We start from the raw sequence: 93935 nt of genomic DNA on the forward strand, positions 1-93935 counted from the left end.
CATGCCGCCATAGAAAAAAGCCAGGCCGGGCGTCATCAACAACACCAACGCGGCACTGGCCAGCATCCACGCAGTGTCACCGGTATTCGGGACACCCATTGACGGGAAACCATCCACTAGCGGCATTCCTCTCGGGGATCTTGGAACATGCACGGCGGAAGGGCCGCGGCCAGAACAATGCGCAGCAGATATGTCGAACGCGGCTCCTGCGTGTTGCATCTCTGTGAAGTGCTCAGCGCGAGTCGAACTCCATGCAGCAAGTTAGGGGGAGTTCCACAGCTACGCATTCTGCTGTTGATGTGTGCGAAACATCCCGGCTATCGGTTGTCCCTAACGTAGCCACGTTGGTCGCTCGCAAATCAGGTGCGGGCACGTCACGGCGATAGGAAGTCAATTGAGCGGAAATGCTGTTCGGCTGCAGGCGATCAACAACGTCGAGGCCTACGTGCCGCCGGCAATTAGCTTCGTGATCGGCGAAGAGCCGGGTGAAGTGTTCGGCGCGAACGTCTTTAGCAAGGCCGTTATGCAACAGCGGCTTCCCAAGTCGGTCTACAAGTCCGTGACCGCCACCATCGAGCAGGGCGCCAAGCTGGACCCGGCCGTGGCCGATGCCGTTGCCTCGGCGATGAAGGACTGGGCACTTGAGAAGGGTGCGACACACTACGCGCACGTCTTTTACCCATTGACTGGTCTGACGGCCGAAAAGCATGACAGTTTCCTTGAACCAATCAGTGACGGTGCGACTCTGGCCGAGTTCGCAGGCAAGACCCTGATCCAGGGCGAGCCGGACGCGTCCAGCTTCCCCAGCGGCGGCCTGCGAAATACCTTTGAGGCCCGGGGGTACACAGGCTGGGATGTCACCAGCCCCGCGTACATCCTCGAAAACCCCAACGGCAACACGCTGTGCATCCCGACTGTGTTCGTGTCGATGACCGGTGAGGCTCTGGATCACAAGACCCCGCTGTTGCGCAGCCAGCAGGCGATGGGGGAGCACGCCGAGCGTATTCTTAAACTGTTTGGCCACAGCAACTTTGATCACATTGTGTCGTTCTGCGGTCCCGAGCAGGAGTACTTTCTGGTGGACCGTCACTTCTTCTTGGCTCGCCCGGATCTGATCAACGCGGGTCGTACTCTGTTTGGCGCCAAGCCGCCGAAGGGTCAGGAGTTCGACGACCACTACTTCGGCGCGGTGCCCGAGCGTGTTCTCGGATTTATGATGGATACCGAGCGTGAGCTGTTCAAGCTCGGTATCCCGGCCAAGACACGGCATAACGAGGTTGCGCCTGGGCAGTTCGAGATCGCTCCGATGTTCGAGCGGGCCAACATTGCCTCGGACCATCAGCAGTTGCTCATGACGACGTTCAAGACGATCGCCAAGAAGCACGGCATGGAGTGCCTGTTCCACGAGAAGCCCTTCGCCGGTGTCAACGGTTCCGGCAAGCACGTCAACTTCTCGTTGGGGAACTCGCAGTTTGGCAGCCTGCTGGTGCCGGGCGACACACCGCATGAGAACGCGCAGTTCCTGGTCTTCTGTGCCGCGGTAATCCGGGCCGTGCACAAATTCGGTGGGCTGCTGCGGGTTTCAGTGGCATCGGCGACCAACGATCACCGTCTCGGCGCGAACGAGGCTCCGCCGGCCATTATCTCGATCTTCCTCGGCGATCAGCTGGCCGATGTGTTCGAGCAGATTGCCAAGGGTGCGGCGATGTCGTCAAAAGGTAAGGGCAGCATGATTATCGGCGTCGATACATTGCCGGTCCTGCCTACCGATCCGGGCGACCGCAACCGCACCAGCCCCTTCGCGTTCACCGGGAACCGTTTCGAATTCCGCGCTCCCGGCTCGATGCAGACAGTTGCCGCACCGATGGTCACGATCAACACGATCATGGCGGAATCGCTGGATTACATTGCCACCGTATTGGAAAAGGAAGTTGCCGACGGCACCGACTTCGACGAGGCCGTTCAGCAGCTTCTCACCGACATCATCACCGAACACGGCGACGTGGTGTTCAACGGGGATGGCTACTCGGAAGAATGGCAAACCGAGGCGGCCGTTCGGGGCCTGCCGAATCTCAAGACCACCTTGGACGCGCTCCCGGAGCTGATCAAGCCCGAAGCCCTGGAGTTGTTCGACAAGTACAAGGTCTTCAACGACCGGGAGATGCACAGCCGCTACGAGATCGGTCTTGAGCAGTACGCGCTGACGATTCACGTCGAGGCGAAGCTGTCCCTCGAGCTGGCCTCGACAGTCGTGCTACCCGCGGCACTGCGCTACCAGACTGAGATCGCGCAGAACGTCGCCGCGCTGAAGGCCGCCGGGATGTCGCCCAGCACCACCTTGCTGGAGGATGTATCGGGCCCCATCGCCGACCTCGTCGCGGCCCTCGCCGACCTGAAGAAGGGAATCGAGAGCGACTCCGCCGTCAGCGCGCTGGAGGAAGCCGAGCACGCCAAGAGCCTGCTGCCCGCGATGGATGCGGTGCGAGCCGCCGCCGACATGCTCGAGGGGATAGTGGCCGATGACCTGTGGCCGCTGCCGACCTACCAGGAGATGCTCTACATCCTGTAAGTCGAGGAGCCAGCTGGCGGTGAATGTACCGCGATGCCTTGCTCATTCATTGTGCCCAAAGGGTTTAGTCGCTATCGATGAAAGGCGCCCGCTGAGTTGTGGGCTGAATACGGGCACGCACCCTATGCGTTCTGACCAATCTTGATCAGAGCAGGCCCTCGCTCTGTCACACTGATCAGTCGTCTAGCTGGGCCGTCGAAGGGACGCCGAGGGTGCAAGTTACGCGTGAGGTCCAGGGGGCGACACCGGACGCCGGTGGAGTCAAGAGGTTCAGGCTGCTGCGTTTCCGGCCGTTGTCCAGGGTCAGCATTCAATCCAAACTGATCGCGATGATGGTGGTGTGCACCATTGTGGGGGCCGCGGTGGTCGGCATCATCGCTTTTCAGGTCGGCCGCAACGGACTGCGCACGGCGGTGTTCACCCGGCTGACGGAGGTGCGGGAGTCGCAATCGCGCGCGCTCGCGGGGCAGCTTTCGGATCTGAAGAATTCACTGGTCATCTATTCTCACGGGACGACCGTCTCGGGCGCACTCGATGCGTTCACCAGTGGCTTTGATCAGCTGTCCAATGCGACCGTCGATCCGGCGCAGTGGCAATCGGTCGTCAACTACTACAACAGCAACTTCCTCAAGCTGACCGAACAGAACAGCGGGGTCAAACTCGACGCCGCAGCGGTGCTGCCCACGTCCAACGCCCAGCGCTATCTGCAGGCCGTCTACACGGCTCAGCGGAAATCCGATGATGTGGCGATCGGTCTCAACGACGCCCATGACGGCAGCGCCTGGTCGGCGGCGAACGCCCGCTATCAGGAGTACTTCCGCGAAATCGCCAACCGTTTCCAGTTTCAGGATGCGCTGCTGCTCGATACTCGCGGAAACATCGTCTATACCGCGTTCAAAGATGTCGACTTGGGTACCAACATACTGACGGGCCCGTACAGCGGATCGAAACTACATGACGCGTATCAGAGAGCGCTGACGTCCAACGATTCAGACTTTGTGCTGTTCACCGACTTCGAGATCTATCAGCCGGCGGAGAATGAGCCCACCGCCTGGATCGTGGCACCGGTCATTCCCAACGACAGGGCAACCGGTGTGCTGGCCTTGCAGTTCCCGGTGTCGAAGATCAACAGCCTGATGACCTTCGACAAACGCTGGCAGGCAGCCGGTATCGGCAAAACCGGCGAGTCTTACCTGGCCGGCCCGGACGGTCTGATGCGTTCGGATTCACGTCTTTTCCTGGAAGATCCGCTGCGCTACAAGCGCGATGTCGTCGCGGCGGGAACTCCCGCCGATGTGGCAGACAGGGCCATCCGGCTCGGTGGAACCACACTGGTGCAGCCGGTGGACTCCGACGCCACCCAAGCGGCGCAACGTGGCCAATCGGGCACCCTGATCGCCACCAATTACCTTGGGCAGGAGACGTTACAGGCGTACGCACCGCTGGTGCTGCCGGACTCCGATGTGCACTGGTCGGTGATCGCGACGGTCGACACCGCGGAGGCATTCGAACACGAGGTGTCGTTCACCAAGACCATCGTGGTGTCGACCACCGGCATCATCTTCGCCGTCTGCCTGGCCGCCGCATTCTTCGCGCAGCTCTTCGTCCGCCCCATCAGGCGGCTGGAAGAAGGGGCCCGGAGAATCAGTGCCGGCGACTACACCGTTGCCATCCCGATCGAAACGCGTGATGAAATCGCGGATCTGACAAAAGCATTCAACGAAATGAGTAGAAGTCTGACCATCAAGGAGGACCTGCTCACCGAACAGCGCCAGGAAAACGACCGCTTGCTGCGATCGTTGATGCCCGAACCCTTCGCCGAACGGTACCGGCAAGGCGAAGAGCTCATTGCCACCGAACGTCATGACGTGTCGGTCATCTTCGCCGACATCGTCGGCCTGGATCGGCTCCAGGCCGAGCTGGCCTCCGAGGATTCACTGGCGCTCGTCAACGATCTGGTTCGCCAACTCGATGCGGCGTCCGATGATCTCGGAATCGAGCGGGTACGAACGGCACACAACGGTTACCTCGGAAGTTGCGGTCTCAACACTCCGCGGCTGGACAACGTGCGCAGGATCATCGACTTCGCCCTCGCATGCCAGGGAATCATCGGGCGATTCAATAGCGAAACCGGACATGAACTGAGCCTGAGGGCAGGCGTCGACACCGGCACAGTCAGCAGTGGGCTTGTCGGACGTCCCACGATGGTCTACGAAATGTGGGGAGCGGCAGTCAATCTCGCGCACCAGGTGAAGAGTGGTTCGCCGCAGCAGGGTATTTACGTCACCTCGCGCGTGCACGATGCCCTTCGCGAAACCTTCGAGTTCACATCGGCCGGAGCCGTTACGGTCGACGGGGAAGAACAACCGATCTGGCGGCTGTCGGAGAATCAGTGATGACCGACATCCTCACGTCTCCCTGGTTCTTCTGGTCTGTTGGCATCGCCTTCGGGCTACCCCTGGGGTTGATCACGCTGACCGAGTGGCAACAGGCGTTGCGCCGCAAGCACAGCGTCCTGGTGCGGCCGGTCAGCGTGCTGCGCAACTATCTGCTGCCGCTCGGTGCACTCCTACTGCTGCTGATCGAGGCGAAACAGATTCCGCCCGAGGCAACGTCGGTGCGACTCGTGGGCACCCTTTTCGCCTTCGTGGTGTTGGTGCTGGTGCTCTCGGGCGTGAGCGCCACGCTTTTCCACGGTGCTCCCGAGGGGACATGGCGCAAACGGGTGCCGGCCATCTTCGTCGACGTCGCACGGTTCGTCGTGATCGTGGTCGGCCTCGCGATGATCTTTTCCTACATCTGGGGCGCAAATGTGCGGGGGCTGTTCACCGCACTCGGCGTGACATCGATCGTGATGGGACTGGCGCTGCAGCAGTCCGTCGGCCAGATCGTCTCCGGACTGTTGATGCTCTTCGAGCAGCCGTTTCGGATAGGGGACTGGCTCGATACCCCGACCGCGCATGGCCACGTCGTCGAAGTCAATTGGCGTGCAGTGCATCTGCAGACTGACACCGGGCTGCAGATCACCCCGAACTCCGTGCTGGCCACCTCGTCGTTTACCAATGTGAGCCGCCCTGTCGGCAGGCACAAGATCGCGATCATCAGCGTGTTCTCTGTCGAAGACCCCCCAGATCGAGTGTGCGCCATGTTGCTGCGGGTGGCGGCCGAGCTGCCACAGCTCCGCCTGGATGCACCGCCATTATCAATCCCATTGGGCGGCATGGAATATCGCACCACTATCCCGCTGCTGTCCTTTGACGATGATGGCGAGGCGAAGGCGACCTTCCTGCGCTGGATCTGGTATGCCGCTCGCCGGGAAGGGCTTCACCTCGATCACGCCGCAGAGACGTTCTCCACACCGGAACGCGTCGCAGACGCGATACAAACTGTGGTCGCACCAACATTGCGGATAGGACTGGACGACCAGCAGGCGCTGATCTCGCATTCGACAGTCCAGCGTTACGGGGCCGACGAAAAAATTCAGGGCTCAGGCGAGGTGCCGAACCACATGCTGTTCATCGTCGCGGGCCGCGTACGTCTCACCGCGGTCGGTGCGGATGGCGCGGAGATATCGGTCGGCACTCTCGACGAAGGTTCCTTTCTTGGGCAGAGCACGCTCACTCGTCAGCCGGTGATCGGTTGCGCGTATGCCGTTGGCGAAGTCACTGTCGTGCAGATCGAACGCGAGCAGGTCGAGACGCTGGTGCACCGGAACCCCTTGCTCATGCAGGAGTTTGGCCGCACGATCGAAGAACGAAGGGCTAATGTCCGCCGGGCAATCACCAGCGATGCCCTCGCGGAGAGCCGGGGCGGTTGAGACCCATCGGCCCCGGTGTGACCAGCAGTTGCTTGCATCGACGGCCTGCTTACGGTCGGCGCATAGCCGCGAATATGGCATCTTGCCACCTACATGCTGCGTAATGATCATCACATGTTTGCTACTGATGCGACGGTCGCATCGATTGGTGCGGATTCGGGGTTTCTGACACACGGACACTCCGACAGTTCACACTTCCGGCCCCGTCCATGAGACCGTATCTCTCACTATGGATAGCGAGGCGAGTGGCCACCAATACCTCTCGTATGAGGAATTCGGCAGGGCGTTCTTCGAGATAGCCGTCAGCGAGGCCCGCGTACGGGCGGCGGTCGCGTCGATCGCCGGCGAACCGTTCGAGGTCGGCCCCATGGCTCAAGGGCCCGGAAAGATCGCCAAGGTCACTGCGAAGGTCCAGATCCTGGACCCGATCGTCACCCGGAACGCCGGCGAGACCATCACCTTCGACATTCAGGTGCCGTTGGCCATCGATCTGTTGATCGACCTGAAGCTCGACAAGAGCCGATTCAACGTCGCGGGCAATATCAACCTGAAGGCGACCGCCCGCGCCGCCGCGCCGCTGCAGCTGATCATCGACGTCGCACCGCCCGGCCCGTCAGACATCACCGTCGACGTGTCCTCAAACACCATTCGCGGCGAGCTGTTGCGCATCCTGGCGGGAGTCGATCAGCTGATCAGCCGGTTCATCGCCAAATACGTCGCCGACGAGGTCGATAACCCCAAGGCCATGGCGGCACGCACCATCGACGTCGCGCACCGGCTCGATTCGGCCTGGACGGGCGTTTGATCGACCTCTCGGCCTGGGAACCTGTCACAACAGGGGAGTCCGGCGCCTTGGTCTACCGGTCGGCCGACCGCACGCGCTACGCGAAAACGGGCGGTGCCGACCTGGAGGCAGAGCGAGATCGCATCGACTGGCTTAGCGCTCGGGATATCCCGGGCCCGAATGTCCTTGAATGGACACCGGGGCCCAACGGCCCCGTGTTGATCACCTCAGCCGTCCGCGGCACGCCCGCCGATCAGCTGGACGCGTACGGTCTGGACAGGGCGTGGCCCGCCATCGCCGAGGCAGTGCGCCGACTGCACGCACTGCCGACGGCACAGTGCCCTTTCACGCGGAATCTGGACGCGATGATGGCGCTGGCGCGTGACGTGGTGGCCCGCGATGCCGTCAATCCGGACTTCCTGCCCGATGAGGACCGTGATGTTCCTGCCGCGGAGCTCCTGGCGCGTGTCACGGCCGACGTACCGGCGCGCCTCGCCCAGGAAACCGGCGACCTGGCCGTATGCCACGGCGACTTGTGTCTGCCGAATATCCTCATCGCTCCGGACGGCTTTTCGGTCGCCGGATTCATCGACCTCGGCAGGCTCGGGCTGGCGGATCGGCATGCGGATCTCGCATTGCTCTTCGCCAATTCGCGGGAGACCTGGCCAGAGGACACACGGGCGGCAACCGCGCGTGGGCGGTTCCTGGACGCGTACGGGATACGTGCGGACCCCGACCGGTTGGCGTTCTATCTGCAGCTCGATCCGCTGACCTGGGGTTAGTATTTAATTATTGACTTATATAAGTAGAGGCTTTTAATATTGCGGCGTGCACGCCTTCGACATACTCGGAGACTCGGTGCGTCGGCGCATTTTGGAGTTGATCCAGACGGGGGAGATGTCCTCGGGTGCCGTTACCGAGGTGATCCGGTCGGAGTTCGCGATAAGCCAGCCTGCGGTGTCACAGCACCTGAAGGTGCTGCGCGACAACGGGTTCGCAACGGTACGCACCGATGGAACCCGACGTCTCTACAGCCTGGATGCCGCGCCGCTCCGGGAAGTGGACCGCTGGCTCGATACCTTTCGCCGCAACTGGACTCCGCATTTGGATGCGCTGGCTACCGAGATATCCCGCGGCAAGCGGCACCGCGCGTCCGCAAGCCCCCGAAACGACAAGGAGAACATCTCGTGATCGACGTTCAGCATCAGCTCAACGCCGTCCGCCGCACGGTTGGCACCAGGACATTCCAGGCCCGAGAGGCGCGCGTTGTGACGGTCAGTCAGACCTACGACACCAACGCCGAAGACCTATGGGATGCCTGTACCAACGCCGAACGCATCCCGCGGTGGTTCCTGCCGGTCACCGGAGACCTGCGCCTCGGAGGCCATTACTCATTGGAGGGCAACGCATCTGGAACCGTGCTCACCTGCGATGCGCCGCATTCGTTCAGCGCGTCCTGGGAAGCCATGGGCGCCACCAGCTGGATCGAGGTGACGATTACCCCCGAGTCCGGCGACCGGGCCACCTTCACCCTGGAACACATCTCCGATATCAGCGACGACGACGAACACTGGCTGCAGTTCGGTCCGGGCGCCGTCGGAGTCGGTTGGGAATCCGGGATTCTGGGCCTGGCCGGATACCTCGCGTCACCGGAGGATCGGATTACTCCCGAAGAAGGAGCGGCCTGGGCGGCCGGCGATGAGGGGCGCGCATTCATGGCCGGCTCCAGCGAACGGTGGTACGAGGCGGCCGTTGCCTCCGGTATGGACCCAGCGCAAGCCCGAGGCATGGCAGATCGCACCACGCAGGCCTATACCGCGGGCTGAAGTGGCCGGCGCCACAGCGGACGCTACTATCGGCCCATGACCACATCGGCAATGCCGCCGGATGTTTCTGGATTTGGACGCGTCACCCAAATTGCTTGGGTTACTGATGATCTCGACGCCACGGAAGGCATGCTCAGTGCCGTATTCGGGGTCAAGAAATGGACGCGAATTCCAGATGTGCACTTCGGCCCCGACTCGTGCACCTATCGCGGTGCGCCGGCCGACTTCACCGCGACCATCGCGCTGAGCTACCTCGACGACATGCAACTCGAACTGATCCGCCCGGTCAGCGGTGTAAGCATCTATGCGGAGTTTCTGGAACAACATCCCCCGGGGCTGCACCACGTATGCGTGGAACCGCCCGACATGGACGTTGCGGTCCAACAGGCCACGGCACGCGGCATGGCAGTGGTCCAAGACGGTGTGATGCCCGGCGGTATGCGCTTTGCGTACCTCTCGGCACCTGAGGCCGCGTTGCCGTACATGGAACTGGCCCATGTCCCGTCCGAAATCCGGGCGTTCTACGACTACATCAAGAGTGAGCAGGCATGAGCGCAGCGATACCGGAAACCGTAGCGGTCCAGGACGTCACGGAGTGGTCTGACGAGGTAGATGTACTGGTCATCGGATTCGGCATGGGCGGCGGATGTGCCGCTGTCTCGGCCGCCGAGGCGGGCGCACGCGTACTCGCCCTTGAGCGTGCCGCCTCCGCGGGCGGGACCACCGCCATGGCGGGCGGGCATTTCTACCTCGGCGGCGGCACCGCGGTTCAGGAGGCCACCGGACATGCCGACAGCGCCGACGAAATGTACAAATACCTCATGGCGGTATCTCCGGATCCCGATCCGGAGAAGATCCGCCGGTACTGCGACGGAAGCGTCGATCATTTCAATTGGCTTGAGGCGCTGGGTTTTCAGTTCGAACGCAGCTTCTATCCGGAGAAGGCGGTCATCCAGCCCAACACCGAAGGGTTGATGTTCACGGGCAACGAGCTGGTGTGGCCGTACCGCGATCAGGCCGTTCCGGCGCCACGCGGACACAAGGTGCCCAAGCCCGGCGACACCGGCGGTGCGGGCATGGTCGTGGACCTGCTCGCACGGCGTGCCGACGAGCTGGGTGTACCCATCCGCTATGAGACCGGCGCCACGGCGCTCATCCTCGACGAGGAGAGTGCGGTCGTGGGCGCCACGTGGAAACGTTTCGCGGAAACCGGTGCGATACGCGCGAAGTCAGTGATCATCGCGGCGGGCGGATTCGTCATGAACCCCGCCATGGTGGCCGAGTACACCCCCAAGCTCGCCGAGAAACCCTTCGTGCTCGGCAGTACCTACGACGACGGTCTCGGCATCAGACTCGGGGTGTCCGCGGGTGCGGGCACCCGCAACATGAACCAGATCTTCGTGACTGCTCCGGTGTACCCGCCGTCGGGATTGCTCACAGGAATCATCGTTAACAAGAACGGTGAACGATTCGTCGCCGAAGACTCCTACCATTCCCGGACCTCTGGGTTCGTGATGGATCAGCCCGACAGTGCCGCCTACCTGATTGTCGACTCCGAGCACATGGATCGGCCGACCCTGCCGTTGACGCCGTTCATCGATGGCTGGGAGACCGTCGCGGAAATGGAAGCGGCGCTGGGCATCCCGGCGGGAAACCTTGAGAAGACCTTGCAGCGGTACAACGAACATGCCGCCAGGGGAGAGGACCCCGACTTCCATAAGTACCCGAAATACCTTGCCGCGCAGGGAACCGGCCCATGGGGTGCGTTCGATCTGACCCTTGGTAAGGCGATCTATGCGGGATTCACGCTAGGTGGACTTCGTACGGATGCGGACGGACGTGTGCTCGCCGAATCCGGGGAGCCGATATCGGGTCTCTATGCGGCGGGCGCCAGCGCTTCGAACATTGCTCAGGACGGGAAGGGCTACAGCAGCGGAACCCGGCTTGGCGAAGCGTCGTTCTTCGGCCGGCGCGCAGGTTCGCACGCGTCAGCAGGGGTATCCACCGGCTAATCCGATCTGGCACGCTATGTGAGGCCGGTCACAAACGTGCATCAAATGGTCGTCCCACGGGATAGCCGGTGGGTGACCGCGAACATGTCGCCTAGGCTGGGCGCAACGGAAAGGTGACTCCAATGGCGGAGGTCTATACCAGCAACGGGAACCGGCCCGCCCCGGCCCGTAAGATCCGCAAGCTGGCCAACGTCGCACTGAACATCGATGGCACCGTCGGACATATCGAATCGATGGCTGTTGAGGTGCACGACCTCACCGATCGGGTGGGTTCGATGCTCGACCACCTGGACTCCAGCCTGGAGCGGCTCGACGACTCCCTCGACTCGCTGAACCTCACGTTGAACAATCTGGCCGAGACCACCACGACCCTGGCTAACACGATGACGAGCCTCGAGACCCTCATCGACGTGGTCAATCCGCTCATCCGCGTACTGAAGGTCGCGCTCTACCCCACGAAGATCGTGCTGGATTTCGCCGACGATCGGATCGCCCAAGTCGAACGCGCCCTGCACCGGTAGGGCTTCCTTCCCTGGTCATCCCCGGATACTCCTGACGTTCGATTAACATACATACCGGATTGTCGGTAATGTCTCATCGACGTAGGTGATGAGGACGAAGGGAGTCGCGATGAGCGATTCATCCGATCAGCCCCGGAGGCCCCGGAAGCTTGATCCGGTTTCCGCCGAGATTCAGTTCGATCGGCTGGCAGCCACGGCCGGTCAGCTCCTCAAGGCCGGATCGCGCATCCTGAGCCAACGTCCCACCGAACGCGACCTGCGCCAGGTGGTCGCCAAGGAAATGCGCCGTTCATTTGCCGAGCTCGGCCCCGCCTACGTCAAGTTCGGCCAGCTCATCGCGTCATCGCCGGGGATGTTCCCTGAGGACCTCTCCGCGGAGTTTCGGTCGCTGCTCGATCAGGTACCACCGGCGAACCCGCGGACCATCCGTTCCATGCTCACCGACGAGCTCGGCGCCCCACCCGAGGACGTGTTCGGCTCCTTCGATGAGGTTCCCTTCGCCTCGGCATCCATCGCCCAGGTGCACAAGGCGACCCTGAAGGACGGCACCGCGGTCGTCGTCAAGATCCAGCGCCCCGCGATCCGCACCAGGCTCGCGGCCGATCTGCAGATCCTCAAACAAATCGCCCGGGGCCTGGAACTCACCGAGATGGGCCGCATGTCGAACATCTACGAGGTGATGCAGGATTTCGAGGCCAATCTCGCCGAGGAGCTCGACTTCACCCTGGAAGCCCAGGCCATGCGGGACTGGACCGCTGGCCTTGCGGGCTCCAAGTACGCACCGAAGGTGCGAGTACCCCAGCTCTATTCGGAGCTGTGCACCGACAAGGTGCTCACCATGGAGTACGTCGAGGGCATCCGTATCGACAACGCGGATGAGATTCGCGCGGCCGGCTTCGACGGCCCCGAGGTGGTCAAGACCCTCATGCTCACCCTTTTCGATTCGGCGTTCGCCGCGGGCACCTTCCATGGCGATTTGCATGCTGGAAACCTGATGGTGGACCCGCAAGGGCGAATCGTGTTCCTGGACTTCGGAATCGTCGGCCGCCTCGACGAGCGCACCCGCAAGACGCTGCGCGAGTTGATCGGTGCACTCATCATCGAGCCCGATGATGAGGCGGCCGCGCGCACCCTGATCAAATTGGGGGCCATCGATCCCGGCGCCGACCCGGCCAAGGTTGCCGAGTCGCTTCGGAAGGTCACCCGTCCCATGGGTACCTCATTGGGCAAGATCTCCTACGGCACGATCGGCCGACAGCTCACCGCGTTGGGGCGCGAGCACGACGCTATCCTCCCCAAGGAATTCATCCTGGTGGGCAAGCAACTGCTCTATGTCGAGCGGTACACCAAACTGCTTGCGCCGGACTGGCAGCCGGTGGGGGACCCGGAAATACTCACCTACTTCGGAACCTTGATATCGGAGTATCAGCAGGCCCGCGAAGAAATCAAGGATGAGGTCGGAGAATGACACGCACCGCTGGCAGCCCAGCACGGCCTGCTACCCGCGATCATCGTGCCGGGCGACGCACTCAGGAAGAACGCAGCGCCGCCATGCGCAGCAGGCTCCTGGACGCCACAGTGGATTGCCTGGTCAAATATGGATACGCGGGCACCACCACAACGCGCGTGGCGCAACGCGCCGGCGTCACCCGTGGCGCACTTGTGCACCATTTTCAGTCGAAATCCGAACTTCTCGGAGAATCGGTGCGGCATTTGGCGTTCAAGCAAGGACAGGAGATTCTTTCCGAGCTGATAGCGCTGGACAGTGAGAGTGGAACCGACTTCGTCAGTCGTTGTCTGGATGCGCTCTGGCGAATGCATCAGGGGTCGATGTTCATCGCCACCATGGAGCTATGGATTGCCGCGCGAACCGATCCCGAACTATCGGCTCAGATGGACCAGTTCGAATTTATTGTGATGCAGCAGTTCTCGACGCTGGGTCAATCGGTAAGTCAGACCGACGAAGAGCTGCGGGTCATTCGCAACATCACACTCACCGCCATGGACGCCGTTCGTGGGATCTTGGTCAACAGCATGACCGCACCGCAGGAGGCTCGTGATCAACGCTGGGCGCGCGCCAAGTCGATGCTGCTGAATATCGTCGAGTCGCCGACGGTCGGTGCGCCACTGGATTCCGCGTTACGCACCATCGACACCGGAAAGCTCAGTCTTTCCGACTAGGGCCGGACTCGCGTGCCGCTGCTTCCTCCATGCGTGATTGCTCGGCTTGGATCACCATGTTCCCGAAGTATCCGATGAATGACGGATCCGAGAGAATGGCCCAGTCGGGCGCCAGCAGCTTCATGTAGCGCTCCACATACAGCAGCTGCTTGGAGATCAGTACCAGCTCGCGCGGGAGTCGCACGTCGTATTCCTTGGCCATCATCGCCAGCTGCTTACCCAGCTGTCCGTAGGAGATTGCCGAAAGCTTGGATTGCTGTAGGGGATTGGTGAAATCGGAGATGGTCTTGGCGGCAGTCGTGGAATCGGCCGGCTTGCCTCGATCGCCGATGGCGCCGAGTTTGTATATGCCGCGCGCCACGGCCGCATGATCGTTCTTGACGAACAGATCGACCATGATCTCGGTGAAGATCTTGCGGCTGCGTTCGTCGATACGGCCCACGATCCCAAAGTCCAGGAACACGATTCGGCCGTTGGAATCCACCAAGAGATTGCCCGCGTGTAGGTCGCCGTGAAAGAGTCCCTTGTGAAATCCCGTCTCGAACAGTGAGTAGACGATGGCCTTGACCAATCCGACCCCGTCAAAACCGGCCGCGGCGAGCTCGGTGACGTTGTCGATCCGGATTCCCTCGACATACTCCATCGTGAGTACCCGTTCGGTGCTGTACTGCCAGAACACCTTGGGGACCCGCACCTTGTCGCCGTACTCGGTGTCGGCCAAACTGGCGATCCACTGTTCCATGGCGTGGCCCTCGGCCGCGAAATCCAGCTCCTCATTGAGGTTCTGCTCGAAATCCTCGATGATCTCGGTCGCATTGGTGGCGCGGCCCAGATCGGTTTTGACGACGACCCGAGCCAGCCGGCCCCAGATTCGGATATCGGCGGCCAACCGGGTGCGGATCTTCGGCCGCTGAATCTTCACTACCACCCGTTCACCTGTCTTCAGGGTGGCGTGGTGCACCTGGGCTATGGACGCAGAAGCGAATGGGTGCTCATCAAATGTTGCGAATATCGTTGCTGGATCAGCTCCTAACTGCTCCCGCACGGTCTGGTGGATCAGTTCAGATGACGCCGGCGGAACTCTGTCGAGCAGGGTGCGGAACTCGTTGGACAGTGCCTCGGGGAAGACGCCGGGGGAGGAGGCGATGAGCTGCCCCAGCTTCACGTAGGTGGGACCCATCAGGGCGAAGGTCCGGCGCAGCTCGTGTGCCGCGCGCACCTCCAGAGACTTCCCGCGACGGGGCCGCACCAGCAGGCGGGCTCCCGAACTGGCCAGTCGGGACGCGGCGATGCCGACGCGTCCGACCTCCACTCTTAGCGGGGGTGGATGCAACGTGACCCGCGGGCGGGTGATCTCGATATCGATCGCCCCCCTGGCTGGTTGCGAATTCGCCGTTGCCGCGGCGAATTCCGAGGTAGATTCCGGGGGGCCGGGCGGTTGTGTCCCACTCTCGGACAGTCCAGTGGCGAGGGGCGCCGCGTCGTTGCCCGCGCCCTCGGGGGTGGTCATGTGCGCCACTGTAATACATACGAGCACAGTTGTATGTAACGTGCGCTGAGCTACTGCCGGGTAGCCGCCGAATCGGGCCCATCCACCCACAGGTCTGTCGGTATTTGACGGCAGTACACCTGCATTTAGTCGGCGCGCAGTGCGAGATCAGCGGTAATTGCATCTTACATACACGAGGGTATGTATGTTACGTTCGGAACCGCTGGTGCTAATCCGTGCCAGACCAATGACAAAGGAGTCTTCCGCCCATGTCCGAGCTGCACTCCAGCATCGACCTCCCGTACAGCATCGACAAGCTCTGGTCGGTGTTGCCGGATCTCAACAAATACGACGAGTGGATGACCATCCACACCGGATTCAAGGGCGATGTCCCGGCGATCGAGGACATCAAGGTCGGCACCAAGTTCTCCGAAATCGTCACCCTCATGGGCATGGCCAACACGGTCGAGTGGACCGTGCAGGAGTTCACCCCGGCAGACGAGGTGCTGTCCGCCAAGAAGGGCGCCTTCAAGCTGGGCGGGACCGGTATGGCCGGAGTCGAGGCCATCATCAAGTCGAGTGTCGAGGAAATCGATGCCGACAACACCCGGGTGAACGTGGACTCGTCCTTCACCGGGCAGATGCTCACCGGGGCAATCGGCACGGCCATCGACAAGGCCGTGCAGGAAGAGCTCGAAAACTCCGTCGCCCGCCTCAAAGAGTTGCTGGCCAAGGAACTCGGCTAACCGGGTCTGCCGACGTCGATCACTTTCACAGGAGAAAGCAGGAGACATGCTCGACTGGTCACCCATTGACCTCGCGGTGCGTGACGCCGTTCGCCAGTTCATCGACAAGGAGGTCAGGCCTCACGTCGATGCGCTGGAGTCCGGTGAGATGGAGCCGTACCCCATCATCCGAAAGATGTTCGCAACCTTCGGCATCGACGCTCTTGCCAAAGAGGCGCTGCAGAAGCAGATTGAGAAGAAGAAGACGCGGGAGGCCGCACTGGCGGCCGGTCAGCCGCTAGAGGACTCCAAGAAGTCCGACGGCGGGGGAGTCATGGGGCTCGCGGGCGGGTCGGCCGGTATGGGTTTCGTGCTCACCAGCGAAATCTCGCGTGTCTGTATGGGTTTGGTGACGGGCATGGGCGTGAGCATGGGCCTGACCGTCCCGACCATCGCCTCCCGCGGCACGGCCGCGCAAATGGAGCGATGGCTGCCCGAGCTGGTCACCTACGAGAAGGTGGGAGCGTGGGCCATCACCGAACCCGATTCGGGCTCGGACGCATTCGGCGGCATGAAGACGTATGTCACCCGCGATGGCGAGGACTACATCCTCAACGGCCAGAAGACCTTCATCACCAATGGACCCGATGCCGATGTGATCGTCGTCTACGCCAAGCTGGATGAGAAGGACCCTTCGGTCGACAAGCGGGACCGCACGGTGCTGACCTTTGTTCTCGACAAGGGCATGGAGGGCTTCACGCAGTCGAAACCCTTCCGCAAGATGGGTATTCACAGTTCCCGCACCGGCCAGTTGTTCTTCGAGAATGTCCGTCTGGGTAAAGACCGGCTCCTCGGCGAATCCGAAGCCAATGATCAGGGCGACGGCCGCGACAGCGCCCGTGCCAACTTCTCGATGGAACGTATCGGCGTGGCAGCGCTCGCACTCGGTGTCATCGAGGAGTGCCTGCGGCTCTCGCTGGACTATGCGAAGACACGCACCCTGTGGGGCAAGGAGATCGCCCAGTTCCAACTGATCCAGCTCAAACTGGCCAAGATGGAAGTGGCCCGGCTCAACGTGCGGAACATGCTGTTTCACGCCATCGAGAGCCTCTCGGAGAACAAGACGCCGTCCCTGGCGGAAGCCTCGGCCATCAAGCTCTATTGCTCTGAGGCTGCCACCGATGTCGCGATGGATGCCGTGCAGCTTTTCGGTGGCAACGGCTACATGACCGAGTACCGCGTCGAACAGCTGGCGCGCGATGCCAAGTCGCTCATGATCTACGCCGGCAGCAACGAGGTTCAGATCACGCACATCGCCAAGGGGCTGCTCGCGGGGTAGTCGTGTCCTATGACCTGCCGTGGCCTCGCCTACGCGAGGTCACGGCAGGTTGTCATCTGAGCCATACCTGACCACGCAGTAATATTGCTGAGGCTCCACGCTGATTCGCCGTGTACCGAGCACTCGAGGTCGCTGTGACATGGCACACATACGGCCATCTCCTGTGACCGGCAAGCCGTAGATCCGTTGGCCGCGCCATGTTACTTTTCGTTCAATTCGAGTGAAAGATATCACTCGTAGGCGCTTTTTCACCGGTGAGAGGCGGGTTTTGATGACGGCGGTCCATGAACCTCAGGACATCGAGATACGCGCGAGAGATGTCTCGTTCGACTTAAGTGACACGCCGTTGCATTGGATTCCGCAAGAGCCCGTTGCCTCCAATGTGCTCAGTGTTCTACATATTTTGGTGCCGGAGGCCGAGAGATGGTTCTGCGCTACATTTGCTGAGGCATTGCCCTATGTGAAGGACGAGAAGCTCGCTCGCGAGATGCGTGGTTTCGTCGGCCAGGAAGCTATGCATGCTGAAGTTCATGACCGGGCGGTCGGTGAATTCTTAGAGGCTCACGGCATCAATACCGGGCCTTACTTGCGTCAGTCCGAATACTTGTTCCGAAAAGCGCTGGGGCCCCTGCGATCACGGTCGGCGCGTGCGCGTTACAACCACCTCATTCAGCGACTGTGGCTTATTGCCGCTGCCGAGCACTACACGGCAGTGCTCGGCGACTTCGCGCTGAATGCCACCTGGGTCGAGCACAACGCCGACCCGGCGATGACGGACGTCTTGCGCTGGCACGGTGCGGAGGAGATGGAACATCGCAACGTGGCCCATGATGTCGCGAATTACTTCAGCACTAGCTACTTGCAGCGCAGCCGTGCGATGGCGCTGGTCGCAGTCGCCCTGATCCCGGTGCTTACCCGTGGGATCTTTCTTATCCTGCGGGAAGATTCAACGGTCAATTACTCATATCCACGATTCTGGTTCGAGTACTTCAGGGCCGCGCGCCGCGGGCTCTTGCCCGGACTTTGGTCTTTGTTCTCGGCGACATTCACGTACTTTCGGCCCAGCTTCCACCCCGAAGAGGTCGGATCGACGGCACAGGCCGTCGCGTACCTGGCTTCCTCGCCGGGCGCACGGAGTGCCGCCTTGTGAACACTGACCTCAAATCGCGGCGATCGCATAGCTCGCCGTTCCTGCCGCTGGACGCGGAGATCTCGAAGGTGCCACCCAGCGTCCGCGGCAGATTTGTGCGCGATCCATTGCTGTTGGCGGCTCGTGGAGTACGCGAAATACTTGGTGCGTCCTTCAGTCTGCTCGCACCGTTTTCTACGCAAGCCGAACCTCCCGAAGTCAATCGGATACAAACGTTGAAGGTCGCCCGCCGCGACGTCGTTGCCCATGACGAGAACGTGGTCGCACTGACTCTGACTGCGCCCGACGGTGGTGAGCTCGAACCGTGGACCGCCGGCGCGCATCTCGACCTTCTCCTGGAATCGGGGCGGATGCGCGAGTACTCCCTGTGCGGTGACCCTGCGGTCCGCGACAGCTACCGGATCGCGGTGCGCCGGGTGCCAGATGGCGGTGGGGGCTCGATCGAGGTGCATGACACCTTGCATGAGGGCAGCCTCCTGCGGGTCAAAGGACCACGAAATGGCTTGCCCATGGCCGTCCCTGGCTTCGGGTCAGCCGCTCGCCGCCTGCGTTTCGTGGCAGGCGGCATTGGCATCACGCCGATCCTGCCCATGCTCATGACCGCGCAGCGCCTCGGCCTGGACTGGTCGATGGTCTACACGGGGCGCAGCCGGGATTCGATTCCATTCCTCGATGAGCTCGGCGTTTTCGGAGACAAGATCACCGTGCGTACCGATGACGAACACGGCCTTCCCTCCGCGGTCGACCTGCTCGGCGATATTCCCGGCGCGACCGCCGTTTACTGCTGTGGTCCCATCCCCATGCTGGAGCTGCTGCGCACCGCGCTGCTAGATCGCCCAGACGTGGAGCTGCACTACGAGAGGTTCTCTGCACCGCCGGTTGTGGACGGGGCGCCATTCACCGTTGTCCTTGCCCGCACCGGTGAACGAATCAGCGTGTCGGCCGAGGAGAGCGCGTTGGCGGCGATTCTGCGGCACAACCCTCACACGGCGTACTCGTGCAAACAGGGCTTCTGCGGGACATGCGAAGTGACGGTCATCGGTGGTGCGGTGGAGCACCATGACACCTTGCTCACCGGGCCCGAACGTGAAGCGGGCTGCATGCTGCCGTGCGTATCGCGCTGCGCTGATCGGTCCGGCACGGGAGAACTCATCGTCGACCTGTGATCGCTCCCGCAGGGAAGCCGAATCGCACCGCGTACCGTGTGCATGTGCGCAAGTCGAACACCGCCTCACGGTTCACCGGGAAGTTCTGGAAGCTCCTCGGTGCCGCCACCGACAAGAACCAGAGCCAGTCGCTGGAGCTCGTGGATGCCTCGAAGAAGTACGACGAGAAGGCCAAGGACCTCACCGACGAACAACTCACCAAGGCGGCCAAGAAACTCGACCTGTCCGAGGGCATCGAATCCAAGGACATCGGCCAGTTTCTGGCGATAGTGCGTGAGGCCGCCGAGCGGACCATTGACGAGCGCCCGTTCGATGTTCAGCTGCTGGGCGCTCTGCGCATGCTCGACGGCGACGTCATCGAGATGGCCACTGGTGAGGGCAAGACTCTCACCGGTGCGATCACCGCCGCCGGCTATGCGCTGGGCGGACGCAGCGTGCACGTCATCTCGGTCAACGACTACCTGGCCCGCCGTGATGCCGAGTGGATGGGACCGTTCCTGGAACGCCTGGGGCTGACGGTCGGCTGGATCACCGAGGAATCCACGGCTGACGAACGCCGTGAGGCCTACGCCTGTGACGTCACCTACGGGTCGGTCAACGAGATCGGTTTCGACGTGCTGCGCGACCAGCTGGCGATCGATGTCGATGCCCTGGTGTCGCCGAGCCCCGATGTCGCCGTCGTCGATGAGGCCGACTCGGTGCTCGTCGACGAGGCTCTGGTGCCGCTGGTGCTGGCCGGAACCAGCCATCGTGAAGCGCCGAGCTCGGAGGTCATCGAGGCGGTCCGTGAGCTGGTCGCCGGCGAGGACTACGAGGCCGATAACGACCGCCGCAACATCTTCCTGACCGATACCGGAGCCCGAAAGCTGGAAAAGCAGCTGGGGAACATCGACCTGTACTCCGAACACCACGTCGGGACGACCCTCACCGAGGTCAATGTGGCCCTGCACGCACATGTGCTCCTGGAGCGCGATGTGCACTACATCGTGCGCGATGGCGCCGTGCACCTCATCAACTCCTCGCGTGGACGCATCGCGACGTTGCAGCGCTGGCCCGATGGCCTGCAGGCAGCCGTCGAAGCCAAGGAAGGAATCGAAACCACCGATACCGGTGAGGTTCTCGACACCATCACCGTGCAGGCACTCATCAACCGCTATCCGCGTGTCAGCGGAATGACCGGTACGGCCCTGGCGGCCGGTGAGCAGTTGCGGCAGTTCTACAAACTCGGTGTCTCGCCGATCCCGCCCAACACCCCGAACATCCGCGAAGATCAGCCCGACCGCGTCTACATCACCGAGGCGAGTAAGAATGACGCGATCGTCGCCCATATCGCCGAGATCCATGCCACCGGGCAGCCGGTGCTGGTGGGCACGCACGATGTCGCCGAATCCGAAGCACTGCATCACCGTTTGGTGCGTGCAGGGGTTCCGGCTGTTGTGCTGAACGCCAAGAACGATGCCGAGGAAGCCCGCGTCATCGCCGAGGCCGGCGCGCTCAAGGCGGTCACGGTCTCCACCCAGATGGCCGGACGCGGCACCGATATCCGCCTGGGCGGCTCCGAGGAGACCGACTACGACGCCGTCGTCGAAGCGGGCGGGCTGCACGTCGTGGGCACCGGGCGGCACCGCACTGAACGACTCGACAACCAGCTGCGCGGACGTGCGGGACGCCAGGGCGACCCCGGGTCGTCGGTCTTCTTCTCCAGCTGGGAGGACGAGGTCGTTGTCGCATATCTGGATTCGGCCAAGCTGCCCACCGAGACAGACGAGAATGGGCAGATTGTCAGCACCAAGGCCGGCGGGCTCATTGACCACGCCCAGCGCGTCGCCGAGGGTGCGATGCTCGACCTGCACGCCAACACGTGGCGGTACAACCAGCTGATCGCCCAGCAGCGCGCCATCATCTCCGAGCGCCGCGACACCCTGCTGCGCACCGACACCGCGCGTAAGGAACTCCAGGAGCGCTCCGCTGAGCGTTACGACGAGCTGGCCGAGGAGCTTTCCGAAGAACGCCTGGAGCGGATCTCACGGGAGATCATGCTGTACCACCTCGATCGGGGCTGGGCTGACCACCTGGCGTACCTCTCCGATGTGCGCGAGAGCATCCACCTGCGCGCGCTCGGGCGGCAGAACCCGATCGACGAGTTCCACCGGCTCGCCGTCGACGCCTTCGCGTCGCTGGCCGCCGACGCCGTGGAAGCGGCGCAGCAGACCTTCGACACCGCCAACCTGGTTGACGAGGAACAGGGATTGGACCTGTCGAAGCTTGCCCGGCCGACCTCTACGTGGACGTACATGATTCACGACGACCCGCGCAAGAACGACAGCCTGTCGATCTTGAACCTGCCTGGCGTCTTCAGCTGACGACAGACCGTCTATTTGCGCGGGGCATACCTTCGCGAATATGAGAGGGTGGCCGGATGGGAACCGCCGAACCGCCCTCCGGAGACGACCGGATACTGACGGTCCCCAACGTGCTGAGCGTCATTCGGTTGGCCTTCATTCCGCTGTTCCTGTACCTGCTGTTGGTCAAACACGCCGACGGCTGGGCCGTTGCCATTCTGATGCTCAGCGGCTTCACCGACTGGGCCGACGGCAAGATCGCGCGTCTGATGAACCAGTCTTCGCACCTGGGCACGCTCCTGGACCCGGCTGCCGACCGGCTGTACATGGTGACCACACCGATCGCCTTCGCGATCCGGGACATCGTCCCGTGGTGGATCGTCCTCACGCTGCTGGCCCGCGACCTTATCCTCACGCTCGGACTGCCCATCGTGCGTAGTCGCGGAATCGAGGCGCTGCCCGTCATGTACATCGGCAAGGCCGCGACGTTTGCGCTGATGTCGGCATTTCCGCTGATCCTCATCGGTGAATGGGACTCGTTGTGGGGCAGGATAATCGGCCCCTGCGGGTGGGCATTCCTGATTTGGGGTCTGGGGATGTATCTGTGGACTTTCGTGCTTTACGTCGCCCAGATCGTGATGGTGGTCCGGCAGCTGCCGAAGGTCAGCACCTGATATGAGTGCCGAGGACCCCATACACGGCAACGGGCCGCATCTCATGGGTGGTTTCGAACCCGAGGAGGGGCTGGGGCACCACAGTGCGAACCGGCCCAAGCGCAACCCGGTGCCGTCGCTGCTGCGCACGCTGCTCTCTGATCACCTGGACGCCGGATACGCCGAGGCGGCCGCAGCACGCCGAGACGGCGCCCCGCCGCGTTCACGCCTGGCTGAATGGGGTTGGCAGGCAGTCGCTGCCGTCGCCATTGCCACGGTCTTCGCGGCGGCGATCGCCCAGACCACCCGTATCGCGCCCGGCGTCATGCAGGAAAAGCAGGGACTGCTGGCGAGTATCCGCAGTGAACAGCGCGATTCCGGGGCCCTGGAGTCGACGCGAGACCAGCTGGCGGCAGAGGTGGCCGGTGCTCGGCGCAGTCAGCTGGAAGGCAACGAGCAGGGCAAGGAGCTGCTGAATCGATTGGACCACTTGGGTCTTGCCGCGGCGAGCACCGACGTACGCGGACCGGCGCTGATCGTCACGCTGGCCGACCCTGGCAGTGCAGGTGACCTCTCGGACGTCTCGAAGGAACGCATCCCACGCAGCCAGCAGGTCATCCTCGACCGCGACATGCAGCTCGTCGTGAACTCGCTGTGGAACAGTGGTGCAGAAGCGATTTCGGTATCAGATGTCCGCATAGGCCCGAATGTCACGATGCGTCAGGCCGGGGGAGCGATCCTGGTGGACAACCAGCCCATCAGCTCGCCGTACCGGATTGTCGCCGTCGGCCCCGCGAACACCATGAAATCCTCGTTCGAGCGCAGCCCGGGAATGGCCAGGATGCGGCTTCTGCAGAAGTCTTACGGCATCAGACTCACCCTGGGCACCCAGGAGAACGTTCAGCTGGCTCCCGCGGTTAATCGGGACGTCAAGTACGCCAAGGAAATTCCAGCAGGAGGCCGGTGAGGTGACCCGGACGGTGAACAGGAGAGGAAGTAAACGATGATCGGCATAGTCGCGCTGGCGATCGGCGTGGTTTTGGGGCTGGTGTTTCACCCGAACGTGCCCGACGCGGTCGCCCCGTACTTGCCGATCGCGGTGGTCGCGGCGCTCGACGCTCTTTTCGGCGGCGCTCGGGCCTACCTGGACCAGATCTTCGATTCGAAGGTGTTCGTGGTCTCCTTCGTGTTCAACGTGCTGGTAGCGGCGCTGATCGTGTTCGTGGGCGACCAGCTTGGGGTCGGTACGCAGCTGTCCACGGCCATCATCGTCGTTCTCGGCATTCGGATCTTCGGAAACGCAGCCGCCCTGCGGCGCAGGTTGTTTGGGGCATAAGCCGATGACCGATGCACAGCACGAACCGCACCCCGGCAAGCATGAGATGCCCAAAACGCGCCGTCCGCCGACGCGTACTCAGGTCATCTTTGGAGTGCTGGGCGTCGCGCTGTGCGCGCTGCTGGGCCTGGCGATCACCACCCAGGTCCGCCAAACCGAATCCGGCGATGGCCTGGACACCGCGCGACCCGCCGACCTGCTGGTGCTGCTGGACTCCCTGCAGCAGCGCGATGCCAACCTGAACAAGGAGATCGCGGATCTGCAGCAGAGCCTTATCACGATGCGCGCCAGCGGAACCGGCAACCAGGCCGTGATCAACGACGCGAAGGCCCGACTGTCCGCACTGTCCATCATGGCGGGGACCGTCGGGGCCACCGGTCCTGGTGTGATCCTCACCATTGACGATCCGGGGCAGGGCCTGGGCGCAGAAGCCCTACTGGACATCATCAACGAGCTACGGGCGGCCGGTGCCGAGGCCATCGAGATCAAGTCGGGCGACCAGTCGGTGCGCATTGGGGCCGATTCCTGGGTCACCGGGGCCCCAGGACAGCTCATCGTCGACGGCGTGCTCCTGACACCTCCGTATTCGGTTCTGGCGATAGGCGATCCACCGACACTCGCGGCGGCGATGAACATTCCGGGCGGTGCCGTCGACACCGTCTCGAGGGTTGGCGGCGGCGTTACTATCGACCAGCCGGCGCGCGTAGACATCACCACCTTGCGAGAACCGAAACCGCGCCAATACGCTCAGCCCGGCAAGTAGCCCCCAGGCCAGCGACCACGCAGACCACTGACCGAGAGCAAGGATGATTCACCGTGACCGAAATTCCTGCCGACCTGCACTACACCGAGGAACACGAATGGGTGCGGCGCACCGGTGAGCGCACCGTGCGTATCGGAATCACCGACTACGCACAGTCGCAGCTCGGCGACGTGGTGTTTGTTCAGCTGCCGGATGTGGGCTCGGACCTGAGTGCCGGCTCGACGTTCGGCGAGGTGGAATCCACCAAGTCCGTATCGGACCTTTTCGCGCCGATCACCGCGAAAGTTGTTGCCGCGAACGGCGATTTGGACTCCAACCCGCAGCTGGTGAATTCCGATCCATACGGCGAGGGCTGGTTGGTCGATCTTGAGGTCGCCAGCGAGGCCGATCTCGACGCGGCTCTTAATGACCTCTTAGACGCATCGGGATATGGTGACGCCACCGATTAGGAGGGCACCAGTTCTCCAACCAGTCCGATGACCACAATTTCGGGTGGACCACTGGCGGATACGGCAGAGGTGGCCCGTTACGGGCAGTCAGACGGTACGGTCGGAAATGAGCGGCGATGAGGGTCGCGAAGGGCGTCATGCTCAACGAGATCCGCACTGACAATCGAATCCTCCAGGGGCGAGGAAGAAGGAGCGATGGTGACCGATAACGACAAGGACGACACGTCAGGCGAGGTCACCGCGGAGACGACCTCGGTGTTCCGCGCCGATTTCGCCACCGAGCTGGAAGCGCCCGCGCAGGCCGGTAACGATGTGTCGGGTGTCGAGGGATTGCCCGCCGGTTCGGCACTGTTGGTGGTCAAGCGTGGACCCAACGCGGGATCGCGCTTTCTGCTCGATCAAGCAACCACATCGGCCGGACGGCACCCCGACAGCGACATTTTTCTCGATGACGTCACGGTGAGTCGCCGTCACGCCGAATTCCGGCTTGACAGTGATGAATTCCAGGTAGTCGACGTGGGCAGCCTCAACGGCACCTATGTCAACCGCGAGCCGGTGGATTCAGCGGTGCTCGCCAACGGCGACGAAGTGCAGATCGGAAAGTTCCGTCTGGTCTTCCTGACCGGGCCGAAGTCGGCAGGCGATGACACCGCCCCGGGTGGCCAGTGACAGCTCCCGACCGGCCGGCTCTCACCGGAATGTCGATCGGGTCGGTACTCGACCTGTTGCGTCCGGAGTTTCCGGACGTCACGATCTCGAAGATTCGATTCCTCGAATCAGAGGGACTGGTTACCCCGTCGCGTAGCGCGTCGGGGTATCGCCGGTTTTCGGCCTATGACGCCGAGCGGCTCCGGTTCATCCTCACCGCGCAGCGTGATCACTACCTGCCGCTGAAGGTGATCAAGGAGCAACTCGACGCGCAGCCCGACGGAGCACTGCCGGATGTGGCGGGTTTCACCGGCGGCCCTCGTCTCTTTGCCATCACCGATGGCGACAGCACCAACAGTATTGCCCGTCAAGGAATCTCATCTACGCGTCCTACGCGGCTCAGCCGTGAGGACCTGCTGTCGCGCTCCGGTGCGGACGAGGTGCTGCTGACCTCGCTCATCAAGGCGGGGATCATCACCGCCGGCCCGGGCGGTTTCTTCGACGAGTACACGGTCCTGATCGTTCAGTGCGCCGCTGAGCTGGCCGATTACGGCGTCGAGCCGCGGCATCTGCGCACGTTCCGCTCCGCGGTCGATCGAGAGACCGATCTCATCGCCCAGATTGTGGGCCCAACCGTCAAAGCCAACAAGGCAGGAGCCCGCGACCGCGCCGATGACCTGATCCGAGAGGTGGCGGCGCTGTCCATCGCGCTCCACGGCGCGATGATCAAGTCCGCGGTGCGCGGCGTCCTCGATCGCTGAGGACTAGACTCGCGGTACGACAGAAGCACTGGTGTTGGAGGCACGATGAGCGAAGTTCGAGTCGTGGGAATCCGCGTGGAACAGCCCCAGAACCAGCCGGTGTTGTTGCTGCGGGAGTCTGCCGGCGATCGTTACCTGCCGATATGGATCGGCCAGTCCGAAGCCGCGGCCATCGCCCTGGAGCAACAGGGGGTAGAACCGGCGCGGCCACTCACCCATGACCTGATCCGTGATCTCATTGCTGCCCTTGGGCATTCGCTCAAAGAGGTGCGGATCGTGGATCTTCAGGAGGGGACGTTCTACGCGGACCTGGTTTTCGACAGCGACATCCGGGTGTCGGCGCGCCCATCGGATTCGGTGGCAATCGCGCTACGCGTGGGAGTTCCGATTTACGTCGAGGAAGCCGTGCTGGCCGAGGCGGGCTTGATCATTCCCGACGAGGACGATGAGGATTCCGGCGGAGCGCTGCGAGAAGACGAGGTAGAGAAGTTCAAGGAGTTCCTCGACAGCGTGTCTCCCGACGACTTCAAGGCCACGGAAGGCCCGTGACAGGGCCTTAAGTAACGAGTAAGTCTCAACCTGACCTTTACAGTCACGGCCCGGGCGCGTCGCATTGACCGTGATTTCCCGGGGACCATAATTTGACTCAGCGGCCGGCACGGGGCAGCGCAAAGGGCGTATGCTCGGAGGATTCGTGCTTGGACGAACGCACTACCGGCGAACTGAGAACCACGGGACGGTAGCCGGAGAAGCGATCGCGAGAGGGAGCAGAAGTGGTTGAAGAGCCGCAGCAGGGGCAGCTGGAGATGACATTGGACAACGGCGCCACCGGTTCCGCCGACTCCGCGTCTGCCGGGCCTGTCCAGCCGGGTCTTTTCCCGGATGACTCCGTTCCTGACCAACTCGTCGGCTACCGCGGACCCAGTGCTTGCCAGGTTGCTGGCATCACCTACCGCCAGCTCGACTACTGGGCCCGCACCTCGCTCGTGGTTCCCTCGATCCGTGGCGCCGCCGGTTCCGGCAGCCAGCGCCTGTACTCGTTCAAGGACATCCTGGTTCTCAAGATCGTCAAGCGATTGCTGGACACCGGGATCTCACTGCAGAACATCCGGGTTGCCGTTGAACACCTGCGTCAGCGTGGCGTCGAGGATCTGGCCAACATCACGCTGTTCTCCGATGGCACCACTGTCTACGAATGCACATCGGCCGAAGAGGTTGTCGACCTGCTCCAGGGCGGACAAGGTGTGTTCGGCATCGCGGTCAGCGGCGCCATGCGCGAACTGACCGGTGCCATCGCCGAGTTCCCGGGGGAGCGCGCCGACGGTGGCGAAACCATCGAGGCGCCCGAGGACGAGCTGGCTTCCCGCCGCAAGGATCGTGCCCGCAAGATCGGCTGATTCGTCGGTACCTACTCGGCTGTCTGGACCCGCGGGTTAACTCGCGTAAGCTGGTCAGGCATCGCCCGTGGGCGGGAGAGTGTCATGACCGCCAGTCATGGCCGCCGAAGGAGCAACACCTCTCCGTCAATCTCTCAGGCCCCCGAACCGCTCTCGGCCCCGATGCCTCTGAAAAGTGGTGATCCGATCTTGTGAGCGGATCACCCGCCGACGGGGAAAGGCTCTCGTCCGGGTATTGGCCCGGTGAGACGACCGAATCTCTCAGGCGCCCGCACCGGGTTGATGACAGAGGGAGGGGAGATGCTGTCGTGTGCCCGCCGCGCGACTCGGCCCTTCGGGAGTGTCATGTCTTTCGCCGATCGCCATATCGGTCCCACCGCCGCCGATATCGACACCATGCTCGCCACCATCGGTGTGGCCAGCCTTGGTGAGCTCGCCGAGAAGGCGGTACCGGCCAGCATCCTGGATGAGTTGCACGGTGGCCTCGCCACCGGCCTCGACGCGCTCCCGGCAGCGGCATCCGAGCACGAGGCTCTCGACGCGCTGCGGAAACTCGCCAGCCACAACACGATTGCCGTATCGATGATCGGGCAGGGCTACTTCGACACGTTGACCCCGCCCGTGCTGCGTCGGCACATCCTGGAGAATCCGGCCTGGTACACGGCCTACACGCCGTACCAGCCGGAGATCAGTCAGGGGCGCCTGGAAGCGCTGCTGAACTTCCAGACCATGGTCTCCGAGCTCACCGGCCTGGACATCGCGAACGCCTCGATGCTCGATGAGGCCACCGCCGCCGCCGAGGCGATGACACTGATGCACCGCGCCGTGAAGTCCAAGTCCAACCGTCTGATCGTCGACGCCGACGTGTACGCGCAGACTGCCGCCGTGATCGACACCCGCGCTCAACCACTCGGCATCGAGGTGGTGACCGCCGATCTCGCACAGGGATTGCCTGACGGTGAGTTCTTCGGAGTCATCGTGCAGCTGCCCGGTGCCTCCGGAGTGGTACGCGACTGGTCGGCGCTCATCTCCGAGGCCCATCAGCGCGGCGCACTGGTGGCGGTGGGCGCCGACCTGCTGGCCCTGACCCTCATCGCCCCGCCCGGCGACATCGGCGCCGACGTCGCCTTCGGCACCACGCAACGCTTCGGCGTGCCGATGGGATTCGGTGGGCCGCACGCCGGGTACCTGGCCGTGCACACCGCCCATGCCCGGCAGCTGCCCGGACGACTCGTCGGAGTGTCGGTGGATGCCGATGGCGCACCCGCCTACCGGCTCTCCTTGCAGACCCGCGAACAGCACATCCGCCGCGACAAGGCCACCAGCAATATCTGTACCGCGCAGGTGCTGTTGGCCGTAATGGCCGCGATGTACGCGAGCTACCACGGCCCGGAAGGCTTGCGTGCCATCGCCACCCGCGTGCACCGCAACGCGCAGCTGTTGGCCTCCGGCCTGACTCGCGGTGGCCACACCGTGGTGCACGACCAGTTCTTCGACACCGTTTTGGTGCACGTTCCCGGCAAGGCTATCGAGATCCAGGCCGCCGCCAAGGCCGAGGGTGTCAACATCTGGAGTCCCGACGGCGACCACGTCTCGATCGCCTGTGATGAGGCGACAACGCTGCCGCACCTGGTCTCGGTGCTGCGAGCGTTCGGAACCGATTTCGGTGGCGGAACATCCGACACCTCGGACATCGCGTCCCGCGCCTCCGATTACCTGACGCACCCGGCGTTCAACCGCTACCACAGCGAAACCGAGATGATGCGCTACCTGCGTGCGCTATCCGACAAGGATATTGCGTTGGACCGCAGCATGATTCCGCTCGGTTCGTGCACCATGAAACTCAACGCCGCCGCCGAGATGGAACCCATCACCTGGCCGCAGTTCGCCGCACAACACCCATTCGCCCCGGCAAGCGACTCCCGCGGCCTGCGCACGCTGATCGCCGACCTCGAGGGCTGGCTGGCCGATATCACCGGCTACGACAGCGTGAGCTTGCAACCCAATGCGGGATCCCAGGGCGAATACGCGGGTCTGCTGGCCATTCGGCAGTACCACATCGACCGCGGCGAGAGCGCCCGCGACGTCTGCCTGATCCCGTCGAGTGCCCACGGCACCAACGCCGCCTCGGCGGCGCTGGCCGGTATGCGGGTTGTCGTGGTGGCCTGCCGTGAGAACGGCGACGTCGACCTGGACGACCTTCGCGCCAAGATCGCGGCGAATGCCAGCTCCCTCTCGGCGATCATGATCACCTACCCGTCCACCCACGGTGTCTACGAGCACGACGTCGCCGACATCTGCGCGGCCGTGCACGATGCCGGGGGGCAGGTCTACGTCGACGGTGCGAACCTGAATGCCCTTGTCGGACTTGCCCGCCCCGGGCACTTCGGTGGCGACGTGAGTCACCTGAACCTGCACAAGACGTTCTGTATCCCGCACGGCGGCGGCGGACCAGGTGTCGGCCCTGTCGCGGTGCGCAGTCACCTCGCGCAGTACCTGCCGGGGCATCCGTACGCCGCGGAACTGCCCTCGGGGCCGCCGGTGTCGGCGGCGCCCTATGGTTCGGCATCGATCCTGCCGATCACCTGGGCCTACATCAGGATGATGGGGCCCGACGGCCTGCGGGCCGCGTCGCTCACCGCGATCGCCTCGGCCAACTACCTGGCGCGCCGTCTCGATGAGTACTACCCCGTGCTCTACACCGGCGATAACGGCATGGTGGCCCACGAGTGCATCCTGGACCTGCGGGAGATCACCAAGAACACCGGCGTTACCGTCGACGACGTGGCTAAGCGCCTCGCCGACTACGGTTTCCACGCGCCAACGATGAGCTTTCCGGTGGCCGGCACGCTCATGGTGGAGCCCACCGAAAGTGAGAGCCTGGCCGAGGTGGACGCCTTCTGCGAGGCGATGATCGCGATCAAGGCCGAGATCGACAAGGTCGGCTCCGGGGTGTGGCCGGTGGAGGACAACCCGCTGCGCGGGGCGCCGCACACCGCCGAATCCCTCACCGCCGACGAGTGGCACCACCCCTACAGCCGGTCCGAAGCCGCATATCCGCTGGGGAAGGGCTTCCGTCCCAAGGTGTGGCCACCGGTACGCCGGATCGATGGTGCATACGGTGACCGCAACCTGGTGTGCTCCTGCCCGCCGATCGAGGCCTTCGCCCAGTAGCGATTTCTAGTGAGAAGGCCCCCGCCACGGCGGGGGCCTGCTCACCGGAGATGACGTTAAGACACGAAGCGGGTGATGGCTCCGGCCAGCTCGGGGCTGTTAGAGGCCGCCAGGTTCTGGTAGGCCCCGCCGGTCTGCTGAGCTAAGGCCTGCCAGGTCTGCTGATCGGAGTCGTTGCCGAAGTCGATCACGTTGATCCGAACCGGTCGCGCCGGATCTTTCTGACGGTTGATCGTGTCGATGAGGCCGGCACTGTCCAGGCTCTGATCGGTATGCGAGCGGCCTGCCACGATCAGCACCGAGTTGACCTGGTTCGGCCGGAAGCTATTGACCGCTTCCTGGTACACGTTGCGCAACGTGGTGAACGCCACCGCGCCGTTGGAGGTCGGCTGCAGCGCCGTCAACGCGTCGGCGACACTCTGCGACCTGGGCACGCCCTCGACGTCGTCGGAGGCGGTACCCAGCCGCACCACGGTGTTGCCTTCCCTGCCGTCATACGTCCAGAGCCCGACTCCCGAGCTCGGAGCGATGGTGCGTACGCGATTGGCAAGTGCCCCGGTCACATCAGACAGCTTCACCGCTTCGGAGGACAGCGAGGAATCCAGCATGATCGTGGTGGCCCCGGCGCCTGTCGAGGTGCCATCGGCGAGCGCGACCCGGACCTTGTCCTCGATGCTCAGCGGCTTGTCGATCTTCGTGAAACTCACCACATCGCTGCTGGGCAGATCCGCGCCTTCGGCACGGAAACCAGCGGCCGCCAAATCCTTGAGCTGGTCCTTGTCGCCGAGGAAACGCGCGAATTGGCTTGCCGCGGTGTGCTGTTCCTCGGAGAGCCACGGCCCGTCCAGTTGAACGGTGGGGTAGTCGGCGATCGGCGTCGCCCCGGCAGGCTGCCACGCGGCAATCACCTTCTTGGCGTCGCCGTTGCTGCGAGTACGGGCGTAGAGCTGCTGTTCGGTGGTCACCACCGCGTGCACGGCGGCACCGGGTTGTTCGCCGCCGTCCAGCAGTGCGCCGATGGCGTCGGTCAGGTTGTTCGCGGGAAGCTTGGGAGCCGCAGCGGTCAACGATGCGGCCGCGCCCGCGCCGAGCTCGGGCGAGTCGCCGGGGCGAACGCTGGCGGCGGCTACCGCCTCGGCGGCGAGCTGCGCCGCATCGCCATTGCCGCTCGACGGCAACACCAACCGCAGCGAACCCCAACCGGGCAGACCGACGCCGTCGAGCGAGTTCGGAACATTCTGCAGCGCAGGCACATCCGCCCAGCTCTTGTCATTGGGAATGGCCTGACGCAGCCGGGGCGTCGTCGCGATGACCACGGGTGTGCTGACCAGCGACCGGCTGTCATTGACGATGTTTGTCTTGGAGGCGGCCTTCAGACGTGCCGAGGAGATCGAGCTGCCCGGGATCCACAAGGCCGGCTGATCCCCGAGCTCGGCGGGCCACTGCCCCGTCAGCCCCTTGATCACGTTGGTCGTATCCGCCGGGCGCACCGACACGGTGAAGCAGTAGTCGCCGATTACCTCGTGCTTTTTGTTGAACCGTTCGGACAGCTCGCCGATACGGTCCGCGATTGATGGGTCGGCGACCACGGCGATGGCGTTGTCGCCGTGCACACAGGTAGCAGATGCCTCTGCCTGGTTGTCGGTGGTCCGCCGGTCGAAGTACCACCACAGTCCGATGGACACGGCCACCACGAGGACGGCCGCGAGGGCTCCGATCAGCCCCTTGCTGACACCCCAGTTGCTGCCACCGCTGCGATGCGACCGCTGCCAGCTACCCGTGTCGAACTCAGAGCCGGAGTTCTCAGGGCCGGAGTTCTCAAGGCCGGAGCCCGATTCGTAAGCCGGGGCCGCCTCAGCACCCCAACCGTCGTTGTCGTCGCGATCGTTTGGGCTACCTGACCCAGATGCGCTGTGCCTGCCCATGTGTTGTCGCGACCCTTCTGATCGTGTCTAGTACTTGTCCAGCGGCTGCGTGAGAGCCCTGCTGTGCGTCGGCCCGAGTCTACTGTCTCAGACCCCGTGAACTACGGCACGCGACACCAAACCGCAGCCAAACCGACACTCAACAGACCGGGACGGCAACAACCCTCGGCGAGGTCCAGGCACGTCAGCCAAGCAGGCCGCTACTTGGCCGCCGCGGCCTTGTACTCGCGGCGACGCCGGTGCAGGATCGGCTCGGTGTATCCGTTCGGCTGGTCCTTACCCTCGAGGATCAGCTCCTTGGCGGCCTCGAAGGCGATGTTGCTGTCGAAGTCTGGAGCCATCGGGCGGTAGTCCTCGTCGCCGGCGTTCTGCCGATCGACGACCGGTGCCATCCGCTTGAGTCCCTCGACCACGTCGGCGTCGGTGATGACGTCATGACGCAACCAGTTGGCCAGCAGCTGGCTGGAGATACGCAAGGTTGCCCGGTCTTCCATGAGCGCCACGTCGTGGATGTCCGGAACCTTGGAACAGCCGACTCCCTGATCGATCCAGCGGACCACGTAGCCCAGGATCGACTGGCAGTTGTTGTCGATTTCCTCGCGGATGTCCTCCGCGGTCCAGTCATGACGCGACTCGGCCAACGGAATGGTGAGCAGCGACTCCAGTTCGGCGCGGTGCTTACCGGCGAGCTCCTGGTCCACAGCCTTGACGTCGACCTGGTGATAGTGCAGCGCGTGCAGCGTCGCGGCAGTGGGGGACGGCACCCAGGCGGTGGTGGCTCCCGCGCGGGGCTGGGCGATCTTCTGCGCGACCATGTCCGCCATCAGGTCGGGCATGGCCCACATGCCCTTACCGATCTGCGCCTTGCCCGCCAAACCGGCACCCAGTCCGGTGTCGACGTTGTGGTCCTCGTATGCCAGGATCCACGGCTGCGACTTCATGACGGCCTTGCGGCACATCGGGCCGGCTTCCATCGAGGTGTGGATCTCATCGCCGGTGCGATCCAGGAAGCCGGTGTTGATGAAGACCACTCGATCCGAGGCGGCCTTGATGGCGGCCTTGAGGTTGACGGTGGTGCGACGCTCCTCGTCCATGATGCCGACTTTGAGAGTGGCGTGCGGGAGTCCGAGCACCTCTTCGACGCGGCCGAACAGCTCGGCGGTGAAGGCCACTTCCTCGGGCCCGTGCATCTTGGGCTTCACGATGTAGATGGATCCGGTGCGGCTGTTCTTCAGCGGGCCGTTCTTCTTGCCGGAACGCAGACCGTGGATCGCGATCAGGCTGGTGAACAACGCATCCTGGATGCCCTCGGGCATCTCGTTGCCCGCGGCATCCACGATGGCGTCATTGGTCATCAGATGACCGACGTTGCGGACGAACAGCAAGCTGCGGCCTGGCAGGGTCAGCTCGCCCTTGCTGTCGGGGGTGTTGAACACGCGGTCCTCGTTGAGCACCCGGGTGAACGTCTTGCCGCCCTTGGAAACATCCTCGGACAGATCACCCTTGTTGAGTCCCAGCCAGTTTCGGTACCCGAGCACCTTGTCTTCGGCGTCCACGGCAGCCACGGAGTCCTCGAAATCCATGATCGTGGTGATCGCCGACTCCAGCACGACATCCTTGATGCCGGCCTTGTCGGTGGATCCGATGGGGGAGTCGGGGTCGATGAGGACCTCGATGTGCAGGCCATGGTTGATGAGCAGCACCGACCATTGTGGCTTGCCCAGCTTGCCGGTGTAGCCGACGAACTGATCGGGGTTCTGCAGTCCCACCGAGAGCTCGTCGCCCAGCTCGATGAGCAGCTGACCGTCGTCGATCTTCAGGCCGACAGCGTCCTTCCAGGAGCCGCCCGCCAGCGGGGCCGCGCCGTCGAGCACCTCGCGGGCGTAGGCGATGACCTTGTCGCCGCGGATCTTGTTGTACGACGAGCCCTTCTCTGCGCCATCGGCTTCGGAGATGACATCGGTGCCATACAGCGCGTCATAGAGGGAGCCCCAGCGCGCGTTGGCAGCGTTGAGCGCGAAGCGCGCGTTCAGGATCGGAACCACCAGCTGCGGACCGGCAGTCGTGGTGATCTCGTCGTCCACATTGGCGGTGGTGATGGTGAAATCTTCGGGCTCGGGGACCAGGTACCCGATCTCGGTGAGGAACTCCCGGTACGCCGACTGGTCCAGCGGCTCGATGGCGCGCTGCCGGTGCCAGCGATCGATCTGAGTTTGCAGGTCGTCGCGCCGGTCGAGAAGCTCGCGGTTCCGCGGAGCCAAATCGGTGACTACTTTGTCGACCCCGGCCCAGAAAGCGTCGGCATCCACACCGGTGCCCGGGAGGGCCTCGTTGGTGATGAAGTCGTACAGCACCCGCGCGACGCGAAGGTTGCCCACATCGACGCGATCACTCATCGCAACTCCTCTGTGTTGTTTGGGGGTCTGGGACCGGACGCTCTTGCGATTCGGTGAACATTGATCCTACTCACTGGTAGCCATGTACCCCGAAACCGCTCTATATGCGGTGAGTTCCGTCACGCACGGTGCCGACGAGATCCTCCACCAGATCCTCGAGTGTGACGAGGCCCACCACGCTGCCGTCGGTGGTCGACATGAGCGCAAGATGACTGTTGCTGCGACGTAGCGTCGACAGCGCTTCTGGCAGTGGAACCGAGCCGTGCAGCCGTGGGAGCGGTCGAATGAACGCGGGGTCGACAATCGCCTCCGGATCGTCACCCATGGTCAGGACGTCCTTTATGTGCAGATAGCCGAGGTAATCCCCGTGGGGCCCGATAACTGGAAAACGTGAGTAACCAGTTTCCGCCACCGCGCGCTCCACGGCAGTCACCGAGGGCGCCTGCGCCGAACCCGATACCGCGATCGCCCGAATCTGGTTAGCGGGCACGACCACGTCCGCGACCACCCGGTGCTGGATCTGTAGCGCGCGGCGCAACCGGGTGTGTTCCTCTTCGTCGAGAAGCCCCTCGGACAGCGACTCCGCGATCATCTCGGAAAGCTCCACGGTGGACACGGTGACCTCGAGCTCGTCCTTCACCGGGACCTTGACCAGCCGCAATGCGGTGTTGGCGCACCAGTTGTAGAAGGCGATCAATGGCCGTGCCAGCCGGATGTAGACCAGGTACGGCGGAATCAGCAGCATGGCCGCGGATTCTGGCCCCGCGATGGCGATGTTCTTGGGCACCATTTCGCCGAGGAGCACGTGCAACAGCACCACGATGGACAGCGAGACGACGAACGCGATGGTGTGCGTGAGAGCGGGCGGCGCACCTAACAGCTCGAATGGTCGTTCCAGAAGATGCGCTACGGCCGGTTCTCCGATGCGGCCCAACAGGATTGAACAGATCGTGATGCCGAGCTGGGCGCCGGCGAGCATCAAGGACAAGTTCTGGCCGGCCATCATCACGGTCACGGCGCGTTTCTTGCCCGCCTCCGCGAGTGCCTCGAGTCGATCCCGGCGAGCGGAGATAAGGGCGAACTCGGCGCCGACGAAGAATGCGTTCGCCAAAAGCAGTGCGGCGGTGAGGAGTACGCCGAGTATGTCGCTGCCCATCGTGGTCATTCCCCCCGACCGTCGGCGTCGGTCAGCTCGACAAGCTCGATCTGGTCGATGCGGCGACCATCCATGCTCGCTACCCGAGCCCGCCAGCGGGGCAGCTCCGCGAACGGATGATCCGGCACGACCGCGGATAACTCGACGGTCTCGCCGACCGTCGGGATGTGACCGAGCTCCTGCAGCACCAGGCCGCCGATCGTCTCGTACTCGCCTTCGGGGGCACGGTAGCCGGTCGCGGCGGCGACCTCGTCGATCCGCAGCAGACCCGACACCACCCAGCCGCCGCCGGAGGACACCACGTCGGGGGTGGCGTCATCGTGCTCGTCCCGGACATCGCCCACGATCTCTTCGATCATGTCCTCGACCGTCACCAGCCCGGCGGTGCCGCCGTACTCGTCAACCACCAGCGCGGTCTGCATGCCGTTGGCCCGCACCTGCTCCATCACGGCATCGCCGTCGAGGGTGGAGGGCACTACCGCGACGGGCCGGGCCAGACTGGCCAGGGTGGTCGTGGCGCGCTGTTCCCGTGGCACTTCGAAGATCTGCTTCACGTGCACGATGCCGATCGTCGCGTCCAGGTCGCCTTCGGTGATGGGGAACCGTGAGAAGCCGGTGTCCACGGCGATGGCGACCAAGTCGGCAACGGTGTCCGTCGCTTCGAGCGATTCGATCTCGGTGCGCGGGGTCATGAGTTCTTCGGCGGTACGGCTCCCGAATCGCAACGAGCGGTCCACCAGCACCGCCGTGGTCTCATCCAGTGCACCGCTACGGGCGGAGGTGCGCACCAACGAACCCAGCTCCTGGGGTGAGCGCGCCGAGCGCAGCTCTTCGGCGGGTTCAATGCCCATGCGACGCAGCACCCAGTTGGCGATGCCGTTCAACGCCCGGATCGCGAAGGCGAATACTGCCGAGAACAGCACCATGGGGCCCGCGGTGGCGCGTGAGGTCCAGATGGGACGTGCCAGCGCAAAGTTCTTGGGCACGAGCTCGCCGAAGATCATCGATATCGAGGTGGCGAGGATCAGTGCCAGCGCCAGCGATATGGCGCTGCTGACAGCTACTCCGGTGTATCCGATCACCTGCGTGAGCAGCCGCGCGATCACCGGTTCGGCCAAATACCCGGTGACAAGTGTGGTGATGGTGATGCCGAGCTGCGCGCCGGATAGCTGGAAGGACAACGTGCTGTGCGCCCGTTTGACCAACCTGTCCCGGCCGTCACCGGTCTTGGCGCGCGCCTCGATGGAGCTTCGTTCCAGCGCGGTCAGGGAGAACTCGGCCGCCACGAACAGTGCCGTCCCCGCGGTCAGCGCCACGAACGCAAGCAAGCTCAGCCCGGTGAATAAGAGCGTCACCGCTGGCTGGCCCCTTAGGTTGAGTGATCACACGGTGTGACCATCGTGAGGCTCATGGTAACGGTGCAGCTGGCCCGCAGGTACTCAACCATCGGGGAGAACGGTCACCAACCTTCGGGAAGCGGGCGCCCTTCGGCAAATCCGGCGGCGGACTGGACACCCAGAACCACCCGTTCGTGCAGCTCGGCCAGCGTGCGTGCGCCGACATAGGTGCAGGTGCTGCGCACGCCCGAGATGATGTGGTCGATGAGGTCCTCGACACCGGGCCGTTGCGGGTCCAATTCGATCCGCGACGTGGAGATGCCCTCTTCGAAGAGACTTTTGCGGGCCTGGTCAAAGGCGCTGTCCCCGGCGGTGCGGGCGGCCACGGCGCGTTTGGACGCCATCCCGAAGCTGTCCTTGTAGCGCCGGCCACTGGCCGAGTACTGCAGATCCCCGGGTGATTCGTGCGTGCCCGCGAACCAGGAACCGATCATCACGTTGGCGGCACCCGCGGCGAGTGCCAGCGCGACATCCCGGGGATGCCGAACGCCACCATCGGCCCACACATGGGCGCCGAGTTCCCGTGCCGCCGCCGCACATTCGATGACCGCCGACAACTGTGGACGACCCACTCCGGTCATCATCCGGGTGGTGCACATGGCGCCCGGGCCCACGCCCACCTTCACGATTTCGGCCCCGGCCGCGATCAGATCCCGGGTGCCCTGGGCGGACACCACATTGCCCGCCGCGATCGGCACACCCAGCGACAGTTCCGCGACCGACGTCAGCACCTCGATCATCTTCTGCTGATGTCCATGCGCGGTATCGATGACCAGCAGATCCACCCCGGCCTGCGCCAGGGCGGTCGCCTTGGCGCGGACATCGCCGTTGATGCCGACGGCACCGGCGACCCGTAGGCGTCCGCTCGCGTCCACGGCCGGCGTGTACAAACCCGCCCGGATAGCCCCAGTACGGGTGAGGATCCCCGCCATGGTTCCGTCCGGACGCGTCAGCACCGCCACCGGCACATGCGCCTCGGCCAGGCGGTCGAAGATCGCCCGCGGATCGGTTCCCGTGGGGACCGCGACGAAGTCGGCGGTGGCGATGTCGCGCACGCGGGTGAACCTGTCGATGCCGGTACATGCGGCCTCGGTGACGAGCCCACGTGGCTTGCCGTCCTCGAGCACCACCGCAGCCCCGTGCGAGCGCTTGTGGATCAGGGCGACCGCCTCACCCGCGGAATCGTCTGGAGCCAGGGTCACCGGCGTGTCGTAGACCAGATCCCGGCTCTTGATGAACTCGACGGTCTGCGCGACCGCTTCCACCGGAAGATCCTGGGGTAGCACGGTGATTCCGCCACGGCGAGCGACGGTCTCGGCCATCCGCCGCCCCGCCACCGCCGTCATGTTGGCCACCACGATCGGGATCGTGGTGCCGGTGCCGTCGGCAGTGGTCAGGTCGACATCGAACCGCGAGGTGACATCCGAGTGGTTCGGCACCACGAAGACATCGTCGTAGGTGAGGTCATACGGTGGTCGCTGCCCGTCAAGAAACCGCACAGTATCGCTCTCCTTCTGCGTCCTGCTTAGGCTTCTACCTCGCTGCGGTCGCCGCTCCAGAGCGTGTGGAACTTGCCGGGGGAGTCGACGCGCTCATAGGTGTGCGCGCCGAAGAAGTCCCGCTGCGCCTGAGTGAGGGCGGCAGGCAGACGATCGGTGCGCAGACCGTCGTAGTACGACAGCGAGGAGGCGAAGCCGGGAACCGGAATTCCCAGCTGCGTCGCCGCCACCACAACGCGACGCCAACTATCGATGCCGTTTTCGACGGCTGCCCGGAAGTAGGGCGCGGCGATCAGCGTGGCCAGGTCGGGCTCGTCGGCGAAGGCGTCCTTGACGCGATTGAGGAACTGCGCGCGGATGATGCAGCCACCCCGCCAAATGGTGGCCAGGTCACCGGGGTTGACGTTCCAGCCGTACTCGGCGCTACCCGCGGCAATCTGATTGAAGCCCTGCGCGTACGCCACGATCTTGGACGCGTACAGCGCTTGGCGTACATCTTCGACGAACTGCTTTGCATCACTTGGCTTCTCGCCCAATGCCCCGGACGCGAACCCGGCCGCGGCGGCGCGCTGGGGGCGGGAACCGGACAGCGCGCGCGCGAAAACCGCCTCGGCGATACCGGTGACGGGCACGCCGAGGTCCAGGGCCGACTTCACGGTCCAGCGGCCGGTGCCCTTCTGTTCGGCGGCATCGACGATGACATCGACGAGGGGCTTGCCGGTCTTCGCGTCAGCCTGCTTGAGCACCTCTGCGGTGATCTCAATCAGGTAGCTCTCCAGCTCGCCCTTGTTCCATTCGGTAAAGACGTCAGCGATCTCCGGTGCACTCATGCCGAGGCCGTCGCGCAGCAGCTGGTAGGCCTCGCCGATCAGCTGCATGTCCGAGTATTCGATGCCGTTGTGCACCATCTTCACGAAATGGCCGGAGCCGTCGGGGCCGATGTGGGTACAGCAGGGCACACCGTCGACGTGCGCGGAGATCTCCTCCAGTAGCGGCCCGAGGGATTCGTACGACTTCTTCGGGCCGCCCGGCATGATCGAGGGACCGTTCAGCGCACCCTCTTCGCCACCGGAGATACCCGCACCGACGAAGTGCAAGCCGCGATCGGCCATCGCCTTCTCCCGGCGGATGGTGTCGGTGTACAGGGAATTGCCGCCGTCGATGATGATGTCGCCCTGCTCCATGGCATCGGCGAGCTCATTGATCACCGCATCGGTCGGATCGCCGGCCTTGACCATGATGAGCACGCGGCGCGGGCGCTCCAGCGCTGCGATGAACTCCTCGATGCTCTCGCTGCGGACGAAGCTGCCCTCGGATCCGTGCTCGGCGAGCAATGCGTCGGTCTTGGCGACCGATCGGTTGTGCAGAGCGACGGTGTATCCGTGCCGTGCGAAGTTCCGCGCGATATTCGAACCCATGACGGCCAGGCCCGTCACGCCGATCTGAGCTTTACCCTGCGCCGAGCCGTCTGCAGCCGTCACCAGCACATCCTTTCGTTGACGTGTTGTGCTCCACGGATTCTCGCGCAGTCACAATCGGCCCGCGAGCGCGGGTCACCTACTCGGAGGTTACTTGCTGAACAGGCGCTGAAGTTCGGTGAACCATGGGATCACCACGGCCAGCGTCGGCACCACGAGGATGGCGGCAGCGGCGGTATAGGCGCTGCACGACAACAGCAGGCTGTTTCCGTCCCCGCCGAGGCGGCGGACGCGGATGAGTGTCGTCGGGCCGCCGGCGGCCATTGCGCCGACCGGGGTCGGTCCACCGGCGCACGCGACGAGCGCGCGGGCCAGGGGAGTCGGCCCGGCTGTCCGCACCGCGGCATCGTCGGCGAGCAGCTCGACGAGCAGCTTGACCGCCTCCAGCGCATTCTTGCTGCGCACGATGACAGGGAAGGCGTCGTGGACTGCGGTGAAGGCTTCCAGCACCAGGTCATGGCGCGCGCGCAGGTGTGCACGCTCGTGCGCGACGATCGCGGTCACCTCGTTGTGCCCGAGCGTGCTCAGCGTTCCCTCGCTGACGACCACCCGGCTGCGTACGCCCGGCAAGCAGTAGGCCAAGGGCTCGTCGACTTCCAGCACCCGCAGGTCGTGGTCGCGCCGACGATGGATGTCGTAGCCGCCGCGCCAGTTCTCGCAGTACCGCTTGTGATCCAGTAGATCAACGATGGCGCGGTGGCGGGCACGCCGACGGCGGGTGCGCACCCCGACTCGGATCACCGACACCATGAGCCGGATACCGATAAGGATCGTGATCGCGAACACCGTGACGTAGAGCAGCCACAAACCCCAACCAAGGCGGTCGATTTCACCGGTGATCGTGGCGGTTGGATGACCATCGGGGCCAGGGACGAGGAGTCTGCTCGCGATCGCCAGCCCCGAACTGAACGCGGAGAGAACGGCGGCCGCGGCAATGGCCTGCCACAACACCATCGCGGCACGTGGCGCGCGGTACGGCCAGCGCGCACGCGCGAGCAACGCCGGTACGGGACCGGTCAGCAGCAGCGCGAGTATCGCGAACGCCAGGGCGGACACATAACTAGTGTCCCTTACGCGGTGGGGCGACCGCCAGCAGATGGATCTTTCGCTTCGAGCTCGGCCAGTGCGCGGCGCAGTGCATCGGCCTCATCGGGGCCGACGCGCTCCACGAAGTGCACCAACGCGGCCTCACGGGCACCAGAGTTGTTGGCCTGCGCCAACGCATCCACCATCAGGCCCGCGACAAGCTCGTCACGGCCATGTACGGGTGCGTAGCGGTGTGCACGATCATCGCGGTGCTGCACCACAAGATCTTTCTTCGCGAGACGCTGCAACACGGTCATCACGGTCGTGTAGGCGAGGTCACGCCGCGCCGACAATGCCTCGTGGACCTGGCGCACAGTCTGGGGCTCGGGGGACGACCAGAGATGGTCCATCACCGCGCGTTCAAGTTCGCCCAGGCGTGCCATTCCGAACATTCTACGTTCACCTCCGACGCAATGCCGTACTACATCCAGTCGTACTGCTTCTGACAGCCAACGATCTAGAACTCGGTCTTTGTTCCAGCGCTGGATCCGGTCTCACCATGTGGGCCGAAATCGTTAGCACTGCCCGATGATCAGGAGCTTTGGTGAGGGCAGTCACAACACCCGCACCTGGCGATGTCATCCTACATGTGGTTAGGCTTACCTATCTTGTCTACGTGAAGGGAGGCTGCCAACTGTGACACTGGCCATTGATCGATGCTCTTCGACGAGGAGCCTCATCGCCGACGATCCGCTGATCGCCGGGATGTCTATCCGCCAATCACTGCCGCTGCACGAATCGAGCGCCCGGCTTCGCGAGCTGTATCCCGAGTGCCCTCGGGCCTATGGTGTCGCCGTCATGTCCGATGTCGGCCGCCGCCGATGGTGGCCGCTGGCACGAGCCCTGAACACTGACCGCCTCGAGCGGATGTACACCCGCGCCATTGAAGAGACCGGTAGCGACGCGGTCGCCGTCCATCAACTCGCGGACGCGCTTGTGCACACCGTGGTCGGCCGATTGGTCGCCCTGGTCGTCCTGGAGGGACGCGCCTGGGATCCGGGCCTCGGCAACTTGTGGGTGTATTTCGATTCCGAGGGCTGCATCGACTGGGCGGGTGTGGTGGACCCGACGCTGCGGGTGTTGCCCAATGACCCAGACCGGGACCGGGAACAAGTTGTGGTGTTCCCCGGCGAGGACGCACTTGCCGCGTGGACGGCGCACCGATGCCATCGTGCCCTGGCGCCGTTGTTCACGCGCCTGTCTCAGATCAGTTCCGGAACAATGGAAATCGGCCAGATGTGGCAACTGGTGGGCTCAACCGTGGTGGGTGCGGCGACGCATGTTCCGCTGCTGGCCCGCTCCAGCGAGACCGATGGAATGCGGCGCGGACAGGCGATCCTGGACCGCTTCATGACACTCGGATTGCCGGTTCGCCACAAGGCCCTTGCAATTTAGGGCAGCCTTGCCTATCCTTAGAAACGTCGAACGCGCTACCGCGCGACCAGACACCCGGACCGCGCCGGAGTCCTGAGGGCTGCAGAGACCCCCGGTCCACTCGAAGGAAGTGCCCCACCTGCCTCGGCAGGTGGGGCACTTCTTCGTTAACGGATCCCGCACTGATATGAACATCGCATGCCAGACACGCCGGAGCACCTCAGCCAGATGCCCACCGCGCCCTTCGACAAGCTCGTGGGGCTCGAATACACCTCGCTGACACCCGAGGGAGTGTCCGCCACCCTGACGGTCACCGAAAACCTGTTGCAACCCAATGGGATCGTGCACGGTGGCGTCTACTGCTCGGTGGTGGAAAGCGTCGCGAGCGTGTCCGCGTACGTCTGGCGCGCCAACGTGCTGGGGGAGGAGAGTGCGGTGGTCGGCGTCAACAACAACACCGATTTCCTGCGCGCCATCTCGAGCGGCACGCTGACCGCGACATCCACGCCGATACATCGGGGACGTCGTCAGCAGCTGTGGCTCGTCACCATTGCCGATGATCAGAACCGCACAATCGCACGCGGGCAGGTCCGCCTACAGAATCTGTGAGACTCGGGTGGGCGTAACCCCCGTACGCCCACCCGAGCTCATTTTCGAGAGATGTCGGCCGGCCCCCCGATGGTCGGGCCGCCATCCTCGTCCCCCCGCCCGGACCCAGTCCCCCCTGGATCCGGGTAGCTCGTCAGCTCAGCTGCAGTTTGTCGACAATCCTGTCGGCCATCTTCTGCACCAGCTGCTTTGAATTGCTTCGTGCACAAACCTGCGTCTGCACAATCAGATTCGCGACACCGTTGTACGACACGAAGCAGCGATACTTACTGGGCCCGTACGTGAGGGCCCAATTCACCTTCTTGTCGTTCGACAACGAGACAGACACCGTCACCGGCACCTTGCGCCCGCCGGGATCGGTGAAGTTGTACGACTTTCCGTCACATTCCGTGATCTCGTCAGCTGCCGTCGAGAACTGCGCCTGCGCGGAGTCCTTGTCCTTGTACGCCGCGATGCCCTGGTAGACCTGCGCATCCGGGCTCTCGGCGTCGCCGAGCAGCATCTCGGTGCCGCGGAACGTCTCGTACTCCTTACCCACCGACTCCACGGTGAGTCCCTGTGTCACATTGCAACTCGCGTCATCAGACTCCGTGGCCGTGAAAGGCTTTTCGCGCTTGTTAGTCTTGGCGACTTCGGCGTCGAACACCTTGGAAATCTCCTCGTTGGTGAACAACGCCGCCACCATGGCTTCCTCGGTGATCTTGTCCTGGCCGGGCCACCCCGTAAGCCCCGCTGGTCCGCTGCTCACCGGCGCCGGCGCCGGCGCGCTTACCGACCGTGACGCCGTCGTGGTGGTGGCCGTTGACGTTCCGGCGGCCTCCCGCTGGCCGGAACACCCGGACAGCGCCAGCGCGGCGATCGCCGTCGCGCACAGCACCGCCCGCGCCGTTGTGCCTGTCATGGGGCCCCCTGCCGTGTTCTTCGTCGTGGTCATGCCGGAATCCATTCGGCCATGCGGTCGACGATCGCGGTCACTATCGGAGTGCCGTTGCCGTTCTGGCACAACAGGCTTCCGAAGAGTGCGTTGTTCTTGACCCGGTAGTCGTAGAAACACCGCCACCCTGCGGGTTTTCCGTCCTTGAGCTCCTGTCGCACCCACTTCACGCTGGTGCCGTCGTTCGAGAATTGACCGATCCGCCATTCGATATCGCCCTCGGTCTGGCGCGAGTCCGCGCAGGACGCGAGCGACGGGGGATATGCGGTCTGAAGCTGGTTCGCCGCGGCCTTCGCATCGGGGAACAACACGACCGCTTGCCACACGATGTGGTCATACCGGTCCTGTGTTTCCTGCAGACGCGAGCCCCGGTAGGTGGTCCACTCATCACCCAGGTTCTCGCTGCGCAACCCGGTGAGTGCCTGACACTTGCCTGTCGCGGAAGCATCGCTGGGCCGAGTGGACTTGAACTCGTACGTCAGCGGCGATCCGACCAGCCTGCCCACATCGTCGGCGGAGATGATGATCGATTCCGCCTTGTCTGGCGTGACGATCACTGGTGCCGGCGGTTCGAGTGAGGTCGTGACCGGTGGAGCACTGGACTTGGGGCTCGCGATCGCCCCGTCCTGTCCATGATCGGCCGGTGCCGATGTCTCGGTGGCACCGACCGGTATCGGCTTGATGCCCCCGGTCTCCGTTCCACAACTCACCGCGAGCATCGCTGCCAGGCCAAGCCATCCGACAGCCAACACGTGACGCATCCAAATCCCTCCCTGCCGATTTCAGACCCGTATCGACCCAAATCATGGCTACATCGGATCACCGGCGCCCAGTGTTACACGAGCGCCACGAGCGATTTCGTTACACGAGCGCCACGAGCGATTTCTTACTTCGGCTGGGTGGCGGCAACCATCCTGTCCACGATGGCGCGCAGCGCCGGACCGCCGTTGGCCACCTGACAGACCGTCGCCGAGAGCAGCAGATTTTCGATGATGCGGGCCTCCAACATGCAGCGCCATCCCGACGGGCGCCCATCGGCGATTTCATCGAGCACCCACTGGGCGCGGTCGTCGGATGCCTCGCGGACAGACACCCGCCAGGTCGCCGTGTCCACCTTCAGTTCCTCGCCCGAACAACTGCGGACATCGGCGGGAAACTCCTTTGAATAGTTCTCCCGCGCATCGTCTTTCGACGAGTACAGCAGCACCCGCTGGGTGACCGAGTGCGTGAACGTGTCCTTGCCCTCCCGATACCAGACGTCCCGGTAGGTGGTCCACTTGTCGCCGACGTCGACGGTCAGCGGCACCATCAGCGCCTGGCACGATTGCTTGCCGTCGATCGGCGACGACGATCGCGGATTCGAGGACTTGCCCTCGTATTCGAGGGTCGAGCCGACCAGCTCGGACACGTCCTTTTTGGAGACGATGATCGAGTTGGCTCTGTCGGGACTGATCGCATCCACCGCGGACGTTGTCGACGTCTTCGATGCGCCGGATGTCGCCGACGGCCCGGACGTCGCAGGGTGCTGGCCACCTCCGAAAATTGAGCATCCCGTCAGGACCACGGCGGCGCACACCGCGACGGCAGTCTTTCGGTACACCGATCTGCTGGTCACAGCGATTCCTTTCACTGCGGGATCCACGCCGCGATCCGGTCGGTAATGGTCGTCACACCGGGTACGCCGTCACCGTACTGGCATAGGTACGTCCCGAAGAGCACGTTGTTCTTGTTGCGGAAGTCGAAGAAGCAGTGCCACGTGGCGGTCTGTGTGATCTGCAGTTGGGTCCATTTCGCCGCGCCATCACTGATTTCCGCGATGTTGCTGATCTTCCACTTCTGGTCCTGCTTGGAGATCTCCGCGTTGGCGCATGTTCTCGCCGCGGACTTGGGAAACGCGTGTGCGAAAGCCGCCGCGGCTTCCTCGCGGGACGGATACAGGACGGCTACCTGACTCACGATGTATGCGGTGGTGTCCTTGGTCTCGCGGTAATAGTTCCAGCGATATGTCGTCCATTCGGATCCCAATTGGCCGGCCCGCGGGTTGTCCAGGTTGGCACAGTCCGGTGCACCACCTACGGCATCGGTCGGTGGTGTCGATGTGTTGTCGTCGTACTCGAGCGTGGTTCCCAGAATCTTCCCGACATCCGAACGTGAGCCCAGGATCGAGTCGATCTTCTCCGGAGTGACCACCAGAGGCGGGGGCGGAGGCGCTTTTGTGGTCGTGGGGATGGACGCGGGCGCCGAGGTGCCCGCTGTCATGGGCATATCCGCCGCAGTGGTGCTCGGTGCCGACACCGGCTTTATCCCCTCGCTGGGCTGACCGCACCCGGATATCAGCACTCCGGCCGACACCACACACCACAACGTCATCCCGTACCGCATTGCGCACCCTCCTGATCGACTCCACACCCCACAAGCTCCGTGGATTCTCGCACTCACCATCTCGACCGCAGGGCAAAACCGTCCGCTGTCCGCACAACGGCCGTGAAAGTGCCAGGCAGCCCGGATCATGGCAGGATCGCCCCTTATGCGATTGACCCCGCACGAGCAGGAACGGCTGCTCATTTCCTATGCGGCGGAATTGGCGCGACGACGCCAATCCCGAGGCCTGCGCCTCAACCACCCAGAAGCAATCGCCATCATCACCGATCACCTCCTCGAGGGGGCGCGTGATGGTCGCACCGTCTCGGAATTGATGGCCAGCGGCCGCGAGGTGCTGGGGCGCGATGATGTGATGGACGGCGTTCCCGAGATGATCCCGGACGTCCAGGTGGAGGCAACCTTTCCTGACGGCACCAAGCTCGTCACTGTGCACCACCCGATCGGATGAGCCACATGATTCCTGGCGAATACCTGTTCGCACCGGACGATATCGAACTCAACGCGGGAGCGACCGTCATCGAGCTCGACGTCGTCAACACCGGTGACCGCCCCGTACAGGTCGGTAGTCACGTACATTTCCCGCAGTCGAACCCGGCGCTTGACTTCGATCGTGAGGCTGCGCACGGACACCGCCTGCACATTCCTGCGGGTACCGCGGTTCGCTTCGAACCCGGTGTGGCGCAGAAGGTCCGACTGGTCCCCCTACGTGGACGCCGAGAAGTGCACGGACTGACGCTCGACGCTCCCGGACATCTGGATGGCGGTGAACCCGCATGACCCGGCTATCCCGGGAGCATTACGCCAAGCTGTACGGGCCGACAACGGGTGATCGCATCCGCTTGGCAGACACCGATCTGCTTATCGAGATCACCGAAGATCGATGTGGTGGGCCGGGTTTGGCGGGCGAGGAGGCAGTCTTCGGCGGTGGCAAGGTGCTGCGCGAGTCGATGGGGCAGAGCCGCCTCACCCGCGCCGGGGGAGCGCCGGACACCGTCATCACGGGCGCGGTCATCATCGATCACTGGGGAATCATCAAGGCCGACATAGGTATTCGCGACGGACGCATTGTCGGTATCGGCAAGGCGGGTAATCCGGACATCATGGACGGAGTTCATCCCCAACTGGTCGTCGGCCCGTCCACCGAGATCATCGCCGGCAACGACCGGATCGTCACCGCGGGCGGCATCGACTGCCACGTCCACTTCATCTGTCCCCAACTGGTCGAAGAGGCGATCGGCGGCGGCATCACCACGATGATCGGCGGTGGCACCGGCCCCGCCGAGGGCAGCAAGGCCACCACAGTCACTCCCGGAGCATGGCACCTGGGCCGCATGCTGCAGGCGCTCGACAGGTGGCCGGTGAACGTGCTGCTGCTGGGCAAGGGCAACACCGTCAACCCGGAATCCATGTGGGAACAATTACGCGGTGGCGCAGCGGGTTTCAAACTTCATGAGGACTGGGGCACCACGCCCGCGGTGATCGATGCGTGCCTGCGCGTGGCCGACGAGGCCGACGTCCAGGTCGCTCTGCATTCGGACACCCTCAACGAAACAGGTTTCGTCGAGGGCACTCTGGACGCGATCGCCGGACGTGCGATACACGCCTACCACACCGAGGGCGCCGGCGGCGGCCATGCTCCCGACATCATCACCGTGGCCAGTCACCCGAACGTGATGCCAAGCTCCACCAATCCCACGCGCCCGCACACCGTAAACACCCTGGACGAGCATCTCGACATGCTCATGGTCTGCCATCATCTCAACGCCGCGGTGCCGGAGGATCTTGCCTTCGCCGAGAGCCGGATTCGTCCGTCCACGATCGCTGCCGAGGATCTGCTGCACGATATCGGCGCCATCTCGATGATCGGCAGCGACAGTCAGGCCATGGGACGCATCGGAGAAGTGGTGATGCGCACCTGGCAGACCGCGCATGTGATGAAGAAGCGCCGGGGTGCGTTGGAGGGGGATCCGTCCGGGGCCAGAGGCAACGACAACAACCGCGTCCGCCGGTATGTCGCGAAATACACGATCTGTCCGGCGATCACGCACGGCATCGATCACGAGTTGGGCTCGGTGGAAGTCGGCAAGCTGGCCGATCTGGTGCTGTGGGAACCGGCATTCTTCGGGGTCCGGCCACATGTTGTCATCAAGGGCGGCGCCATCGCGTGGGCTGCCATGGGCGATGCCAACGCTTCCATTCCCACCCCGCAACCCGTGCTGCCACGGCCCATGTTCGGCGCCATGCCCAACGTGGCGCCCGGTTTGGCCGTGCACTTCGTCTCGCCGACGGCCATCGAGGACGATCTGGCGGCCCGGCTCGCGTTGCGGCGCAGACTGGTTCCCACCCGTGATGTACGCCATCGCGGCAAGGCCGACCTGCCGATGAATGACGCGATGCCGGATATCCGAGTCGATCCCGATACCTTCACCGTACGCATTGACGGCGAGGTCTGGCAGGAACAGCCGGCCACCGAACTGCCCATGGCGCAACGATATTTCTTGTTCTGATGGGTGGCATCGATACTTCCGCGACGACAGCACTGCTGCTGTCGCTGGCCGATTCCCGGTTGCCCACCGGTTCGCATGTGCATTCCGGTGGGGTGGAGGAGGCCATAGCGCAGGGTCTGGTGCGAGACGGTGCGACTCTGAATGCGTATCTGCGGCGGCGTATTCGGACCCATGGCCTGGTTGCGGCATCCATCGCCGCCGCCATCACGTCGGGGCGGCTGGATCCGGAGCGAGCCGATGCCGAAACGGACGCGCGGACGCCGTCGCAGGCGGCGCGGGACGCTTCCCGCGCCCAGGGGCGGGGGCTCAAGCGCCTGGCCGGGAGCGCCTGGCCGCACATCGACTGGCGTGCGCACGGCCGCCAGCCGCACCTGGCTGTGGTCTACGGCGTCATCGGCGCGGCAACGGGTCTGTCGGGCCGCGATATCGCCCTCGTTGTCGTGTACACCACGCTGACCGGGTCCGCTACCGCGGGCCAGCGGCTGTTGGCGCTAGACCCCACAGAGGTGGCGGTGGGTACCTTGGCCATGGCGGACCTGTGCGAGGAGACCGCGACCGTGGCTGCCACCGATCTGGCATGCCTGTCCGACCCGCTGCTGGATGTGCTCGCTGAGCGTCATCTCACACGTGAACGTCCGCTTTTTGTTTCGTAGTTTTAGGGTTCTAGGTTTTTCACGCACAACCACGATTGGATCAACATGCCACCGCATCTTCTCGACGGTCAGCCCCATCAACACATCGACAGGCCCCGCCGGGTGCGCCAGCCGGGTGAGCCGCTGCGCATCGGGATCGGCGGACCCGTGGGGTCGGGCAAGACCGCGCTGGTCGCCGCGCTGTGTCGCACGCTGCGCGATGAGATTTCGGTGGCAGTGCTCACCAACGACATCTACACGACGGAGGATGCCGACTTCCTGCGTCGCCACGCGGTGCTGCCCGACGAGCGCATCACCGCCGTGCAGACCGGTGGCTGCCCGCACACCGCCATCCGCGACGACATCACCGCGAACCTGGACGCCATCGAGGATCTCATCGCCACCAATGATCCACTTGACCTCATCCTCGTCGAGTCGGGTGGCGACAATCTCACTGCCACGTTCTCCTCAGGTCTGATCGACGTGCAGATCTTCGTCGTCGACGTCGCCGGAGGTGACAAGGTGCCGCGCAAAGGCGGTCCCGGCGTGACCTTCTCGGATCTGCTGGTCATCAACAAGACCGACCTGGCTCCCATGGTGGGCGCCGATCTGGGCGTGATGGCGCGGGACGCGGCCGCTGTACGGGAAGGACGGCCCACCGCGATGATCTCGTTGACCGAAGACCCGACGGCCACCGAGGTGTTGGCGTGGGTCCGGAGCCACCTGGACCATGCGCACTGACGTCGAGATCATTGCGGTGAAGGGCCGCCTCCCACGGATACGCTGCTCGGGCAGCCTGCAGGGCAGGCTCACCGAGGCCCATACCGTTCATCTCATCGGAGTGGCCGCCAGCCCCCTGGGCGGCGACGAGATTTCGGTGCGTATCGAGGTCGGCGACGGGGTGTTGTTGCGCGTGCGATCGGTGGCGGCAGCGGTGGCCCTGCCCGGCCGGAACACCCTGCGGTCCTCGACAGCGTGGAGCTGCTCGGTGGCCGGCGAACTTGACCTCGACCCCGCGCCAACCATCGTGGCGGCCAACGCCGTCCACCATTCTCATGTCACCGTTCACGGATCGGGCAGCGCGAGCGTGCGGCTGCGCGAACGTGTGCAGATCGGCAGGGCAGGGGAGTCATCCGGATTCTGGAGCGGTGAGCTCGAGGCGGATATCGACGATCGCCCCCTGCTGCGCCACCGCATCGAACTCGGTGCGGGATCGGTAACCGACGACGAACTGGGTCGCCCACTGGCCCTGATCAGTGAATTACGCTACCCCGAAACAGATTCCATGCCACCAACTCCGGCCGACGCCACTGTGCTGCGCCTCGCCGGCGACGCCACCCTGCTCACGTGGCAGGGACAGCGGCTACCGTCCGATTGATCGGAACTAGCTGGCTGCCTTTTCCTCTTCGGGCTCCGCAACCCGTCCCTCGTCGCCGTTCTTCTCGGCGACCAGCTCTTCAAGCTGATCCAGACGTGTTCGCGCCCAGGCCTGCTGCTCGGTGATCGCCATCTGGCCGCGTGAGCGCGTCACGAAGGCGATGGACCACAGGATGAGCGTCACCAGGCGGTTCTTGAACCCGACGAGGTAGACCAGGTGCAGCGCCAGCCAGCTCAGCCACGCGATGAATCCGCTGAATTCGAGCTTGCCGATTTTGACGACCGCGTTGTATCGCGACACGGTGGCCATCGAGCCCTTGTCGAAGAACTTGAACGGCGGGCGTTCCTCGGCGCTACGCCCCTTCAGCTCGGCCTTGATCTGCTTGGCGGCGTAGCGCCCACCCTGAATGGCGCCCTGGGCGACACCGGGTACGCCGTCGACTGCCATCATGTCGCCGACCACAAAGACGTTCGGGTGGCCCGGAATCGACAGGTCCGGGCCGACCTTCACACGTCCCGCGCGGTCCAGTTCGACACCCGACTGCTCGGCCAGGTTCTTACCCAGGGGGCTGGCGGACACACCCGCAGACCACACCTTGCACCAGGATTCGATGCGCTCCACGGTGCCATCGGAATGCTTGACGGTCAGGCCATTGCGGTCCACGTCGGTGACCATGGCGCCCAACTGGATTTCAACTCCGAGCTTCTCGAGGCGCTTGCGTGCCTTCTCTCCCAGCTTCGGGCCGAAGGGCGGCAGCACAGCTGTCGCGGCATCGAGCAGGATGACCCGCGCATCGGTCGGGTCGATGTGCCGGAAGGTGCCCTTGAGGGTCTCGTTGGCCAGTTCGGCGATCTGCCCGGCCATTTCGACGCCGGTCGGACCGGCACCCACCACGGTGAAGGTCATGAGCTTGCGGCGCCGGACGGGATCGCTGGAGCGCTCGGCCTGTTCGAAGGCACCCAGAATGCGACCGCGCAGCTCGAGAGCGTCGTCAATGGACTTCATGCCCGGCGCCCACTCGGCGAAGTGGTCGTTTCCGAAGTAAGACTGACCCGCACCGGCGGCGACGATCAGGCTGTCGTAGGGCGTGGAGTAGTCGTGTCCCAGCAGCGAGGAGTGGACCACCTGATTCTCCAGGTCGATGCTCGTCACATCGCCGAGAACGACCTGGGCGTTGTCCTGGTCCTTCAAGATCTGCCGCGTCGGGGGAGCGATCTCTCCTTCGGAGATGATCCCAGTGGCCACTTGGTACAGCAGCGGCTGGAACAAGTGATGAGTGGTACGCGCGATCAGCGTGATATCGACGTTGGCACGTTTGAGCGTCTTGGCGGCCGTGAGACCGCCGAATCCCGACCCGATAATCACGACTCGGTGCTTGGGCGTCAGCGCGTCCTTGATCTTGGGCTTCGGATTGGCCTCGACAGGCGCCGCGCCGGTGGCGGCGTCTGGTGTCGTGCTCATCGATCACTCCTCGTCGAATGGTGTCTCAACTGGGGTTATTCACCTTGTCTGACACTTGGTGCAACACCCCAACCGTAGTCGGGATTTCCCTGTACGTCGCGTCAGTTAGTTTAGCGAAATATCTCACACACCCTGCGGGCGCCAGCCTGGATCACGTCCCGACATGGCGAGCATGTGATCGAACTGCGGGGCACTCGTGGGAACCGGCTGCTGCGGGCCGAACAAACCGGGAATCCCGTCGTCGGAGGCCAGCGCCCTGATGAATCCATACAAACCCGGATCGGTGCCCTCGGGCAGGTCAAACGGCTGCGCGGTGGCCGCCGCCAAATCCCATCCATGCAGCACCAACTCATCCAGGACCACCATGGCCACCTGGTCGTTGGGCATGACAGTGCCCGCGATGGTCGACTCGCCAATCCATGACCGGGGTTGTGCCCAGGTCGCCACCAGATCTGCGAGCCGTTGCGGGAGCAACGTCCGCCACTGCGGATCGAGGTCCTCGGTGAACGACGGGCCCGAAAGGTCGATGCCGAGCGCAGCCGCCTCCTCGGGGCGGACGACGTATCGGAAAGCCACTGATAGACCCATCAGGTGATTCAGCAGGGCACGGACCGTGAGTTCGGTACACGGAGTCGAGCCGTCCAGCGCCTCATCCGACACCCCCGGAAGAAGCGCCACCACCGCGGTCGCGGCGGGCTGCAGGCTGAACGGAGTATCCATATCGCACATCCTGCCGAAGGATTGCGCGACGGAGGGCGAATCCGGCCGACTAGTCCTTGAACAGCGGGCGAAGAGTGTTGCCGATCAGCTCCACCACGCCGGGTACATGCCCGTTGGCGGTCGCGTTGAGCGTGACAGCATCGATTCCCTGATCGAGAACTCGGGTCTGCACCTGTTCGGCGATCTCGTCGGGGCTGCCCACGAGAGTGCGTCCGAGAACCTGCGCACGGGCCTCCTCGGGGAGGGTTTCCAGATCGATGCCGTTTTTGCGTAGTTGCTCACCAGCGAGTTTCCAGGCTGTCGCCGAGTCGTCGTCGATGAACACCGAGAAAAACGCCGAGGTCTCCAGGGTGGATGGGTCACGGCCTGCTTCCTCGCACCGCTGTCGCAGCACCGACAGCTTGTGCGGGATCTCGTCCAGGGAGCTGAGCAGGTTCAGGTGGTCGGCGTACTTCACAGCCAGCCCGAAGGTCTTCTTCTCGCCGCTGCCGCCGATCATGATCGGAATGTTCGGCCGGAGCCTGGGCTCGTTCATGGCGGTCTCGGTGCGGTAGTACTTGCCTTCGAAGGTGGGTCGCTCACCGCGCAGCATCGGGGCGATGATCTCCAGGGCCTCGCTCAGCCGCTCGAAGCGGTCGGTGAACGTGCCGAACTCGAACCCGAGTTGCTGGTGTTCCAGTTCGAACCACCCCGCTCCGATGCCCAGGATGGCGCGCCCGCCGCTGACGACGTCGAGGGTGGTCACGGCCTTCGCGAGCAGGCTCGGGTTTCGGTAGGTGTTGCCGGTGACCAGCGTCGAGAGCTGAATGGTGCTGGTGGCACTGGCCAACGCGCCCAGGGCTGTGTAGGCCTCGAGCATCGGCTGATCGGGGGTGCCGATCATGGGCAGCTGATAGAAGTGATCCATCAGGAAAACCGTGTCGAAGCCTGACGACTCCGCCTCGCGCGCCTGTCTGACGACGGTGGGAAAGAGCTCGGCCACGCCGGTGCCGTAGGAGAAATTGGGGATCTGATAGCCAAGCCGAATGGTCACCCGATCGAGCCTACGCTCGAACTGCCGCCATGGCACTACGTACGGGCTTGCCTCGCAATGCAATTCGGCGATCTACAGCTGGAGTGCACTCCAGCTGTGTCAGCTGACGCCGGCGGGAACGCCGCGGCTGACATGCAGGGTTTGGCCGGTGATGTGACGCGCCTGCGGGCTGGTGAGGAACAACGCCAACCGTGCGATCTCGGCGCTGACCAGCTCTTGGGCATCCTCGGTGCTGTCAAGGCCGTCGTAGTTGGCGTCGGCCGACTGCCCGGGAGCGATGGTGTTGATGGTGATCCCGCGGGTGCCCATTCGCTCGGCCTGCTCGGCGGTCCACGCCGACAGTGCGGCCTTGGCGGCAGTCGTGGCGCCCGATCGGTCCCGGCTGCCCAACGTGCACAGATTGACGATGGCCGCGCCGGAACGCAGATGATCGCCGATGGACTGCACCGTCAGCACAGCGGTCAGCACGCTGGACTCGTAGCGAGACAGCCACGCCTCGCCGGTATCGGTGAGGGTGCCCAGATGCGGGCCGGGCTCGCTCCAGACGGGGTTCGGGATGTTCACGATGGCGTCGAGGTGCTGGGGGAACAGTTCGACGTTCTCTTCCAGGCTGTCCGGGTCGGAGTTGTCGCACACGATGGCGTCGACCTCGAGCTCCTTGGCGGCGATTTCCAGCTCGTCGGCATTGGGGCCGGTGATGACCACCCGATGGCCGGCGTTGCGGAATTCCGCAGCCACCGCCCGGCCGACCTCGTTAACCGCTCCGGTTACCAGTACGTCCATGGCGGTACCTTCCTCACCTTCCTGCAAGCCTTACCGATCCGCTTCTGTTGCCAGGCCTGATCAGCTTGATCGTGACACAACCCGGACCTCATACCCCGGATTTCGTGGCCGGGTCGCACGGGTTTGAGCGCCAATATTACTGGACGGTAGCAATACCTACGACCACCACGTATCGCCTCGGCTGGGGCTAGGGTTGTGCCGGTGACCAGCAGAGGGTGGAAAATTCTCGCCGCAGCACTCCTTACGGGTTCGCTGACCATGTCCGGCTGTGGTTCGCGAACGGCGCCCGAGGGCAGCCCAGCGGCCCCGTCGACTGGTTCGGGCTCTGCTCCGGTTCAGTTGCACGTGCTGGCCGCGGCGTCGCTGCGCAAGGCCTTCACCGAAATCGGGAAGTCTTTCGAATCGACCCACGCGGGCACGACCGTCGAGTTCACCTTTGCGGGGTCCTCGGATCTGGTCAGTCAGCTCACGCAGGGCGCCCAGGCCGACGTGCTTGCTACCGCGGATTCGGCCAACATGGACAAGGCGTGGAAGGCGCACTCGGTGGTCAATCCCGTCGACTTCGCGGCCAACACGCTCACCATCGTCGTCGCCCCCGGGAATCCGAAGGGCATCGCCACCTTTGGGGATCTGGCTCGTCCTGGTCTGGACGTGGTGGTGTGCGCACCGCAGGTTCCGTGTGGTGCGGCCGCCTCGACCGCATCCAAAGAGACTGGGGTGCAACTGAACCCGGTCAGTGAAGAGTCCTCGGTGACCGATGTCCTGAACAAGGTGATTGCGGGGCAGGCCGACGCGGGTTTGGTCTACGTCACCGATGCCAAGTCCGCCGGCGAGAAAGTCACCGCGGTCGCGTTCCCCGAGGCGCGGTCGATCGTCAATACCTATCCCATTGCGGTGACTGCGAACTCACGCAATCCCGAACGTGCGAATCAGTTCATCGAAACGGTCACCGGGGATGCCGGACACAAGATTCTGGCGGCGGCCGGGTTCTCTGCGCCGTGACGCCGGCACCCGGTCTGCCGCGCTGGGTGTATCTGCCGGCGGCCGTTGGGGCAGTGCTCATCGTGCTGCCGCTGCTGGCACTCGTGGTCAAGGCCGACTGGCCACAGTTCCCCGCGTTGATCACCAGCCCCGCCTCACAGGCAGCGCTGCTGCTCAGCGTCAGGACATGCGTGGCCAGCACGGCGTTGTGCCTGCTGCTGGGTGTCCCGCTGGCCATCGTGCTGGCCCGCGGGCCGGCGTGGCTCACCCGCCTGCTGCGCCCGTTGATTCTGTTGCCTCTCGTACTGCCGCCGGTCGTCGGTGGCATCGCACTGCTCTACGCCTTCGGCAAGCTCGGCCTACTCGGCCACTACCTGGACGCAGCAGGTATCCGGATAGCGTTTTCCACGTCTGCTGTGGTGCTGGCGCAGACATTCGTCTCGTTGCCGTTTCTCGTCATAAGCCTTGAGGGCGCGCTGGCCACGACAGGGGAGCGCTACGACCATGTGGCGGCAAGTCTGGGCGCACCACCGACCACAGTGCTGCGGCGGGTGTCGCTGCCGCTGGTGATGCCGGCACTGGTCTCGGGTACGGTGCTGGCCTTCGCGCGCTCGCTCGGCGAATTCGGGGCCACCTTGACCTTCGCGGGATCCCGGCAGGGGGTCACGCGCACACTGCCCCTGGAGATCTATCTGCAGCGCGAATCCGATACGCAATCGGCCGTGGCGCTCTCGCTGCTGCTGGTGGCGGTGGCGGCGGTTGTGCTGGCCGTTGTGGGAGCCCGGGCCTGGCGCCGCGATGGGTGGCGGCGATGAGTGAGTTGCGATTCGAGGCAGGGCATTCCGGTCGGGGTGTACACGCCGCTTTCACCGTTGCGCCCGGAGAGACCTTGGCGATCGTCGGCCCCAATGGGGCCGGTAAGTCCACATTGCTAGGGCTCGTCGCCGGACTACTGAGACCCGACTCCGGTGAGATCCGCCTCGGCGATCACGTGCTGACGAACTGTGCCACAGGCACTTTCGTCCCGACCCATCGGCGACGTACGGCGCTCCTGCTGCAAGAAGCCTTGTTGTTTCCGCACCTGACGGTCGCGCGCAACGTCGAGTTCGGGATGCGCGCCCGGCATCGAGATGAGGTGCCTGCCCTGCGCGACCGCTGGCTGGAATCGGTCGGCGCGCGCGACCTTGCCCGACGCCGGCCGGGCGAACTGTCCGGGGGGCAGGCGCAGCGAGTGGCGATCGCCCGTGCCTTGGCCACCGAACCCGACCTGGTACTGCTCGACGAGCCGCTCGCCGGCCTCGATGCCGCGAGCGCGCCGGAAATCCGGGCCTTATTGGGCCGGGTGCTGGGCCGCGGTGGCCAGAGCGCTCTGATTGTCACGCACGACATCATGGACGCCGTCGCCATCGCCGACCGGGTGATGGTCCTGGACTCCGGCCACATCGTGGAGCTGGGAGATACCGCGACCGTGTTGGCCCGTCCGACCAGCAAGTTTGGTGCCCGGTTCGCGGGTGTGAACCTGATCGCAGGCACCGTGGGCGAGGACGGAGCCCTGCACGCGGACGGCATCGTCATCCACGGCGTGTGGTCCGGCGCCGACAGTCCCGAGCCGGGCCAGCATGCCGTCGCGGTGTTCGGGCCGCGTGCGGTGGGCGTGCATCTGTCCCCGCCTGGCGGCAGCCCGCGCAACGTCATCGCGGTGGCCGTGTCGACCCTGAGCGCTCATGGCGACAGTGTGGTTGTAACGGCAACCGCGGGGCCCGCGATATTCACGGCACACATCACCGCGGCCGCCGCGGCAGAGCTAAAGCTGGCACCCGGGGAGTCCGCATACTTTGCCGTGAAGGCTCACGAGGTCGTCATTCAGGCGGCGCAGTAGCTGGGGACGGGGATTTCGGTAGCCGTTGAGAGGAAACCTATGTTTGCTTCTGGTCAGCCAAACCCCTTGCCAAATCGGGCGCGCCGATTGCCGGATACGCTTGCACGTGCAGGACAAAACGGTACGTTCATTGGCATGCAGCAACCACGGGCAACTTTGGCCGCCAAGCGGGTGCAACGGGCGCGGGTGATGGCAGCTGCCGTCGCCGTGGCCTCGCTGTCGGGGGCAGGGGCGATAACGCTTGTCGCCGGACCGGCTGATCAGTCGCCGTCGTCGGTACGCACGGCGGAAATCAATCTGGTGACCACCGATGTACCGCCGCCACCCGCAACGCCTGCGCCCGGCCAACCGGCACCCAACCCGGAGACTCCGACAACCGTGACGACGCCTCCGGCGTCACCTCCGCCCGGTACCCCCGCACCCACTCCGCCGCCGGCACCCGGTGCGCCGGCAGATGCCGCGCGCGTCAACAATGACCAGGGTGGATTCAGTTATGTTGTGCCCCAAGGCTGGGCGCAAGCGGACGCGCGCAGGCTGACATACGGTTCGGCGCTGCTGACCAATCCAGCGGCGCCAAACGGCAGCATTCTCCTGGGTCGCCTCGATCTGAAGCTGTTCGCGGGCGCCGAGCCTGACAACCAGAAGGCCGCACGCAGGCTCGCGTCGGATATGGGTGAGTTCTTCATGCCGTACCCGGGCAACCGCGTCAATCAGGAAGATCAGAGCTTCGAAGTGGCGGGCATGCCCGCGGCGTCCTCGTACTACGAGGTGAAGTTCGACGACGCCGCCAAGGAGCCCGGTCAGATTTGGGCCGCTGCCGTGGGCAAGGGCAAGGATCGTTGGTTCATCGTCTGGCTCGGTACCGCGGCATCCCCGGTGGACAAGGGAGTGGCCAAGGCCCTCACCGACTCGGTTCGTCCGTGGACCCCACCGACGCCGCCCACGCCGCGCGCCGGGCAGCCTGCCGATCCCAACCAGCCGGCGCCCGCGCCTGCGGACCCGAACCAGCCTGCGCCCGCCCCTGTGCCTGCCGATCCCAACCAGCCACCGGCTCCTGCGGCACCGGGTGCACCGGCCCCTGAACCTGCCGCTCCGGGGCAGCCCGTGCCACCGCCACCTCCCGCGGCGCCCGCAGCACCCGGGGTTCCGGTCTAGCGCTCGGGCGAGTTCGGCTCACGCACTGTGCGGTGAGCGCTGACGGTAGGTATCGGTGAAGGTCGGATTCCGTGCGCCCACGCGATCAGCGTGGGCGCACGTCACCGATGCACTGTGTTTTCGCCGGAAGATGCCGCCTACGGGCAGCGACTAGCTTTTGGTTTTCCCGGCGATGAACTTGTAGACGACCAGCAGAATCACCGCGCCGACCAGTGCTCCCAGGAAGGCGTGATTGATCGGCGGGGTAACCGTGAACTTGTGGGGCGCGAACACCAGACTTCCCAGCGTCCCGCCGACGTAACCACCGACAATGCCCAGCAACGCTGTCACGATCCAGCCGAAGTTCTCCTTGCCAGGCACGATCAACCGGGCGATCCAGCCAACGATCAGGCCAAGAATGATCATCCAAATGATGTTCAACACCATGTCTAGCTCCTTCGAGTATGCGTACTGAGGAAACGAGCGTCGACCCGCTGTTGATGCTAGTGGAACAGTTCGCCCGTCGGCGCTCTAACGGCGCGTTGCGGGGAGATGTCGTTCTCACGCTCGGTAGATCCGTGCGGTGAGGACGCCGTGACAGCCGGATAACCTCGGCGGAAGAATTCGGGAATCTGACTCACTCACCATGGCGGGGTGACCGAACTCAGCGCGCCGCCCACCGCGCGCCGTGCCGCCTGCTCGTATTGCGGTGTCGGCTGCGGTGTGGTGGTGCGGGCCGAGCGGAGTTCGGCGGGGCCGGTCACCATCGCCACGGTCGAGGGCGACGCCTTGCACCCGAGCAATCAGGGACGCCTGTGCACCAAGGGTGCCACGCACGCCCAGCTGATGGCCGCCGACGGACGCATGACGACTGCGCACATACGTCCCGCGCGAGGGCAGGAGCCGGTTCCGGCCCCGTTGGCGGCGACGACCGCCGAGGCCGGCAGGCGATTACGTCACATCCTCGACACCTATGGACCCGATGCGATCGCCCTGTACGTATCCGGCCAGATGAGCCTGGAGGCGCAGTATCTCGCCAACAAGCTCGCCAAGGGGTATATCCGAACCACACAGATCGAGTCCAACTCGCGGCTCTGCATGGCCAGTGCGGGAACCGGATACACCCAGTCATTGGGAGCCGACGGGCCGCCCGGGTCGTACTCCGATATCGAGCAGAGCGATTTGTTCCTCGTCATGGGTGCGAACATGGCTGACTGCCATCCGATTCTGTTCCTGCGCATGGCCGATCGGCTCGGCAGTGGAGCACGGCTGATCGTGGTCGACCCGCGCCGCACCGCCACTGCCGAACGCGCTGATCTGTTCCTGCAGATCACCCCCGGTACCGACCTGGCCCTGCTCAACGGACTGCTGCATCTGCTTGTGGAGAACGGGGATATCGACTCCGGGTTCATCGCCGAGCACACCCAGGGCTGGGCGGGGATGCCGGAGTTCCTCGCCGGTTATCCGCCCTCGGCGGTCGCGGCTATCACGGGCTTGGCCGAGGACGATATCCGTACCGCAGCCCGGTGGATCGGGGAGGCGCGCGAATGGATGACGTTGTGGACAATGGGCCTCAACCAGAGCACTCATGGCACCTGGAACACCAACGCGATCTGCAACCTGCATCTGGCTACCGGTGCCATCTGCCGCTCCGGTAGCGGACCGTTCTCTCTGACTGGCCAGCCAAATGCGATGGGCGGCAGGGAAATGGGTTACATGGGCCCGGGGTTGCCGGGACAGCGCTCGGTGAAATCCGTCGTCGATCGAGAATTCGTCGAGCGGCATTGGCGGCTGGCGCCCGGTTCCATCCGCGAGGAGTTCGGCACCGGAACTGTGGATATGTTTACCCAGATGGCCGCCGGTGATATCAAGGCGTGCTGGATTATTTGCACCAATCCGGTTGCCTCGGTGGCTAATCGGCAGAATGTGATCGACGGACTGCGCCGGGCCGAGCTGGTGATCAGCCAGGATGCCTTCCTTGCGACGGCCACCAATGAATACGCCGATGTGCTCTTGCCTGCCGCGCTGTGGGCCGAATCAGATGGCGTATCAGTCAACTCGGAGCGCACGGTAACGCTGACCAACCGAGCCGCCGACCCGCCGGGGGATGCGCAGCCCGACTGGCGCCTGATTTGCGATGTTGCCCTCGCGATGGGATTCGGTGACGGTTTCGACTACGCGTCAAGCGAGGAGATTTTCGAGGAGATCCGCGGATTCTGGAATCCGCGGACCGGATACGACATGCGCGGGGCGAGCTATGCGCGACTGCGTCAAGGACCCGTGCAATGGCCTTGTCCACCCGAAGATTCGGGGGAGCGGAATCCTATTCGCTATCTCAACGACGGAGTCAGCCAGGGCCTGCATGTCTCCGAGGACGGCACCATTCCGCGGCTGGCGTTCCCCACCCCGTCGCGGCGGGCGGTGTTCCACGCCCGTGCCCACCGCGACCCTGCGGAAACCCCCGGTGACGGATATCCCATGGTCTTGAATACCGGTCGATTGCAACATCATTGGCATACCCTGACCAAAACCGGTCGCATCAAGACGCTCGAGCGCCTCCATCCGTCCCCCTTCGTGGAGATCCACCCCCGCGATGCCGCCACACTCGGCATCACCGAAGGCGATATCGTCGATATCGCCTCGCGGCGCGGCACCGCAGAACTCCCGGCGATCATCAGCGACAGGGTCAAGCCCGGCAGCTGCTTTGCGCCCTTTCACTGGAACGACGCGCAGGGTCCCCGACTGGCGATCAACGCGGTGACCAACGACGCAGTCGACCCGGATTCGCTACAGCCCGAGTTCAAGGTCAGCGCGGTGATGCTGCGTCCCACCGGGCGGACCGTTGTTCACGAGGTGCTCGACAGGCCGGCACAAGCATTGGGCGACATAGCAATTCTGTGGACATCGCAAACCGGCAACGCCGAGACTGTGGCCACCTCGGTGCACGGGCTGCTGACGACAGCGGGAATCTCCGCCACACTCACCGCGATGGACGAGTGCGCCCCCGTCGATCTCGGCGAGGTTCGAACAGCCGTACTCATCGCCAGCAGTTTCGGCGAGGGTGGCCCACCCGATAACGGCGCGCAATTCTGGTCCGCACTGGCCGGAGAGACCAGGTCCTTGAACCACATGCGTTATGCGGTGCTGGGGTTCGGCGACCGGGCTTACGCGGATTTCTGTGGTCACGCCAAGGCGCTCGACGCCCGGCTGCACGAGCTCGGCGCCACTCCGGTACTGGCCCGGGTAGACGGCGAGGCGAATGACCGAGCGCTGATCGCGGCGTGGACCGCGGACCTGCTGGAGGCGATTGGGGATGGCACCGACGCCAGCGTCGAGGCGGTCAGACGATTGCGCAGCGACGGGCTGCCGACGGCCGCGCCGGAACTTTTCACCCGCGACGCGCCGATCCTGGCGGCGTTGTCACACAACGAGGTCCTCTCCGCGCCGGGCTCCGGCAAGGAGGTACGGCGCATCGAGTTCGACCTGACCGGCCACGATGTGGACTACTCGGTGGGCGATGCTCTCGGCGTCTATCCGACGAACCGCGAGGAAGATGTCCAACGCTGGCTCACTGCAACAGGTTTCGATGCGGAGTTGCCGATCACGATCGATGGGGGCGAGCTGCCCCTGGGTACCGCGCTCGCCAGCCACTACGACATCTGCCGCGTCACCGATGACCTGCTGCGTTTCGTCGCCGAGCGGCGCGGCGACAAACCGGCCATCAAGCTGTTGCGCGGCCCCGACACCGCGACGCGCGAGCGGTGGCTACAGGGCCGTAATGCCCTCGACGTGCTGCGCGAGTTCCCCGTCCGTGCCGGTATCGAGGAGTGGCAACAGGTCCTGATCCGACTCACCCCACGCCAGTACTCGATCTCGTCCAGCCCCTTGGTCAGCCCGAAATCCATCGCATTGACGGTGTCCATCGTCCGGTTCCAGGGGCCCGACGGCTCGGCCCGCGGAGGTGTGGGATCGACCTTCCTGGCCGACCGTGCACAGCGGCTGCCCGTCCCGATCTTCCTGCAGAAATCGCCGCATTTCCGCCCGCCCGATTCCTCGGACACGCCGATGATCATGGTCGGTCCCGGGACCGGTATCGCCCCATTCCGCGGATTCCTGCAGGAACGCCGCGCTCTGGGCCACTCCGGACCCAACTGGTTGTTCTTCGGCGACCAGCACCGCACCCAGCATTTCTACTACCGCGAGGAGCTCGACGGCTTCTTGCGTGACGGCTCCCTGCGCCGACTTGACCTCGCGTTCTCGCGCGACCAGCAAAAACGCATCTATGTCCAGCACCGCATGATGGAGCAGGGGGCACAGATGTGGCGGTGGCTCGCCGACGGCGCGCATCTCTACGTGTGTGGAGATGCCAGCCGGATGGCCAAGGACGTGGACAGCGCATTACTGGCCATCGCCCAGAAGCACGGGCGGATGTCGCCCGAAGAGGCTCTTGAGTTTCGTAAGGAGCTCGTCGCCGGGAAACGGTACGTCCGCGACGTGTACTGACCCGTCTCGCGCTATATTCGTCACGCGCGATGGATCTCGCCGGGGCTTGTCCCGAACCGCCACTGATGGCTGATAGTTCCTGTGTTGATGAGTCGTAACACGATGGGACCGAATGTGACAGGTGCGCAGCGCGAAGAGCCCGTGCGACCCCTCCATCTGCGACCGTATGCCCTGCTGTGGGTTTTTCTCGGCGGCGTGTGTGGAACCGCCTTGCGGTACTGGTTCGAGAAGATGTGGCCGGCCACCGGCGCGGCCTGGCCTTGGGGGACCTTCGCGGTCAACCTGGCCGGAGCGTTCATCCTCGGGGCGCTGCTGGAAACCCTCACACTGCTGGGCCCGGACGGCGGTTGGCGCCAACGCGCCCGGTTGTTTGTCGGCACGGGTATCTGCGGCGCCTTCACCACGTACAGCGCATTCGCCCTGGAGATCAGCACTCTCGCCCGCAACGGATTTGCGGGCCTGGGCGTGGGGTACGCACTGGTCAGCATCGCGGCCGGTCTGGCCGCCGCCATGGCCGGGATAGCTGCCGCCGCCGCGGTCCTGGGGCGGTACTCGGGAGGTTCCGCGTGACGGTTATCGCCGTGATTCTCGCCGGGGCTTTGGGTGCGGTAGCGCGCTTCGTCGTCGATTCCCTCATCAAGCATCGCCGGACCTTCCGCTTCCCATGGGCGACGCTCCTCATCAACCTCAGCGGATCGGCCCTTATCGGCGTGGTGGCGGGCACCGTGATCTTCCACCATTCGTCGCCGGCCCTGCTGGCTGTCGTGGGGACTGGATTCTGTGGCGGCTATACGACTTTCAGCACCGCGAGTGTGGAATCGGTCAGGCTTCTCGAGCGGCGTGAATGGTCACTCGCCCTGTACAACACGTTCGGCACGCTGCTGGGCACCGTCGGGGCCTGTGTCGCGGGACTAGCGCTGGCGTGGTCGATAGCGTGAGGATGTCACTATGACCGAATCGTCAGGTGTGCACGTGGTCGTCGGATGGGACAGACACCCGCCGAGCACTGCCGCGCTGCGCTTCGGGATCGATATGGCCCGGCGCCTGGGCGCCTGCGTGCATGTGGTGCACATCCTCGATATGGACGACGAGCCGATGGACATCGACACCGACAGCTGGGAAGCGCAGGCAGGTAACGCTGTTACCGCTGCGGAGGCTGAGGCTGTCGAACAGCTTGCGGGCCAGGAAGTGGCCTGGAAGTATCACCGCGCGCAGGGACCCGCTGCCGCTGCCCTTCTGGGCGTGGCACAGCAGTATGAGGCGATGATGATCATTCTGGGTAGCCCCCGGGGAGGGCTGGCATCCGCATTGGACGCGCTGCTCGGGCAGTCGGTGTCGCATCGCCTCATCGGCGCGAAAAGGGTTCCGCTAGTTCTCGTGCCCGCCACCTGACGACTTTCACGGAGCGAACGTTTCTCCTGTAGCCTGACGCGGTGTCTAGCAAATCCGGCCTCCGGTCCGTGGTGGACCTTGGGCCGGTCACGATCGGCGGGGTGACGGTGCTGCTACGGCCGCCCCGGCTCGCGGATGGTCCATCCTGGCGGGAGACCGCGCTGGCTTTCACCGAGCGGCTGTCACCGGCTTTCAATCGTGACGACATGGATTGGGAGAGCGCGCATTCTCCGGTTATCTGGGTGGACACCTGGCGTTCGGCGCTTGCCGATGCACGCGCAGGCGGAGTCTCATACCTGCTGGTAAGGATCGATGACGGCATCGAGAGAGTCGTTGGGCACTTCTCGATGACCGGCAGGGATCCACGAACCGGGGGCGCCGAGATCTCCAGCTGGGCGGTCGATGTGCCCTCGGCCGTGAGCGGGTGGGCACAGCTGGTCACGGTGCTGGCTGCCTTCGAGGGGAACCCTGCGATTCCACACGCGTTGGCGCCCGTGGCGGTATCAAACGTGCGCGCAAACAGATTCTGCGAATCCATGGGCTGGACCCAGCTACAGACACGTCGTGCTCTGCGTAAATACGATGGGCAGATCTCAGACCACAACATGTGGGTGCTCGCCAATACGGCCGAGTACCGAGATTGGGTAAGGCAGCGCCTCACGGAAATTCCCGTCAGGAGAACGCTTCTCGCGCCCACCGTGTCCCGCAGGCCGGACGCTGGATACCTCGCCGCGTGGGCCCGATTCGCGGCGATTCGCGTCCGGCAGCGGATCAGTGCCACACTGCGGCCCACACCGACTGCGTCCTCACTCGAAACCTCCACCACCGATGGGGAAGTGGTGCATATCGCACCGGCTGGTCGCGGGCAGTTCCGGGTGGCGGTGGCCAAGCGCACTGCCGGTTCGATTGATGTCTATACCGATGTCGGCACGTCCACAACGGAATTGGTGCCACGATTCGAGCCGTGGGTGTCCCGCGACGTCGGCGCGTGCGCACTGTCCGCACTCGCAAGCCGTGTCGCCGCTAGCCCCGACGGGTCGCGCCGGACGGTCGTTGCGGTCAGCGGCGCGGATGGCACCCTCGCGGACCAGCTTGCCCGCCGTGGTTTTGTCGACGAGGGTGAGGCGCCGGCGACCCTGGGTGACGGTGGTACCGCGCGGCGCATGTGGACGCTGCTGGCGGGCCCGCTTCCTAAATAGACAGCCTGTACTTGGCAATCATCTTCTCGCAGTTGCCGATTAATCGCCATACGCCTGTGCCAAGGTGCGCTACCCTGCCGGGGTGTTCGCAAGCGATCGGCCCACTCCGACATCTCTGGGGCCGGTTGAAATAGACGGTATGACCGTAATGCTGCGCATTCCGCGGCTCTCCGATGGCTCATCGTGGCGGGAAACCAACCTGCGCTACGAAAAGCGGCTGGCACCGGCGTTCGGCCATCCGGACATGCCGTGGTCGACAGCGCATTCGCCGTACATGTGGATTCACACCTGGAAGCAGGCACTCTCCGATGCCGCGCGCGGCTGGGTCTCGTATCTGCTCGTGCACCTCGATGGAGGCCGCGAACACGTCCTCGGCCACTTGGCCATGGCGGGGCGACATCCGCGAACGGGGGGCACCGAGGTATCAACATGGACGGCCGGTGTTCCACACAGCGTCACCCGGTGGGCGCAGGCATCGCTCATCATCGCCGGATTCGAGGCTGATCCCCGGGTTCCGCACGCGGTGGCGCCGCTCGCGGTGGAGAACATCGCGGTGCAGCGACTTGCCCGGTCGGTGGGCTGGTCGCAGCTACAGACATGCCGCCGATTGCGCATGTACGACGGAAAGCCCACCGATCATCAGATCTGGTTTCAGGGCAACACCATCGAGAACCTGGCGGCGTTACGCCGCACGCGAGACGCCCTCTCCGGCAACATCACCAGCTGGATGTCGGGGCGCCGTGCGGCGGTTTCCTGGAGCGATCTGCTGGCGCGGGGGCGCTACGAACTGCGCAACTGCAGACGGCGCGTCGCTGCCGATGCGAATAGTTCAGTCGCGGTGACGGTTTCGGGGACATCTCTGGGATCTGTCGAGATCGCTGTCGACCCGGGCAGCTCCACCACGGAGCTCATTGGCAGGCCCCGTCCCGATGTATCCGAGGATGAGCTCACCGCCACCATCGCAGATCTTGCGGGACGCTTGATGGGCGCTCCTTCACCCACTAGGCGGATCGTCGTCGCGGTGCGCGATGGGGATCGGTCCTTGACCGAGGCTCTCGCCGTGCACGGTTTCCGCAATGAGGGGCGCACCCTGCCCACCCTGGGCGACGTATCCACAAACCGACAGTTGTGGGCCAGCGTCAGTGACAACTAGTCGTCACGACCGCGTGCGTACGCCTCGGCCAGCAGTGGCCGCAGCACCTCGGCGAAGGTGTCCTCACTCGGATTGACCACACACACCCATTTGGCACCGCCGTACTCGGGATGCGGAAGCACCTGGTCGAACTCGGTGTAATCGGGCTGGATCGCCCCGTCCTGACCGGGCGCAACTTTGACGAAGGTGTCACCGCTGACGCCGATGTTGAGCCGGTAGACGTGCGGTCGTCCGAGGTCGGAGTGCGTATCGAATGCCTCGTTCGACATCAGGGTGATGACCGGCAGCTGACGTTCGGGGCCTTGGAAGAAGAACCAATTGCCCTGCACAACCTCGTGCTGCAGATCCGGGAAGGTCGTGACGATGTATTCGATGATGGCGCCCTCATCCATGACACCGAACCTACCGGCCTAGGCTGCTGACATGTTGCGAGCGGGAATCGTCGTCACGGGTACGGAGGTCCTCACCGGGCGTGTTGCCGACGCAAACGGCCCATGGCTTTCCGAACACCTGCGGGAAGTGGGCGTGGATGTGGCACATATCTGCGTGTGCGGGGACCGCCGAGAAGACCTGACAGCGCAGCTGCGGTTTCTCGCCGATCAGGGTGTGGATCTCATCGTCACATCCGGCGGCTTGGGTCCGACGGCCGACGACATGACGCTGCCGACTGTAGCTGAATTTGCCGGTACCACACTAATTTTCGATGCAACGCTGGAAGCGGCTATCATGAACCGGCTGCGGCCGATCGCGGATCGCTGGGAGAATGTCGATTGGGAAGCACTGCGCGTCGGCATCGCCAAACAGGCGCTTGTCCCGGCTCGGGGCGAGGTGCTTGATCCGGTGGGCACGGCGCCGGGAGCGATCATGAATGCAGATGGTGTTCTCATCGTGGTGCTGCCCGGGCCGCCGCATGAGCTTCAGCGGATGTGGCCGTCGGCGCTCGACGCCGCGCCTTTCCGGGCGCTCCTCGGCGAGGATGTCACCGCTATCGAGCAGACCACACTGCGTCTCTATGGAATCACCGAGCCGGATATCGCCGAGACACTGCGCCTTGCTGAGGGCGAGTTGGGAACCCTTGCCGCGCTGGAGATCACCACCTGCCTGCGGCGCAGCGAGGTCGAGGTGGTCACCCGCTTCGAGGCCGATGCGCACCCATTATGGACGCGCCTGCATGAGTTCATTCAGACCCGGCATGGAGCGGCACTGTTCTCTGCGGATGGCTCGACCGTCGACGACGTGGTGGCCCGGCTGCTGAACGGGAGGCGCTTGGCGGTGGCGGAGTCATGCACGGCGGGACTGTTGGGCGCTCGCATCGCCGACGTCCCGGGCTCTTCTGAGTACTTCCTGGGTGGGGTCATCAGTTACGCCAATGACGTCAAAATCGGTCAGCTGCAGGTGGATCCGCAGCTACTGGCAGAACACGGTGCAGTATCACCGGAGGTCGCCGAGGCCATGGCGGAGGGCGCGCTGAAGGCGCTGGGTGCTGATATCGCGGTGTCGACGACGGGTGTGGCAGGCCCAGGCGGTGGTACGGAGGAGAAGCCGGTGGGCACGGTGTGTTTCTGCGTCAAGACCTCGGCGGGGGAGAAGGCTGACCTTCGCGTCGTTATCCCGGGAAATCGCAACCAGATTCGTGAGCGTGCAACCACTGTCGCCCTGCATTTGCTGCGTCGGTTGTTGCAGCGCTAGCGCTACTCGCTGAAGGGCGCCGCCCTGATCAGTAGCGGAAACGCCGCATAGCGAGTCAGCCACGCCGCACGGCCCGCCGGCACCGCGGCGCCCTCTGCGGCCCAGGCCGCGAGCATGTGCCGCTTGAATTGAAGCCTCGGGTGCCGTTGCAGCAGCTCGTCCACCCACGTGGCGTCGAGGTCGGAGAGCCGTAGACCGAAGACGTCTGTTCCTGCGCCGGCAGAGACGAATCCGCCCGGATCTGCGAGGTTCTCGCTGGCACCGAGAGTGATGTGTGCGGCGATCGCTGCGCCGACCGCTTCCGCGCGGGCTTCTGGCGCCCCTTGATCCCGGACGAACTGCGCGGCACGCTCGCCACCCGCGACGGCGAAGCACCGGCCGGGCGTGGGATGTTCGAGTTGAAGATCGTGCAACAGACTCGCGACGTACACGAGCTCGTCATCGACCGCTACGCCATCGAGCGCGGCCAGTGCCTTCCCGAAGAAGTAGGTGCGGTACGAGTGTTCGAGCACGTGCGGGGTCACCGAATCGCGTGCTTCCTGCTCGGCGGCAAGAGCAAGCGTGGAATCGGGCACTGCGATCGATCCGAGTTCCACCCGCCCCTGCCCGCGGCGGCCGGTGCGCGTCCTGATGGCATCGCCGATCATCGCGGGTAGTGCGCGAAACAGGCGTCCGAACAATGCCCGCCGCTGCGCCGACGAGATCTCCCCGCCGGTCTGAGTGGCCCAGTGCCAATCCAATTCGGTCGTCATGGGCTTCAGTCAAGGCGGGTATGTCCCCGAAGGCCAGTGGCATGAATGCCACAGATACTCCGATTCATGCCATAGTGAGCCATGGGCACCAAGACGGTGGCGGCACTGGCGCTCGATGGCGTCATCACCTATGACCTGGCATGTGCCGTGCAGATGTTTCGCCGGGGGCCGGGGCGTGCCGGTCAGCCAGACGGTTTCGACCTGGTGACCTGCGGCCATCGCGCGGGCAGCGTGTGGACACCGGACGGTTTCAATCTCGAAGTGGAACACGGTATCGATGCGCTGGAAACCGCCGATATCGTCGTCGTCCCGGCGCGTGCCCCACACGACCATCAGCCACCGGATGACGTCTTGAGCGCGCTGGTGACCGCGCACGAACGCGGCGCAGTGATCTTCAGTATCTGCCTGGGTGCGTTTGTCCTGGCAGCAGCCGGGTTGCTGGATGGACGCCCTGCCACCACACATTGGGAGTATTGCCAGGATATGCGCACGCTGTACCCACAGGTCGATCTGCGGCCCGATGCGCTGTACGTCGACGACGGGGACATCCTTACCTCGGCGGGGCTTTCCGCGGGGATGGATCTATGTCTGCACGTGCTGCGACGAGAGCTGGGGGCCGCCGCGGCGTCGGAGATGGCGCGGTGGAATGTCATGGCGCCGCACCGCGATGGCGGCCAGGCCCAATTCATCCCGCCCCCAAGGAATTCTCATGATTCGGCTGGGCTCGGTCCGACCTTGAGCTGGGCATCGGAGTATCTCGCCGAGATCGACGATGTATCGGCGCTGGCACGGCACGCACACTTGAGCCTGCGCACATTCAACCGGCGGTTCGGCGAAGAAGTCGGTACGACTCCCAAGCGGTGGCTCGACCTACAGCGCGCCACCCGTGCCCGCGAATTGCTCGAGAACACTGATCTGACTATGGAATCCATTGCCGCACAGTGTGGTTTCGGCAGCGTTACCGCCATGCGGATACACCTGCGCAGGGTCACCGCAACAACACCTAGTGCCTACCGCCGGGCATTCCGGCGGTAGGCGGTCACGGTCAGCGCGCGACGTGCGGCATCAGGGCATCGGGCGGAATCGCACCGAAGCGACCGGCCTGATAGTCCTCCACGGCCTGGATCAGCTCCGCCTTGGTGTTCATCACGAACGGCCCGTAGGCCACGACACGCTCACGGATGGGGCGCCCGCCCAGCAGTAACACCTCGAATGCCGGGCGGTTCGCGTCTTGTTCCGCGTTGGCCTGCACCGAGATCCGGTCACCGGGGCCCAGCACCGCGAGCTGCCCCTGTTCGATCGGGTGCCCCAGTGCCCCCACCGTGCCACGTCCGGAGAGAACGTAGACGAGAGCGTTGAACTCCCGATTCCAGGGTACATTCAACTGCGCGCCCGGCTGGATCGTCGTATGTGCCAACGTGATTGGCGTGTGTGTGCTGCCCGGTCCGTGATGGGGCCCGACGTCTCCAGCGATGATGCGTACCAGCGCGCCGCCGTCGGGTGAGCTCACCAGTGTGGTTTGCGCCCCCTCGATGGCCTGGTAGGCGGGCGTCAGGAACTTGTCCCGCGCCGGCAGATTGACCCAGAGCTGGATGCCATGGAATAGCCCGCCGCTCTCCACCAATTCTGCTGGGGGAGTTTCGATATGCAGAATTCCCGATCCCGCCGTCATCCACTGGGTGGCTCCGTCGTGGATGAGCCCGCCTCCACCATGGGAGTCTTGATGGGCGAACCTGCCGTCGATCATGTATGTGACGGTTTCGAAGCCGCGATGCGGGTGCCAATCCGTCCCACGCGGCTCGCCGGGCTCATACTCGACTTCGCCCATCTGATCCATGTGGATGAACGGATCCAACTCGGCTGACGGGACTCCGGCGAACGCACGCACGACGGGAAAGCCTTCGCCCTCGTACCCGCGCGGCCCGCTGGTGATGGACCGCACCGGCCGTTCGGTATCGGCAGGCTCGGGAGCGGGGATGCGCGGCAGAGTCAGGGCGTCCGTTGACGACACAGTGATAGCTGGCATGCAAACCTCCTGGTGAGAGTTCCTATACCTGCTCAACCGGACTGTGGTCCGCTTTATTCCGGGAGTGTGCTCCCGGTGGCGAGGGCGGTCGACACCGCCGCCGCCACGGTTTCACCGGCGGCCAGCAGGGGCTCGGTGCTGCGCAGCGCCCGGCTCAGCACGAACGCACCTTCCAGGCTGGTGATGAATCCCAGCATGAGGCGTCGGCACATCTCGGGCGCCAGGCCCGAGCCGGCGATCCGTTCGGCGCCCTGGTCGATCCAGTCCGTGAAGACGTCGGCGGTGGCGCGGCGGAGTACCTCGTCGGTGCTCGCCACTTCGAGGGCGATGGTGGCGATGGGGCAGGCGTCGGCGTAGTCGGTTGCGACGAGATTGTCTGCTGCGGCTGCGAACGCGATCCGAACGGTGGTCGGCAGGTCCGAACCACCGTTATCGAAGATCGCCAATACCAGATCCCGGTACATGGCCCCGGCGGTGCGAATGGCCTCGTCCGCCAGTTGCACCTTGCCCCCGGGGAAGAAGTGGTAGATGGACCCGAACGGTGCGCCGGCGCTCTGAGCGATCTGCTTGAGGCCAGTGCCCGTCATGCCCTGCCGCCGGAACAACTCGCATGTGGAGGCGACGATGCGGTCGCGTGTGTCAGCGGGCATGGCGGGTCCTTCGGGGAGTCTTGTGTCCGACTGCATCGCATTGTACGGTCCGTATTAGAACGTTCTATCAAGTACGGCCGATGTGGAGGGCGTGGAGATGGACAAAGTGCTCAAATACCTGGCGATTCTGACCGGCGTGATCTGCCTGGCCATCGGCCTCTATCACCTCATCGGGGGGCCGGGAACCGTCATCGGCGGGGGAGCTGTCACCGCGAGCACCGACAGTCAGGAGCGCTTCTTCTCCGGGTTGTTCGCCGTCTACGGCGCGGCGTGGATCTGGGTGGCGCGGCGATCGCCCATTCCCGGCACTGCCATTAGGTTCCTCGCCGCGGGTCTGCTGGTGGGCGGGCTTGGCCGGGTGGCATCACTGATCGACTCCGGACAGCCCCATCCATTTTGGATTGTCATGCTCGCCGTCGAAATCCTCATCCCCGCACTGTTTTTCGTGATCGCGGGCGCAGACGAGAAGGCTCGTTGACTTCGTAAAATCAATATGCGAGTTCAGATTTCGCAACCGCTAGAGTGCGTAGTACCGACAGCACAATGTGTTTCTCAAGCACTCTAGGAGGAAGCTATGCGGTTCACCTTCGCCGAGGCCATGACCGATCCGTCGTACTACGTTCCCTTGGCCCAGGCGGCCGAGGCGGCCGGTTATCACGGTATGACCATCGCCGACAGCCTGGCGTATCCCTACGAGTCGGATGCGAAGTATCCGTACACGCCCGATGGGAACCGCGAATTCCTGGAGGACAAACCGTTCATCGAGGCGTTGACGCTCACGGCTGCGCTCGGCGCGGTGACCTCGACGTTGCGGTTCAACATCTTCGTACTCAAACTGCCGATCCGCCCGCCCGCCCTGGTGGCCAAGCAGGCCTCATCCATTGCGGCACTGACGGGCAACCGTCTCGGGCTCGGCGTCGGTACCAGTCCGTGGCCCGAGGACTACGAACTGATGAACGTGCCCTTCGCCAAGCGCGGTAAGCGCATGGACGAATGCATCGAGATCATCCGGGGGCTGACCACCGGTGACTACTTCGAGTTCCACGGCGAGTTCTACGACATTCCCAAGACCAAGATGTGTCCCGCGCCGACGCAGCCCATCCCGATCCTCATCGGTGGACATGCCGACGCCGCACTGCGCCGCGCGGCGCGGTGCGATGGCTGGATGCATGGTGGTGGCACCGAGGACTTGGACGAGCTGTTGGTCAAGCTCAACAAATTCCGTGAAGAAGAGGGGACGGCCGACAAGCCCTTTGAGGTCCACGTCATCTCCGTCGACGGGTTCACCGTGGACGGGGTGAAGCGCCTGGAAGACAAGGGTGTCACCGATGTCATCGTCGGCTTCCGCATTCCCTACATCGTAGGGCCGGACACCGAGCCACTGGAGACGAAGATCAGGAATCTGGAGGGCTTCGCCGAGCACGTCGTCTCCAAGGTCAACCCCTAGCGATCCCATTCCGTGAGCTGGGCTACCCCCAGCTCACGGAATGGGTCTCGGCACTGTGCGCGACCGTTGACAGATATTCAACGCAAGCGTTAAATATCAACTATGAGCACACGCCCTAGTTTGGCCTCGGCGGTCGTCTATCAAGACCCGGCGGCAGCACTTGACTGGCTGGAGAAGGCCTTTGGTTTTGAACGATCCATGGTCATCACCGACAACGACGGCAAGATTGAGCATTCCGAGATGCGCTTCGGGGACGGTTACCTCATGGTCGGATCCGAGTGGGACTCCAGCGTCGCCAGCCCAAAGAGCGTGGGCGGTAGGTGTACCCAGACGATTCACGTGCAGATCGACAGCGAGATCGACACGCATTGCGAGCGGGCGGAGGCCGCCGGCGCGAAAATTCTCATGCGCCCGGCCGACCAGTTCTACGGCGATCGGGTGTACCGCGCTCAGGATCCCGAGGGGCACGTCTGGACCTTCGGGCAGTCGGTGCGGGCCGTGTCGCGTGAGGACGCCGAGAAGGCCAGCGGTCTGAACATCGAGGGCTGGGTTTGACCCGGCCCTCGCCGCAACTCGCGAGCATTGATCGCACGCTGACTGCACTTGCCGATCCCAATCGGCGAAGAATCGTTGAGGTGCTGCGGGATCAACCGCGTCGTGCAGGGGAGCTGGCGCAAGCCGTTGGCCTGAGTCCCGCAGCGCTCAGCAGGCATCTGCGGACCCTCAAGGCCAGCGAGCTGGTCGAGGAGTCGCACCCGGAGTTCGACGCGCGTGTACGCATCTACACCCTGCGGCCCGCGCCTATGGCAGAACTGAAGGGTTGGCTCGACGAGATCGAGAAGCTCTGGGCTACCCAGCTTTTGGCATTCAAGGAGCACGTCGAACGCGAGCCGGTCTGATGACGTCACGAGTGCTGGTATCGCTGCGCGTGGGCGCTACGCCGGCACGTGCATTCGACGTGTTCGTCAATGACATCGGAATGTGGTGGCGGCCCAACACGCTGTTCCGATTCACCAGGCAACGGAGGGGAACTCTCGCGATAGAACCGGTGCTCGGGGGCCGCTTCGTCGAGTCGTACCCGGACGGCACCGAGTTCGAAATAGGCAGGGTCACCATGTGGGAACCGGGCAGCAGGCTGGGATTCACCTGGCGCCAGGACAGTTTCACCGGGGATCAGATAACGACCGTCGAGGTGAGGTTCGAGCCGGTTGACGACGAGACCCGGGTGACGGTGGAACATCTCGGCTGGGAGTCCGTGCCGCAGGATCACGTTGCACGCCATACGTTTCCCGATGGGCTGTTCTTGCGGCGCCACGGCGAATGGTGGCAGGACCTTCTGGAATCGCTGCGTGCCCGGGTCGGTGCGTCGTAGAGCGTTAGGAGCTTCCCGGGGTGTGCAGCTGTGCCGCCAGCCACGGCAATGCGTCGGAAAATGTCCGGCTGGCGAACTGCCAGGTGTGCCCGCTGATCATCTGGTGGATGGTGCAGGAGATCTGTACCTGCTGAGCCGCTGCGCACAGATCCGCGGCGGCACCTTCTCGGTCATCATCGGTCACGTCATCATGCCCGCCGATGCCCGTGGGCGTGTCGGCCGTGGGCCGCCTTGCGCCACTGGGTTTCTTGCTGTCCGCAGGTGGTATCGCATCCTCGAACCATCCGGTCACACCGGTGTACGGCCCGTGCTTTGCCATGACGGTGCGCGGGTCGAAGGCGTCCCATCGGGCGGCGTCGCCGCCGTATAGCCGCTCAATGGTCTGCTGTTTGGTTCCGGCGGTGGGTCCGTGGTCGCCGGCGATGTCGACGAAGGTGGAGAACAAATCCGGGTGCATGACTGTCAGGTCGATAGCGCAGGTACCGCCCATCGACCACCCGACCACGGCCCAGTTGGCTGGATCGGGCGATCCGTCGAACTCCGAAACCACATAGGGGCGAACATCTTCGGTGAGGTGGTCGGCGGCGTTGCCGCGTGGCCCGTTGACGCATTCGGTGTCGTTGTTGAAACTTCCCGCGACGTCCACGAAGACGAATATCGGCGCCTGTCCGCCGTGTGTCTTGGCGTATTCGTCGATCATCTGGGTGGCGTTGCCCGTGCGAATCCAGTCGGCGGGAGTGTTGAACTCGCCGGCGATCATCATCACCACCGGCAGCCTTGGCGGGGTATCGCCGGCGAACCAGGCCGGCGGGAGATAGACGTACTCACCCCGGTGTTTGAATCCGCTGGCATCTGCGGGGATGTCCACTTGTACGAGCTTGCCGGTGTCGGGCTTCGAGTTACGCAGACCCGCAAGGTCACTCATATCGACCTCGTTGGGAAGCGGTCCCGCGGACACCGCACCCCAGGCCGCCTGCACAGTGGGGTAGTAGCCCACCCAGGTGTTAAGTGCGACGAGTGCCGCGAGCAGCGTCACCGGAATGGCCACCACCGATACGCCACGGCGCCACCATTGCGCACTGGGGAAGCCGATCACGGCGATCGCGACCGAGGTGACGAAAACACCGATCCAAATCCATAGTCTGAAAGGCGCCGGATCGGACGCCAACCCTTCGGAGTTCATGTAAATCCATGCCGCCAAGGCGCCCAACGCTCCGACCGCTACGCTCACGGGCACCCACAGGAGGCGCCACCGGCGGGTGCGCCATCCGATGACCACCACCAATGCCACGACCGCCAGCACCTGAACGGCGATCGGAAACCAGCCGCCGAGCGCGGAGATCCCATGGTTGTACTGGTGGAAGTCATTGGCGGGCAACTGAGGGATAGGGGTCGGCGCCGGAGCGGGCGTCGGCGTAGTCGGTGGCACGCTGACATTGTGATGAGGTTTCCTGGGAGGAAGCTGGACATGACCCAGAGTTATCTGTCGGACGAGACGATTGCGGCGCTGTCAACAGCCGAGCGCAGGGACCTCATTCAGCGACTGGAACGCCCGCTCAGCGAGGTGGCACCGCCGAACCTGGCCAGGTTTCGTGCACTGCGACTCGGATTGATGATCGGCGGCGCGCTCGCGCTGATTCCCTGGATCACCTACCTTGCGTTCACGCTGCCGGAAAACTATGTGGCGCAGCGATGGACGGCGACATGGGTGGGTTTCGACATCCTGCTGGTGACGTTCATGCTGGCCACCGCGGTACTTGGCCTGCTGCGCCGTCAGCTACTTGTGCTGACGGCCTTCACCACCGGTGTGCTCTTGGTCTGCGACGCCTGGTTCGACGTGATGACGGCCGGACCGAGCGAGGTGCGGTGGGCGATCTTGACAGCGGTTCTGGCTGAGTTACCGGTGGCCGTGGTGATGATCCGGGGCGCGTTGCTCATCACGCGATTGACGATGACGCGCCTGATGGTCATCGATCCAGGAGTGCCGCTCTGGCGGGTGCCACTGCTGCCCTAGCCGCTCACCAGCAGTGCGCGAACCCATCGCAGTACTGCGGGAACCGGTCCACGGGTACGTCGAGCGGCTTGACGAACTGCAGGCTGAAGGGCTTCTTGGTCATCCCGGGCTGGCCACCGCACACGGCGCTGTGGATGCTGGTGTGCACTCCGGTCAGGGTTTCGTCGTTGAAGACGTACTTCTCCTGAGTGGGTGCGAAGGTTCCATCGGGGCAGGTCATGCCTTGCGGCCGCGCGTGCAGGAATGTCCATTGGTCATCGACCAGCTTGGCCGGGATGGAGTAGTTCTGGAGTCGGTCGTTGTGTTTGAGGATGTCGGGCGTCGCGCTGATGACGGTGAGGGTGCATCCGTCGGCCTGGATGGTGGGGTCGGTGTAGTCGGACTGGATGCGTGTGCCGGATGCCTGCACACACACCGCGGACATCGTCCAGGAGACCTCGCCGGCACCTTCCTCGATCATTCGGTAGGTCCCATCCGCCGGAGGCGCCACGGCCGAGGCCGGGCCGGCGAATCCGATTCCGATCGCCATGGCGACGACGGGGATCATCAGCAGGGAAGGTGTGCGCACGGGTCAAGTATCGCAATGCGATGGACCGCTCACACCGCAACCTCAGTGATTAGACGCGCCGTCCAATAGCGCCACGACCAGATCGGCCACCGCGGTCATACCGTCTTCGTTGGGGTGAAGCGGTGCCGGACGCCCTGGCCACGGGAATCCGGGGCGGTTCGTCCAGGGCTGCGGTGACCATGCGTGATGTCCGGCGCTGGCCGCCGATGCGCGGATGATGTCGCAGCCGGCGGCGTGGGCCGCGTGCGCGGTGACCGCCGCCAGTTCCGTGGCAATACGGCGCCCGTTGTCAGCCTCGGCCCGGGTGTACGGCGGCGCCGGCTCGTTTTCAGGCGGTAGCAGCGTCAGGTAGTCGATGAAGATCACGCGTGCGCGCGGTGCGCGAGTGCGTACCTGCTCACCCACCGCGCGCAGGGAATCACCCACGACCGCCAGCGCCGCGTCCTGCTTACCGGTGTCGAGCAAGCCGGCCAACCCGCTTCCGACGACCGGCAGCGCACGCAGGATGCGCGGTAGGCGCGCGGCGATCAGAAACGGCACGTAACCGACGTCGTTGCCGCCGATCGTGATCGTCACCAACTCCTCGGTGCCATCGAGTACCCCGATCTGAGGTGCGGCGGCGTGCTGTGCGTCGGTCAGGATATGCGCCGTGGTCGCCCCCGAGTAGGTGACGTCTACCAGCTGATATCCCTTGCGTTCAGCGATTTGGTGCGGATAGTTGCGTGCCGAACGCCCGGCAAGCCGGGGCGAGCCCGGTACACGCGGCGGGATACCCGGCCCCGACGCCATAGAACTGCCCAATGCCACATAACGTCCCGCCATGGACCAAGCCTATCGGCGAGCCAGCCTGGTGAATTTGCGCAGCGACGAACTCACTCCACGTGGCCTCGGATCGTCCAACCGCAAGATCGGCCAACCCTGCTCGGCCGCCACGGTGGCAAGCCGGCCACGCGGGTTGACCGGGCAGGGCTCGCCGACGAGAGACATCAGATCGATGTCTTCCTCTCCGTCGGCATAGAAGTAACTCCGTTGCAAGTCAACATCATTGGACTCGCAGAAGCGCGCGACCGCGGTTGCCTTGTTGCGGCCCCACACGATGGGCTTGCGTATATCGCCGGTGAGCAGTCCGTTGTCGTCGAGGTCGAAGTGGTTGCACAGCACATGGGCTATCCCGAGGTGGCGCGCCACTGGTTCGGCATGAATGGTCAGCGCCGAGGAACTCAGCACCACGGTGTGGCCCTGCTCCTGATGTGCTCTCACGCGCTCAGACATCTGTGGATAGATCATCGAGGCATTGTGCTGGTGGAAGATTCGTTCGCCGACGGCTTCGAGCTCGGCCAACGAGTCGCCGCGCAGGTATCCGGCGGCGCGCACCACCAAACGCTCGAATTCCATGCGGCCCAGCTTGTACCGGAAGGTGGCCTCCAGAACTCCGAGGACCTCACCGACACTCGCCTGACCACGGCGCATCCGATCACGGGCGTGAGCCGTCGGGGTGAATCCGGCCACCAGGGTGCCGTCCAGGTCGAAGAAGGCTCCCACCTGCGGTCCAGCGGGGCGCAACGCTATATCGGCGACCGGGTCGGGTGCCGAACTCACCGTCATGTGGGCCAATCTACCGTTGTGCGGCACGTGTACCCGCCGTAGGCGACAAGATGGGGTATCCACCCGATCGTGACCGACAGGAGCAGTGTTGGACCCCCAACCGCATCGCACGCAAACTCCTGCGCTGGTCACCAGGCGTGCGGTGCTGTCCGCGGGGGCGATCGTGGCGCTCGGCGCCGCGTCTATCGCCGGATGCTCACCGGCACACCCCAAGGATCGACTCGCGGCTTCTGGATGGGAAGACCTGCGCCGCAGGATGTCCGGAACACTCACGTTGCGTGGCGAGAACGGGTTTGATGCGGCAGCGCGGACGTTCAATCCTCTTTTCGACACGAATCATCCAGCTGCGGTTGCCTTCTGCGCCTCCGAGCAGGATGTGGCGTGCTGCGTGGAGTTCACATCAGGTGCTGGGATCCCGATCGCGGCACGCAGCGGTGGTCACAGCTTTGCCGGCTATTGCGTTCCGAATGACGGACTGGTGGTCGATCTCGGGCGTATGGCAACGGTCTCGATGACCGGGACGCGGGCAAAGGTCGGGTCGGGGGCGCGTCTGATAGATGTCTATGCGGCTGTCTCCGGGGCCGGCCGGATGCTTGCCGGCGGTTCCTGTCCCACCGTGGGTATCGCGGGATTGACCCTCGGCGGCGGGGTAGGGGTTCTCACTCGTAGGTTCGGGCTGACCTGCGACCAACTGGCATCCGCCAGGGTGGTTACCGCGGATGGTGCGATCCGAGACCTGTCGTCGGAATCCGAGTCCGACCTGTTCTGGGCCATTCGCGGGGGTGGCGGCGGAAACTTCTGCATTGCAACGGAGTTCACCTTTGACACCGCCGAAGCTAGCGAGCTTACGGTGTTCACGCTCGATTACGCGCCGGGGGAGCTGGCTACGATCATGCGCCGGTGGCTGGCGTTCATGGACGATGCGCCGGACGAACTGTGGACGACGCTGCACGCCGTGGGCGGCGCTACTCCGCATGGCCGGATCGTGGGCTGCATCGCCACAACGGACGATCCACGGGCACTCGTAGACGGTCTCCGCGCCGCGATCGGCATCAATCCATCCGATCGATTCGTCGCCGACATGGCCTATATCGACGCCATGAAGTTCATGGGTGGGTGCTCAACACTGACTGTGGCCCAGTGTCATCCGTCGTGGGATGGAGTAGGTACCGGTCAACTGCAACGCGAGGCGTTTGTGGCATCCTCCAGGATGATCCCGCACGCTGCGGTCGACACCGCCGCAATAGAGATGATCCTCGTGGGCACGCCGGGGCTGACGTTCATTCTGGATAGCCTGGGCGGTGCAGTCAGCCGAATTCCCGCTGCCGCCACTGCCTTCCCGCATCGAACGGCCCTCGCCTCCCTCCAGATCTATCATGGGGTCGGCGCCGATCCGTCGGCTGCGTATCGCCGCGTGGACGAGGCACGGAACCGGCTCGGCGAGATCTGCGGTACCGCCGCGTACGTGAACTACATCGATCCGCGTTTACCCGATTGGGCCGCAGCGTATTACGGAGATAATCTGCCGAGGCTGCGACAGATCGCCGCGACCTACGATCCCGACGGGATCTTCGGGTTCACCCAGGCGGTACGCCCTTAGTCGCGCTGTAGGCTCTGCCGGGCCTGTGCGATGAGTTCTCCCCACCGGCCCGGCGTGAGCTCATACACGGCGGTGTCCCCGCCGTACGCGCTGGAGATGACGACATTCGGGACGGTGTCTGCCAGCAGGTCCAGGCTCGCCGATAGCTCGTCGGCACTCCCGCGACCGGGGACCAGGAAGGTGGACCACGATCCGGCCTCGGTCGGGAACACGGTGTCCCCGGTGAAGAGGTATTTCTCACCATCGGCACCGGTTACCAGATAGCTTGTACTGCCGACGGAATGACCCGGTGTCGGTATCACTTCGACGCCATTTTCGTCCACCTGACGCTGTGTTGTCGGGACATCGATGTCGGTGTGTGTGCTGATCTCACCTTCCTCACGGGCGGATGCGTGCAGTTTCGATCCGAATCGCTGCTTCACGACGGCGAGCATGGGTCCTGCCTCGTCCTGGTGGGAAAGGTACTGATGGGCGACTCCGCCCAATTCGGCAATTGCCTCGAAGTCGGCCTCGGTGGCGGGGCTGTAGAACAACACGTTTCCTTCGGGGCGGACCCACAGGTAGGCGTGAGTGGTCAGCCCGGGGAAGGGGTTGTCCGTTCGTGTCTCCCACAGGTCTGATCGAATCTGGCGCACATTCGATGTCTTCGTTGTCATCACCCCAGTGTTCAATCTCAAGTGAACTTGAGGTCAAGGGGTAATACGGCGCTGCGTCAGCCTGGGCTACGCGCCCGATTCGGCGAGCGCGCCTAGCCTGTCCACCGACGCTTGTAGCCGTTCGGGCGTGGTGAGACGAGCCCGGGGCAGTCTGTTCTCATCGGTGAGATTCGTCCAGTCATACGTGTGCGTCACCCGAGTGCGGCTGCCATCGCCGACCGGCTCCAGTTCCCATCGCCAGAGATGGCCCGGTGGCTGCTTGCCCACTTCTGACGGTAGCCATGCGATCAGGCGCGCCTCGTCGAACTCCACGATGCGGTTTTCCCGGATGTGGGTATTGGTCAGTGTCATCACGAACACGTCACCCACGGCATGAACCCGTTGGCCCGGGGCCGCCTCGGCGAGGTTCTCGTTGCCGTCCCATTCTCGCTGCCGTGCCGGGTCAGCGATGAGTTCGAAGAGCACCGCCGCCGGCGCATCTATTACGCGGCTCGCCGAGACCACTCGGACATCCTCAGTCATACAGCCCATCCAACCAGAATCCTGCCGCCTAGCCGATCAACTCACGAGTGATTTTGCGCGCCAGCGTTATCGGTGCAACTGATTTCTCGATCTTCGAGGCGGTCAGTGCACCGTCGTAGAGCAGTTGTACCTGCCGGGTGAGATTGTCGGGGCGCGATATCCCTGCCTCGCGCAGCAGCGCGGTCACGGTTGCACGGAACCACTCACGATGCCTTCGCACCGGTTCCCACTCCGTTCCGGGGAACTCGGTAGCGGCATTGGCGTACAGACAGCCGCGGAAGTTCCTCGCCTTCGCGGCGGCGGTCGCGAGATCGAAGAACGTCAGCACCTTCGCTTTGGGATTGCGTTGCGCCGCCACCGCGGCATTCCAGCGGTTGCGATCACGCTGATCCAATTCTTCGAGGTAGGCAACGATGAGCGCGTCCTTTGATCCGTAGCTGCTGTACAGACTCGCCTTGGCAACCCCCGCCTCGCGCAGTATTTGGTCAATTCCCACAGCGCGAATGCCCTGCGTCGCAAAGAGATCTGCGGCAGTGCGAAGCAGCCGTTCGGACGGCGCGAGCACACGGGTGGCCGAGGCGGTGTCGCGGTCCGGAGGTGCTGTCGTGGAACTCATGAAAGCAGGGTAACCCAATGAACCTTCATAGACAGACCTGTCTGTTCATGAAACCGTCACGGGGTCGCACATCGAAGTCGTCCACCGAAGTTAGGAACAGTGCCGTGACGCTGCATCTCTACGAAATCGCCCTTGGCCCTGCTGATAACACCGATGCCACACAACTGCTCAAGGAGATCGACGGGCGGGTGCATAGCGACGGCGGTGAATTGATCGAAGCTCAGGTGACACGTGAGGCCCGCCGGATCTTCGTCATCGCCGAGTTTCATGGTGAGGCCTCGCGGTTGGACTCCGATGCGCTGCGCGTGGACTCGGTCTCCGGGCCGCACTCGGTACGGCTGGTCGGCGCCGATCTTGGCCAGCTGAAGTCCGTGCGGCCGGTAGCCGGATATCTCGTGGAATGGGATCTGCCCGCGGACCTGGACATGCAGACGTACCTGGCGCGCAAGAAGGCCAAGGCGCCCAAGTACGCCGATGTGCCCGAAGTCAGCTTTCTGCGCACGTATGTGCGTGAAGACATGGACAAGTGCCTGTGCTTCTACGACGCTCCTGATGAAGAGGCGGTGCTCCGCGCGCGCAAGGCCGTTGACACCCCCGTCGACAGACTGCACGGGCTTGGAGATATCTCGCTATGACGGCCGCCGTGGCCAGGGACATCGAGGCGGCGTTGGAACGCGTCGGCGATGCGGTGTCGGCCCGGGCATCAGCTCTTGACTCCAATGAGACCGATGTCCGAACAGACATTCGCGCTCTGGGTGCGGAAAGCCTGTTCGATGCGGGTCTGACCGGCGTAGACCTGGCGCCCATGGTGCGGGTGATCGAACGGGTTGCCACGAGCAGTCTGGCTGTGGGTTTCTCGGCATGGGCACATCGCATGACCATCGAGTATGTGAGCCTGGCTCCGGAAGCTCTGCGCGCTGAGCACCTGCCCGGGCTCAGGGCGGGGCTCCGCCCAGGCGTCACCGCGATGGCTGCCGGCCTCAAACAGGTTGCGGGGCTGGGGGAGGTGCCGCTGCGCGCGACACCGCATCGGGACGGACTACGCATCACCGGCCCGATTCGATGGGCTTCCAATGTCTTCCCCGACGCGCTGGTGGTGCTACCCGCATGTGGGGCGGACGGCACTACCTTCGTCGTCGCGGTCGATGTCAGCACGGATGGGATACGCATCGAGCGACCACCGAATCTGATGGCGCTGTCGGCCACGGCCTCCACATCTCTGCAGCTGAACGATGTGTATGTCCCAGCCGAGAACGTGATCAGCACTGACCTGCCTCGCTTCGTCGCGCGCATCCGACCGGCCTTCCTCCTGCTTCAGAGTGCCTTCTGTGCCGGGGTCGGCGGCGCGGCTCTTCTCAGCGCGCGATCGGCGCGTGGCGTGCTCGCCGCCCAGTTCACCATCGAACTCGACGAGCTTGCACAGCGCAATCACACACTGCGAGAACGTCTCTACGCCTTTGCGACCGCACCATCGGAGCCGAGTACCGCCGATCTCCTTCGACTCCGGCTCGAGGCGGCCGCCCTCGCCGGACAGGCATCGCGCCTGGAGCTCACCGTCGCCGGCGGTGCCGGCTACGCACTGGGAACCGCGGCGAACCGGCGGTTCCGCGAAGCCGCCTTTCTCCCCATTCAGTCACCCTCGGAAGGACAACTGCGGTGGGAACTGACGCAGTACGAATAGCGAACGGCTCCAAGTATTTCGGCACAGCAGTGGCGCTGCGCGAGGTCGATGTCCACGTGACTTCCGGTGAGTTCCTGGCCGTGCTGGGTCCCAGTGGAAGTGGTAAGTCCACCCTGTTGCGCGTGCTGGCGGGTCTGGAAGACCTCAGTGCTGGGACCGTCGTCTGGACATCGGACGGTGAGCACCGCCCCCGGACGGGTGTGGTTTTCCAAAATGCGTTGCTGATGCCCTGGTTGACCGTCGCCGAGAACATCGTCTTCGCCAAGCGATTCGGGCGGCACCGCAGCGGATTTGACGATTCCTACGTGCAGGCCCTGGTCGATCATTTCGGGCTCCGAAGGCTCTCCGATCGATATCCCGATCAATTGTCCGGGGGACAGGCTCAGCGTGTGTCGATTCTGCGTGCGGTGGCCACTCGGCCGAAGTTGTTGCTCCTCGATGAACCCTTCAGCGCGCTCGACCCGGTGACGCGGGCAGACCTGCAGTCCTGGCTGGCGGCGCTGGCCGCCGAGTTGGCCGTCACCGTCATCCTGGTGACCCATGACGTCGATGAAGCCCTGGCACTTGCGCACCGGGTGGTTCTTCTGGGTAACAACGGGCGGATACGTCAGCAGTGGTCGCTGGACGATCACTCCGCGGGGGAGCGTGATCGGATACGGCGGGAAATCCTCGCCCAGTACCAACCGGCAGAGACGGGATCTGAGTGAGCAGCATCGTCTCGCGCCGCGCCGTTCTGGCAGGAGCCGCTGGAATAACCACCGCAGCGGGACTTTTCGGTGGCGCCGGGTTGATTCGCGCCGCGGCCTCAGACGCTTCGAACATCAGTGGCCAATTGCGCATCGGGTATCTCCCGATCACCGACGCGGCACCGCTGCTGCTGGCCCACTCCGCGGGGATGTATCCGGACGGCACGGTCAGCGCGGCCAAGCCGGTACTGTTTCGCAGCTGGGCTGCCTTGGCGGAGGCCTTCATGGCACGGCAGATCGATGTCGCACACCTGCTTATGCCCATGGCCATCCAGCTCCGTCAGGCCTACGGGCATGGCGTACGGGTGCTCGGGTGGAATCACACCAACGGCTCGGCACTCACCGTGGCGCCGGACATCCAACATCTGGAGGATCTTGCGGGGACCCAGGTGGCCATCCCATTCTGGTGGTCGATACACAACATCGTGTTGCAGGAGCTATTGCGCGGCCATGGGTTGCGGCCGGTGATCCGGAGCGCCGCTTCGCGAACCCGGCGCACGGTCGAGCTCGTGGTGATGAGCCCCTCCGACATGGTTCCGGCGCTGGCCAATCGATCCATCGGGGGATACGTCGTCGCCGACCCGTTCAACGCCATCGCGCAGATCAAGAAGATCGGACGGATTCACACGTTTCTGGGCGATGTCTGGCGCGACCATGCCTGCTGCGTCCTGGTCACCCGCGACGATGTGATCGCGGGTCGCGCCTCGGCGGTGCAGGGTGTCACCGACGCTGTGGTGGCTGCCCAGCTGCGGATCGATGCCGACCGCAAGTCGGCCGCCGGCGTGCTCGGTGGCGGAAAGTACCTACCGCAGCCCGTGCCCGCGGTACAGACTGCGCTGACCTATCCGAATCCGCCGTATCCGCTGAAGCATCCGGATTGGCACCCACAACGCCTGGGCTTTCAGCCGTTCCCGTATCGGGGCTTTACGCAGCGGTTGGTCGAGGCGATGCACGACACCGTCGTCGATGGTGATCGTGGATTCCTGGATCGGCTAGACCCGGCCAGGGTGCATGACGATCTCGTCGATGACACCTTCGTTCGCAATGCGATCAATTCACATGGGGGACCGCAAGCCTTCGGCATCGCAACCGATTTCACTCGAACGGAAGAGGTACAGGCATTGTGAGCATCATCGAACGCACCCCTGCCATCACCGCGGACAGCGCAGCCGCGCTTCGCAAGCCGCAGTTGTTTCCCCGGATCTGGCCGCCGGCCCTGGCGATCGCGTCGAGCATCGGACTGTGGTGGATCGCAAGTTCGATACTCAGCCAACCACATTCGCTACTGCGGCAGACAGCGCCGGATAAGGCATTGCCCGCGGTGATCGACCTGCTGAACCGTGGCGTACTGCTTCAAGACATTGGATTCAGCCTGTGGCGACTGCTGATCGGGCTGTGCCTGGCCGCCGTGATCGGCATTCCGGCGGGTCTGCTACTCGGGATCAGCACCACCGCCGAACGTGCCGCACGTCCCGTAATCCAGTTCTTGCGGATGATTTCGCCGTTGTCGTGGACGCCGATCGCGTTGGCGGTCTTCGGGATTGGCAGCCAACCGGTCATCTTTCTCATCGCCGCGGCGGCGGTGTGGCCTATCCTCATCAACACCACAGCCGGCGTGCACGAGGTCGAGCCCGGATACCGGGACGTGGCGAAGTCATTCCATGCCACCCGCATCGAGTTGCTCACCGCGGTGATACTTCCGGCCATACGTGGTCACATTCAGACCGGAGTGCGCATCGCTCTGGGCATCGCTTGGGTGGTTCTGGTTCCCGCCGAAATGCTGGGGGTGCGATCAGGTTTGGGCTATCAGATCCTCAACGCGCGCGATCAGCTCGCCTATGACCAGGTGGTGGCGGTCATTCTCGTCATCGGAGTGCTCGGATATATCCTGGATCTACTGGCCCGGCGGGTGCTGGCGCCGAGGTTTCGCGCACCTCATCGCGGGTAGGCTCACACGAGCCGTGCTACCCGATACCGGAGGTGGTTCACATGAACATGCTCGCCCGCCGACTCATGATCGTCGCTGCCGGAACGCTGTTTCCACTGGCTGCCGTGTCCGGCATCGCGCCAACGATCGGCTCAGCAGACCCCATCGTGCCCAACTGTCCGGACGGCTGGTGGGACCCAGTGGCGAACACCTGCCGACCGGCAATCGCCACAACCCCGTTGAGCTGTGATAACGGTTGGTGGTGGGACCCGGTGGGCAACGTGTGCCGCCCACCGGTCATCCCTCCGCAGTAATCAGGCCACGAGCGCCGCGGTGGTCGCGGCGAACATCGTCGCCTTGATGGCGCCCAGGGTCCCGCTGTCCTTGCCTGCCAGCGGCTTCACCAGATCGATTGCACTGTCTAGAACCTCGCCCTCGGAGGCGGCGCGATCCGCCAGGCCGGCTGCGACGGCGGCATCTCCGCCATAGCGATGCCCCGTGGTCATGGCGGTGACCGCGGTCTGCGGAGTCACCTTCGCCTGAATAAGGCTCGCCATCCCGGGAGTGAACGGGATGTGGATGTCGATCTCCGGGAAGCATAGGTATCCCCGGTCAGATCGCATCACTCGGTAGTCGTGAGCGACGGCAAGCATCGCGCCGGCCCCGAAGGCGTGCCCATTGACGGCGGCGGCAGTGGGCAGCGGAAAGGTGAGGACCCTGTTGAACAAGGCCTGTACCCGTCCGACGTACCAGTCGGCGCGATCTCCATTGGCCATAAGCCAATCCAGATCTAGCCCGTTCGTATAGAACTTGCCGGTTCCCACGGTCACCAAGGCCTGGGCGCTCCCGAGAGCGTCATCGAGGAGGCCGTTGACGGTATCTAGCCAGTCGGGGGAGAAGCGGTTCTCATCCAGTCCCAGATTGAGAACCGCGATCGCATCCCGTGTTTCGAGGGTAGGGGTCATGGCGTGTTTCCTTTCATGTTGGCGCCCTGCATTTTTGGGCGTACCGGGGGTGGATCAAGAGCGAGGATGGCGCGCACGGCGGCCTCCAGGCGCAAGCGTGTCGCCGCGTCGGGCGGGCGGCGTCCCCGCAGCAGCAGACCGGTGGGCAATCCCACGACGCAGTCCTCGATGACCTGCACCGCGCGGCCGTCCTCACGGCCCCACAGTGCTCGCGCCAGCCGAACGAACAGCGCGACGAGAACGGAGTCAACGCTCGCCATGGCCTCCGCGACATCACCGGGAACATCGGGGCCCAGCAGGTCCTCGCGCCGCACGGCCAGCACCAGTCGTGAGGACTCGGGGAAGCGTTCCGCGAAGGCAACGGGGGTGTCTGCCGCCGCGACGACGGCGTTCACCGCGGCGATATCGACGGGCCCGTCCGCCCCGAACGCCGCGTCGACGACATCGCGCTGCATATCGAGAAATCTCTCGGCCGCGCGCAGCCAAGCCCGCCCGACCATCCCGCCACGGGATCCGAAGGCATGGTAGATCGCGCCATTGGACACCCCGGTCACCTGCGACACCGCCCGGACAGTCACCGCGGCCGGACCATCGACTACCGCGATGCGCTCAGTGGCATCGAGCAGATCGTCGACGGAGTGAATACGCGGGCGGGGCACATACGGAGAATAACAGAGCGCCTGCTCCATTACTTTCCCGCCTTGCAAATAGAGAAACAGGATGTACTCTCATCTATGAGAAACAGGCTGTTTCTGATTGTGCGAAAACCCCGGAGAGGCGTTGAGGTGACGACAGATCTACAGGTCGGACCAGCGGAGACCGATACGGCGCGCATACCGGGGCTGCCGAATCCGCGCGGCCTGAAGGGCCTGCTTGGCGCGTTGTATGGAGCGGGCTACCTCGCCGGAGGCGAGCGGCTCCTGCGGCCCGTTCTCAGACACTTCGGGCCGGCGATGAAGGCCACTGTCGTCGGTTTCGGGGATATCGTCGTCGTCTCCGAGCCCGGGTTGGCCAAGCAGGTGCTGACGGCGCCGCCGGATGTTCTGCTGGGCGGCAAGGGAGTGGGTCCGGCCGAAGCGATCTATGGGCCCGGGTCGATGTTCGTCCAGGAGGAACCGGAGCATCTGCGGCGACGAAAGTTGTTGATACCGCCGCTGCACGGTTCAGCCTTGAATGGCTACGTCCCCGTGATCGAGCGCGCCACCGAGAAGGCGATGCGATCGTGGCCGATTGACCGCCCATTCCGGATGCTGGATGCCGCAAGACATCTGATGCTTGACGTCATCGTCAAGGTCATCTTCGGCGTCGACGATCCCGTCGAGGTTCGTCGTCTTGGCGGCCCATTCGAGCGCCTACTGGATCTTGGCGTTTCCGAACAGGTGACACTGCGTTACGCATTTCGCCGAGCAGGCGCACTCCGGTGGTGGCCGGAGTTGACGAAGGTGAATCACGACATCGACGACACGGTCCGATCATTGATCCGCAAGCGACGCGCAGACCCACAGCTGGGGAAGCAGAACGATGTCCTTGCCGTACTGATGCGGGCCACCGACGAGAACGGCAACGGACTGTCGGACAGCGAAATTCGGGACGATCTGATCACCCTGATGTTGGCTGGTCATGAGACCACCGCCACCACTCTTGCCTGGCTCATGGACCTGCTGCTGCACCATCCCGAGTGTCTGGCCCGCGTGCGTGCCGAAGCAATCAATGGCGATACGACATACACCACGGCGGTGATCCATGAGGCTCTGCGGCTGCGGCCCCCGGTGCCGTTCACCGGCCGTTACGTCGCCGAGCAGTTCCGCTTGGGAGGTCACACCATTGCGCCCGGTACACACATCGTGGTCCATATCAACGCGCTGAACCATCATCCCGGAAGCTACGCGGAGCCGGATGCTTTCAAGCCCGAACGGTTCCTGGACACCAGACCGCCGACCTATGCCTGGTTGCCATTCGGCGGCGGAATCAAGCGATGCGTCGGGGCAAACTTCTCCATGCTTGAGCTGCAGACTGTGCTGCATTCGATGCTGCGCAATGGCGAGTTCCGCTCCGCTTCCCAGAGACAAGAACGAGTGGTGAGGCGCTCGGTGGTCTTGGTGCCCAAGAGGGGAACACGGGTATTCTTCCACCCCAATCCGCAGACTTCCAGCGTCTAACGTCATCGGCATGGACAAGACCAGCGCCAGGGTGCCCTCACCAATCTTGGACCTGTTGACAGCGGGCGTGCCGCGACAGCTGCCGCGGCATCGTCACCAGCTGTCCCGTCAGGACGTCCTCGGCGCCCAGCGCGCCCGAATCTCCGCAGCGGCAATCGAACTGTTCGCGGAAAGCGGTTACGCGGCAACGACAGTCCTACATATCGCCCAAAAGGCGGGTGTATCACGCAAGACGTTCTACGAGTTGTATCCAACCAAAGAGGCGGTCTTCCTCGACGCCTATCAGACGCTCGGTGCGCTGTTGACGAAGCTCGGACTGGGCACCGCCTCGCAACAGCATCCCACCAGTCTTGATCACGTGCGTGATTCGACACGGAAACTCCTAGAAACGATGGGCGCCAACGGGTCTGCGACGCAGATGTTCTACCTCGAGGCCCTCGGCGCGGGGCCCCGCGTGCGCGCACGCCGCAACGAGGCGATCGATGAGTTCGTCGATGCCGTCGCCCCCGGCTTCCGGGAGTTGCGCGCACACCTAGACCCAGAACTTCCGGCATTGAGCCGACGGCTATGCCACCTCATCGTCGCCGCCAGCATCGAGCTAATCACCGAATTCCTGGCTGATCATGACCCCAGTCAATTGCCGGACCTCACTGATGATCTCACCGAAATTATACGTGCCATCGCTATCCCGAATCATCCGATAACAAACACGACCGCAGCACACCGAGAGGATTAACAGTGCCCAGCAGCTATGCCGATGCGCTTCGCAGGAACCCCAAAGTCGTTGATGTGATAGCTATTCTGGGCGCACTAGCCGTTATCGCGGTGACATTCATGGCGCTGTCGATTTTTCCGGACGCCTCCAACCAAGGCGACGTGCGAAACTTCTATGACAGCTGGTCGCCGTGGATACTCCTTGGACTTGTGGCCTTCACCGCATTCTTCTTCGCGCAGGTCTGGTCGCTCGGGTGGCTCACCGCCGTGATCCGGCGCGCCGAGGGAGAGGGGCCCTATGCGTGGATAACCTTTGGTGCAGAACTGATGTTCATGACGGTCTTCAACGTGGAAATCGGGGTCTGGGCCACCGCGCATCTTTTGGCCGACCGAATCGGTGACGAAGCTCTTTATGTGCTTCATGTCGCGGGATTCGTGATCGCGGCACCGGTGGCCTGCGCCGGCATGGCATACTTCGCCGCCATCATCGGCCTGCAGAGGGCAACGAAGATGTTTCCGTCGTACCTCGTCACTATCGCCGCACTGGCGATCCTCGGAAACCTGTGTGCCATCGGGGGACTGTTCACGGTTTCGGGCCCTCTCAACGCGGCCAGCGGTGTGATCGCTATCGGTGGTCCCATGGTGGCCTGGTCCCTGTGGTACGGCGCACTGCCGGGCTGGTACGTCCGCTATCAATCACTGCCCGACGCCCGCTCCACCCGGGGCGAGACCGCGCACGAGAACGTGCGTATCCCACGGTAGCCCCGGCGCTCGGGATGACGATTCGCGAAATGAATCGCCACACCTACTACCGCAAGTAGTAACTACGTACTACTCTCCGTAGTAGGCACAAAGTCTCTTCCCGAGGGAGCAGCTATGGGTCAAGCAACGGAGCTTGCCAATGCGATCGACTCGCGCTATCGCGCGTCATCGGGCCTACGAAGACAGATGAATAAGGTCTTCCCGACGCACTGGTCATTCCTGCTGGGGGAGATCGCGCTGTACAGCTTTGTGGTGCTCCTGATTTCGGGCATCTACCTGGCGCTGTTCTTCGACCCATCGATGGCCGAGGTCACCTACAACGGCGTCTACATACCGCTACGCGGTATGCAGATGTCCAAGGCCTACGAAAGCTCGTTGAATCTGAGCTTCGAGGTTCGCGGTGGCCTGTTCGTGCGCCAGATCCATCATTGGGCGGCTTTGATGTTCGCGGCCTCGATCGTCGTACACCTGGCCCGCATCTTTTTCACCGGGGCATTTCGCCGCCCGCGGGAGGCCAACTGGGTCGTCGGATCACTGCTGCTGATCCTGGCCATGGCAGAGGGGTTCGCGGGCTATTCGCTGCCCGATGATCTGTTGTCCGGCACCGGACTTCGTGTGGTCACGCAGGGCATGATGTCGCTGCCGATCGTCGGTACCTGGATGCATTGGGCGTTGTTCGGCGGCGACTTCCCCGGAAACATCGTGCTGCCAAGACTTTACGTTCTGCATGTGCTACTCGTTCCCGCCATCATGATCGCGCTCATCGGCGTGCACCTGGCACTTGTGTGGTATCAGAAGCACACGCAATTTCCCGGCCCACGGCGCACTGAGACCAATGTTGTTGGGGTAAGGATTGTTCCGGTGTTCGCCCTGAAATCTGGCGCATTCTTCGCCATCGTCACGGCAGTTCTCGCTCTCATGGGCGGGCTACTGCAGATCAACCCAGTGTGGCTGCTGGGCCCCTACAAGCCATCGCAGGTAGCGGCCGGATCACCGCCCGACATCTACCTGATGTGGACGGACGGCCTGCTGCGGCTCGTCCCGGATTGGGAGCTGTACATCTTCGGCCACACCGTTCCCGCCGTGCTGTGGGGAGTGCTGGGCATAATGCTCGCGTTCGTGGTGATCGTGGCCTGGCCATTCATCGAGAGACGCTTCACCGGCGACGATGCGCATCACAACCTGCTGCAGCGTCCGCGTGACGCTCCGGTCCGCACCGCCATCGGGGCAGCTGGCTTTTCGCTCTACATCTTGCTCACCCTGTCGTGCATCAACGACATCATCGCGTTGAAGTTCCATATCTCGCTGAACGCGACGACGTGGATCGGCCGTATCGGCATGGTCATCTTGCCGATCGTCGTGTACTACCTG

The 93935-nt window shown here is 64.1% G+C and carries 96 protein-coding genes and 2 riboswitches; of the genes, 64 read left to right on the top strand and 32 right to left on the bottom strand.

What is annotated here, in order from left to right:
* The coding region (locus AOT83_RS27695) for an ammonium transporter (protein ID WP_131726905.1) at nucleotides 1-99 on the bottom strand (99 nt) is incomplete at its 3' end.
* A 295-nt stretch (nucleotides 100-394) separates the two neighbouring features.
* On the opposite strand from AOT83_RS27695, the gene AOT83_RS25555 reads away from it, so the two are divergent.
* The 12 genes from AOT83_RS25555 to AOT83_RS25610 all read left to right on the top strand — a co-directional run bounded on the left by AOT83_RS25555 (nucleotide 395) and on the right by AOT83_RS25610 (nucleotide 13710).
* Nucleotides 395-2569 carry a glutamine synthetase III gene (locus AOT83_RS25555; protein WP_057963432.1) on the top strand — a complete coding sequence of 725 codons (2175 nt, stop codon included), beginning with the start codon at nucleotides 395-397 and terminating at the stop codon, nucleotides 2567-2569.
* Between the two features lie 329 nt (nucleotides 2570-2898).
* Nucleotides 2899-4965 carry an adenylate/guanylate cyclase domain-containing protein gene (locus tag AOT83_RS25560; RefSeq protein ID WP_109394402.1) on the top strand — a complete coding sequence of 689 codons (2067 nt, stop codon included), beginning with the start codon at nucleotides 2899-2901 and terminating at the stop codon, nucleotides 4963-4965.
* Nucleotides 4965-6386 (top strand): mechanosensitive ion channel family protein, encoded by a 1422-nt coding sequence (locus AOT83_RS25565; RefSeq protein WP_057963434.1) that lies wholly within the window; start codon nucleotides 4965-4967, stop codon nucleotides 6384-6386. Before AOT83_RS25560 ends, AOT83_RS25565 begins: the two co-directional genes overlap by 1 nt.
* 229 nt (nucleotides 6387-6615) lie before the next feature.
* On the top strand, nucleotides 6616-7191 hold the full coding sequence (locus tag AOT83_RS25570; RefSeq protein WP_046253635.1) for a hypothetical protein: 576 nt from the start codon (nucleotides 6616-6618) through the stop codon (nucleotides 7189-7191).
* Entirely contained in the window at nucleotides 7176-7952 is a 777-nt protein-coding gene (locus AOT83_RS25575; RefSeq protein ID WP_057963435.1) for an APH(3'') family aminoglycoside O-phosphotransferase, read from the top strand. Before AOT83_RS25570 ends, AOT83_RS25575 begins: the two co-directional genes overlap by 16 nt.
* Nucleotides 7953-7998: 46 nt before the next feature.
* Nucleotides 7999-8361: a metalloregulator ArsR/SmtB family transcription factor gene (locus AOT83_RS25580; protein WP_057963436.1), complete on the top strand. Its 363-nt coding sequence runs from the start codon at nucleotides 7999-8001 to the stop codon at nucleotides 8359-8361.
* On the top strand, nucleotides 8358-8996 hold the full coding sequence (locus AOT83_RS25585) for an SRPBCC family protein (RefSeq protein ID WP_057963437.1): 639 nt from the start codon (nucleotides 8358-8360) through the stop codon (nucleotides 8994-8996). The genes AOT83_RS25580 and AOT83_RS25585 overlap by 4 nt, the downstream gene beginning before the upstream one ends.
* Before the next feature lie 36 nt (nucleotides 8997-9032).
* Entirely contained in the window at nucleotides 9033-9548 is a 516-nt protein-coding gene (locus AOT83_RS25590; protein WP_057963438.1) for a VOC family protein, read from the top strand.
* Nucleotides 9545-11008 carry an FAD-binding protein gene (locus tag AOT83_RS25595; RefSeq protein ID WP_057963439.1) on the top strand — a complete coding sequence of 488 codons (1464 nt, stop codon included), beginning with the start codon at nucleotides 9545-9547 and terminating at the stop codon, nucleotides 11006-11008. The genes AOT83_RS25590 and AOT83_RS25595 overlap by 4 nt, the downstream gene beginning before the upstream one ends.
* 122 nt (nucleotides 11009-11130) lie before the next feature.
* Entirely contained in the window at nucleotides 11131-11529 is a 399-nt protein-coding gene (locus tag AOT83_RS25600; protein WP_030097983.1) for a hypothetical protein, read from the top strand.
* A 109-nt stretch (nucleotides 11530-11638) separates the two neighbouring features.
* Nucleotides 11639-12997, top strand: coding sequence for an AarF/UbiB family protein (locus tag AOT83_RS25605; RefSeq protein WP_057963440.1), 1359 nt, complete (start codon nucleotides 11639-11641; stop codon nucleotides 12995-12997).
* An 83-nt stretch (nucleotides 12998-13080) separates the two neighbouring features.
* On the top strand, nucleotides 13081-13710 hold the full coding sequence (locus AOT83_RS25610; protein WP_030097981.1) for a TetR/AcrR family transcriptional regulator: 630 nt from the start codon (nucleotides 13081-13083) through the stop codon (nucleotides 13708-13710).
* Here AOT83_RS25610 and AOT83_RS25615 read toward each other — a convergent pair.
* Nucleotides 13694-15220 carry an AarF/UbiB family protein gene (locus tag AOT83_RS25615; RefSeq protein ID WP_078344833.1) on the bottom strand — a complete coding sequence of 509 codons (1527 nt, stop codon included), beginning with the start codon at nucleotides 15218-15220 and terminating at the stop codon, nucleotides 13694-13696. The genes AOT83_RS25610 and AOT83_RS25615 overlap by 17 nt on opposite strands.
* Nucleotides 15221-15468: 248 nt before the next feature.
* Between AOT83_RS25615 and AOT83_RS25620 the strand changes: the two genes are divergently transcribed.
* The 15 genes from AOT83_RS25620 (at nucleotide 15469) to gcvP (ending at nucleotide 31102) form a co-directional block, all read left to right on the top strand.
* Nucleotides 15469-15945, top strand: a complete 477-nt coding sequence (locus AOT83_RS25620) for an SRPBCC family protein (RefSeq protein WP_030097979.1) — start codon at nucleotides 15469-15471, stop codon at nucleotides 15943-15945.
* A gap of 46 nt (nucleotides 15946-15991) precedes the next feature.
* A complete protein-coding gene (locus AOT83_RS25625; RefSeq protein WP_057963441.1) occupies nucleotides 15992-17263 on the top strand; it encodes an acyl-CoA dehydrogenase family protein in 1272 nt (423 codons plus the stop codon).
* A gap of 271 nt (nucleotides 17264-17534) precedes the next feature.
* Nucleotides 17535-18413 (top strand): metal-dependent hydrolase, encoded by an 879-nt coding sequence (locus AOT83_RS25630; RefSeq protein WP_030097977.1) that lies wholly within the window; start codon nucleotides 17535-17537, stop codon nucleotides 18411-18413.
* 41 nt (nucleotides 18414-18454) lie between these two features.
* Nucleotides 18455-19579 carry a PDR/VanB family oxidoreductase gene (locus tag AOT83_RS25635; RefSeq protein ID WP_109394410.1) on the top strand — a complete coding sequence of 375 codons (1125 nt, stop codon included), beginning with the start codon at nucleotides 18455-18457 and terminating at the stop codon, nucleotides 19577-19579.
* A gap of 38 nt (nucleotides 19580-19617) precedes the next feature.
* The gene (gene secA2, locus AOT83_RS25640; RefSeq protein WP_164687590.1) at nucleotides 19618-21942 is read left to right on the top strand and encodes an accessory Sec system translocase SecA2; all 2325 of its coding nucleotides are present in this window, start codon (nucleotides 19618-19620) and stop codon (nucleotides 21940-21942) included.
* 56 nt (nucleotides 21943-21998) lie between these two features.
* Nucleotides 21999-22595 (top strand): CDP-alcohol phosphatidyltransferase family protein, encoded by a 597-nt coding sequence (locus AOT83_RS25645; RefSeq protein WP_030097974.1) that lies wholly within the window; start codon nucleotides 21999-22001, stop codon nucleotides 22593-22595.
* 1 nt (nucleotide 22596) lies between these two features.
* On the top strand, nucleotides 22597-23541 hold the full coding sequence (locus AOT83_RS25650) for a DUF881 domain-containing protein (protein ID WP_057963443.1): 945 nt from the start codon (nucleotides 22597-22599) through the stop codon (nucleotides 23539-23541).
* A 36-nt stretch (nucleotides 23542-23577) separates the two neighbouring features.
* Nucleotides 23578-23910, top strand: coding sequence for a DUF1290 domain-containing protein (locus tag AOT83_RS25655; RefSeq protein ID WP_005058551.1), 333 nt, complete (start codon nucleotides 23578-23580; stop codon nucleotides 23908-23910).
* Between the two features lie 4 nt (nucleotides 23911-23914).
* A complete protein-coding gene (locus AOT83_RS25660) occupies nucleotides 23915-24673 on the top strand; it encodes a DUF881 domain-containing protein (RefSeq protein ID WP_030097972.1) in 759 nt (252 codons plus the stop codon).
* Nucleotides 24674-24726: 53 nt separating this feature from the next.
* On the top strand, nucleotides 24727-25122 hold the full coding sequence (gene gcvH / locus AOT83_RS25665; RefSeq protein ID WP_030097971.1) for a glycine cleavage system protein GcvH: 396 nt from the start codon (nucleotides 24727-24729) through the stop codon (nucleotides 25120-25122).
* Between the two features lie 195 nt (nucleotides 25123-25317).
* Nucleotides 25318-25791: a glycogen accumulation regulator GarA gene (gene garA, locus AOT83_RS25670; RefSeq protein WP_030097970.1), complete on the top strand. Its 474-nt coding sequence runs from the start codon at nucleotides 25318-25320 to the stop codon at nucleotides 25789-25791.
* Nucleotides 25788-26531 (top strand): MerR family transcriptional regulator, encoded by a 744-nt coding sequence (locus tag AOT83_RS25675; protein WP_030097969.1) that lies wholly within the window; start codon nucleotides 25788-25790, stop codon nucleotides 26529-26531. Before garA ends, AOT83_RS25675 begins: the two co-directional genes overlap by 4 nt.
* Nucleotides 26532-26576: 45 nt before the next feature.
* Nucleotides 26577-27080 carry a bifunctional nuclease family protein gene (locus tag AOT83_RS25680; protein WP_030097968.1) on the top strand — a complete coding sequence of 168 codons (504 nt, stop codon included), beginning with the start codon at nucleotides 26577-26579 and terminating at the stop codon, nucleotides 27078-27080.
* Between the two features lie 224 nt (nucleotides 27081-27304).
* The gene (locus AOT83_RS25685) at nucleotides 27305-27928 is read left to right on the top strand and encodes a MerR family transcriptional regulator (RefSeq protein ID WP_030097967.1); all 624 of its coding nucleotides are present in this window, start codon (nucleotides 27305-27307) and stop codon (nucleotides 27926-27928) included.
* Between the two features lie 62 nt (nucleotides 27929-27990).
* Nucleotides 27991-28088: riboswitch (glycine riboswitch) on the top strand.
* A 185-nt stretch (nucleotides 28089-28273) separates the two neighbouring features.
* Nucleotides 28274-31102 (top strand): aminomethyl-transferring glycine dehydrogenase, encoded by a 2829-nt coding sequence (gene gcvP / locus AOT83_RS25690; protein ID WP_057963479.1) that lies wholly within the window; start codon nucleotides 28274-28276, stop codon nucleotides 31100-31102.
* A 56-nt stretch (nucleotides 31103-31158) separates the two neighbouring features.
* Here the strand turns inward: gcvP and AOT83_RS25695 are convergent, their stop codons facing one another.
* The 8 genes from AOT83_RS25695 to AOT83_RS25730 all read right to left on the bottom strand — a co-directional run bounded on the left by AOT83_RS25695 (nucleotide 31159) and on the right by AOT83_RS25730 (nucleotide 42431).
* Nucleotides 31159-33027, bottom strand: a complete 1869-nt coding sequence (locus tag AOT83_RS25695) for a substrate-binding domain-containing protein (RefSeq protein WP_057963445.1) — start codon at nucleotides 33025-33027, stop codon at nucleotides 31159-31161.
* Between the two features lie 200 nt (nucleotides 33028-33227).
* Entirely contained in the window at nucleotides 33228-35423 is a 2196-nt protein-coding gene (locus tag AOT83_RS25700; RefSeq protein ID WP_057963446.1) for a malate synthase G, read from the bottom strand.
* Between the two features lie 100 nt (nucleotides 35424-35523).
* Complete coding sequence (locus AOT83_RS25705; protein WP_030097963.1) at nucleotides 35524-36579, bottom strand: hemolysin family protein; 1056 nt, start codon at nucleotides 36577-36579, stop codon at nucleotides 35524-35526.
* 5 nt (nucleotides 36580-36584) lie between these two features.
* A complete protein-coding gene (locus tag AOT83_RS25710) occupies nucleotides 36585-37934 on the bottom strand; it encodes a hemolysin family protein (RefSeq protein WP_057963447.1) in 1350 nt (449 codons plus the stop codon).
* Nucleotides 37935-38038: 104 nt separating this feature from the next.
* Entirely contained in the window at nucleotides 38039-39475 is a 1437-nt protein-coding gene (locus AOT83_RS25715; protein WP_057963448.1) for a GuaB1 family IMP dehydrogenase-related protein, read from the bottom strand.
* Nucleotides 39476-39501: 26 nt separating this feature from the next.
* Nucleotides 39502-40956, bottom strand: coding sequence for an NADP-dependent phosphogluconate dehydrogenase (gene gndA / locus AOT83_RS25720; RefSeq protein WP_030097960.1), 1455 nt, complete (start codon nucleotides 40954-40956; stop codon nucleotides 39502-39504).
* An 87-nt stretch (nucleotides 40957-41043) separates the two neighbouring features.
* Nucleotides 41044-42009 (bottom strand): M56 family metallopeptidase, encoded by a 966-nt coding sequence (locus tag AOT83_RS25725; protein ID WP_030097959.1) that lies wholly within the window; start codon nucleotides 42007-42009, stop codon nucleotides 41044-41046.
* A gap of 14 nt (nucleotides 42010-42023) precedes the next feature.
* Nucleotides 42024-42431: a BlaI/MecI/CopY family transcriptional regulator gene (locus AOT83_RS25730; RefSeq protein ID WP_030097958.1), complete on the bottom strand. Its 408-nt coding sequence runs from the start codon at nucleotides 42429-42431 to the stop codon at nucleotides 42024-42026.
* A gap of 244 nt (nucleotides 42432-42675) precedes the next feature.
* Between AOT83_RS25730 and AOT83_RS25735 the strand changes: the two genes are divergently transcribed.
* Together AOT83_RS25735 and AOT83_RS25740 are read left to right on the top strand one after the other, a co-directional pair.
* Nucleotides 42676-43434 carry a hypothetical protein gene (locus AOT83_RS25735; RefSeq protein ID WP_030097957.1) on the top strand — a complete coding sequence of 253 codons (759 nt, stop codon included), beginning with the start codon at nucleotides 42676-42678 and terminating at the stop codon, nucleotides 43432-43434.
* A 177-nt stretch (nucleotides 43435-43611) separates the two neighbouring features.
* Nucleotides 43612-44022, top strand: a complete 411-nt coding sequence (locus tag AOT83_RS25740) for a PaaI family thioesterase (RefSeq protein WP_057963449.1) — start codon at nucleotides 43612-43614, stop codon at nucleotides 44020-44022.
* Nucleotides 44023-44155: 133 nt separating this feature from the next.
* On the opposite strand, the gene AOT83_RS25745 is transcribed toward AOT83_RS25740, so the two are convergent.
* The 4 genes from AOT83_RS25745 to AOT83_RS25760 form a co-directional block, all read right to left on the bottom strand.
* On the bottom strand, nucleotides 44156-44956 hold the full coding sequence (locus AOT83_RS25745) for a sensor domain-containing protein (RefSeq protein ID WP_030097955.1): 801 nt from the start codon (nucleotides 44954-44956) through the stop codon (nucleotides 44156-44158).
* On the bottom strand, nucleotides 44953-45717 hold the full coding sequence (locus AOT83_RS25750) for a sensor domain-containing protein (RefSeq protein WP_057963450.1): 765 nt from the start codon (nucleotides 45715-45717) through the stop codon (nucleotides 44953-44955). Before AOT83_RS25750 ends, AOT83_RS25745 begins: the two co-directional genes overlap by 4 nt.
* Before the next feature lie 125 nt (nucleotides 45718-45842).
* Nucleotides 45843-46571, bottom strand: a complete 729-nt coding sequence (locus AOT83_RS25755) for a sensor domain-containing protein (RefSeq protein WP_057963480.1) — start codon at nucleotides 46569-46571, stop codon at nucleotides 45843-45845.
* 11 nt (nucleotides 46572-46582) lie between these two features.
* Nucleotides 46583-47338: a sensor domain-containing protein gene (locus AOT83_RS25760; RefSeq protein ID WP_030097952.1), complete on the bottom strand. Its 756-nt coding sequence runs from the start codon at nucleotides 47336-47338 to the stop codon at nucleotides 46583-46585.
* Between the two features lie 145 nt (nucleotides 47339-47483).
* Between AOT83_RS25760 and AOT83_RS25765 the strand changes: the two genes are divergently transcribed.
* The 6 genes from AOT83_RS25765 to AOT83_RS25790 are packed head-to-tail and all read left to right on the top strand — an operon-like array spanning nucleotide 47484 to nucleotide 51855.
* Nucleotides 47484-47786 (top strand): urease subunit gamma, encoded by a 303-nt coding sequence (locus AOT83_RS25765; RefSeq protein WP_030097951.1) that lies wholly within the window; start codon nucleotides 47484-47486, stop codon nucleotides 47784-47786.
* A gap of 5 nt (nucleotides 47787-47791) precedes the next feature.
* On the top strand, nucleotides 47792-48115 hold the full coding sequence (locus AOT83_RS25770; RefSeq protein WP_057963451.1) for an urease subunit beta: 324 nt from the start codon (nucleotides 47792-47794) through the stop codon (nucleotides 48113-48115).
* Nucleotides 48112-49845: an urease subunit alpha gene (locus AOT83_RS25775; RefSeq protein ID WP_057963452.1), complete on the top strand. Its 1734-nt coding sequence runs from the start codon at nucleotides 48112-48114 to the stop codon at nucleotides 49843-49845. Before AOT83_RS25770 ends, AOT83_RS25775 begins: the two co-directional genes overlap by 4 nt.
* 8 nt (nucleotides 49846-49853) lie before the next feature.
* Nucleotides 49854-50498, top strand: a complete 645-nt coding sequence (locus AOT83_RS25780; RefSeq protein ID WP_081343747.1) for an urease accessory UreF family protein — start codon at nucleotides 49854-49856, stop codon at nucleotides 50496-50498.
* Between the two features lie 45 nt (nucleotides 50499-50543).
* Nucleotides 50544-51218 (top strand): urease accessory protein UreG, encoded by a 675-nt coding sequence (ureG, locus tag AOT83_RS25785; RefSeq protein ID WP_030097947.1) that lies wholly within the window; start codon nucleotides 50544-50546, stop codon nucleotides 51216-51218.
* Complete coding sequence (locus AOT83_RS25790; protein WP_030097946.1) at nucleotides 51208-51855, top strand: urease accessory protein UreD; 648 nt, start codon at nucleotides 51208-51210, stop codon at nucleotides 51853-51855. The genes ureG and AOT83_RS25790 overlap by 11 nt, the downstream gene beginning before the upstream one ends.
* Nucleotides 51856-51861: 6 nt before the next feature.
* Here the strand turns inward: AOT83_RS25790 and AOT83_RS25795 are convergent, their stop codons facing one another.
* The 4 genes from AOT83_RS25795 to AOT83_RS25810 form a co-directional block, all read right to left on the bottom strand.
* Complete coding sequence (locus AOT83_RS25795; RefSeq protein ID WP_109365516.1) at nucleotides 51862-53316, bottom strand: NAD(P)/FAD-dependent oxidoreductase; 1455 nt, start codon at nucleotides 53314-53316, stop codon at nucleotides 51862-51864.
* 123 nt (nucleotides 53317-53439) lie between these two features.
* The gene (locus tag AOT83_RS25800) at nucleotides 53440-54036 is read right to left on the bottom strand and encodes a TIGR03086 family metal-binding protein (RefSeq protein WP_057963454.1); all 597 of its coding nucleotides are present in this window, start codon (nucleotides 54034-54036) and stop codon (nucleotides 53440-53442) included.
* Between the two features lie 49 nt (nucleotides 54037-54085).
* The gene (locus AOT83_RS25805) at nucleotides 54086-55069 is read right to left on the bottom strand and encodes an LLM class F420-dependent oxidoreductase (RefSeq protein ID WP_057963481.1); all 984 of its coding nucleotides are present in this window, start codon (nucleotides 55067-55069) and stop codon (nucleotides 54086-54088) included.
* A gap of 99 nt (nucleotides 55070-55168) precedes the next feature.
* The gene (locus AOT83_RS25810; RefSeq protein ID WP_030097942.1) at nucleotides 55169-55852 is read right to left on the bottom strand and encodes an SDR family oxidoreductase; all 684 of its coding nucleotides are present in this window, start codon (nucleotides 55850-55852) and stop codon (nucleotides 55169-55171) included.
* 258 nt (nucleotides 55853-56110) lie between these two features.
* Here AOT83_RS25810 and modA point away from each other — a divergent pair, with 258 nt between their 5' ends.
* The 4 genes from modA (at nucleotide 56111) to AOT83_RS25830 (ending at nucleotide 59867) form a co-directional block, all read left to right on the top strand.
* Nucleotides 56111-56854 (top strand): molybdate ABC transporter substrate-binding protein, encoded by a 744-nt coding sequence (modA, locus tag AOT83_RS25815; RefSeq protein ID WP_109365515.1) that lies wholly within the window; start codon nucleotides 56111-56113, stop codon nucleotides 56852-56854.
* A complete protein-coding gene (locus AOT83_RS25820) occupies nucleotides 56851-57648 on the top strand; it encodes an ABC transporter permease (protein WP_030097940.1) in 798 nt (265 codons plus the stop codon). The genes modA and AOT83_RS25820 overlap by 4 nt, the downstream gene beginning before the upstream one ends.
* On the top strand, nucleotides 57645-58712 hold the full coding sequence (locus AOT83_RS25825) for an ABC transporter ATP-binding protein (protein ID WP_057963482.1): 1068 nt from the start codon (nucleotides 57645-57647) through the stop codon (nucleotides 58710-58712). The genes AOT83_RS25820 and AOT83_RS25825 overlap by 4 nt, the downstream gene beginning before the upstream one ends.
* Before the next feature lie 135 nt (nucleotides 58713-58847).
* Nucleotides 58848-59867, top strand: coding sequence for an APA family fibronectin-binding glycoprotein (locus AOT83_RS25830; protein WP_057979726.1), 1020 nt, complete (start codon nucleotides 58848-58850; stop codon nucleotides 59865-59867).
* 150 nt (nucleotides 59868-60017) lie between these two features.
* Here the strand turns inward: AOT83_RS25830 and AOT83_RS25835 are convergent, their stop codons facing one another.
* Complete coding sequence (locus AOT83_RS25835; RefSeq protein WP_030097937.1) at nucleotides 60018-60293, bottom strand: GlsB/YeaQ/YmgE family stress response membrane protein; 276 nt, start codon at nucleotides 60291-60293, stop codon at nucleotides 60018-60020.
* Nucleotides 60294-60575: 282 nt separating this feature from the next.
* Here AOT83_RS25835 and AOT83_RS25840 point away from each other — a divergent pair, with 282 nt between their 5' ends.
* From AOT83_RS25840 to AOT83_RS25865, 6 genes are all read left to right on the top strand, one after another.
* A complete protein-coding gene (locus AOT83_RS25840) occupies nucleotides 60576-64349 on the top strand; it encodes a bifunctional nitrate reductase/sulfite reductase flavoprotein subunit alpha (RefSeq protein ID WP_057963483.1) in 3774 nt (1257 codons plus the stop codon).
* Between the two features lie 16 nt (nucleotides 64350-64365).
* Nucleotides 64366-64438, top strand: a riboswitch (Fluoride riboswitch).
* A gap of 13 nt (nucleotides 64439-64451) precedes the next feature.
* Nucleotides 64452-64919, top strand: coding sequence for a fluoride efflux transporter CrcB (crcB, locus tag AOT83_RS25845; RefSeq protein ID WP_078284697.1), 468 nt, complete (start codon nucleotides 64452-64454; stop codon nucleotides 64917-64919).
* A complete protein-coding gene (crcB, locus tag AOT83_RS25850) occupies nucleotides 64916-65287 on the top strand; it encodes a fluoride efflux transporter CrcB (protein ID WP_030097934.1) in 372 nt (123 codons plus the stop codon). Before crcB (AOT83_RS25845) ends, crcB (AOT83_RS25850) begins: the two co-directional genes overlap by 4 nt.
* Before the next feature lie 10 nt (nucleotides 65288-65297).
* Nucleotides 65298-65741: a universal stress protein gene (locus AOT83_RS25855; protein ID WP_030097933.1), complete on the top strand. Its 444-nt coding sequence runs from the start codon at nucleotides 65298-65300 to the stop codon at nucleotides 65739-65741.
* A gap of 41 nt (nucleotides 65742-65782) precedes the next feature.
* Entirely contained in the window at nucleotides 65783-66940 is a 1158-nt protein-coding gene (locus AOT83_RS25860) for a GNAT family N-acetyltransferase (protein WP_057979727.1), read from the top strand.
* Between the two features lie 139 nt (nucleotides 66941-67079).
* Nucleotides 67080-68093 carry a GNAT family N-acetyltransferase gene (locus AOT83_RS25865; protein WP_109394406.1) on the top strand — a complete coding sequence of 338 codons (1014 nt, stop codon included), beginning with the start codon at nucleotides 67080-67082 and terminating at the stop codon, nucleotides 68091-68093.
* On the opposite strand, the gene AOT83_RS25870 is transcribed toward AOT83_RS25865, so the two are convergent.
* Entirely contained in the window at nucleotides 68090-68485 is a 396-nt protein-coding gene (locus tag AOT83_RS25870; protein ID WP_057963458.1) for a DUF6194 family protein, read from the bottom strand. The two genes, AOT83_RS25865 and AOT83_RS25870, sit on opposite strands and share 4 nt — an antisense overlap.
* A 31-nt stretch (nucleotides 68486-68516) precedes the next feature.
* Between AOT83_RS25870 and AOT83_RS25875 the strand changes: the two genes are divergently transcribed.
* Nucleotides 68517-69782, top strand: a complete 1266-nt coding sequence (locus tag AOT83_RS25875) for a competence/damage-inducible protein A (protein ID WP_057963459.1) — start codon at nucleotides 68517-68519, stop codon at nucleotides 69780-69782.
* A gap of 2 nt (nucleotides 69783-69784) precedes the next feature.
* Here AOT83_RS25875 and AOT83_RS25880 read toward each other — a convergent pair whose 3' ends face one another.
* Nucleotides 69785-70534 (bottom strand): HD domain-containing protein, encoded by a 750-nt coding sequence (locus AOT83_RS25880; RefSeq protein WP_030097928.1) that lies wholly within the window; start codon nucleotides 70532-70534, stop codon nucleotides 69785-69787.
* 81 nt (nucleotides 70535-70615) lie between these two features.
* Between AOT83_RS25880 and AOT83_RS25885 the strand changes: the two genes are divergently transcribed.
* A complete protein-coding gene (locus tag AOT83_RS25885) occupies nucleotides 70616-71569 on the top strand; it encodes a helix-turn-helix domain-containing protein (protein ID WP_057963460.1) in 954 nt (317 codons plus the stop codon).
* A 10-nt stretch (nucleotides 71570-71579) separates the two neighbouring features.
* On the opposite strand, the gene AOT83_RS25890 is transcribed toward AOT83_RS25885, so the two are convergent.
* A complete protein-coding gene (locus tag AOT83_RS25890; RefSeq protein ID WP_057963461.1) occupies nucleotides 71580-72560 on the bottom strand; it encodes a pirin family protein in 981 nt (326 codons plus the stop codon).
* A 53-nt stretch (nucleotides 72561-72613) separates the two neighbouring features.
* Nucleotides 72614-73210: a TetR/AcrR family transcriptional regulator gene (locus AOT83_RS25895; RefSeq protein ID WP_057963462.1), complete on the bottom strand. Its 597-nt coding sequence runs from the start codon at nucleotides 73208-73210 to the stop codon at nucleotides 72614-72616.
* A gap of 97 nt (nucleotides 73211-73307) precedes the next feature.
* Here AOT83_RS25895 and AOT83_RS25900 point away from each other — a divergent pair, with 97 nt between their 5' ends.
* The 5 genes from AOT83_RS25900 (at nucleotide 73308) to AOT83_RS25920 (ending at nucleotide 76029) form a co-directional block, all read left to right on the top strand.
* A complete protein-coding gene (locus AOT83_RS25900) occupies nucleotides 73308-73688 on the top strand; it encodes a DUF4345 domain-containing protein (RefSeq protein WP_030097924.1) in 381 nt (126 codons plus the stop codon).
* 96 nt (nucleotides 73689-73784) lie between these two features.
* Nucleotides 73785-74657: an LLM class flavin-dependent oxidoreductase gene (locus AOT83_RS25905; RefSeq protein WP_057963463.1), complete on the top strand. Its 873-nt coding sequence runs from the start codon at nucleotides 73785-73787 to the stop codon at nucleotides 74655-74657.
* Nucleotides 74658-74759: 102 nt separating this feature from the next.
* Nucleotides 74760-75212: a VOC family protein gene (locus AOT83_RS25910; protein WP_057963464.1), complete on the top strand. Its 453-nt coding sequence runs from the start codon at nucleotides 74760-74762 to the stop codon at nucleotides 75210-75212.
* On the top strand, nucleotides 75209-75556 hold the full coding sequence (locus tag AOT83_RS25915; protein ID WP_057963465.1) for a metalloregulator ArsR/SmtB family transcription factor: 348 nt from the start codon (nucleotides 75209-75211) through the stop codon (nucleotides 75554-75556). The genes AOT83_RS25910 and AOT83_RS25915 overlap by 4 nt, the downstream gene beginning before the upstream one ends.
* Entirely contained in the window at nucleotides 75556-76029 is a 474-nt protein-coding gene (locus tag AOT83_RS25920; RefSeq protein ID WP_057963466.1) for an SRPBCC domain-containing protein, read from the top strand. Before AOT83_RS25915 ends, AOT83_RS25920 begins: the two co-directional genes overlap by 1 nt.
* 4 nt (nucleotides 76030-76033) lie before the next feature.
* On the opposite strand, the gene AOT83_RS25925 is transcribed toward AOT83_RS25920, so the two are convergent.
* A complete protein-coding gene (locus tag AOT83_RS25925) occupies nucleotides 76034-77458 on the bottom strand; it encodes an alpha/beta hydrolase-fold protein (protein ID WP_109394408.1) in 1425 nt (474 codons plus the stop codon).
* Nucleotides 77459-77497: 39 nt separating this feature from the next.
* Here AOT83_RS25925 and AOT83_RS25930 point away from each other — a divergent pair, with 39 nt between their 5' ends.
* Nucleotides 77498-78043, top strand: a complete 546-nt coding sequence (locus AOT83_RS25930; RefSeq protein ID WP_057963467.1) for a hypothetical protein — start codon at nucleotides 77498-77500, stop codon at nucleotides 78041-78043.
* 4 nt (nucleotides 78044-78047) lie between these two features.
* Here AOT83_RS25930 and AOT83_RS25935 read toward each other — a convergent pair whose 3' ends face one another.
* Genes AOT83_RS25935 through AOT83_RS25945 form a run of 3 tightly spaced genes read right to left on the bottom strand, consistent with a single transcriptional unit; the run spans nucleotide 78048 to nucleotide 80216 of the window.
* Nucleotides 78048-78611, bottom strand: a complete 564-nt coding sequence (locus AOT83_RS25935; RefSeq protein ID WP_030097917.1) for a hypothetical protein — start codon at nucleotides 78609-78611, stop codon at nucleotides 78048-78050.
* Nucleotides 78612-78653: 42 nt separating this feature from the next.
* Nucleotides 78654-79433 carry an SGNH/GDSL hydrolase family protein gene (locus AOT83_RS25940; RefSeq protein ID WP_057963468.1) on the bottom strand — a complete coding sequence of 260 codons (780 nt, stop codon included), beginning with the start codon at nucleotides 79431-79433 and terminating at the stop codon, nucleotides 78654-78656.
* A gap of 9 nt (nucleotides 79434-79442) precedes the next feature.
* Complete coding sequence (locus tag AOT83_RS25945; protein WP_030097915.1) at nucleotides 79443-80216, bottom strand: HAD-IB family hydrolase; 774 nt, start codon at nucleotides 80214-80216, stop codon at nucleotides 79443-79445.
* 85 nt (nucleotides 80217-80301) lie between these two features.
* Between AOT83_RS25945 and AOT83_RS25950 the strand changes: the two genes are divergently transcribed.
* On the top strand, nucleotides 80302-81816 hold the full coding sequence (locus AOT83_RS25950; protein ID WP_234797655.1) for an FAD-binding oxidoreductase: 1515 nt from the start codon (nucleotides 80302-80304) through the stop codon (nucleotides 81814-81816).
* Here AOT83_RS25950 and AOT83_RS25955 read toward each other — a convergent pair.
* The 3 genes from AOT83_RS25955 to AOT83_RS25965 form a co-directional block, all read right to left on the bottom strand.
* Nucleotides 81813-82472, bottom strand: a complete 660-nt coding sequence (locus tag AOT83_RS25955) for an MBL fold metallo-hydrolase (protein ID WP_057963469.1) — start codon at nucleotides 82470-82472, stop codon at nucleotides 81813-81815. The two genes, AOT83_RS25950 and AOT83_RS25955, sit on opposite strands and share 4 nt — an antisense overlap.
* 66 nt (nucleotides 82473-82538) lie before the next feature.
* Nucleotides 82539-82994, bottom strand: a complete 456-nt coding sequence (locus AOT83_RS25960; protein ID WP_030097913.1) for an SRPBCC family protein — start codon at nucleotides 82992-82994, stop codon at nucleotides 82539-82541.
* A 28-nt stretch (nucleotides 82995-83022) separates the two neighbouring features.
* The gene (locus tag AOT83_RS25965; protein WP_057963470.1) at nucleotides 83023-83610 is read right to left on the bottom strand and encodes a TetR/AcrR family transcriptional regulator; all 588 of its coding nucleotides are present in this window, start codon (nucleotides 83608-83610) and stop codon (nucleotides 83023-83025) included.
* A 104-nt stretch (nucleotides 83611-83714) separates the two neighbouring features.
* On the opposite strand from AOT83_RS25965, the gene AOT83_RS25970 reads away from it, so the two are divergent.
* Genes AOT83_RS25970 through AOT83_RS25995 form a run of 6 tightly spaced genes read left to right on the top strand, consistent with a single transcriptional unit; the run spans nucleotide 83715 to nucleotide 88278 of the window.
* Complete coding sequence (locus AOT83_RS25970; RefSeq protein WP_030097911.1) at nucleotides 83715-84245, top strand: DUF4242 domain-containing protein; 531 nt, start codon at nucleotides 83715-83717, stop codon at nucleotides 84243-84245.
* Complete coding sequence (locus tag AOT83_RS25975; protein WP_057963471.1) at nucleotides 84242-85291, top strand: acyl-CoA dehydrogenase family protein; 1050 nt, start codon at nucleotides 84242-84244, stop codon at nucleotides 85289-85291. Before AOT83_RS25970 ends, AOT83_RS25975 begins: the two co-directional genes overlap by 4 nt.
* Nucleotides 85267-85998 carry an ABC transporter ATP-binding protein gene (locus AOT83_RS25980; RefSeq protein ID WP_057963487.1) on the top strand — a complete coding sequence of 244 codons (732 nt, stop codon included), beginning with the start codon at nucleotides 85267-85269 and terminating at the stop codon, nucleotides 85996-85998. The genes AOT83_RS25975 and AOT83_RS25980 overlap by 25 nt, the downstream gene beginning before the upstream one ends.
* Nucleotides 85995-87164 (top strand): ABC transporter substrate-binding protein, encoded by a 1170-nt coding sequence (locus AOT83_RS25985; protein ID WP_057963472.1) that lies wholly within the window; start codon nucleotides 85995-85997, stop codon nucleotides 87162-87164. The genes AOT83_RS25980 and AOT83_RS25985 overlap by 4 nt, the downstream gene beginning before the upstream one ends.
* A gap of 23 nt (nucleotides 87165-87187) precedes the next feature.
* Complete coding sequence (locus AOT83_RS25990) at nucleotides 87188-87985, top strand: ABC transporter permease (RefSeq protein ID WP_165592898.1); 798 nt, start codon at nucleotides 87188-87190, stop codon at nucleotides 87983-87985.
* 41 nt (nucleotides 87986-88026) lie between these two features.
* On the top strand, nucleotides 88027-88278 hold the full coding sequence (locus AOT83_RS25995) for a hypothetical protein (RefSeq protein WP_057963474.1): 252 nt from the start codon (nucleotides 88027-88029) through the stop codon (nucleotides 88276-88278).
* Here the strand turns inward: AOT83_RS25995 and AOT83_RS26000 are convergent, their stop codons facing one another.
* Together AOT83_RS26000 and AOT83_RS26005 are read right to left on the bottom strand one after the other, a co-directional pair.
* A complete protein-coding gene (locus tag AOT83_RS26000) occupies nucleotides 88279-88929 on the bottom strand; it encodes an enoyl-CoA hydratase-related protein (protein ID WP_057963475.1) in 651 nt (216 codons plus the stop codon).
* The gene (locus AOT83_RS26005) at nucleotides 88926-89588 is read right to left on the bottom strand and encodes a TetR/AcrR family transcriptional regulator (RefSeq protein WP_057963476.1); all 663 of its coding nucleotides are present in this window, start codon (nucleotides 89586-89588) and stop codon (nucleotides 88926-88928) included. The genes AOT83_RS26000 and AOT83_RS26005 overlap by 4 nt, the downstream gene beginning before the upstream one ends.
* A gap of 126 nt (nucleotides 89589-89714) precedes the next feature.
* On the opposite strand from AOT83_RS26005, the gene AOT83_RS26010 reads away from it, so the two are divergent.
* The 4 genes from AOT83_RS26010 to AOT83_RS26025 form a co-directional block, all read left to right on the top strand.
* Nucleotides 89715-91088, top strand: a complete 1374-nt coding sequence (locus AOT83_RS26010; RefSeq protein WP_234797656.1) for a cytochrome P450 — start codon at nucleotides 89715-89717, stop codon at nucleotides 91086-91088.
* Nucleotides 91089-91098: 10 nt separating this feature from the next.
* A complete protein-coding gene (locus AOT83_RS27165; protein ID WP_078284688.1) occupies nucleotides 91099-91824 on the top strand; it encodes a TetR/AcrR family transcriptional regulator in 726 nt (241 codons plus the stop codon).
* 2 nt (nucleotides 91825-91826) lie between these two features.
* Complete coding sequence (locus AOT83_RS26020) at nucleotides 91827-92564, top strand: hypothetical protein (RefSeq protein WP_232784734.1); 738 nt, start codon at nucleotides 91827-91829, stop codon at nucleotides 92562-92564.
* A gap of 114 nt (nucleotides 92565-92678) precedes the next feature.
* A partial coding sequence (locus AOT83_RS26025) for a cytochrome bc complex cytochrome b subunit (protein ID WP_057963490.1) occupies nucleotides 92679-93935 on the top strand: 1257 nt, incomplete at its 3' end.

This window comes from Mycobacteroides sp. H001, from assembly GCF_001440005.1.
Taxonomy (GTDB): domain Bacteria; phylum Actinomycetota; class Actinomycetes; order Mycobacteriales; family Mycobacteriaceae; genus Mycobacterium; species Mycobacterium gwanakae.

What these genes read in the sequence shown, in the direction of transcription:
- AOT83_RS25830 (WP_057979726.1), top strand. Translation starts at nt 58,848, where the DNA reads ATGCAGCAACCACGGGCAACTTTGGCCGCCAAGCGGGTGCAACGGGCG.
- AOT83_RS26000 (WP_057963475.1), bottom strand. Translation starts at nt 88,929, where the DNA reads ATGACCCCTACCCTCGAAACACGGGATGCGATCGCGGTTCTCAATCTG.
- AOT83_RS25595 (WP_057963439.1), top strand. Translation starts at nt 9,545, where the DNA reads ATGAGCGCAGCGATACCGGAAACCGTAGCGGTCCAGGACGTCACGGAG.
- AOT83_RS25680 (WP_030097968.1), top strand. Translation starts at nt 26,577, where the DNA reads ATGAGCGAAGTTCGAGTCGTGGGAATCCGCGTGGAACAGCCCCAGAAC.
- AOT83_RS25660 (WP_030097972.1), top strand. Translation starts at nt 23,915, where the DNA reads ATGACCGATGCACAGCACGAACCGCACCCCGGCAAGCATGAGATGCCC.
- AOT83_RS25965 (WP_057963470.1), bottom strand. Translation starts at nt 83,610, where the DNA reads ATGAGTTCCACGACAGCACCTCCGGACCGCGACACCGCCTCGGCCACC.
- AOT83_RS25940 (WP_057963468.1), bottom strand. Translation starts at nt 79,433, where the DNA reads ATGGCGGGACGTTATGTGGCATTGGGCAGTTCTATGGCGTCGGGGCCG.
- gcvP (WP_057963479.1), top strand. Translation starts at nt 28,274, where the DNA reads ATGTCTTTCGCCGATCGCCATATCGGTCCCACCGCCGCCGATATCGAC.
- AOT83_RS25765 (WP_030097951.1), top strand. Translation starts at nt 47,484, where the DNA reads ATGCGATTGACCCCGCACGAGCAGGAACGGCTGCTCATTTCCTATGCG.
- AOT83_RS25810 (WP_030097942.1), bottom strand. Translation starts at nt 55,852, where the DNA reads ATGGACGTACTGGTAACCGGAGCGGTTAACGAGGTCGGCCGGGCGGTG.
- AOT83_RS25730 (WP_030097958.1), bottom strand. Translation starts at nt 42,431, where the DNA reads ATGTTCGGAATGGCACGCCTGGGCGAACTTGAACGCGCGGTGATGGAC.
- AOT83_RS25790 (WP_030097946.1), top strand. Translation starts at nt 51,208, where the DNA reads ATGCGCACTGACGTCGAGATCATTGCGGTGAAGGGCCGCCTCCCACGG.
- AOT83_RS25855 (WP_030097933.1), top strand. Translation starts at nt 65,298, where the DNA reads ATGACCGAATCGTCAGGTGTGCACGTGGTCGTCGGATGGGACAGACAC.
- AOT83_RS25800 (WP_057963454.1), bottom strand. Translation starts at nt 54,036, where the DNA reads ATGGATACTCCGTTCAGCCTGCAGCCCGCCGCGACCGCGGTGGTGGCG.
- AOT83_RS25960 (WP_030097913.1), bottom strand. Translation starts at nt 82,994, where the DNA reads ATGACTGAGGATGTCCGAGTGGTCTCGGCGAGCCGCGTAATAGATGCG.
- AOT83_RS25750 (WP_057963450.1), bottom strand. Translation starts at nt 45,717, where the DNA reads ATGCGTCACGTGTTGGCTGTCGGATGGCTTGGCCTGGCAGCGATGCTC.
- AOT83_RS25975 (WP_057963471.1), top strand. Translation starts at nt 84,242, where the DNA reads ATGACGGCCGCCGTGGCCAGGGACATCGAGGCGGCGTTGGAACGCGTC.
- AOT83_RS25620 (WP_030097979.1), top strand. Translation starts at nt 15,469, where the DNA reads ATGTCCGAGCTGCACTCCAGCATCGACCTCCCGTACAGCATCGACAAG.
- AOT83_RS25945 (WP_030097915.1), bottom strand. Translation starts at nt 80,216, where the DNA reads ATGACGGTGAGTTCGGCACCCGACCCGGTCGCCGATATAGCGTTGCGC.
- AOT83_RS25705 (WP_030097963.1), bottom strand. Translation starts at nt 36,579, where the DNA reads ATGGGCAGCGACATACTCGGCGTACTCCTCACCGCCGCACTGCTTTTG.
- AOT83_RS25995 (WP_057963474.1), top strand. Translation starts at nt 88,027, where the DNA reads ATGAACATGCTCGCCCGCCGACTCATGATCGTCGCTGCCGGAACGCTG.
- AOT83_RS25700 (WP_057963446.1), bottom strand. Translation starts at nt 35,423, where the DNA reads ATGAGTGATCGCGTCGATGTGGGCAACCTTCGCGTCGCGCGGGTGCTG.
- AOT83_RS25955 (WP_057963469.1), bottom strand. Translation starts at nt 82,472, where the DNA reads ATGACAACGAAGACATCGAATGTGCGCCAGATTCGATCAGACCTGTGG.
- AOT83_RS25825 (WP_057963482.1), top strand. Translation starts at nt 57,645, where the DNA reads ATGAGTGAGTTGCGATTCGAGGCAGGGCATTCCGGTCGGGGTGTACAC.
- AOT83_RS25615 (WP_078344833.1), bottom strand. Translation starts at nt 15,220, where the DNA reads ATGACCACCCCCGAGGGCGCGGGCAACGACGCGGCGCCCCTCGCCACT.
- AOT83_RS25650 (WP_057963443.1), top strand. Translation starts at nt 22,597, where the DNA reads ATGAGTGCCGAGGACCCCATACACGGCAACGGGCCGCATCTCATGGGT.
- garA (WP_030097970.1), top strand. Translation starts at nt 25,318, where the DNA reads ATGGTGACCGATAACGACAAGGACGACACGTCAGGCGAGGTCACCGCG.
- AOT83_RS25875 (WP_057963459.1), top strand. Translation starts at nt 68,517, where the DNA reads ATGTTGCGAGCGGGAATCGTCGTCACGGGTACGGAGGTCCTCACCGGG.
- modA (WP_109365515.1), top strand. Translation starts at nt 56,111, where the DNA reads ATGTCCGGCTGTGGTTCGCGAACGGCGCCCGAGGGCAGCCCAGCGGCC.
- AOT83_RS25880 (WP_030097928.1), bottom strand. Translation starts at nt 70,534, where the DNA reads ATGACGACCGAATTGGATTGGCACTGGGCCACTCAGACCGGCGGGGAG.
- AOT83_RS25610 (WP_030097981.1), top strand. Translation starts at nt 13,081, where the DNA reads ATGCGCAGCAGGCTCCTGGACGCCACAGTGGATTGCCTGGTCAAATAT.
- AOT83_RS25930 (WP_057963467.1), top strand. Translation starts at nt 77,498, where the DNA reads ATGACCCAGAGTTATCTGTCGGACGAGACGATTGCGGCGCTGTCAACA.
- AOT83_RS27165 (WP_078284688.1), top strand. Translation starts at nt 91,099, where the DNA reads ATGGACAAGACCAGCGCCAGGGTGCCCTCACCAATCTTGGACCTGTTG.
- AOT83_RS25835 (WP_030097937.1), bottom strand. Translation starts at nt 60,293, where the DNA reads ATGGTGTTGAACATCATTTGGATGATCATTCTTGGCCTGATCGTTGGC.
- AOT83_RS25885 (WP_057963460.1), top strand. Translation starts at nt 70,616, where the DNA reads ATGGGCACCAAGACGGTGGCGGCACTGGCGCTCGATGGCGTCATCACC.
- AOT83_RS25920 (WP_057963466.1), top strand. Translation starts at nt 75,556, where the DNA reads ATGACGTCACGAGTGCTGGTATCGCTGCGCGTGGGCGCTACGCCGGCA.
- AOT83_RS25895 (WP_057963462.1), bottom strand. Translation starts at nt 73,210, where the DNA reads ATGCCCGCTGACACACGCGACCGCATCGTCGCCTCCACATGCGAGTTG.
- AOT83_RS25865 (WP_109394406.1), top strand. Translation starts at nt 67,080, where the DNA reads ATGACCGTAATGCTGCGCATTCCGCGGCTCTCCGATGGCTCATCGTGG.
- AOT83_RS25645 (WP_030097974.1), top strand. Translation starts at nt 21,999, where the DNA reads ATGGGAACCGCCGAACCGCCCTCCGGAGACGACCGGATACTGACGGTC.
- AOT83_RS25795 (WP_109365516.1), bottom strand. Translation starts at nt 53,316, where the DNA reads ATGAGCACGACACCAGACGCCGCCACCGGCGCGGCGCCTGTCGAGGCC.
- AOT83_RS25870 (WP_057963458.1), bottom strand. Translation starts at nt 68,485, where the DNA reads ATGGATGAGGGCGCCATCATCGAATACATCGTCACGACCTTCCCGGAT.
- AOT83_RS25760 (WP_030097952.1), bottom strand. Translation starts at nt 47,338, where the DNA reads ATGCGGTACGGGATGACGTTGTGGTGTGTGGTGTCGGCCGGAGTGCTG.
- AOT83_RS25890 (WP_057963461.1), bottom strand. Translation starts at nt 72,560, where the DNA reads ATGCCAGCTATCACTGTGTCGTCAACGGACGCCCTGACTCTGCCGCGC.
- AOT83_RS25695 (WP_057963445.1), bottom strand. Translation starts at nt 33,027, where the DNA reads ATGGGCAGGCACAGCGCATCTGGGTCAGGTAGCCCAAACGATCGCGAC.
- AOT83_RS25605 (WP_057963440.1), top strand. Translation starts at nt 11,639, where the DNA reads ATGAGCGATTCATCCGATCAGCCCCGGAGGCCCCGGAAGCTTGATCCG.
- AOT83_RS25905 (WP_057963463.1), top strand. Translation starts at nt 73,785, where the DNA reads ATGCGGTTCACCTTCGCCGAGGCCATGACCGATCCGTCGTACTACGTT.
- AOT83_RS25565 (WP_057963434.1), top strand. Translation starts at nt 4,965, where the DNA reads ATGACCGACATCCTCACGTCTCCCTGGTTCTTCTGGTCTGTTGGCATC.
- AOT83_RS25900 (WP_030097924.1), top strand. Translation starts at nt 73,308, where the DNA reads ATGGACAAAGTGCTCAAATACCTGGCGATTCTGACCGGCGTGATCTGC.
- AOT83_RS25630 (WP_030097977.1), top strand. Translation starts at nt 17,535, where the DNA reads ATGACGGCGGTCCATGAACCTCAGGACATCGAGATACGCGCGAGAGAT.
- AOT83_RS25600 (WP_030097983.1), top strand. Translation starts at nt 11,131, where the DNA reads ATGGCGGAGGTCTATACCAGCAACGGGAACCGGCCCGCCCCGGCCCGT.
- AOT83_RS25740 (WP_057963449.1), top strand. Translation starts at nt 43,612, where the DNA reads ATGCCAGACACGCCGGAGCACCTCAGCCAGATGCCCACCGCGCCCTTC.
- AOT83_RS25775 (WP_057963452.1), top strand. Translation starts at nt 48,112, where the DNA reads ATGACCCGGCTATCCCGGGAGCATTACGCCAAGCTGTACGGGCCGACA.
- AOT83_RS25590 (WP_057963438.1), top strand. Translation starts at nt 9,033, where the DNA reads ATGACCACATCGGCAATGCCGCCGGATGTTTCTGGATTTGGACGCGTC.
- AOT83_RS25770 (WP_057963451.1), top strand. Translation starts at nt 47,792, where the DNA reads ATGATTCCTGGCGAATACCTGTTCGCACCGGACGATATCGAACTCAAC.
- AOT83_RS25655 (WP_005058551.1), top strand. Translation starts at nt 23,578, where the DNA reads ATGATCGGCATAGTCGCGCTGGCGATCGGCGTGGTTTTGGGGCTGGTG.
- AOT83_RS25570 (WP_046253635.1), top strand. Translation starts at nt 6,616, where the DNA reads ATGGATAGCGAGGCGAGTGGCCACCAATACCTCTCGTATGAGGAATTC.
- AOT83_RS25625 (WP_057963441.1), top strand. Translation starts at nt 15,992, where the DNA reads ATGCTCGACTGGTCACCCATTGACCTCGCGGTGCGTGACGCCGTTCGC.
- AOT83_RS25745 (WP_030097955.1), bottom strand. Translation starts at nt 44,956, where the DNA reads ATGACCACGACGAAGAACACGGCAGGGGGCCCCATGACAGGCACAACG.
- crcB (WP_078284697.1), top strand. Translation starts at nt 64,452, where the DNA reads ATGGGACCGAATGTGACAGGTGCGCAGCGCGAAGAGCCCGTGCGACCC.
- ureG (WP_030097947.1), top strand. Translation starts at nt 50,544, where the DNA reads ATGCCACCGCATCTTCTCGACGGTCAGCCCCATCAACACATCGACAGG.
- AOT83_RS25910 (WP_057963464.1), top strand. Translation starts at nt 74,760, where the DNA reads ATGAGCACACGCCCTAGTTTGGCCTCGGCGGTCGTCTATCAAGACCCG.
- AOT83_RS25560 (WP_109394402.1), top strand. Translation starts at nt 2,899, where the DNA reads ATGATGGTGGTGTGCACCATTGTGGGGGCCGCGGTGGTCGGCATCATC.